The sequence below is a fragment of the Streptomyces sp. NPDC001135 genome (genome assembly GCF_053598395.1).
This window is the reverse complement of record NZ_JBSFKD010000034.1, coordinates 1-104,825: the sequence shown is the minus strand read 5'-3', so window position 1 is coordinate 104,825 and position 104,825 is coordinate 1. Positions and strand designations below refer to the sequence as shown.

Genomic DNA, 104,825 nt, shown 5'->3' with positions numbered 1-104,825 from the left:
GTCCGCTCGTGCACGACGGCCCGGACCGGCTGTTCGAGCTGCTGCGGTCGCGGTACCGCCTCTCGCAGGACCCGGCGACCGTCTACGGCATGGACCCGGCGCGGTGACACGGTGGACGCCGGCGGGACGACCGTCGACGTGCGCCTCTCCCGGTCGGGGCGCGGCTGGACGGTCGACGCCCTGCGTCCGGCGTATCCCGGACCGGCCGCACGCTCGCTCCCGCCGGACATGAGGGCCGTGCTGTCCGACGACCGGATCGTGCTGCCGCCCGCCGCCGCGGCGGACCTGCGCAGCGGCCGGGTGCACACCGGCGTGGCCGAGGCGATGCTCGCGCTGGCGCGGACGTACCGGCTGGAGGTGAGCGTCGTACGCTCCGGGCACCCACTGGACGTGTTCGGCACCAGCCGGCCCAGCGACCATCCGCGCGGCCGGGCCTTCGACGTGTGGCGGATCGACGGCCATGCGGTCGTGGACCCGATGACGCCGCGCGGTCTGATCGAGCGGTTCATGCGGGACGCGGCGGCCGCGGGGTCGTACAACGTGGGCGGTCCCGTGCGGCTGTCGGGCGGCGCCGCCGGTCAGTTCTTCAGCGACGCGACGCACCACGACCATGTGCACACCGGCTTCCGCACCTGACACCGTCACCCGGATGGCCGCCGCCCCGGTGCCCTCGCCGCCCGGGGACAGCCCCGCCACCGCCGGCCTTCCGGCCCGTTGCGGGGTTGCGGCGTGCGGGCAGGCGCCGGAACGCTGGAGCGCAGATGCCATGCGGGAGGTCATGTGGCTCCGGGACACGAAACGGCCCTGTCCGACGGCCCCGGCCGCCGGCGTTTCCTCACCCTGTGCGCCGGTCTGGGCCTCGGCACGGCCGCCGCGTGCACGGCTGCGCCGCCGCATCCGCACGACACGGCCGGCCTGGCCGGGAGGCGGCTGCGGCCCGAGGCGGAGCAGGACGCGCCGGGCACCGCCGGCTGGCGTCTGGGGCCGACCGGGCCGCCGGACGCCGTGACCGGCTACCCGGACCGGGTGAGCGTGCCCCCGGGCGAGGCGTTCGGGCTGCATGTGTCGACGACCGCCGCGTCCTTCCGTGTCTCCGCGTTCCGGGTCGGCTGGTACGGCGGCCGGCGGGCCCGCCGGGTCTGGGCGTCGGAGCGCATACCCGGCCGCGCCCGGCCGGCCCCGCGTGTGCTGCCCGCGACCCGTACCGTGCGCGCCGACTGGCCGCGGACGCTGTCCGTGGACACCTCCGGCTGGCCGGAGGGCGCCTATCTGCTGCGGCTGGAGGCGGACACCGGCCACCAGCGGTACGTACCGCTGATCGTCCGCTCGGCCGAGGGCGCGGGCCGCACGGTCCTGGTGCACGCTCCGGCGACCTGGCAGGCGTACAACCGCTGGGGCGGCAGCAGCCTCTACTCCGGTCCCTCCGGGGCGTACGCCACCCGCTCCCTCGCGGTGAGCTTCGACCGCCCCTACGACGGCGTGGGCGCCGAGAAGTTCCTGGTGTACGAGTGGGCGCTGGTGGTGCTGGCCGAGCGGCTGGGTATTCCGCTCGCCTACAGCACGGGCGTCGACGTCCACCGGGATCCGGGAGTGCTGCGGGGCGCGCACGCCGTGGTCTGCCTGGGGCACGACGAGTACTGGACGCCGCGGCAGCGGGCCCATGTGGCCGCTGCCCGCGACGCCGGGACGAACCTCGCCTTCCTCGGCGCGAACACCTGCTTCCGCCGGGTCCGGCTGGAGGCCGGGGAGGCCGCGGACGACCGTACGGTGGTCTGCTACAAGACCGCCTACCGGGACGACCCGTGCTACGGCTCGGATCCGGCCCTGGTCACCACCGACTACCGGCTCCCGCCCGCCGCGGATCCCGAGTCCTCCCTGACCGGCGTGCTCTACGAGGGCTATCCGGTCGACGCCCCCTATGTCGTCCGGGCCGCCGACCACTGGCTGTACGAGGGCACCGGCGCACGCTCCGGCGACCGCTTCGCCCATCTCGTCGGCGTGGAGTACGACCGGATCACTCCCGGCGCCCCCACTCCCGGCCCGCTGGAGATCATCGCGCACTCCCCGCTGGTCTGCGGCGGGCGGGCCGGCCACAGCGACTCGGCGTACTACACGGCCACCAGCGGCGCCGGCGTGTTCGCGACCGGCACCATGCGCTGGGTGGAGGGCCTGGTGGCCGGGACCGGCATGTTCGGCCGCGACCACGGCATGGACGCCCGCACTCGGGCCTTCGTCACCCGCGCCACGCAGAACCTCCTGCGCACCTTCGCGAAGGGTCCCGCGGCCCGGCACGCGCCGCTGCCGCGCGCCAACATCCGTGCGGTGTACGGGGCCTGACGTCAGGGCAGCGGTGTGCCGCCGGTCGCGTTGAGGATCTCGGCGGTGATGTAGCTCGCCTGGGGCGAGGCCAAGTAGACGTAGGCAGGGGCCAGTTCGGCGGGCTGGGCCGGGCGGCCGAGCGGGGCCTGCCTGCCGAACCGAGCCGTGTCCGGCATGGTCGACGGGATCAAGGGCGTCCACACCGGCCCCGGCGCGACCGCGTTGACCCGGATGCCGCGCTCGGCGACCATCTGCGCGAGCCCCTGTGTGAAGGTGACGATCGCGCCCTTGGTCATCGCGTAGTCCAGCAGGTGCGGGCTGGGTTTGTACGCCTGGACGGACGTCGAGTTGATGACGCAGCCGCCGGCCGGGATGTGCGGCAGGGCGAACTTGGTGAGCCAGAACATGCCGTACAGGTTCGTCCGCACGACCCGGTCGAACTGCTCGGTGGTGATCGCCTCGATGCCGTCCGGCTGGGACATCTGGTAGGCGGCGTTGTTCACCAGCACGTCGATGCGCCCGAACTCGTCGACCGCCCGGGCGATCAGGGCCCGGCAGTTGGCCTCCTCACGGATGTCGCAGGAGACGGCGACCGCCTTGCGTCCGGCCTCCTCCACCAGCCGGGACGTCTCGCGGGCCTCGTCCTCCTCCTCGGCGAGGTGGGTGAACAGCACGTCGGCGCCCTCCCGGGCGAACGCGAGGGCCACCGCCCGGCCGATCCCGGAGTCCCCGCCGGTGATCACGGTCTTACGGCCGTCCAGCCGTCCGGCGCCACGGTAGGACTCCTCGCCGTGGTCGGGCGGCGGATCCATCGGGCCGGTCCAGCCCGGATGCGGCTGGTCCTGGGAGGGGAAGTCCGGGCGGGCGTGCTGGGTGACCGGGTTCGGCCGGTCCCCGTGCTGCTCCGTCACGGTGGCCTCCTGCGTCTGGGTCGGACAGGACAGGCGACCGGGTTCCCGGATCACCCGGGCCGAAAAGCCCGGCCAGTCGGCGACGGCCGCCGCCGTCGATCCGCCGCGGCCCGCTGCCGTCAGCCCGTCGCCCCGGGCTGCCCTCCCGCGCGCATGTGGTCCCTGCGGGCGAGGTTGTAGATCCGCAGGAGATGCTTGGCCACGGCGCAGGCCGCGCGGTCGGCGTGGCACTGACGGCACGTGCGCATGTGCTGCTCGTAGGTGAGGCGCGCGTTCTCCAACGCGTCGTTGACAGTAGACATGGACATCTCCGGGCAGGGCGCCGTCCGGGGACGACGCCAAAGTTGACTGACTGGTACACCTGGAGACAAGGTGATCATGTTACTGGCGGTACTGGGAAACCGTGCGGTCGGTCACCGCTGTGCCGTGATGTGCCGGGCGGACCGGTACACGGTCCCGGGCGGGGACCAGGGGGTCCTGGACAGCGGCACGGTCCGGTCGAAGCGACCGGTCACGACGAAGATGCCGTGCGGGTGTGCTGCCGCGCCGGCTCGGCCGGATCCACCCGCGTCACCGTTCCCCGTGCCGCCGGCACCGCGCAGACCGTCCTCGGCGCCGCGGTGGTCCTGGCGTTCCGGGCCGCGCACGCCGACCCGAACCAGCGGCTGCTGCCCGCAGCCGCCGCACACCGGGTACACGCGTGACAACGGCTCCGACGAGTGGTCCCGCCGGCTGGGCGGCGAACGCGCCGCCGGCCGCGCCTGGCACCGCTGCAGGCGCTGGAGGGCTGCACGAGCCACGCGGCGGCCACGGCGGACGCGCTCGCCTGAGCTGCGGGAATCGGCATCGACGGGCCGTCACCCGCGTGGTTACGCTCGGAGGTGGCATCGCGTGCCGGTCACCGGCCGGGTGAGGCATGGAGGTGCCAGGACATGCCCTGGAGGCATTCCTTGCCGGTCGAGTTGAACCACACCATCGTCCACGCCCGGGACAACCGGGAGTCCGCCCGGTTCTTCACCGAGCTGCTCGGTCTTGAGATCACCGGGGAATGGGGCCCCTTCGTCGCGGTGGCTCTGAGCAACGGCGTCACCCTGGACTTCGCCACCGTTCCGGCGGACCGGATCACGCCACAGCACTACGCGTTCCTGGTCTCCGAGGAGGAGTTCGACGCGGCGTACGCGCGCATCGTCGAGCGCGGCATCGAGCACTACGCCGACCCGCACCAGCGGCGGCCCGGCACGATCAACCACAACGACGGCGGTCGCGGTGTGTACTTCATGGACCCCGCGGGCCACCCGATGGAGCTGATCACCGTCCCCTACGGCGGCTGGCCGGCGTAACCCGCGGACGCGCCAGGGGCGGGACGTCGTGCGGCGGCCACGGCGTCACGACCTTGTCCCCGAAGGTCACCACGAAGGTCACCACGAAGTGCCTGTCCGAGGCGAAGGACCAGCCGAGGGCCCCCGTGTCGGTCTTGGTGTACAAGTCCCAGTCGTCGTCGATGTTGTGGTAGGAGACGTCGTCGCGGAAGACGTTCCCGGTGCCGGTGGTGAGTTTGGACGCGAAACCGTCGGCGTTCTCGCCGCCCGGGGCGAGCCTGGACGGCTACTCGCCCGGAGCCAGGACACCTGCGACGATCCGCGCCGCCTCCGCGACGAGCGCGTCGTCGGCCGGTGCGTCCTGGGCACTCTTGGTCGACAGCACCGTCAGCAGGAGCGGTGTCCTCCGGGTCGTCCAGGCCACGCCGATGTCGTTGGCGCTCCCGTAGTCGCCGGTACCGGTCTTGTCCGCCAGGACCCAGTCGCGCGGCAGTCCGGTCCGGAACCGCGCGGCACTGGTGGTGTTGCCCTTCAGCCAGCCGACGAGCCGCTCCCGGTCGGCGCGGGCGAGTGCCCGGCCCAGGGTGAGCCGCTCGAAGCTGCGGCCGAGGGCGCGCGGGGTCGTGGTGTCGCGCAAGTCCCCGGGAATCGCGCTGCCCAGGTCCGTCTCCCACCGGTCGAGCCGGCTCACCCCGTCGTCGAGCGAGCGGAAGAAGCGGGTGAGTCCGGCGGGGCCGCCGATCTCGCGCAGCAGCAGGTTGCCGGCCGCGTTGTCGCTGTACTGGATGGCCGCCGCGCACAGCTCGGCCACCGTCATGCCGGTGTCCACGTGCTCCCCGGTGCGCTCCGAGTGGGAGATGATGTCGTGCGGCGGATAGTGGATCACCTTGTCCAGCGGCGCGCAGCCGCCGTGGTCGCGCAGCACGGCCGCCGCGGCGAACGCCTTGAACGTCGAACACATCGCGAACCGCTCCCCCGCCCGGTGCGCCACGGTCCGGCCGGTGCGGATGTTGCGTGCGTACACACCGAGCCGGGCGCCGTGCCGCTGCTCCAGCTCGGCCAACGCGGCGCCGCCGCCGTGCTGTTCACTGTCGGCGGTCGCCGAGGCGGCGGGCGCGGAGACCGCGCCGGCCGCGACGGCCGCTGCGGTCACCGCGAGGCCCGCCCTGAACAGCCCGCGGCGGGCCATGGGGTGGGGGCCGGGGCCCTGGGAGCTGGGGCGGTGGGAGCTGGTCATGGGCACAGTCCTCCTGGTCGTCCGTGATCGGAGTCGTGGATCTTCGACGGGACCAGCGAAACATTCGGACTCCACTCATGTCCAAGAGGGAACTTTGAACCCTCCATGCCTTATTGATATAGGAAGTCGCCCCTCCGACCTGCGGAGACACCGGATCACGCTGCCTGAGCCAGCACCAAACCAGCACGGAGTCCGGAGCAAGGTGTCCGTAGGTGTCCGCCGTCTCCTTGATGCTCTTGTGTCCGAGCCACCCGGACACGTCCAAAAGTGGCAGACCGTTACTGAGCGCGGTCGTCGCGAACCAGTGGCGAAGGTCGTGAGGTGACCAGTCGCAGCCCAGGACCTTTCTGGCCTTACGGAAGGCGGACCCATAGTGGATGTCCCGCCAATCCCCCTTCCCGCGGTGCTTCAGGAGGCCCAGGACGGCCCCCTTGACGCCCTTGACGCGGGTTACCTGGCGGCGGAGTCGTACGCGGTCGTCAAGGAAGTCTCCGACCTGCAGGCCGAGCATCTCGCCCATCCGGACCCCACCACCGCGCCGGTGGAGCCGGAGCCCCGATGGCCCGGCAGCGCGCCGAACGCGTGGGCAGGAAGGGCGCCGCAATGGCGGCCACCGCCGGAACCGGCGGCAGCCGGAGCGGGCGTGGCAGCCGGAGTGGGCGCAGCCCCGCAACGGACGGCGCTTGTCCGTTCCTTCTCCGCAAGAGTCTTGCCATGCCCATGCAGTGTGCGCCGCAGTGCCTTGACGATGTCGGGTGCGGGCCGAACGGCGCAGCCGGCGCAGCCTCCGCGTCCTTTCACAGCCACCGCGATCTACCGTCCGGCCACAGCACCCGCGCACCTGGGCGGAGACTGGTACGACGCTGTCCTTCTCCCCGACAGCGCCTGGGCCGCCGTCATCGGCGATGTCGTCGGTCCGAAAACAAGCAGTCGCCCGCCACCCCTTAGATCGTTGAAGCCTTCATGCAGGAGACCAGCAGCGCCGTGGACCGGCAGCCATGGCCAAGATTCGCCCGTCTATCGGATGCCTACTGGATGTCGCCCGACCCTCCCCTGTACGACGGCATCCGAGAAAGCCCGAAAACATGACTCTCATCCAGGTAACACCTGATGTCACCGGGCCGTGCCGCGCGACACCCCAGCAGCGACCAACCGTTAGTGAGGCACGCCCATGCACACCGCCGGGTGCCGTCCAACGGATTCGGCTCGTCGGGCATCCTTGGGGAGTGTGCCGCGAGACGGTGAGGAGAGCTGTGGTGGACGAACGCGTGCAGGGTTCGCGTGAGGTGGAGACGTCGGGGATGTCTCCGCAACTGCGGCTGGACGTACTGCTGGACGACCTGCAGCAGCAGGTCGCGCAGGTCCGGGCGGCCCGGGACCGGGTCCACACGCTGCTCGACGCGGTGCTGGCGGTCGGCTCCGACCTCGACCTGGCGGTGGTGCTGCACCGCATCGTGGAGTCGGCGGTCACCCTGGTCGACGCCCAGTACGGGGCGCTCGGCGTTCTCGGCGAGGAAGGCACGATCAAGCAGTTCGTCACGGTCGGCATGGATGAGGAGGCCATCGCGCGCATCGGGCCCTACCCGCGTGGCGAGGGCATCCTCGGTCTGCTCATCCGGCACCCGGAGCCGCTGCGCCTGGCGGACCTGGCGGAGCATCCGGCATCCGTCGGCTTCCCGGACGGGCACCCACCGATGACCAGCTTCCTCGGCGCCCCCGTCCGCGTGCGCGACCAGGTCTTCGGCAACCTCTATCTGACGAACAAGAAGAGCGGCGCGGAGTTCGACAGCGACGACGAGGCGGTGCTGCGCACGCTGGCCGCTGCGGCCGGTGTGGCGATCGACAACGCCCGACTGTACGAGGACGCCCACCGCCGACAGCGATGGCTGGCGGCCAGCAACGAACTGACCCGCAGTCTCCTGTCCGGCGCGGAGCCCGCCGCCGTGCTGGACTCCTTCACCGCCACCGTGCGCGAGATCGCCGACGCGGACCTTGTCACCCTGGCCGTGCCGGTCGGCGACAAGGGCGAGCTCGTCATCGAGGCCGCCTCGGGCGCGCCGGCCGAAGAGGTCCGCGGGCTGCTGCTGCCCGCCACGGCGCTGGCCGCCAAGGTCTACTCGTCCGGGGAGACGATCACCAGCGAGGCCCTGAGCGCCGACCCGCGCTCCGAGGGCGGCAGCGCCTCGGTGGTGGAACTGGGCCCAGCGTTCTTCGTCCCCCTCGGCACCCGGGAGCACGTCCGAGGAGTCCTGCAGGTCGCGAACCCACCCGGTGGCACCCTCTTCACCGATGCCGTGATCGACATGGTCACCGGGTTCGGCAACCAAGCCGCCCTGGCACTCGACGTGGCTGAGCACCGGCGGGACACCGAGCGCATGGTCGTCCTCAACGACCGTGACCGCATTGCCCGGGACCTGCACGACCTGGTCATCCAGCGCCTGTTCGCCGGCGCACTGTCCCTGCAGTCCACGCTGGGCCGGGTCTCCGACCGTCCGCAGGTCAGCGAACGGATCCAGCGTGTCGTGAACGACCTGGACGACACCATCAAGATCATCCGCTCCACCATCTACGGCCTGCGCGAACACGATCAGTCCCGTGTCGGCAGCGGACTGCGCGCCCAGCTGGTGACGGCCACCGAACGCGCCACCGAATCGCTCGGCTTCACCCCCGCGCTGCGCATGACCGGTCTGCTGGACACGTCCGTGTCCGCCGACCATGCCGAGCAACTGCTGGCCGTGCTGGGCGAGACCCTGTCCAACACCGCCCGACACGCGCACGCAACCACCGTCGACGTCGGTGTCGAGGTCACCGACAGCGAGCTGACGCTGCGAGTGGCGGACAACGGCCGCGGCATCGGCCCTGCGGTCACCCGACGCAGCGGCTTGGCCAACCTGAGCAAGCGCGCGGAGGAGTTGGGCGGCAGCTTCAGCGTCTCCGCGAACCAGCCGAGCGGCACCGTCGTCGAGTGGGTCGTCCCGCTCTCCTCAAGAGGCTGATGCTGACGGTATGCCCTCGGGCGCGGTAGGTGCGGATGTGGCTGCGGGCTGACTGAGGACTCAGGCGCATGATCGATTCAACTGAGAATAGGCAGCGGCTTCGACGCGAGGGAACTGGGAGAACGGCTTCCCAGAGTCAGCTTCCCCTCAATCTGCTGGCCTTCAACACCCCTTGTCGACAACGGACAACCTGCATTCCGCGAGCCGACAGGCCATGACGCGAACGGCATCGGGGCCGCAGGGCTGCTACGGCTCGACGCCGTCGTCGATCAGTCGCCTGTGGAGTTCCATGGTCATCATGTGGATGGCCCGAGTCAGCTCGGTATTGGTCTTGAGTTCCAGCTCCTGCTCGACGAAGTCGTGGTCCGCCTTCATCTGCTGGAAGGCCGCCTGCCGGTTCTGACCGATCATGACGAACGTCGACAGGAAGATCGCTTCCAGTGACACCACCAGGGTCAACGTAGGCCACGGACTGGACTCGCAGAACAGCATCCAGACCGCAAAGACGACGGCGTGGATGTAGACGAACGTCATCGAGCCGGCAAACCTGGTGATGGCGTCTGCGACACGTAGCTGAACGTCCTCGGCGCGCCCGCTGTGATGTGCGATCACCGCGGGGTGGTGTCGAACCCCTGCCACGGACTGACTCATCTCGGCGTACCTCTCACGTAGGGATCGTGCGCACCGCACGCCCCGGCTGCCCTGTCGGGCGGCCGGGGCGTCTGAGACGGACGACGGCTCGTCAGCCATCCCACGTCCAGTCGGCGACCTCGGGCAGGTCCATGCCGTGCTCGCGGATCCAGGCGTGGTGGCGCTGCCGGGCGTCCTCCATGCGCTGACGTACGGCCGCCGCGCGGACCGCCAGGCCGGGGACGCGGTCGATGACGTCCATGACCAGGCGGTAGCGGTCGAGGTCGTTGCGGACCACCATGTCGAACGGCGTGGTCGTGGTGCCGATCTCCTTGTAGCCGCGTACGTGCAGGTTCTTGTGGCCGGTGCGGCGGTAGGCCAAGCGGTGGATCAGCCACGGGTAGCCGTGGTACGCGAAGATCACGGGCTTGCCGGCGGTGAACAGGCCGTCGTACTCGAAGTCGGTCATCCCATGAGGGTGTTCCTCGCTCGGCAGCAGCCGGGCGATGTCGACCACGTTCACCACCCGCACGGCCAGATGGGGCAGGTGCCGGCGCAGCAACTGCGCGGCGGCCAGCACCTCCTGGGTCGGCACGTCGCCGGCACAGGCCAGCACCACATCCGGTTCACGCGAGCCGTCCTCCGTGCCCGCCCACTCCCAGATACCGGCGCCGCGGGCGCAGTGGACCTTCGCCTCCTCCATGGAGAGCCAGTCGAAGCAGGGCTGCTTGCCGGCCACGATCACGTTGACGTAGTCCTTGCTGCGCAGGGCGTGGTCGGCCACGGACAGCAGAGTGTTGGCGTCCGGCGGGAAGTAGACCCGTACGGCCTCGGGGCTCTTGTTGAGGATGTGGTCGACGAAGCCGGGGTCCTGGTGGGAGAAGCCGTTGTGGTCCTGGCGCCACACGTGTGAGGTGAGCAGGTAGTTGAGGGAGGCGATGGGGGCGCGCCAGGGCAGGCGTCGGGTGGTGCGGAGCCATTTGATGTGCTGGTTGACCATCGAGTCGACGATGTGGACGAACGCCTCGTAGCAGGAGAACAGTCCGTGCCGGCCGGTGAGGAGATATCCCTCCAGCCAGCCCTGGCAGGTGTGTTCGGACAGGATCTCCATCACCCGGCCGTGACGCTCGAGGTGCTCGTCCACTTGGAGCATCTGGGCTTGCCAGGCCTTGCCGCTGGCCGCGTAGACCGCCTGGAGGCGGTTGGAGGCGGTCTCGTCGGGGCCGACGAGGCGGAAGTCGCGCCGCCCGCTCGTGGCGTGCATGACGTCCTGGAGCAGGTCGCCGAGAACACGGGTGGGTTCGTGCAGGGTGGCGCCGGGCTTGTCGACCTCGACGGCGTACTTCTCCAGGGGCGGCAGGGGCAGCTCGCGCAGCAGCAGGCCGCCGTTGGCGTGGGGGTTGGCGCCCAGTCGCCGCTTGCCCTCGGGGATGCAGGCGAGCGCCTCGGGGCGCGGGGCGCCGTGCTCGTCGAAGAGTTCCTCGGGCCGGTAGGAGCGCAGCCATTGCTCCAGTTGCCGCAGGTGCTCGGGGTTGTCCCGTACTGCGGCCAGCGGGACCTGGTGGGCTCGCCAGGTGCCCTCCACGGGCAGGCCGTCGACCTCGGCCGGGCCGGTCCAGCCTTTGGGGGTGCGCAGTACGATCACCGGCCAGTGCGGCCGCCCTGCTACGCCGTCCTCGCGGGCGCTGCTCTGAATGGCGACGATGCGCTCCAGCGCGTCGTCCATCGCGGCGGCCATCGCCCGGTGGACGGCCATCGGGTCGTCGCCGGTGACGTGGATGGGGGCGTGTCCGTAGCCGCGCAGTAGTTCGTCGAGTTCGTGCTCGGGCAGGCGGGACAGCACGGTCGGGTTGGCGATCTTGTAGCCGTTGAGGTGCAGGATCGGCAGGACCGCGCCGTCGTGTACGGGGTCGAGGAACTTGTTGGAGTGCCAGGAGGCGGCCAACGGTCCGGTCTCCGCCTCGCCGTCGCCGATGACGCAGGCGACCAGCAGGTTCGGGTTGTCGAGAGCGGCGCCGTAGGCGTGGGAGAGCGAGTAGCCGAGTTCGCCGCCCTCGTGGATCGAGCCCGGCGTCTCCGGCGCGACGTGGCTGGGCACCCCGCCCGGGAAGGAGAACTGCCGGAACAGCCGCTCCATGCCGGCCGCGTCCCGCGTGATGTCCGGATACGTCTCGGTGTACGAGCCCTCCAGCCAGGAGTTGGCCAGCACGGCCGGACCACCGTGACCCGGCCCCCAGATGCACAGGGCGTCCAGCTCGCGGGCCTTGATGACGCGGTTGAGGTGGGTGTGCACCAGGTTCAGGCCGGGCGACGTACCCCAGTGACCCAGCAGCCGCGGTTTGACGTGCTCGGGGCGCAGAGGCTCGGTGAGCAGTGGGTTTGCCATCAGGTAGATCTGGCCGACGGACAGATAGTTCGCGGCGCGCCAGTGGGCGTCCAGCGACCTCAGCTCATCCTCCTCCAGCCGGGCGGGTGCCTGCTGCGTGTCGACGGACATCGGGGATCCTTTCCGAGTCGGGGCAGGGCTCCGGGTGCCGTACATGCCGGCTTGTACGCCCCACCCTCTGCGCCGCGCCCGGTACCCGACAGGGCCGTTCGGGCCACACCTGCCGCGCAGTGGGCCAATCGGAGCATCCGTCGAAAGGAGTCCGGAGCTTTCGCCACGCACACGCCTCGCTGAGCGAGAAGGCCAGGACTCACCCCGTTTACCCCACTGGAGGCCGGAAAGGCGTCCGCGCACACGACCCGAAGGAGACGCGCCCGTGGGAGCACTGGTCTGGCTGTTGATACCGGTCGTCGTCGGAGTGGGGGCCGGTATCTGGTCCATCCTCGTGCAACGCGTCCACAGGCCGCCGCTGGGGCGTGACTTCGCCCGCCACCAGCGGATGAGGGAAGTGTTGGAGCGGAACTCGGTCCCTGACCGGCGCTGAGGTCACAAGCCTTCGGGGGAATGCCTGCACGGCGTTGGTCAGCCCACGCGCTCCCAGCCGCGGCGGGGAGGGCGAGCACCGAGCTGGGTGTCGCGGCTCCGATAGACGATGTGGGGGCGGGTGAGGTAGCCGATTCGGCGCGGGGATCATGTGCACCGCGGCAGGTAGAACATGAAGGTCTGCTCGAACTCGGGCTTGATCTTGTCCGAGACCTCGCGCAGAAGTACGTCCTTCTCGCCTGTCGCAGCGGAGTTGCCGAGGTCGTCGTCCCAGTTCGCCGACCAGGAGATCTTCATGTCCTTGCCCGTGATCAGGGAGGTGGGACGGGCGACGGGGGTGTGTTCCCGCTTGTTCAGTTCCCAGCCGCCCAGCCAGGGGTCCTGGTCTTCGTAGCGGCGTGGGTAGCCGCCCCGTCGTCTCGGTGCGGGGCACGTCGATGAGGCGGTCCTGGGCGTGGTGCATGTAGACGGTGCCCTCGGGCATGCGGTGCGAGACGATCGCACGGGCAGCGACTACGCCTTTGCGGTTGACCGTCTCGATCCAGTCGTTGTCCGTCACGCCGATCTTCTCCGCGTCCTTGGTACTCATCCAGATGGTCGGCCCGCCCCTGGAGAGGGAGAGCATGAACAGGTTGTCCTGGTACGCGGAGTGAATGGACCACCTGTTGTGCGGGGTAAGGTAACGGACCGTCACGCCCAGCTCCCCCACATCCGAGCCACGGCTCGCCGAAGAGCGCGTCCAAGTTCAGCGGCGGCCAGTAGACCGGGAGTTGTTCGCCAAGCGCGGTCATCCAGTCCTGGTCGAGGTAGAAGTGCTGGCGTCCGGTGAGGGTGTGCCAGGGCTTGAGGCGTTCGACGTTGACGGTGAAGGGCGAGTAGCGGCGTCCGCCAGTCTCCGAGCCGGACCACTCCGGGGAGGTGATGACCGGCACGGGGGCGGCCTGGGTGACCGGCGAAGGTGATCCGCTTGCCCTCGTGCTCGGCCGCCAGGTCCGCCAGGTCCGCCAGCTGCGTGCGGGTTGCGTTCCTCCAGTCCGTGGAAACCCTGGGTGGCCAGGTGGCCGTTGGTCGTGCCGGACAGGGCGAGGAGCGCCTCGCACGCCTGTGCGTCCCGGGCGATCGACGGCCGGCCGTCGGCCGCCCCGCCGCGCACCACGCCGTTCTTGTGCCGCAGGTAGTCCAGTTCCCTGGCCACGTGGAACGTGACGCCCTTGGTCGTCGCGCCCAGTGTGTCCAGCAGCGGGCCGAGGACACCCGTCTTGTCGGCGACAGCGCCGTAGTCGCGCTCGACAGTGACGCGTTTCGGCATGGTGCGTCCGGGTACGGTTCGCACTCCCCCGCCTTCCAGTCGCGGACCCGGCCGCGCGGGTTGGCCAGTTCGTCGGGTGTGTCGTGCAGCAGCGGCGCGGCCACGTGGCGCAGGTCCCGCAGGGTGATGGGCGGCAGGGATCGGCTCGACCCGGGAGTTTGCCGTGCTGGGTGCCCGTTTCCGCGAGACGGTTCTGTTTTTGCGAGGCCCCGACACAGTGGGTGTACCGAGGCGACGTGGCCGATGCTCGGCTCTTCCGTGCCTTGGTCGAGATGTGGTCGCTGAAGGACTCCGGGGATCGGACCACGGTGCGGTGGACGCTGGCCGCGGATCCGAACGGCCTCGTCCGTGCCCTCACAACACCGGCACGGCCGTTGCTTCGGTGGCTGTTCCGGCAGGCGATGCGCCGCTTGGGCACCGGACTCGCCCAGGAGCAGGGCACGCATCAGGAGGGAAGACGATGACCAGTCCCTTCCGCATCCCGTCAACCAACTCGGCTGCGTGGTGCGTGACCTGGATGCGGCCATCCAGGGCTGGGCCGAACTCGGCGTGGGGCCAAGGCTGACGATGCGCCACGTCGAGGTCGGAGACCTCGCCTATGAGGGAGTGCCCTCGCACCCGAGGATCGATCTCGCTCTCGGGCAGAATCACGACCTTCACATGGAGCTGATCCAGCAGACCGACGACTCCCCTTCGATCTACCGGGACTTCATCCGGCCGGGCCGGGAAGGCATGCACCATCTCCGCTGGTTCTGCGAGGACTACCCGGCCGCCCTCGCCTCGGCACTCGCCGAGGGGCGCGCCGAACTGCAGCGCGACAGCTGGTCGGGGGCGCATTTCAGGTATCACCGGCCCGCGAGTGGGAACGGGATCACCACCGAGCTGATCGAGCTCACCAGTGTCCTTGTCCAGGCTTCGTGATTCGGGGCGCGTACGCACGGGGCCGTCGGTGCCACCTGCCGGTCCGAACAGTCCTCGCGCGGGGACGATATGAGCCACTCAAAGAGGCAAGCAGTCAGGGCCGATGGTCCCCGCCCGTGCGCCGCCGTCCTGGGCAGCACAGGAGCGATCCGCGGCATCGGAGCCGGAGAGACAGGCTTGCGAACCTGTGTCACGTCCTCTTCTCAGAGGTCATAGCTGTGCGAGGTGCGTTGGTGGTCTTGGTTGCTGTCCTGGTCGGCGACGGGAGGGCGACTGAACGGCAACGGAGAGCTGTTCAGGCGGTCACCGGGAGGGGCGCGCCCGGCGGACGGGACGGCCGAGGCGAACCGGGACACCCGGTGAGTACAGGACACTGACCGGGGCGGTGCTCGGCGCGGGCAGGCCGGCCGCGGTGAGCAGGTTCTCCTCGCAGGTGATCAGCTCGGCGCGGTGCAGGGGCCAGCGCGGGTGGTGGTTGGGCAGGTACGCCGCACCACCAGCGAAGGGGTTGTGCATGCCCCAACGGGCCGTGAGAAAGAGCTCCAACTCGCTTGGTTCCTGGATGCGTTCGCCTGGGCGTACGGTGACGCGGCTGTACGCGCCGCGCACACCCGGCCAGCGTCGCGAGCTGGTGTAGGTGACGGTGTCACCGGTGGTACGCAAGGACATACGGGACCACAGGTAGGGAAGGCGGAAGCCGATGCGTCCCATCACCACGGGGATCAGACGCGAGGCGTCCATCGAGCGGAAGACGACACCGCGGCGGCCGTGCGCGTCAACCGAGTACAGGCGCACATTGGTCTCCGGGAACGAGCCGAGATAGGGCACACCGGGCAACCGGAACCAGCCGACCTTGTGCATGCGGAAAGCGACGAGCCCGATGTAGGTGACCCCACCGTGGATGTCGGGGACGGTCCCGGCCGGCATCAGCTCTGCCACTACGGCCGGATCGACGGCCCAGTGGATGAACGTCAGATCCAGCCACTGCTGGGTGAGCAGCGGGAAACGTATGTCGACAGGAGCGTCCGGGGAGCCCGGAGCGTCGGGGACAGGCTTCTGCATGACTCGAGGATGACAGGCGACTGTCCCCGACGAGTAGGCCCAGCTGAACGGAACCCAACCACCGCCGGACCCGACAACCCCGATGACCTGCGAAAACCGGGTGACAATGTGTCCGGCAGCCGAGAGCAGCGAGAGAGGCCGGCCTTGCCGCTCCCGGTCGTCCAGGCCCTCTCGCCGGTCGTGGGCCGTCCACAGCGAGGCCACCTGGACGTGGCGCTCGAAGTGCTGGTCCGGCAGGCGCGGTAGGAGCACTGGCCCGGTGAAGTCACGTCAGCTGCCGAGAGCCACCTCAGCGTCGGTGACAGTGTCGAAGACCCGCAGAACCTGATCGGCCCCGGTCATCTCCAAGATCCGGCGTAGCGGTGCAGCGACACACGCCAGCACCAGGACCGCTCCGCGCTCCTCGGCCACGCGCCGAACGCCCAGAAGCACGTTCAGTCCTGCCGAGTCACAGAAGGAAACGCCAGAGAGGTCCACGACGAGCCGGCCGCCTTCGGCGATCAACAGGTCGAGACGCCCACGAAGAGACGCGCCAGCCATATAGTCCATCTCGCCGCTGACTCTCGCCACCACGCAACGGCCCGATGCGGCCAACTCGACCAAGGCGACCTCGTCCACAGTGCTCACCCAACCGTCTCGCCACGAGACCTCGGAGGCGGATAGCTGCCATGACCCTATCCCCGACTGCGGGCCGCAACCGTCGCTTACCCCCGGCCCGGCTCGCACACCGCTCTCTATGCGTCAGCCGCGCGGCCTGGCAGGCGATCGTGTCGGACCTCGAACACGCCGGCTACCTCTCCGGGAACGCATTGGGCGCCGCACCCGCTCCACCATCAGCCCGGACAGGACCCTCGGCTCCCCAGACCCGACGCTCCCCGTCCGCACGCCGCTGGCCCTCTTTCACCAACCGCTGAGCGCGAGACCCCGCCTTGAGTGCACCCTGCCGGTAAGGCGATCACGCATTGGCGCAAGCCCACATCCGACTGGCACGAAGGCAGGCCGCACACCGACAAGCATCCCTAGCCGCCGGAGGGCCGGGGCCCCGCGGCGCGGCGGAGCCGGTTGGCGATCGCCAATCCCAGACCCTCCTCCAAAGGCAACGAGGCGAGGATGAGGTCGCACCCCTGCTGGTCGAGCTCGCGCAAGAACCCGTACAGCCCGCGCGCGTAGGCGGCCATCGAACCGGGGACCTCCACCACGGCGTGCGCCTTCACCGCAGCGTCGGCGAAGCCAGTAGGAAGAAAGACGCCCACCTGATGCCCCAGCTCCTGCGCGCGCTCCGCCTCGGCGACGACCTCCTCGGGCTCGACGAGGACCACCCGCGCCCGAGGCGCGTAGTGCGACGGGTGCTGGCCCGGCACCCGGACACGGCTCGTCGAGGGGACATCGATCGGGCAACCCAGCACCGCTTCGAGGTCCTCGCGAGTCACCCCGCCCGGCCGCAGGACGCTCGGGATCTCGCCCGTGACGTCGACGATGGTCGACTCGACACCGACCTCGCAGGGGCCACCGTCCAGCACGAAGTCGACACCATCACCCAACTCGGCACGGACATGGTCCGCCGTCGTGGGGCTGACCGAACCGAAGCGGTTGGCGGACGGGGCCGTGACACCCCCGCCGAAAGCCGCCAGCAGCGCGAGTGCGACGGGGTGGTCGGGCACGCGCACGGCCACCGTCTCCAGACCACCGGTCGCCTCCAGGGGCACCCGGCGGCCGCGCCGCAGAACGAGCGTGAGCGGCCCCGGCCAGAAGTGTTCGGCAAGCAGGCGCGCCGCCGCGGGCACGTCCTCGACCCAGTCGTCCAAATGCTCCGCGCCGCCAAGGTGCACGATCAGCGGATGGGAGGCCGGACGCCCCTTGACCCGGAAGATCCGCGCAACGGCAACAGGGTCCTCGGCGTTGGCGCCCAGTCCGTAGACGGTTTCGGTCGGGAGGGTCACGAGCCCGCCGGCGCGCAGAACAGCGGCAGCCTTCTCGATGTCACTGCTTCTTGCCTTCACCCTCGCCATCCTGCCATGGCGCCGCTCCCCACATTCCGTGGTCTCGTCGGCGCATAACGACCAGCCAGCAGTGCTCGGGCCTGCACGTACGACAGGCGGGCGGCCGGCAGCGGGCCTTACCGTGCGGAGGCAGCGGCCCTGCTCAAGCCCTGGGAAGCGACCAGTTGCGCACTGCCGTCGGCCAGCCGGTAGGACAGACCCACCACGGCGAGGCGCCCGGCGGCCACCCGCTCGGCCAGCACGCGGGAGCGGTCCAGCAGCAGGTCGACGGTGTGCCGGATGTGCTCATGGAGGATCTCCTCGCCGCTGTCGCGTCCCGCGGCGCGGGCAGCCAGCACACTCGGGGTCACCCGCTCGACGACGTCACGCACGAAACCGGCGGGCACCCTGCCCCCATCGCTGGCGGCGCGGGCAGCTGCGACGGCCCCGCACGAGTCATGGCCCAGAACCACGACCAGCGGGCAGTCCAGCACGCTCACCCCATACTCGATGCTGCCCAGCACCTCCGACCCGACCACATGCCCGGCCGTGCGGACCACGAACAGATCACCCAGGCCCCGGTCGAAGATGATCTCGGCGGCCAGCCGGGAATCCGAGCAACCGAACAGCGCAGCGAAGGGACTCTGAGCCGGTGCGGTCTCGGTGCGGCGAGCAGCGTCCTGGTTGGGATGCTCCGGCAAGCCGGTGACGAACCGCTGGTTGCCGGCCAGCAGCATCTCGAAGGCATCATCGGGAGTCGGCGTCAGCATCTCGGTCATGGCCGCAGGCTACGGCCGGTCCAGCGGAAACGCGCGGCCAGGTCCGCGGACGGCGGCGTCCGCACCTCCGCCGGCGGCGCACCCGGACGCCGGGCGACGTCGCCCCCGACCCGCCTCATCAGCGCGCTGCGGAGCTGCTCTCGACGACGGCCGAACCCTGCCCCCCCGACAGTGCGCGCCCGTGCCGTCAGCGCAGCGCGATCAGGACCAGACTCATTACACGATCACGGGAGGGACTGCTCCACCCAGATGGTTTTGCCGGTGGCCGTGTAGCGGGTGCCCCACTGCTGAGCCATCTGGGCGATGATGAACAGGCCGCGACCGCCCTCGTCGTCGGTCTCGGCGTGCCGCAGATGGGGTGAGGTGTGCCCGGTGTCGGACACCTCGCAGATGAGGGTCTGATCGCGGATGAGCCGGACGTGGATCGGCCCGGTGGCGTAGCGGATGGCGTTGGTGACCAGCTCGCTGACGATGAGTTCGGTCGTGAACGCCAGATCGCCCAGGCCCCATGCGCCGAGCTGCTCCGCGGACGCGTTGCGTGCATCGGCGACCATCGCGGGATCGGGCGGCAGCTCCCACTCGGTCACCTGGTCCTCGGTGAGCATCCGGGTGCGGACGAGCAGCAGAGTCGCGTCGTCGTTCGTCGGACCCGGCAGGAGTGCCGCGACTGCGCGGTCACAGAGCTTTTCCAGCGCATGGCGGTGCTTGGCGAGGGCTTCGGCGAGCAGGCCGAGTCCGTTGTCGGGGCCGTCGGCGGTCCGGGCGAGGCCGTCGGTGAAGAGGGCGACGAGGCTGCCTGGGGGAAGCTGGAGTTCCGTGCTCTCGTACGGCAGACCGCCCACTCCCAGCGGTGGGCCCGCGGGCAGTTCCGGATAGGTGGCGATGTCGCTGTCCGGCCGGAGGACCGCTGCCATCGGGTGTCCGGCGCGCGCCATGGTGCACCTTCCGGACACAGGGTCGTACACCGCGAACAGGCACGAGACACCGAGGACGGCTTCATCCGCGGGCTTCCTTCCGGCCGCGCCATCAGCGCCGTGTTTCGGTGCCTCCTCCCGGGCGGCTTGTCGGACCATGTCGTCCAGGCGGAAGAGGAGTTCGTCCGGGGCGAGATCGAGGCGGGCGAGGACGCGTACAGCCATGCGCAGGCGTCCCATGGCGGCGGCGGCGCGCAGGCCGTGGCCGATCGCCTCGCCGACGACCAGACCGACGCGCGTGCCCGAAAGCGGGATCGCGTCGAACCAGTCGCCGCCCACCCCGGTCCGGCTGTCGGCCGGAACATATCGGCTCGCCAGCTCTACGGCGTTCTGCGGCGGCAGTCTGTCAGGCAGCAGGCTCCGCTGAAGCTTGAGGGCCGTGGTGTGCTCATGGGTGACGACCAGCATCAGCACGACGCCGATGAGCAGGGCGCCGATGCCCACGACGGTCACTCCGCCTGTCCGCCCGATGATCGGAAGGTCGATGGCCGTCTTGCCGTAGCCGGGGTCGGCGTAGACATCGAAGGCGGCGTAGCAGAAGAGGCAGAGCATCATCAGCCCGCCCAGACCCGGCAGCAGGCCCTTGAACAGGAGATCTCTGCCGCTGCGGGTGAGCGCGCGCCGGTGGTACCAGACGCAGGCGAAGCCGGTCAGCCCGTAGTAGAACGCGATCGCGAGGCCGATCGACCCGATGGAGTCGGCCAGGAAGTCGTGGCTGATCAACGTGAGCAGGACCAGGAAGGCGATCGAGGCCAGGCCCATGCCGATGGTCGACCAGGTGGGGGTGAGGAATCTGCGGTGAACGCGGGCGAAGCGGGAGGGAAGGGCCTTGTGCGCGGCCATGGAGAAGACCGTCCGGGCCAGGGGCAGGATGGTGGTCTGGGTGGAGGCCGCCGAGGATGTCAGCACCATGAGGGTCAGCAGCTTGGCGAGGAAGAGCCCCAGGTCGTGGCTGCCGAAGACGGCAGAGCCGAGCCCTGAGAGCACGTCGTCCGCGTTGTTCCTGTTGCCGAGCCCGATCCCGGAGGTGCCGACTCCGGCGAATGCCTGCACCGAGGTCGCCACCAGAGCGTAGGTGATCAGTAGCAGCACGGTGGAGATGACTGCGGCGCGCCCGGGGATGCGCGTGCTCTCGGCCGTCTCCTCGTTGACCGTGACGGCGGTGTCCCAGCCCCAGTAGATGAAGACGGCGGCGAGGATGCCCGCGGTCAGCGCCTTGGTCGAGGGCACGTCGAACGGATTGAACCAGGAGGCGGAGACGTGTATCGCTGTCTCCGGACCGCTGGTGTAAGCCCTGACCAGGGCGGTGATGGCGAACAGCAGCAGGACGGCCACCTCGATGAGCAGGAGCCCGCACTGGACGGCGGCGGAGATCTCGATGCCGACGTAGCAGATCGCGGTCATTACCCCGATCCAGACGACCCCCACGAGGGTGATCCATACCCGGTGCTGTGCGAGTGCGTCGTAGCCGAGGAGCCTGAAGGTGTAGATCCCGGCGATCTCGGCGAGGTTCGCCATGACGATGATGTCGGCGACGATGATTCCCCAACCACCCATCCAGCCGGCGCGCGGGCCGAAGGCACGCGTCGCCCAGGCGAACGTGGTCCCGCAGTCGGCGTAGCTCGCGTTGAGCTCCCGGTAGGCATATGCGATCAACAGTATCGGGATGAAGGCGAGCATCGTGATGATCGGCGCCTGACGGCCGACGGCCGCCACGATGAGGCCGAGCGTGGCCGCCAGACTGTAGGCCGGGGCGGTGGAGGCCATACCGATGACCACGGAGGAGAACAGCCCCAGAGCGCCGGACCTGAGGCCTTTCCTTCCCGCACCGGCGTCCGGCGCGTCCGGCGTCTCGGACAACTGGGGACGACCGGGGAACGGCTTCACACCGGATGCCGACTCCTCATCCCGCTCGGGCAATCCCATGACTCGATCTTGCAATCACCTTCCGATCTGAGTCGGAAAGCCGCGCCGTAAGCGGGGCAACCTACCCGTTCAACGGGTCCGGCTGCCGTGGTCCTGCGATCTCTCGGGTTGGTGTCGGTGGTAGTGAGAGTCGGTGGTGGCGTTCGGGACCCGGTCACAGCTTCGGTCCGAGACTCCGGGGTGGGGGTCAGCCAACCAGCACAGGCTCGGCGGCCGGGGTGAACGGACGGCCGTCCAGGGTCCAGTGCGAGTCCGGGACGATCTCCAGGGCGGCGAACACCGAGGACCCTCGCGGGGGGACCGCAGCGGCGCAATGACAGCACTGCGCGCACCCAGTTGCTGATCGTCCCGCGCGCAGGGAGCCAGTTCCCAGTATCCGGCGGACTCGTACCGGATGGTCTACCGTGGCGGAGGCTGCGATGTCACATTCGTCCGAGGAGCGACGCGATCCCCTGAACGGAGACAGTCCTCTAGACCGCGGATCGGGCGAGGGATGTGGCACGCGGCTTTCTTTCCGTTCTTGCGCCCTGTGGTGGGGATGAGGCGGACGCGGTGCTGCTTGTCGTGACCGAGCTGATCAGCAACGCGGTCCGCCACGCCGGCGGCGTGACCGGTTTCGGGCTCAGGGCCAGCCCCGGGACGGTGACGGTCACAGTGCACGACGCCAGCCGCCAGCCCCCGCGGCCACAGCTCACAGATACGAGAGAGCCCGGCGGGTTCGCATGGCTTCTGGTGCAGGAGCTCGCGATGACGTCCAGGTCAGCGTCGGTCCCACCGGCAAGGCGGTTTCGGCGGTCTTGCCGTTGTCCTACTGAGCCTGATCACCAGCTCGGTGCCCAGGATGGGCGCTCTCCACCGGCTTGCCGACACGATGGTGACACGGCACTACTGCGCTTCGTCACGGACGGCGACCGGTTGGGTCAAGCGGTGGCGTCTGAGCACCCGTCCATAGAGGACCGCGAAGGTGAGGAACAGCGCGACCACCGCGCAGGGCACGGCGGCAACCGTCCACCAGCCCACGCCGTACTCGCGCTCTGCGACAGCCCCCAGGGCCGCTCCGACCACGGCGGCAGCCAGCCCGATACCGATAAGCACAGCGACGATGTACCGGGCGCCTCCGGTGTCCGGTGGTTGCCGAACGTGGCCGAGCACCGCCCAGTCGCGTGCCGCCTCCCCCCTCTCGCGGCGATGCTGCACTGCCGCGTGGCCCCGGAGGCCCACCGTGACGGCGGCGCCGGCCACCGCCGCGCCGGAAGGTGTCCACCACTCTTCGCAGACGAACAGCAGTACCGCGACGATCCCGCTCGTGGCCCAGCCGCTGAGGCAGGCCGCCGCGGCTCTGCGCCGGGCAAGCGGCCGGTCGGCTCCCGCGCGCAGGTCGGCGAGGGCCGGCAGGTACCAGACGCAGCCCGCCGCGGTCACCGTGGCGGCTCCCAGGGCGAGGACGGCTTGGGGCATGGCCTACCTCGCCGCCTCTTCGAGTCCGGTGATCTCCGGGTGGTGCAGGTCGAACGCCGGGGACTCACTGCGGATACGAGGCAGGGTGACGAAGTTGTGGCGCGGCGGCGGGCAGGAGGTCGCCCACTCCAGTGAACGGCCGTAGCCCCACGGGTCGTCGACCTCGACCGGCTTGCCGTACGTGGCCGTCTTCCAGACGTTGTAGAAGAACGGGAGGATCGACAGGCCGAGCAGGAACGACCCGATCGTGGAGACGGTGTTGAGAGCGGTGAAGCCGTCGGCGGCCAGGTAGTCCGCGTAGCGGCGGGGCATGCCTTCAGCGCCCAGCCAGTGCTGGACCAGGAACGTGGTGTGGAAGCCCACCGTGAGCGTCCAGAACGTGATCTTGCCGAGGCGTTCGTCGAGCATCTTGCCGGTGAACTTGGGCCACCAGAAGTGGAATCCGGCGAACATGGCGTACACGACCGTACCGAAGACCGTGTAGTGGAAGTGGGCGACGACGAAGTACGAGTCGGAGAGGTGGAAGTCCATCGGCGGGGAGGCGAGGATCACGCCGGTCAGTCCGCCGAAGAGGAAGGTGATGAGGAAGCCGGTCGTCCACAGCATCGGCGTCTCGAAGGAGATGCGGGTATGGACCTGGCCCCTTCCCGGCCGCCGCCCCATGATCGTCGGAGGGGCACCCGGGCCGGATAGGGCCGAACAGCCCCGGGCCGGCCCACGGATGGGGTCCAACGGCCCCTCTTCCGCCGCGCGGCGGAATCAGACGTGGATCAGGATGTCTCGGGGCGGACGAGCACGTTGTCGCCGGAGCGGCCGGCGAAGTAGTCCTCGATGTTGGCCACGGTGGTCTGGGCGATCCACCCAACGGCGTCCCGGGTGAAATAGGTCTGATGGGAAGTGACCAGGACGTTGCTGAAGGTCATCAGCCGTGCGAGACGTTCGTCAGTCATCACCTCCAGCGACTTGTCCAGGAAGAACACGCCGGCCTCCTCCTCGTACACGTCGAGGCCGACACCGCTCAGCCGTCCGGCGCGCAGCGTCTCCAGCAGGGCGTCGGTGTCCACCAGGCCGCCGCGGCTCGAGTTGACCAGGATCGTGTCGTCCTTCATCAGGCCCAGGACCTTGGCCTCGACGAGGTGATGGGTCTCCGGCAGCAGCGGCACGTGCAGGCTGACCAGGTCCGCCTCGGCGAATAGCTGCTCGCACGGAACGTACTCCATCCCGAGGGCGAGGCAGTCGGGATTCTCGACGACGTCCCAGCCCGGCAGCCGCATCCCGAACCCGTGGGCGATCCGGGCGAACGCCGAGTACGGCGAGTAGTACGAGACCCGGGCAAGCATCCGTGAGCCCCAGTTCCTTGGCGGCGGTCAGGTCGACGTTGTTGTAGCCGGTGGACCGCTGGGCGATCAGTCGGGTGCCGCCCTTGGCCAGCGAGCGCAGAACGCCGGCGTCCAGGGTGTCGTTGACGCTGCTGAGCACGAACGCCCGTCCTCACCGGCGGCGCGAGCGTGCCCCCGTTTGGGCGGCGGGAACGAAGGGGCGGAGCCTGCAGATCCACGCCCCCGGTGGATGCGGTTCCGGTCACACGCCCTGGCCTCCCCCCACAGGGGAGGGGATGCCAGGGCGAGCCCAGCACGCGCCACACCCGGGCTGCGCCGGTGCCTGGGACCCCGATCGCCAAGCCGGACGTGACCGTCACCGGCTGTCGCTGGTTTCGGTTTCCGTGAGGGCTGCTCGTCCCGCCTCCAGTCGAGCGGCCGGGATGCGGAAGGGAGAGCAGGAGAGGTAGTCGAGGCCCGCCCGGTGGAAGAAGTGGATGGACTCCGGGTCGCCGCCGTGTTCGCCGCACACCCCGGTCTCCAGCCCGGGGTTGACGGCGCGGCCCGCCTCCACGGCCAGCTCCACGAGCTTGCCTACGCCCTCCTGGTCGATCGTCTCGAAGGGGGACATGCTGAGGATGCCCTTCTCCAGGTACAGCGGGAAGAAGGACGCTTCGGCGTCGTCGCGGGACAGGCCCCAGGTGGTCTGGGTGAGGTCGTTGGTGCCGAAGGAGAAGAAGTCGGCGGCGTCGGCGATGCGTCCGGCGGTGAGGGCCGCGCGGGGCAGTTCGATCATTGTGCCGATCGGGAGGTGCAGGGACCTCCCTGTCTCCGCCGTGACTTCGGCGAGCACGCGCTCTGCTTCCGTCCGGGCCAGGCGCAGTTCCTCGACCGTTCCGACGAGCGGGATCATGATCTCGGCGTGCGGTCGGCCGCCCTCGCGCTGCCGGTGGACGACGGCCTCGGCGATGGCGCGGACCTGCATGGCCATGAGGCCGGGAACGGCCAGTCCGAGCCGTACGCCGCGCAATCCCAGCATCGGGTTCTGCTCATGCAGGCGCTCGACGGCATCGAGCAGTTCGCGGTCGTGGACGTCCGGATGGGTGGCGCTCGCCAGGCGGACGGCCAGCGCGGTGCGGTCGGGCAGGAACTCGTGCAGCGGCGGGTCGATGAGGCGAATGGTCACCGGCAGCCCGTCCATGGCTTTGAGGATGCCGACGAAGTCCTCGCGCTGCAGCGGCAGCAGCGTCGCGAGAGCCTCATCGCGGGCCGTGTCGTCGCGGGCCAGGATCATCGCCTCGACCAGCGTCCTGCGGTCGCCGAGGAACATGTGCTCGGTGCGGCACAGGCCGATGCCCTGGGCGCCGAGCCGGCGGGCGCGTGCGGCGTCCTCGGGCGTGTCGGCGTTCGCCCGTACCTGAAGGCGGCGAACGCAGTCCGCGTGTGCGAGTGCCGCCAGGACCGCCTCGGTCAGCGAGCCCGTGCTCTCACCGGTCTCCAGCGCGCGCCCGACGTCAGAGGCGGTGAGGGGAAGGGCGCCGAGGTGCACGGTGCCGGCGGTTCCGTCGACGGAGAGGATGTCGCCCTCGCGTACGACGACTCCTGAGCCCGTGGTGAGTCGGCGGGCGATCGGGTCGACGGTCAGCGACTCGGCCCCGCACACGCACACCTTGCCCATGCCGCGCGCGACGACGGCGGCGTGGCTGGTCTTGCCGCCCCGGCTGGTGAGGACGGCCTGAGCGGCGATCATTCCGGGCAGGTCGTCGGGGGTCGTCTCACGTCGCACGAGAATCGTCTTCTCTCCGGCAGCGGCTCGGCGCTGGGCCTCGGCGGAGTCGAAGACGACGACCCCGACTGCTGCGCCCGGTGAGGCCGGTACGCCGTGCGCGAGAGGCACGTCGGCGGGCGTGGTGTCGAAGCGGGGGAACATCAGCCGGGTCAGCTCGGCTCCGTCCACGCGGGCCAGCGCCTCGTCGGCCGTGATCGTCTTCTCCTCGCACAGGTCGTGGGCGATGCGGAAGGCGGCCTCGGCGGTGCGCTTGCCGACCCGCGTCTGGAGGATCCACAGCCGGCCGCGCTCGACGGTGAACTCGACGTCGCACAGGTCGTGGTAGTGGTTCTCCAGCGTGCGAAGGTGGTCGCCGAGTTCGACGTAGGAGCGGGGATCGAGGGTCTTCAGCTCGCTCAGGGGTACGGCGTCGCGGACTCCGGAGACGACGTCCTCACCCTGGGCGTCGGGCAGGTAGTCCCCGTACATGCCGCGGGCGCCGGTGGCGGGGTCGCGGGTGAAGGCGACGCCGGTACCGGAGTCGGGGCCGAGGTTGCCGAACACCATCGCTTGGACGTTGACGGCGGTGCCCAGATCGTCGGGGATGTGCTCACGGCGGCGGTAGACACAGGCGCGTTCGCCGTTCCAGGAGTCGAAGACCGCACGGATGGCACGCTGCAGCTGCTCGACAGGATCCTGAGGGAAGTCCTCACCCGTCTCCCGGCGGATGATCGCCTTGAACTCCTCGGTGAGGACCGCGAGTTCCGCAGCGTCGAGGTCGTGGTCGTCGCGCGTCCCGCGCTGCGCCTTGTGCGCGGCGATGGCCTGCTCGAACACACCGCCGTCGACGCCCATCACCGTGCGGCCGAACATCTGCACGAGCCGCCGGTAGGAGTCCCAGGCGAACCGCTCCTGTCCGGCCGCCTTGGCGAGGCCGGCGACGGACTCGTCGTTCAGGCCGATGTCGAGGATGGTCTCCATCATGCCGGGCATCGAGAAGCGGGCGCCGGAGCGTACGGACACCAGGAGCGGATCGTCGGGCGCGCCGAGCGTGCGTCCCATGGTCCGTTCCAAACCGGCCAGGGCGCGGGCCTCCTCGATGCACAGTTCGAGCGGCTCCTCGCCCGTGGCGAGGTAGACCTTGCAGGCTTCGGTGGTGACGGTGAAGCCAGGCGGCACGGGCAGTCCGAGCCGGGTCATCTCGGCCAGGCCGGCGCCCTTGCCGCCGAGCAGGTCGGCCATCTCCCGGCTGCCTTCGGCGAATGCGTACACGTAGGTTGTCGGTGTGCTCATCGCGCTCTCCGGTCTCTCACTCGTGGGGCACGACGGCCAGCGGGCAGCCGACGTGGTGGACGGCGGCGTGGGTGACGGGGCCGATGCGCGGAACTGTCGGCTGCTCGGACAGGCGGCGGCCGACGACGAGGAGGCTCGCCGCGGAGGCGGCCCGGACCAGCGCGGTGGAGGCCTTGCCCTCCACAACGGTCTCCAGGACCTCGGTCTCGGGGTACTTGTCACGCCACACCTTCAGGACAGCGGACAGGAATCCCTGCCACTCCTCGGCCCGCTCGGGATCGTTGACCAGAGCAATGTCTCCGGGGCCGAGGCTGAGGGCAGAAGGCGGCTGCCAGGCGTACACGACACGCAGGCGGGCCTGCCGCAACTGGGCTTCCTCGAACGCGAACTCGATCAGCTCGTCGCAGGCATCAGCGAGGTCGATGCCGAGCACTACGTCGAGGTAGCCGGTCCGGGTGGACGGGCTGCCGTCGTCCGCCGGGAGGTGCTCGTCCTCGGCCTCCTCCCCTGCCCGTACGAGGACCACGGGACGGATGGCCTTCGCGACAACCCCTTGGGCGACGGAGCCGACGAGAAGTCCGGTGAAGCCGCTCAGGCCGCGCGAGCCCAGGACCAGCAGCTCGGCCTGTTCGGCGGCCTTCAGCAAGGCCGCGGTCGCCGGGCCCTCGACCTGCTCGTCGGTGAGGCGCACGCTGGGCACGGCGCTGCGGATGCGCTCCTCCGCGTGCCGCAGGACGCGGCGCGCCAGATGCCGCTGCGCGGCGTTCGCCGGCTCCCCTTCCGTCTGGCGGGGATGCCACTTCCAGGCGTGCACCAGTCGCAGCGGTCGGTCACGACGCACGGCCTCGCGGGCGGCCCACTCTGCGGCGGCGAGGCTCTCGGTCGATCCGTCCACTCCGGCGATGACGGGCGACAGCATGGTGCGCACCTCCTGCGCTTGTTCTGCTTGGTACTGCCAGCGTCTTGCTGAGGGGACCCGGTCGGATATGGGCCGCAAGGGCTCTCGCAGGTCCATTCGGCCCCTGCGCCGGTCCTGGGGCCGTCGGCACGGTAGGAGGAGTGAGAGCGGGTCACCTGTGTGCCAGGAAGGCGATCGTCGTGAGCCGAGTCATCATTGCCTGCGCCAACGGGACAGGCCGTAGTCCGGCCTGGCAACGAGCACGGCCACTCGCCCTCATGGCCGTCTCCGCGTGCCCCGTGGTCCTCATACCGGACGCCATCGCCCCCGTCACAGCTCCGGCACGCCCGGCCACACAGGTCACCCTCGGGATGGACGCCCGTCACCCGGCGGAGCGGGCCATCGACTTCGCCTTCGACGCCGCCCAGGCCCGGGGTGTACGGCTGCACGCCGTACACGCCTGGGAACTTCCCTCCTGGGCCGCCGGGTTGCCCTTCGGTGTTCCCGAGGAGGACCGTGCCACCCGGACTTCCTGCAAGCCTTGTTGCGCGAAGCCCGATGTCCGATCGCCATCGTGCCGTGAACCTGGGCAGGCCAAGGCGAGGAAATGACGGCCTAAGCAGCCGTCAGTTCCTCTGCGACCCGCTCCGCCCAGGCCTCGATGGCGGGAAAGTCGCGGAAGTCACCGCCCTTGCCGTTGCGAAGGATCGTCCGTGCGACTCTTCCGCTCGCACCCTCCTCCAGGCAGCCGCCGAAGGTGACGTGCTCCCTGACGCCGAGCCGGTCCATGACGCGCCGCACGCCGGACACGGGCGGGATGTTCCGCTCCGAGGCTGGAACGTCCAGCGGCCCGCTGCTGAAGAACCACAGCGGACGGTCGCCCAGGGCCCGGCGGTGGCGGCGGACGAAGCGGCGCGCGTCTTTGTGCCAGCGGCCGGCGTACAGTGCGCCCCGACCACCACAGCGTCGTACATCTCGATGCTCGCCACCGATGGTGCAGGCCGTGCCTCTGCCGTCAGCCCCTCCTCGCCCAGCACCTGGGCGACCGCCTCGGCGATCTGCGCGGTCGATCCGTTCGTCGTCCCGTACGCGACCAGGACCTTGCCGGTCATGGCGGTCCGCCTCCCCTCACAGTTTGCGCAGCCAGTCATCGGCAACGCCGTGCGGGGCCTGTTCGGCAGGCTGCACGTGGCTGTCGTCCAGGCGGTAGGTGAGGTTGTCGACCACCGCGACCACGCCGTCGATCTGCTTGGTCATGCAGACGGCGATCTCCGTCTCACTCTTGCGCTCCATGCGGCCGGCGAGCGTGACCACACCCTCCACCACGGAGACGTCGACGCTCTGCGGCGGCAGCCACAGCGCGCGGACAAGGACGTCCTCGACCACCTCGTCGCGGATCTCCGTGTCCGGCCGGAGGAAGACCTGGAGCAGGTCCCGGCGGGTGACGATGCCGACGAGCCGGTCCTCCTCGTCCACGACCGGCAGCCGCTCCACGCGCCGCTGGGCCATGATCCGCGCGGCCTCGACGATGGTGTCCTCGGCGCGCACGGTGACGGGCGGTTCGGTCATCAGCTGGCCGGCGGTGCGGGCCGCCGCCTTCGCGGCCCTTCGCCTTCCGTCACGTGTCAACGCCATCGCCCGGAAGCGGCGCTTCGGCTCGTACGGGTCGGGTATTTCGGCCTGGCGGGCCATCAAGTCGGTCTCGGAGATGACGCCGATGACGTTCTCGTCCTCGTCCACGACCGGCAGTCCGCTGATCCTGTGGTGGGCGAGCAGCCGCGCCACTTCCTTGAAGGGGGTGCCGTACGAGGCGCGGACGACGTCCGTGGCCATCACAGAGCCGACCTTGTTGTGCTTCATCACTGGTTCCTCCTCGGTGGAGACTCAACGGAGTCGGCGCAGATAGGAGTCCTGCGGCCTGCGTGGCACCAGCCGCACCCGCGCGTCGAGCACGGAGACATCGGCCGTGGTCGCGAGCACGGGGTTGAAGTCGACCTCGGCGAGCTGCGGCAGGTCGGCCGCCATCCGGGACAGGCGCAGGAGCAGCTGCTCCAGCCCTTCGAGGTCGGCCGGCCCGCTGCCGGGCGCTCCGCACAGCAGCGGCGCGCAACGCGGCGCGGTGATCAGGTCGTGCACGTCGTGGTCGGTGAGCGGGGCGAGTCGGGCGGTGTGGTCGCCGAGGACCTCGGTCGCGGTGCCGCCGAGCCCGAACAGTACGAGCGGGCCGAAGACCTCGTCCTGGACGACGCCCGCGAACAGTTCGGTGCCGCGCGCGGCGAGCGGCTGTACGACCACACCGGTGAGCAGCCCCGCGAACCGGGTCCCGAAGTCCCGGAAGGCGGCCCGGACTTGGGCATCGCCCTGGAGGTCGAGGTGCACGGCCCGCTGCTCGCTCTTGTGGACCAGTCCCGGCCAGTGGGCCTTCATCACCAGCCGGCCGTCCGGACCGCGCAGCCGCTGGGCCGCGAGGACGGCATCGTCCTCGGTCTCCGCCCACGCCCACGGGATCTGCGGGATGCCATAGCAGGCCAGCAGGTCGGCACAGGTGCGCGGGTCGAGCCAGCCGCCGTCCGGATGCGCGGCCAGGAAGGTGTCAGTGATCTCCTGGGCACGGGTGGTGTCGATGCCGTCGAGTTCCGGGACCGTGCCCACGGGCCGGGCGAGCCAGGCCGCGCGGCGTGCGGCGTGAGCCAGCGCACGTGCCGCCGCCTGAGGTTCGGCGTATGAGGGGATGGTGCCCGCGTCGGCGGGCAGCAGCTTGACCGGCAGGCCCTGTTCGAGGCGTATGGCGGCAACCGGCTTGGCCCGGTGCGCGGAGGCGTCGGTGAGTGCCCGGACGAGGTCGTCACCGGTCGCGGCGGCGACCGCCGTGGGTACGAGAGCCACCAGTACGGCGTCGATGCCCGGGTGGTGCGTCAGCCGGTCCAGGCAGTCCGCGAGCTGTTCCTCCGTGACGATTGCGCTGGCGTCTACGGGGTTGCCGACCGCCGCACCCTGCGGGAGCACGGCGAGCAGGTCGTCGACGACTTCAGCGGGCAGCGGCGGCAGGGCCAGTCCCGCCTCTGTGCAGGCGTCGGCGGCGAGGACGCCCGCGCCGCCCGCGTTGGTGACGATCGCGACGCGGGTTCCCGCGGGGAGCGGCTGGGAGTGCATCAGGGCGGCGGTTTCGAGGAGTTCGCCGACGGAGCGGGTGGCGGTGATGCCGGCCTGGGTGAACAGTGCCTGCCGGGTCACGGTGCGGGTGGCGGCGGCCGCGGTGTGGGAGGCGGCGGCCCGGCGGCCCGCCTCGGTACGGCCCGCGTCGACGGTCAGCACCGGCATGCGGCGGGTGACGCGGCGGGCCGTGCGGGAGAACGCGCGGGGGCTGCCGAAGGACTCCAGGTGCAGCAGGGCGAGTTCGGTGCGGCCGTCGCTCTCCCACCACTGGAGCATGTCGTTGCCGCTGACGTCGTACTTGTCGCCGAGGGAGGCGAAGGACGAGACGCCGATGCCGAGCCGGGACAGCCCGTCGAGCAGGGCGATGCCGACCCCGCCGGACTGCACGGCGACGCCAGCGGTACCGGGGCGGGGGTGGTCGGCGGCGAAGGTGGCGTCCAGGCGCAGGTCGGGGTCGGTGTTGGAGATGCCGAGGCAGTTGGGTCCCACCAGGCGCATGCCGTGGGTGCGGCAGGTGGTCAGCAGCGCCTGCGCCTGGCCGGCGTCGAGGCCGGCGGTGACGACGAGCAGCGCCCGGACGCCGGCCCTGCCGCACTCCTCGGCCGCGACCGGGACCACTGTGGCCGGGACAGCCACGACCACCAGGTCGGGGGGCTTCGGCAGCGCGCTCACGGACGGGTACGACGGCACGCCGAGGATGTGGTTGACACTCGGGTTCACGGCGAACAGGCGGCGGGTGTAACCGCCCTCCTTCAGGTGGTGCAGGATCACCCGGCCGACCGAGCCGGGTTTGCGTCCGGCGCCGACAACAGCGACCACGTTCGGGCACAGCAGCGGCTCGAGGCTGGCCACGTCGGCGGCCCGCCCCCGGGCCTCCACAGCCGACAGATAGGCGTCGTCCGCGTCGAGCCGGATGGTGCAGCGCACCTCGGGCCCCTCGAAGTGGCGGGCGGTGCGCAGGCCGAGGTCGGCGAAGAGCCGGAGTATCTCGCGGTTCTCGCTGAGCGCGTCGGCGGTGAAGGTGGTGATGCCGTCGGCCCGGGCGGCGGAGACCAGGTGCTCGACGAGCAGGGTGCCCACTCCACGGTGGTGCAGACCGTCGCAGACGGCGATGGAGATCTCGGCCTCGTCCTGCCCACCCGCCGTGTCGTACTCGGCGAGTCCGATCACCTGACCGTGCGTCTCGGCCAGCAGGGCCCGGTAGCCGGGGTGCGCCGGGGCGCAGGCCCGGTCGGCGGCCAGAGCGGCGGACCGGGGGCTCATCGAGAAGAACCGGAGACGGAGGTTCTCCGGGGACATCTCCTCGTAGAGCCCCTGCACCTGGTCGTGGTCGGCCGGGGTCACAGGCCGGATGCACACGGTGGTGCCATCCGCGAGCAGGGCGTGAACCGGGGGGCGGTTGAGCACGGCGTCCGACATCAGGGATCTCCTCCAAGCCTCTCGACGGTTCGAGCATCAGACGGATCACGACGGGATCCCATGGGCTGTGTGGAGGTCCTCCGAGGGCCGGTCGGCCCTTCTTCCCCGGGGTGCGTGTCCGTGGATCGCCGGTTTGGCAGGGATGTGACCGGACGGACGCCGCCAAGGAACGGTCACCGCGGTCGTCGTGTGCGCACAAGTTCGGGCACTGGGGGCCACTACACGACTTGTCATGGCAGAACTGTGTGGTTTGCGTTGGGATGACCTGTCTCAACGTGAGCCTGGGGGGCGAGGACGAGAATGAACGACTTGATCGAAACAGCACCATCTGATCCCGCCTGCACGGTGGAACCTGGCACGTGCCGGTGCGGCGCCCGGGCCCCCGGTGGCGTTCCGGGCGCCGCCGAGGAGAGGTTCAGGGGGCTGCTGGAAGCGGCGCCGGACGCCATGGTCATCGTCGACGACACCGGCACCATCCGCCTCGTCAACGCCCAGACCGAAGCCCTCTTCGGCTACCAGCGCGAAGAACTCCTCGGCCACCCCGTCGAGCTCCTCGTCCCCCACCGCTTCCGCACCCACCACACCGCCCACCGCAACGGCTACGCACACAACCAGCAGGTCCGCCCCATGGGCGCCGGACTCGACCTCTACGGACTACGCAAAGACGGCACCGAGTTCCCCGTCGAAATCAGCCTCAGCCCCCTGGAAACCACCGACGGCCTCCTCGTCTCCGCCGCCGTACGCGACGTCAGCGAACGCAAAGCCGCCGAGGAGAGGTTCAGGGGGCTGCTGGAAGCGGCGCCGGACGCCATGGTCATCGTCGACGACACCGGCACCATCCGCCTCGTCAACGCCCAGACCGAAGCCCTCTTCGGCTACCAGCGCGAAGAACTCCTCGGCCACCCCGTCGAGCTCCTCGTCCCCCACCGCTTCCGCACCCACCACACCGCCCACCGCAACGGCTACGCACACAACCAGCAGGTCCGCCCCATGGGCGCCGGACTCGACCTCTACGGACTACGCAAAGACGGCACCGAGTTCCCCGTCGAAATCAGCCTCAGCCCCCTGGAAACCACCGACGGCCTCCTCGTCTCCGCCGCCGTACGCGACGTCAGCGAACGCAAAGCCGCCGAGGAGCGCATCAACGAGCTCGCCGGGCTGGTCGAGTCATCGCAGGACGCCATCCTCGCGAAGACCCTGGACGGCCACATCACCTACTGGAACGCCGCCGCGCAGCGGCTGTACGGGTTCACTGCGGACGAGGTCCTGGGCCGGCACGTGTCCATGCTGGCACCCTCCGCGAGGAACCACGAGATCACCGCGCTCCTGGAGCGGCTGCGCCAGGGCGAGAAGGTCGAACACTTCGAGACGTTGCGGCTCACCCGCTCCGGGAAGCTGCTGGACGTCGACGTCACCCTGTGGCCGACCCGGGCGGCGGACGGCGCGGTCGTCGGGGCGTGCGCGATCGTGCGGGACATCAGCGACCGCAAGCGCGCCGAGGCCGAGTTGACGGAACTGTACGAGCAGCAGCGGCACATCGCCCTGACCCTGCAGCGCAGCCTGATGGGCACGCCGCCCGCCATCCCCGGCCTCGCCACCGCCAGCCGCTACCAGCCCGCGACCCAGGGAGCCGGTGTCGGCGGTGACTGGTTCGACCTGATCCCACTGGGCGCCGGCCGAGTGGGCGTGCTGATCGGCGATGTGATGGGCCGCGGTCTCGAGGCCGCGGCCGTCATGGGACAACTTCGTTCTGCGGCACACGCGTTGGCCAAGACCGGGCTCCAGCCACGGCAACTGATGCAGGCGATGGACACCGTCGTCGCCGATCTCGATGTCCCCGACCAGCTGGTCACCTGCTGTTATCTGGTCATCGCCGCCGACGCCGGAGAGGTGACCGTGTGTTCCGCGGGCCACTTGCCGGTTCTCGTCGCCGTCCCCGGTGCACGCACCCGGCCGCTCCCGGCACCCGTGAACGCCCCCCTCGGCGTCGGTGGCGTGATCTACGAACAGTGCTGCGACACCATCGAGCCCGGCGCCACCCTCGTGCTCTACACCGACGGCCTGATAGAGACCCCCGGCACCGACATCGAGGACAAGCTCACCCAGCTCGTCGCCACCCTGGACGAGCTGCCGACCACGGTGCCCGACCTGGAGACCGCCGCCGACCACGTCCTGTCGACGCTGCTGCCCGACGCGGACGGCCACGACGACGTCACGCTGCTGCTGACCCAGCTGCCCGCGGCTCCACTGGCCACGGCCACCACCGACCTGCTCGCCACGCCCGAATCCGTGCCGGCGGGCCGCGAGTTCCTCGGCAAGGCACTGAGCACATGGGACTGCGCGGACACGACGGATGACGCCCTGCTGCTGCTTTCCGAGGTCCTCACCAACGCCGTGCAGCACGCCCAGGGCCCCATCGGGGTGCACGTGTGCCGCACCGACACCGATCTCACCGTGGAGATCAGCGACCGCAGCCCCCACCTGCCGCAACCGCGCCTCGCGGCGGAGGACGAGGAGTCCGGGCGCGGCCTGCTGCTCGTTCGTGCCCTCGCCGACGACTGGGGCGTACGGCCAATGGACCACGGGAAGACGACCTGGTTCAGCCTCAAGCTGTAGGAGCCGCCGTCGGCGTCTGCGGGCTTCCCCTGCCGTCAGTCGGCGACCAGCTCCGTCAGGTCCAGCAGCCGGTTGGTGTAGCCCCATTCGTTGTCGTACCAGCCGAAGACCTTGGCGAGGGTGCCGCCCGCCTGGGTGAGCGCGGCATCGAAGATGCACGAGGCCGGGTCTCCGATGACGTCTCGGGAGACGATGGGTGCCGTCGAGACGCGCAGGATGCCGTTCAGCGGGCCCTCGGCCGCCGCGGCGAAGGCGGCGTTGATCTCGTCCGCCGTGGCCTCGCGGTTCAGTACCACCGTGAGGTCGGTGAGGGAACCGTCCTCCACGGGCACCCGGACGGCGATCCCGTCCAGCGCACCGGCCAGCTCCGGCAGTACGAGGCCGACGGCGCGGGCGGCACCCGTGCTGGTCGGGATGATGCTCAGTGCCGCCGAGCGGGCGCGGCGCAGATCCTTGTGCGGGCCGTCGAGCAGCGACTGGTCGTTGGTGTAGCCGTGGACGGTGGTCAGCAGGCCGCAGTCGATGCCGAAGTTCTCGTCGAGCACCTTGGCCATCGGCGCGAGGCAGTTGGTGGTGCAGGAGGCAGCCGAGATGATCCGGTCACGGTGCCGGTCGTAGGTGTCGTCGTTGACACCCATGACGAGGGTGGCGTCCACGCCCTTGCCTGGCGCCGAGAGCAGGACGGTGTGGGCGCCTGCCTTCAGGTGCAGGGCCGCGGCGTCGCGGTCGCGGAAGCATCCGGTGGACTCGATGACGATGTCGGCTCCGTAGTCGGACCAGTGCAGGGCGGCCGGGTCGCGCTCGGCGGTGACGGCGATACGCCGACCGTCGACGGTGATCGAGCTGTCGTCGTAGATGACATCGCGTCCGATGTGCCCGAACGTCGAGTCGTACTCCAGGAGGTGGGCGAGGGTGGCGGGCGGGGCGATGTCGTTGATCGCGACGACGTGGACGTCCTGGGTGCCCGCCTCCGCGCGGTCGAGTGCCGCGCGGAGATAGGTGCGGCCGATGCGGCCGAAGCCGTTGATGCCGACACGTACGGTCATGGTGAGGAGCTCCTTTACAGTCGGGGACGTGCCGTGGGTCGTGAGTGCCCCAGTGAGTCGTCGGTGGTGGAGGCGGCATGGCCGGTAAGAAGGCGGCGAAGCTGCCGCGCCAGGTGTATGAGAAGGAACTACTGCGTCCGCAGACCGAGGTGGTCAAGTTGCCGGAGTGGGTGCGGGCGGAGGGGCGGCTCTTCCTGCGGCGGTGCCCGATCTTCGAGCGGATGCTGGTGGAGGTCGGGATCCTGCTACACCGAGCAGCAGGAGCGGTTCCGGCGCCGCCTGGAGGATCCGCTGCGCCGTTGGAAGCTGTCGCCGATGGACCTGCAGTCGATCACCCGTTGGGAGGCCTACTCGCGGGCCAAGGACGAGGTGATGGCCCACCTGCTGAACTCGGTCCCGTATCACGAGGTGTCGCCGCCGGTGCTGGAGCTTCCGCATCGGCCGCCGTCGACCGGCTACGAGCGCCCGCCGCGTGATCTGCAGACCTACGTGCCCGATCACGCGGCGCGCCTCTGAACAGCCGGTCACCTCGTTCACGCCCGCTGGGGGACGACGGCGACGGGGCAGACGGCGTGGTGCAGCACCGCGTGGGCGACACGGCCGAGTTGGAGGCCATGAGGGCCCTCGCGGCGCCGGGCCCCGACCACGAGCAGGTCGGCGTCGGCCGAGGCGTCGAGCAGCACCTGACGGGCGTGTCCCTCGACGGCGTGCGGATGCACCTCCACATCAGCCGGGACGTCCCGCAGTGCCACGTCCAGCATCTCCGCGGCCCGCTCCTCGTGCAGTCGGGCCGGTTCACCGGCCAGCAGGGGGTGGTCGGTCGTCTCGTGCGCGGGGCAGCGCCAGGCCCGCACGGCTTCCAGCGGCAGACCTCGGCGCCGTGCCTCCTCGGCTGCGAAGCGCATCGCAGCCGCGTCCCCCGGTTTCTCGCCCACGCCCACGACGATGCGGCCGTGCCTGCCGGGTACGGCCCGGTTGTCGTGGCTGCCGCGCAGCACGATGACGGGGCAGTGCGCGTGGCCGGCCACCGTGACGCTGACGGAGCCGAGGAGCGCCTCGGCCAGGCTGCTGCGGCCCCGAGAGCCCAGGACCATGGCAGCGGCGGTGCGGCTTTCCCGTACCAGCGCGTACTCGGGTTCCTCGGGCAGCACGTCGATGGTGACCTTCACGCCGGGTCGGCGGGTGCGGACCCGGCGTGCGGCGGTCTCGACGATGTCCTCGGCCATCACCTGTTCGGAGGGCTTGCCGAGACCGTCGGCGAGTGAGGTGCCTTCGTACCGTTCCCAGAGCGAGGCGTACACCAGCCGCAGCGGCAGATCGCGCAGGGCGGCTTCGTCGGCCGCCCAGTCGACGGCGCGCAGGCTCGGCTCGGAGCCGTCGACGCCGACGACCAGGGGCAGTTCCATCGTGCTCACCTTCCAGCGTCCAGGTCGAAGACGATCCGAGCCTTGATGTCACCGCGCAGCACGGCATCAATGGACTCGTTCACGGAGGCCAGCGGGCGCGTCTCGTAGATGACCTCGGTCCGGTCGGCGGCGTGGAGCTGGAAGACCTCGGCGAGGTCCTGCCGCGTGCCCACGATCGAGCCGATCACCGAGGTGCCGTTGAGGACGGTGTCGAAGATCGGGACTTGAATCGTGCCGTGAGCGGGCAGGGCCACCATGACGAGCTTTCCGCCTCGCCGCAGACCGGAGTTGACCGCCTCGAACGCGGCCGGGTCTACCGCAAGGGCGATCGCGGCGTGGGCGCCGCCGTGCTTCTTCAGCTCCTTGCCGACGTCCTGCTTGCGGGCGTCGATGACGAGGTCGGCGCCGAGTTGCGCGGCCAGTTCGAGCTTGTCGTCGGTGACGTCGATGGCCGCGACGGTGGCTCCGGCGATCTTGGCGTACTGCAGGGCGAGGTGGCCGAGGCCGCCGACGCCGGAGATCGCGACGAGTTGGGTGGGGCGGACGTCGGCGACCTTGAGGGCCTTGTACGTGGTGACGCCGGCGCAGGTCAGTGGGGCGGCGTCGAACGGGGTGACGCCGTCGGGCACGGGCTGGGCGAAGTCGGCCCGGGCCAGCATCTTCTCGGCGTAGCCGCCGTCGCAGCCGTACCCGGTGTTGATCTGCTGCTCGCACAACGTCTCCCAGCCGGACAGGCAGTGCTCGCACCGCCCGCACGCCCTGCCGAGCCACGGCACCGCGACGCGCTGCCCGATGGACAGGTGGGTGACACCCTCGCCGAGCTTCTCGACGAGGCCGACGCCTTCGTGGCCGGGGACGAAGGGTGGGGTGGGCTTGACGGGCCAGTCGCCGTGGGCTGCGTGGATGTCGGTGTGGCACAGCCCGGAGGCCTCGACGCGGATGCGGACCTGACCGGGGCCGGGTTCGGGGTCGGGTCGCTCCTCGATGACCAGGGGCTCGCCGAAGGCTCGTACGACCGCTGCCTTCATGATCTGTTCTCTCCTCTGGAGGGGTGCGTCGGTGGTCTCTCACTCGTGGGCGACGACGGCGACGGGGGCGGTGGAGTGGTGCAGGACGGCGTGGGTGACGGTGCCGATGTGGGCGCCGGCGGAGGAGCGGCGGATGCGGCGGCCGACGACGACCAGGGAGGCCTCGTGGGAGGCCTCGATCAGGAGGAGCGAGGGGCTGCCGTACTGCGACTGCTCGACGACCTCGACGTCGGGGTACTTCTGCCGCCAGGGGCGCAGCACCTCGCTCAGGATGGTGGCGTCGCCCTTCGCCATCTCCCGCTCGACCGCGGGCTCCAGGGCCATGCCGTAGGCGTAGTAGGGCGGCGGGTTCCAGACGTGCACGACCCGCAGCGGCACCGAGCGGCGCGCCGCGGCCTCGAAGGCGAACCCGATCAGCGCCTCGTCGGGGCGGGCGACGTCGAGCCCGAGGACGACGGGGCGGAACCCTGTGGCCGCGGACGGGATGCCCGCGGGGTCCCTCTCGTGCTCGTCCGCGGCCTGCTCGCCGGCGTGGACCAGGACGACGGGCCGCTCGGTGTGCGCCACGACCGCGAGACCGACCGAGCCGACCAGGAAGCCGCCGACGCCGCCCAGGCGGCGTGAGCCGAGGACGAGCATGTCGGCGTCCTTCGCCGCGTCGACCAGGGCTTCGGCGGGGCGTCCGGTGAGATGCTCGGTACTCACCTCGACTCCGGGGTGGCGCAGTCGCAGACCCTCGGCGGACTCGCGGGGGATTCTCTCGGTCCAGTGCTGGTGCGTCTCGGCACCGAGGAGCGGGGCCTGGACCATGGGCTCCGGGACGGGCTCCCATACCTGGACGAGCTTCACCGGCAGTCCGCGCAGTTTCGCCTCGCGGGCCGCCCATTCCGCGGCGGCGCGGCTCTCGGGCGAGCCGTCGAGACCCACCATGATGGTGCGGGGCATGTTCTCCACCTCCTGAACCGGGACCCGAGGGGCCCGATTCCAGCGTCGTGTTCGGGGGATGGGCGGGGCAGGGGCCGCTGGTCCTTCAGCGGGGACCATGGGCCCCGCACACGGGCCGGCGGGACGGGCCAGGGGCGAGGTCCGTCCCGCCGCGTGCGGGTCGGCGCAGCCAGGTGTGGTCGCGGACGATCGGCAGCCGCGCCCACAGCGGGCCCAGGCCCCAGGTGGCGCCCGCGCCCGCTGCCGCCACGGCGATGAGCGCGACAGCGTAGATCACGTGGTAGTCGGTGAACGGATGCGTCGACATGCTCGGCGAGCCGTTCGCCAGGTGCCTGGCCGGCGGCCACTCGGCCATCCACATCAGCGCCATCATCGCTGTGCCCGCCACCGCGGCCGGCCACAGCGCCACACCGGCCATCACAGCCAGGCCGATGCCGAGCAGACCCAGCATGAACAGCCAGTCCGCCCATGTGTCGACGGTCCAGGAGTGGAACGTCGGCTTCATCGGCCCGGCGACGGAGTTGAGGAAGCCCTTCGTCGGCGATCCGCCGTCGATCCAGCCCTTGCCGGAGGCGGTCGCGTATCCCAGGCCGAACGTCTTGTCCAGGAACGCCCAGAGGAAGACCCGGTCAGGGTGCGCAGGGACGCGAGTGCGTGGGCCTGCGCGGTGTGCGTACCGAGACGTGCCGACACAGCGGACTTGGAGCCGGTCCGGTGCCAGTGGAAGGCGGCCGGCAGGTGGAAGCCCGGGCTCCGGTGAGGGTGCTCGTGCACGGCCATGATGGTGATCCCTTCGGGGATGTATGAATCGTCTTCTCCTTGACGTGTCTCACTCTCGTCCGATGCCTGACGTCACGCCGGATGCCGAAGGTCTCCATCCGTTGGGCTGAACGTCCCTGCATGCGAGGCCCGTTGGCTGGAGGTGGCGGACCGGGCAGGTTGAACACCGGGCGAGTGTCGCGGTTGATCGCGGGGCCATGGATGCTGGGCCCAGGCAGGGAGGGGCGGCATATGGCTGAGGACGCGGGCAGACGGTCCTCGTGGTGGCGTCGGCTGGTACCCGGCCTCGACGCCCTGCTCGGTTACCGGCGCTCGTGGCTGAGAGGCGACCTGCTGGCCGGCGTGACGGCGTACGCGGGCGTGGCCGGGTTGTGGGCGATCCTGCCCGCACTGGGCGTCCTGATCGTCTCCTACACCGACTTCATCCTCACCGCGCGCGCCTTCACCGGGCGCACCGACGACGAACCCGGCCTGGACGCCAACCAGGAGTTCCTGGCCCTGAGCGCGGCCAACCTCGGTGCGGGCGCCCTGCACGGATTTCCGGTCAGCAGCAGCGCCAGCCGTACCGCGCTCGCCGCCTCGATCGGCCTGACCGGATTCCGCCGACCGGCCTCCTTCCGCCGCCGCGAACTCCTGCTCGCCCTCGGCTGCATGGCCGGCGTACTCGCTCTGGACATCCTGTACGGGGTGATCGTGGCGGTCGGCCTGTCGGTGGCCGAACTGCTGACGCGGGTGGCGCGACCGCACGACGCGGTCCAAGGGCTGGTGCCCGGGTTGGCGGGCATGCACGACATCGATGACTGTCCGCAAGCCCGCACGATCCCGGGCCTGCTGGTCTACCGCTACGACTCCCCGCTGTTCTTCGCCCATGCGGAGGACTTCCGGCACCGGGCCCTGGCCGCCGTCGACCAACAGATCGTGCCAGTCCGCTGGTTCGTGCTGAACGCCGAGGCGAACGTCGAGGTCGACATCACGGCGCTCGACGCGCTCGACGAGCTGCGCCGCGAACTCGGCCACCGCGGCACTGTGTTCGCCCTGGCCCGGGTCAAGCAGGACCTGCTGGACGACTTGAAGGCGTACGGCCTGGCGGACTCCGTGGGCACGGATCTCGTCTTCCCCACGCTGCCCACCGCGGTGGCCGCCTACCGCGAGTGGAATGGCGAGCGATAGGAACCGGTCCTGGACACGCGGCACGGAGCGGGACCGGCCACACCCCTCTGTCACCCGACCGTGAGGTCCGGCCGGATCAGTGTGCCCGACCTGCCGTGGACGATCTCGTAGGCCGCGTCCAGGGCACCGATCGCGGCCAGACCGCCGGTGTGCTCGACGAACCGGGCAGCAGCCTCGGTCTTGGGGCCCATCGAGCCGGCCGGGAAGCCACCGCGCCGCAGGTCCCGGGGGGTGGCGTCGAGCAGCGGATGCTGGTCGCCGGTGCCGTAGCCGTCGTAGACGTAGGGGACGTCGGTGAGGATGAGCAGGAAGTCGGCCTTGAGGTCCTCGGCGAGCAGGGCTGCGGTGAGGTCCTTGTCGATGACGGCCTCCACCCCGGACAGTGCGCCGGTGTCGCGGTCGGCGGTGACGGGGACCCCGCCTCCGCCGGCACAGATCACCAGGGTCCCGCTGTTCAGGAGTTCGTGGATGGTGTCGGTCTCCAGGATGCGTTCGGGTGCGGGTGAGGCGACGACGCGCCGCCAGCCGGTGGTGTCCCGGGCGATGTGCCAGCCCCGCTTGCGGGCGAGTGCCTTGGCCACCGGCGCGGAGTACACCTGGCCGACGAACTTCGTGGGCCGTTCGAAGGCGGGATCGTCGGTCCGCACGAGGGTGTGGGTGACGAGGGCGGCGATCCGGTGCCCGGGCAGGGCGTCGTGCAGGGCACGGGTGAGCAGGGAACCGATCATGCCCTCCGTCTGGGCGCCGAGCAGGTCCAACGGGTAGGGGGCGCTGAGCGCGGGGTCGGCCTCGCTCTCCATGGCGAGCAGCCCGATCTGCGGGCCGTTGCCGTGGGTGATGACCAGTTCGTGCTCGTGGGCGAGTTGGGCCAAGGCGGTGGCGACGCGGTCGACGTTGGCCTGCTGGACGGCGGCGTCGGGGCGTTCCCCGCGGTGCAGCAGGGCGTTGCCGCCGAGGGCGACGACGATACGCATGGTTCAGTCCTCCAGGGTGGCGACGAGTACGGCCTTGATGGTGTGCAGGCGGTTCTCCGCCTGGTCGAAGACGATCGAGGCGGGCGAGGAGAAGACCTCGTCGGTGGCCTCGAGCCCGTCCAGGCCGTAGGCCTCGAACAGTTCCTGGCCGAGCCGGGTCCGGTGGTCGTGCAGGGAGGGGAGGCAGTGCATGAACTTCACGTCCGGGTTGCCGGTGAGGGCGAGCGTCTTGTCGTTGACCTGGTACGGGAGCAGCAGCTCGATCCGTTCTCGCCACGTGTCGGCCGGTTCGCCCATGGAGACCCAGACGTCGGTGTGCAGGAAGTCGGCGCCGTGTACGGCGGTCTCGACGTCCTCGGTCAGGGTGATGCGCGCCCCGCTTCGGCCGGCCACTTCACGGCATGTGGCGACCAGCGCGGTTTCCGGCCACAGCGCCTGGGGCGCGGCAATGCGCACGTCCATGCCGAGCAGCGCGCCCATGGACAGCAGGGAGTTGCCCATGTTGTTGCGGGCGTCGCCCAGGTAGCAGTAGCTGACGTCCGTGAGCGGCTTGGTGCTGTGCTCCCGCATCGTGAGCATGTCGCACAGGCTCTGGGTGGGGTGGGCGGTGTCGGTCAGCCCGTTGTAGACGGGGACGCCGGCGTGGGCGGCGAGTTCGGTGACGATCGACTGGGCGGAGCCCCGGTACTCGATGCCGTCGAACATGCGGCCGAGGACGCGTGCGGTGTCGGCGATCGACTCCTTGTGGCCGACGTGGGTGTCGCCGGGGCCGAGGTAGGTGGTGCGGGCGCCCTGGTCGGCAGCGGCGACCTCGAAGGCGCAGCGGGTGCGGGTCGAGGTCTTCTCGAAGATCAGGGCGATGTGCTTGCCGGTCAGCCGTGGCTGTTCGGTGCCGGCGCGCTTGGCCGCCTTGAGGTCGTGGGCGAGATCGAGGAGGTGGTGGATCTCGGGGGCGGTGAAGTCGAGTTCGCTCAGGTAGGAGCGGCCACGCAGGTCGAGGGTCATGGTGGGTGTCCTTATGGCGTCAGGCGATCGGGGCGCGTTCGACGGGGCAGCTCATGCAGCGGGGGCCGCCCCGGCCGCGGCCGAGTTCGGCGCCTGCGATCGTGACGATCTCGATGCCCTGCTTGCGCAGGTAGGTGTTGGTGGTGACGTTGCGCTCGTAGCCGACGACCACGCCGGGTGCGAGGGCGAGGAAGTTGCTGCCGTCGTCCCACTGCTCACGCTCGGCGTTGCGGATGTCCTGGGGAGCCGAGAGCATCCGGACCTTGTCCAGGTCGAGGCCCTCGGCGAGCGCGGTCGCGAGATCGGAGTTCGCGGTGACGTCGAAACCGGTCTCGCGCTCGGAGCTGGGCCGCAGTGTCCAGGAGCGCAGGGAGTCGGCGAGGCCGGGGTAGATGACGAAGGCGTCGCGGTCGACCATGGTCAGCACGGTGTCCAGGTGCATGTACGCGCGGGCTGCGGGCAGTTGGACGGCGATCAGCCTGCTCGCCGTGCCGGTCGCGAAGAGCCGGGCGGCCAGGTTCTCCACGGCCTGGGCCGTGGTGCGCTCCCCCATCCCGACCATGACGGCGCCGTTGCCGAGGACGTGCACGTCCCCGCCTTCGAGGGTGCCGACAGGTCCGTCGAGGAGAGGGGCGGGCGCGACGCCGGCGAACATCGGGTGGAACCGGTAGATGGCCTCGGCGTGCAGGCTCTCGCGTCGCCGGGCGGGCTTGGCCATCGGGTTGACCGACACCTGGTCGTACACCCAGCAGGAGTTGTCCCGCGGGAAGAGGTGGTTGGGCAGTGGGGTGAGGGCGAAGTCGTCGGGGCCGAGCGTGTTCCACACCAGGCTGTGCGGGGTGGCGAGCGGCAGATCGCTCTTGAGGAGTCCGCCGGTCAGATAGCCGGCGAGCGTCTCCCCGTCGAGTTCGGCACACAGTTCGCGCACCGGGTCGATGAGGGCCGTGCCCACGGTGCCGGGAGTGACGACCCGGTCCAGGAGCCAGTCGCGGGCCTCTGCGACGTCCAGGGTCTGCGCCAGCAGGTCGGCCAAGTAGTGGACGCGGGCGCCGTGGTCGCGCAGGACCTGGGCGAAGGCGTCGTGCTCCTCGCGGGCGCGCTTGGCCCACAGGATGTCGTCGAAGAGGAGGGCGTCGACGTTGCGCGGGGTGAGCCGGGAGAGTTCGAGGCCGGGGCGGTGCAGGATGACCTGGCGCAGTGGGCCGACCTCGGAGTCGACGTGGAAGGTGTTCATCGCGGAGGTTCCTCTGTGTTGGGGGCGGTCAGTCGTGGTGGCGGAAGTCGTTGCGCTTCCGGGCTCCGCTGATGCGGCTGGCACGGAGCCCTCGGGAGAGCCGCTGGGCCGGCGGGGGCGTCTCGGGTGCGCGTTCCGACCGGTCCACGGTCGCCGCGGTCCTCGGCGCCGTGGCCTCGCCGAAGGTCTCCTGGCCCCGCTTCAGCCAGACGTAGACGGGGACGCCGAGCAGCAGCACGAACAGGCCGTAGTAGACGGTCTGGTAGCCGCTTCCCTGGATCGACCAGTACGAGAAGACGAGGGCGAGCGCGGCCACGGTGATGTCACGGGCGAGCCTGCGGGGGCTGAGACTGTCCCGGCCGCGGACCAGGAGCCAGTACAGCTGGGCGGCGGCGGAGAAGAGATACGGGATCACGGCGGTCAGCACGCTGAGCAGCACGATCTTGGTGAAGACGTCGTCGAAGCGGGTGTAGCTGAACACGGTGATCAGCGAGGCCAGCACGGTCGAGGCGACGATGCCGAAGGCGGGGACGCCGCTCTCGCCGCGCAGCCGGGCGAAGGCCTGCGGGAAGAGGCCGTCGCGGGCGGCCGCGTACGGCATCTCCGCGCACAGCATGGTCCAGCCGTTCAGGGCGCCGATGCCGGAGATGATCGCGGCGACGGCGACGATGTCTCCGGCCCAGCTGCCGCCGAAGATGTTGTTCGCGGCGTCGGTGAACGGCGCGGTCGAGCCGCTCAGCTTGCCGTGTTCGACGGTACCGAGGACGGCGAGGGTGCCCAGGATGTAGATGACGGCGCAGACGAGAGTCCCGTAGACGGTGGCGCGGGGAACGTTGCGCTCCGGCTCACGGACCCGGCCGGCGACGACAGAGGCCGCTTCCAGACCCAGGTAGCTGAACAGGGCGATGGCACCGGCGGCCGAGATCGCGCCCAGTGCCGACTGGCCACTGGCGTTGAACGGCCCGAAGTTGCGCGAGTCGATGAACAACAGCCCGACGGTGGCCATGAAGATCAGCGGGACGAACTTCAGCACGGTCGTGATCACCTGGAACGCGCCCATGTTCCGGATGCCGGTGAGGTTGACCGCGGCGGGAATCCACAGCCCGACCAGCGCGAGCAGCACCGAAATCCACTTGTCGTGCCCGGTGTTCACGAACACCTCGACGTAGCCGACCCAGGCCACGACGATGGCCGCGTTGCCGGCCCAGGCCGTGATCCAGTACGACCACGCGTTGAGGAACCCGGCGAACTCCCCGAAGGCCTCGCGAGCGTAGACGTACGGACCACCGCTCGCCCGAACGCGCTTGGACAGCGCCCCGAAGGTCAAAGCCAGCGCGAGCGCGCCGAGGGTGACGGCGATGAACGCGACGAGGGAGATGGGCCCGTACGGGGCAAGGGCGGAGGGCAGCGCGAAGACTCCGGTACCGATGATGCTGCCGATGACGAGAGCGGATGCGGCGGGAAGGCCGAGCGCCGCTGTGGGCGCCGTCCCCTCTCCGTCTCCTGTGGTTCTGGGCATGGCTCAGGCTCCTTACGGACCGGTGTGGGTGAGTCGATCCGCGACTGATCCTTCTGCCCCTCAGCCGCGCACGGTCAGCGGCCACACGGCCCACGCGCGACCCCGATGGTCCCGCTGCCGTGGGCCTGGACAGCCCAACTCGTCCGCTCCCCGGTGCTCCTGGTCACAGGACAGGGGCCGTTCGGTCCACAGCATGGCCCGCCCAGCCCCATCACCGGCTCCGTGCCGGGCTCCACAATCGAACGCAGGAGATGCGGCCGGTTGCAGCAGACACGCTGCCGACCGGCCGGACGTGCCATGTCCTTACGGCTCGTTCGAGATGGGGTTGGTTCTCCCGCACGCCCCAGGAGCCGCGAGGGCTTCCGCGCGAGTCTCGTGCAGGGGAGGCACGACCCTCGCGCCACGGCCGCCGCCCCACCGACACGGGGGCGGCGGCCGTTTTCGCTGCCCTCTGTCTCGGGGCCGGACGGCCCCGCTCCGGACCCAATGGCCCCTCGCCCGGCCCGAGTCGGCGCCACACGCTGGAAGTACCAGCTTCGTACACCCCTGACCGGGAGGCCGGCCATGAACACTCCGAGCATGCTGCGCGCACTGCCCACTCAGCACCGGCAACGGCTCGTGCGTCTCGCCCGGGAAGTGACCTTCCCTCAGGGCACGCGCATCTTCAACGAAGGTGCGCGCGCGGACCGGTTCTGGATCATCCGCACCGGCTCCGTCGATCTCGACACACACGTACCCGGCCGACGCCACGCGATCATCGAGACTCTCGGCCACCACGAACTCGTCGGCGTGTCCTGGCTGTTCGCACCGTACGTGTGGCATCTGGGCGCCACAGCGGCGACCCCGGTACGAGCCTACGAGTTCGACGCCACGGCCGTGCGCTCCCTCTGCCAGGACGACCCGGCACTCGGCCAGGCCGTCACCCGGTGGGCCGGCGAGGTACTGGCCCACCGCCTGCGCACCACCAGGACCCGGCTGCTGGACCTCTACGCCCCCTACGGCGCCGCAAGCGCCGTGTGAGCGGGCCGACCCGATGAAGGAGTCCCTGTGTACAGCACCCCGCACATCGTCAGTGACGTCATGTCCCACACGGTCGCCGCCGTCGGCCGACGGGCCGCCTTCAAGGAGATCGTGCAGCTCATGCAGGACTGGAAGGTCAGCGCCCTGCCCGTCCTGGAGGGCGAGGGCCGCGTGGTCGGCGTCGTCTCCGAGGCCGACCTGCTGCCCAAGGAGGAGTTCCGCGACAGCGACCCCGACCGGGCGACCCAGCTGCGCCGTCTCGACGATCTGGCCAAGGCCGGAGGCCTCACCGCCGAGGACCTCATGACCTCCCCCGCCCTCACCGTCCACGCGGACGCGACACTCGCCCAGGCCGCACGGACCATGGCGCACGCCAAGGTCAAGCGCCTGCCCGTCGTCGACCACGTGGGCATGCTGCAGGGCATCGTCAGCCGCGCCGACCTGCTGAAGGTGTTCCTGCGGGACGACGATGAGATCGCCGAGGAGGTGCGGCGGGAGGTCGTGGCGTATCTCTTCCCTGCGCCGGTGTCAGCTGTGCGGGTGGAGGTACGGAACGGTGTCGTGAAGCTCACCGGCCATGCCCGGGACACATCCCTGGTCCCGGTGGCCGCGCACCTGGTCCGGGCCGTCGAGGGCGTGGTCGACGTCGAGTTCGAGCTGACGCGCTCCGAGGGCCCTGCGGAGCCGACGGCCGCCCCCGCGAACGGCGGCGAGAACCTGTCTCCGGCCTGACCGGCAAGACGGAGTGGTCCCTGGTGGTGGAGGAGGCGACAAGCCGGGCGCTCAGCACGTTGCCCGGCGATTCGTTCTCATCCGCGCCGGTTCCGGGATTTCAGTGCCCTTCCTGCCGCTGACGGTCCTGGACCTGGGTGGCGATGACGGCAGCCTGGATACGGCGCTCGACGCCGAGCTTGGCCAGCAGGCGGGAAATGTGGTTCTTCACCGTCTTCTCGGCCAGGTACAACCGCTGGCCGATCTGGCGGTTGGTCAGTCCCTCACCGATCAGGGCCAGGATCTCCCGCTCCCGCTCGGTCAGGCCTTGCAGTCCGTCGGGCTGCTGCTCCTCCTGCTGGCCGCCACGCAGCCGGGCCATCAGCTTGGCGGTGGCACTGGCGTCCAGCAGGGACTGGCCGGCGGCCACGGTGCGTACGGCGGACACCAGGTCCGAGCCCTGGATCTGCTTCAGGACGTAACCGGACGCGCCCGCCATGATCGAGTCGAGCAGTGCCTCCTCGTCGTCGAACGAGGTCAGCATGAGGCAGGCGAGCTCGGGCATGCGTGAGCGCAGTTCCCGGCACACGGTCACGCCGTCGCCGTCGGGAAGACGGACGTCCAGCACTGCCACCTGCGGGCGCAACGCGGGTACCCGCACCAGTGCCTGCTCCGCCGTGCCGGCCTCGCCGATCACCTCGATGTCCGGCTCGTCGTCCAGCAGGTCGCGCACTCCGCGCCGTACCACCTCGTGGTCGTCCATCAGGAAGACCCGGATCGGGTCGCCGGCGCCGGGCTGCTCGCTGTCCGCCATCAAACTGCTCCCTGGTTCCGCGTTGCGTACCGATGTCCGCTCGTGGACGGAATCGGCCCTCAGTGTCGAGATCTTTTCCCGCACGGGGCCGAAGGGCCAGGGCCGGTCGGCCCTGTTCTTCGCACCTAGTGTCCGTCGGCCTTGAGACATCGCTGCCACCACTGTGCGAAACGGCTAACTGCAATGAACCCGACATTTGCACGGCGAACTCGCCACCCCTCAGAGTGAAGGTCCAATGGCCCCACTACCGGGGCCCGACAGCCCTGGGCCAGGACCGGTGCCCGCAGAAGTCTGGAGCCGCTGCGAAACGATCAGAAGGAGCGGAGCACATGACTGCCAAGGACACCAGCACCCAGGTCACCAGCACCGCCGCCGTGGAGGTGCGCGTGGAAGGAGAGGTGGACGAGGAAGCCGTCGCATACCTCCGGGAGAAGGTCGACGCGGTCCTCGGCCGGCCCGGCATTCCAGCCGTGAGCGGTGCGGTGAGGGTCACCAGGGCGGTGGCACATCACGCCGAGCGGCCCTGGTCCGCCGGGGCCGAGCTCGTCGTGGGGAACGCCCTCGTGGTCGTGCATGCTCAGGAGGCCACGGGACACGAACTGGCGGACCGGCTGCAGGACCGGCTGCGCAGCCGGATGAACCGGGTCCTGCACCGCAAGGAGGAGGCCCGCAGGTCGGCCACTCCGCCCCCGTGGCGCGGCGGCCGTGCCGGCAGCGGCCGGGAGTAGTGCCTTCACGATCCTCCACTACGGGGCAGTCGCCCTCCTTCGCGTAGGGCCGGACCAGTGCCGGTCAGCCTTCGGAAGGGACCATCGGCACCTGGGAGTCGGGAACAGGCGGGACGAGAGTGGAGGCGTGAGCGGCACCGAATCCCCCGCGGTGCCGCTCCCGTCCGCACACCGTCGGCCACCGCCGACGGCTCTCGTCAACGGAGGCGCTCCCCCAATGACCCGTCATCAGGCCGGAATCCAGGCAACAGCAGCTGCCGACGCGCCGTCCGACATCACCATCGCCGTGGACCAGCTGGTCACGAACGGACTCAAGGCGCTCGCCGACTACGACGCCCTCACCCAGGAGCAGGTCGACCACATCGTCAAGAAGGCCTCGGTCGCCGCCCTGGACCAGCACACCGCGCTGGCCCGCCTCGCCGTGGAGGAGACAGGGCGCGGGGTCTTCGAGGACAAGGCGGCCAAGAACATGTTCGCGTGCGAGCACGTCACGCACAGCATGGGCCCGATGAAGACCGTCGGCGTCATCGCCCGCGACGACATCGAGGACATGATCGAGGTGGCCGAGCCGGTCGGCGTGGTCTGCGCGGTCACGCCGGTCACCAACCCGACGTCCACCACCGTCTTCAAGGCCCTGATGGCGCTGAAGACGCGCAACCCGATCGTGTTCGCCTTCCACCCCTCGGCCCAGCGGTGCAGTACGGCGGCGGCCCGGATCGTACGGGACGTGGCAGTCGCCGCCGGCGCGCCGGAGCACTGCGTGCAGTGGATCGAGACGCCATCGGTGGAGGCGACCGGCATCCTGATGCGCCACCCCGGCGTCTCGCTGATCCTCGCCACCGGCGGCAACGCGATGGTCAGGGCCGCCTACTCGGCGGGCAAGCCCGCGCTGGGCGTCGGTGCGGGCAACGTGCCGGCTTACGTGCACAAGAGCGCGAAGCTACGCCGGGCCGTCAACGACCTGGTGCTGTCCAAGTCGTTCGACAACGGCATGATCTGCGCCTCCGAGCAGGCCGTCATCCTGGACGACGGGATATACGACGCGGCCCTTGCCGAGTTCCGCACTCTGCACGCCCACCTGGCGACCGCCGAGGAGAAGGCGAGGCTGGAAGCCTTCCTGTTCCCAGCCGGCCGCACCAGCGCGGGCTGTGAGTCCAAGGTCAACGCTGGAGCCGTCGGTCGGAGTCCGGCATGGATCGCCGAGCAGGCAGGCTTCACCGTCCCGGGCGACACCTCACTGATCCTGGTCGAGGCCGAACGGGTGGGCCCGGACGAGCCGCTGACCCGCGAGAAGCTCTGCCCGGTGCTCGCCGTGCTGCGCGCCGACTCCGAGCAGCAGGGCTTCGACCTCGCCGCCGACATGGTCGCCTTCCACGGCCAGGGCCACACCGCGGTCATCCACACCGAGGACCAGGCGCTGGCGGAGGCGTACGGCCGGCGCATGAAGACCGTACGGATCATCGTCAACGCCCCGTCGTCGCAGGGTGCCATCGGCGGCATCTACAACAGCCTGCTGCCGTCGCTCACCCTGGGCTGCGGCTCGTGGGGGCACACCTCGGTGTCCAACAACGTCTCCGCCGTCCAGCTGCTGAACATCAAGCGGGTCAGCGCGCGCCGCAACAACCCGCAGTGGTTCAAGGTGCCGCCGAAGATCTACTTCGAGCCGCAGTCCCTGCGTTACCTGTCCTCCATGCCGGACGTCCATCGCGTCACGGTCGTCACCGACGCCACCATGACCCGCCTCGGCTTCGTCGACCGCGTCAGCCGCGTCCTGCAACGCCGTCACGAGCCGGTCACCCTCCAGATCATCGACAACGTCGAACCCGAGCCGAGCATCGACTCAGTCCAGCGCGGCGCCCAGCTCATGCGGGACTTCCGCCCGGACACGATCATCGCGCTCGGTGGCGGCTCGCCTATGGACGCCGCCAAGGTGATGTGGCTGCTGTACGAGCACCCGGACATCGACTTCACCGACATGCGGCAGAAGTTCTCCGACATCCGCAAGCGCGCCTTCCGCTTCCCGATCCTCGGTGCCCGCGCGCGCCTGGTGTGCGTGCCCACCACGTCCGGCACCGGCGCGGAGGTCACCCCCTTCGCGGTGATCTCCGATCCCGCGAGCGGCAAGAAGTACCCGCTCGCCGACTACGCGCTCACCCCGAGCGTGGCCATCGTCGACCCGCTGCTCACCGCGGACCTTCCTCCGGCGCTGGCGGCCGACAGCGGCTTCGACGCCCTCACCCACGCCATAGAGGCGTACGTGTCCGTCTACGCCAACGACTTCACCGACGGCCTGGCCCTGCACGCGATCCGGCTGGTCTTCGACAACATCGAGGCGGCGGTGAACGACCGCGGTGGCCGACCCGACGCGCGGGAGAGGATGCACAACGCGGGCACCATCGCGGGCATGGCCTTCGGCAACGCCTTCCTCGGCATCGTCCACGCCATGTCCCACACCCTCGGCGCCACCTTCCACATCGCCCACGGCCGCACCAACGCGGTCCTGCTGCCGCACGTGATTCGTTACAACGGCACCGTGCCGACCAAGCTGACCGGGTGGCCCAAGTACGAGCACTACCGCGCCCCCGAACGCTTCCAGGACATCGCCCGCGCCCTCGGCCTGCCCGCCGCCACCGCGCAGGAGGGCGTGGAGGCACTGGCCCGCGCGGTGGAGCGACTACGCGACGCCGTGGACATCGAACCGTCCTTCCAGGCCCTCGGCGTCGACGAGCGCGCCTTCCTCGACGCCCTGCCCCGACAGGCATTGAACGCGTACGAGGACCAGTGCGCGCCGGCGAACCCCCGCATGCCGATGCTCGACGACATGCAGGAGATCATGCGCATGGCCTACTACGGCGACGAACCGGGGCGGCCGGACACGGACAAGGGCCGAACGGCCCTGGCGTGAGGAGCCCCGAGGCCGTTCCAATGACCTGATCGAGCCTGCCCGCGGCCGCCCGACCGGCTACGCCGCGGACAGGCAGCCGCGCAGGCCTCGAAGGGACGTCGCACATGCCCTACCGGCGCACCGCCCGTCGCCACGGTGGCAGACCACGCATCCGCCTGGCCGCGCCGACCGAAGACACACCGCAGTGAGCAACGAAACCGCACGGAAGCCACCCCATGACCACTGACACCACGCAGACTGTCCCGACCGGGCCGCGCCGGAGCAGAGAGCTGGACAGCGACGAAGCCCTGCGGCTGCTGGGCAGCGTCTCCTTCGGCAGGATCGTCTTCACCCGCCAGGCACTGCCCACCGTCCGCCCGGTCAACCACGTCCTGGACAATGGCGACATCGTCATCCGCACCCACGAGGGCGCGGCACTGACCGCACGCGCCGGGCAGGCCGACGGCCAAGGCGTCGTGGTGGCATATGAGGCCGACTCCATAGACCCCGACACCCACCTCGGCTGGAGCGTCGTGGTCACCGGCTACGCCCACCTGGTGACCGACTCGCATGAGCTGGCCCGCTACGAGGAACTGCTCAGCCCCTGGGTGAACCAGGCCATGGACTATGCCGTACGCATCCGTCCCGACCTGATCACCGGGGTCCGGCTCACTGCGGACGAGGAGCGCGATCCGGCCTGATCGCGGTGTCGATTCCGACCGAGGGCGGCGTGAGAACGGGAGGGTTCTCACGCCGCCTTCAGTGGGATACGGGCTCGGGCTCGCCCGGCAACCTGTCAATCGTGGGGGACCACCGCGACCGGTGCGGTGGCGTGGTGCAGCACCGCATGGGCGACCGGGCCGATCACCGTGCCGATCGGCGTCCGGCGCCGGCGGCGGCCGATCACGACGAGGGACGCGTCGCGCGATGCCTCCACGAGGTGGGAGCCGGCCTTGCCGATCACGGCCTGCTCTGTCACCTCGACGCCGGGGAACTTGTCCCGCCAGGGCTCCAGCGCCTCGGACAGGGCACGGTGCATCTCGCTGGTGAGTTCGTCGTGCAGTTCGGCGTGGAGGTCGCCGCCGTTGTCGTAGTAGGGCAGTTCCGGGCTCCGACCGTGGACGACACGCAACCTCGTGGCACGCTGCGAGGCTGCTTCGAAGGCGAATCCGATCACGGTGTCGTTCGGAGCCGCAGAGTTGAGGCCCAGGACGACGTCCCGGAACGCCATGTCCCCGGACCCAACGGCACCAGGCTGGTGTTCGTCCTCGGAACGCAGGCCACCCCGCACGAGGACGACAGGCCACCGGCTGCCCGCCACGACCGCCTGGGCGACGGAATCGACCAGGAATCCGGCTATACCGCCCAGGCCTCGAGAGCCCAGCACCAATAGGTCGGCTTTCCGAGCCGCGCCGAGCAAGGCGGTGACGGGTTCTTCGGTAAGACGGTCGGTGGTGATCCGCAGGCCCGGGTGGCGCCGCGCGATCGTCGCTTCGGCCTGGCGAAGCATGCGGTCCGCCCAGCGAAACTGCTCGTCCGGGCTCAGGGTCGGCTGGGATGTCCCGCCCGGGGGCGCGTAGGGCTGCCGCCCAAGGGCGTGGACCAAGTGCAGCGGGAGGTCCCGGAGCAGGGCTTCCCTGGCTGCCCAGTCGGCGGCGGTCAGGCTCTCCGGGGATCCGTCCAGGCCTGCGGTGATGGTGCGGGGCATCTCGGCCTCCTTCAAAGTCACGAACTCAGTGTCGAGGCCGTGTACTTGGGACAGGAGAGGCCTCAGGTCCCTGTGCGGAGGCCGAGTGGCCCACACGTGGGTGAACCCGCGACGGAGACCGGCGCCATTCACAACGCCCGCAGCCCGTGCTCCCGGAACTGCTCGCGCACGCGTTCCGTCAGCTCCGGATCGGGAACGGGCGTGTCGCGTAGCGGGAAGTCGATACCCAGGGCGTCGTACTTGTGGGCGCCGAGTTTGTGGAAGGGCAGGACATCCACCCGGTCGACGTTGCTCAGCCCGGACAGGAAGGCGCCGAGCCCGTCCACTGTGGACGGGTCGTCCGTCCAGCCCGGGACGAGGACGTAACGGATGTACACAGGGACGCCCAGCCTGTTCAGGCGGGTAGCGAAGTTGAGCGTGGGGGCCAGCGGACCGCCGGTGAGCTTGCGGTAGGTTGCGGCGTCGAACGACTTGATGTCCAGCAGTACGAGGTCGGTGTCGGCGAGGAGTTCGTCTGAGACACGCGCGCCCAGGAAGCCGGAGGTGTCCAGGGCCGTGTGAAGTCCGGCCTCCTTGCAGCGGTGTAGGAGGGGGCCGGTGAATGCCGGCTGGAGCAGCGGCTCCCCGCCGGTGATGGTCACCCCTCCCCCGGCCGTTGTCAGGAAACCCCGGTACTTCTCGATCTCCCCCATGACCTCGTCCACCGAGGTCTCCCGCCCGTCGCGCATGTGCCAGGTGTCCGGATTGGCGCAGTACAGGCAACGGAGCGGGCAGCCGCTGACGAACAGGACGAACCGGGTCCCGGGACCGTCCACGCCGGTGGACAGGTCCCACGAGTGCACCCGGCCCCTGAGCGGTCCCGTCGCCGGGACCGCCTGCCGTGACGCGGAGGTCGCCGCGGTGTTCACAGCGACCCGTGGAAGGTGCGGCTGATCACGTCGAGCTGCTGCTCACGCGTGAGCCGGACGAAGTTGACCGCGTATCCGGAGACCCGGATCGTCAACTCGGGGTACTTCTCCGGGTGTTCCATGGCGTCCTCGAGCGTCGCCCGGTTCAGCACGTTGACGTTCATGTGGAAGCCGCCGGAGGTCATGTACCCGTCGAGGATGCCGACCAAGTTGCCGGCCCGCTCCGTCGGATTGTGGCCCAGTCCCTCGGGCGTGATGGTCGTGGTCAGCGAGATGCCGTCCCGGGCCTCCTCGTACGGCAGCTTCGCCACTGACAGGGCCGATGCCACGACACCGTGCCGGTCCCGGCCGTTCATCGGGTTGGCGCCGGGGGCGAAGGGCTGCCCGGCGCGACGGCCGTCGGGGGTGTTGCCGGTGTGCTTGCCGTAGACCACGTTGGAGGTGATCGTCAGGACCGACTGGGTGTGCTCGGCGTCCCGGTAGGTGGGGTGCTCGCGCACCTTCGCCATGAAGGATTCCACCAGGTCGACGGCGAGGCCGTCGGCGCGGTCGTCGTTGTTGCCGTACGCCGGGTACTCGCCTTCGACCTGGTAGTCCACGGCCAGCCCGGTGTCGTCCCGGATCACCTTCACCCGGGCGTACTTGACAGCGGACAGGCTGTCGGCGGCCACGGAGAGCCCGGCGATGCCGCATGCCATGTAGCGGTGGACGGGGTGGTTGTGGAGGGCCATCTCGATGCGCTCGTAGGCGTACTTGTCGTGCATGTAGTGGATGACGTTGAGCGCGTCGACGTACGTCTTCGCCAGCCAGTCCCGCATCCGGTCGTACGCCGCCGACAGCTCCTCGTAGTCCAGGTACTCCCCTGTCAGGGCGGGCATTTCGGGTGCGACCTGCTCTCCGGTCATCTCGTCCCGGCCGCCGTTGATCGCGTACAGCAGCGCCTTGGCGAGGTTGACCCGGGCACCGAAGAACTGCATCTGCCTGCCCACCGCCATCGCGGAGACGCAGCAGGCGATGGCCGTGTCGTCGCCGGTGCGCGGGCGCATCAGGTCGTCGGACTCGTACTGGATGGAGCTGGTGTCGATCGAGACCTGGGCGCAGAACCGCTTGAAACCCTCGGGCAACTGCGGCGACCACAGCACGGTCAGGTTCGGCTCCGGCGCGGGCCCGAGGTTGTAGAGCGTCTGCAGGAAGCGGAAGGAGCTGCGGGTGACCAGGGTGCGGCCGTCGGTGCCGATGCCCCCGATGGACTCCGTCACCCAGGTCGGATCACCGGAGAACAGTTGGTCGTACTCGGGTGTGCGCAGGAAGCGTACGATCCGCAGCTTGATGACGAAGTCGTCGATCAGCTCCTGGGCCCGAGTCTCGTCGATGCGGCCCTCGTCCAGGTCGCGCTGGAGGTAGATGTCCAGGAAGGTCGAGGTGCGGCCCAGCGACATCGCGGCGCCGTTCTGCTCCTTCACCGCGGCCAGGAAGCCGAGGTAGAGCCACTGCACCGCCTCCTGTGCGGTGGACGCGGGGCGGGTGACATCACAGCCGTAGGAGGCTGCCATCCGCGCCAGCTCACCCAACGCCCGCATCTGCTCCGCGAGTTCCTCGCGATCACGGATGACGTGCGGGGCGGAGGGCCTGCTGTCCAGCAGGGCCCGCTCGACGCGCTTGGCCTCGATCAGCCGGTCGGTGCCGTACAGGGCGACGCGCCGGTAGTCGCCGATGATCCGGCCGCGGCCGTAGGCGTCCGGGAGCCCGGTGATGATGCCGGCCTTGCGTGCGGCGCGCATCTCGGGGGTGTAGGCGTCGAAGACGCCGTCGTTGTGGGTCTTGCGGTAGGTGCCGAAGACCTTGGTGACCAACGGGTCGGGCGCGTATCCGTACGCCTTCAGGCCGTTCTCGACCATCCGGAGCCCGCCGTTCGGCATGATGGCGCGCTTCAGCGGCGCGTCGGTCTGGAGTCCGACGATCAGCTCGCGCTCCCGGTCGATGTAGCCGGGGGCGTGCGAGGTGATCGTGGAAGGGGTGGCGGTGTCCACGTCGAGGATGCCCTTGCGGCGCTCCTCGGGGAGAAGGGCGCTGACCTTGTGCCAGACGGCGAGCGTGCGCTCGGTCGGACCGGTCAGGAACTCCGGACCGCCGTCGTAGGGCGTGTAGTTGGCCTGGATGAAGTCGCGTACGTCGATCCTCCCCCAGCCTTCGGCCGGGGGTACCCCCACGCGCCAGCGCCGGCCGGCGAATCCACGCCAGGCCTCGGCGGGTGCGTCCAGGTCCGGACGGGTTGCCACGGTCATCACTGCCTCCGCATCGTTCGCGACACCGCACACGGACGGTTCCGTGAGCGGCTCCGCTGACGATGCTCCTCGCGTGCCCCCGCACCGGGCAGGGCCGGCGGGAACCCGTCGCCGCGCCGTCCGGCCCCGCACCGTTGGGCCCTTCGGGCCCGGTCACGGCGCAGATCCCCGTGGTCAGGCGGAGAGGTGCAGGCCGTACATCGTGCGGCCCCCGACGAGTTCGCGCCCGGTGACCAGTTCAGGCTCGATGCGCACGAAGACCTCCTCGGGCGAGGGAGCCCAGGAGCGCGGGCCGATCCGCTCCAGGCGTGCCGTCTCGGACGGTTCCGTCACGGTCCTGGCCCGGCCGGTGACGACGACGCTCCAGCCGGACTGCGTGTTCACGTCGACCGCGTCCGCCTCGAACGCGACGACCGCGCCGTCGACCGCGCGGGCCAGCTCGGAGGCCGCCGAGGTGCGCAGCAGTACCGCTCCGTCGGCGTCCAGGCCGAAATTGACCGGCACGACCGCGGGCAGCGCCTGGCGGGTGTAGACGATGCGGCCGATGGAAGCCGTCGCCAGGAGGCGCAGGCACTCGTAACGACCGAGTTCGCGGAAACCATCGTTCGGGTACATGAGTCAGCCCGTCCTTCGCCCGGTGGGGGATCGCACTCCATGCTGAGCCCGCCGGCAGCCGCGGGTGAGGGCCACGGGTCCCGCCTTGGCCGGAGAGCGGCCCGAGGAAACGCGGCGGCGCAGGGGGGCCGGACGGCCCTTCCGGCACGCCCATCGGCCCGGATTTCCTCTGACCATGGCCGAAACCCTCATCACGTTCGCACCCCGCCACACCGAGCGTGCCGCCGGCGGGACGACCGTCCTGGAGCTGCGCGGTGAGATCGACATCCTCACGGCAGCGCCCCTTGGAGCACGCCTGGACGATCTGACAGCCGCCGTTCTCCCCGACCTCGTGGTGGACCTCCGCGCCGTGTCCTTCATCGACTGTGCCGGACTCGGGATGCTGTGCCGGGCGCGGAACAGGGTCATGGAACGGCACGGTCGGCTGCGTCTTGTCACTGACAGCAACCAGTTCCTTCGAATTCTTCGTGCTGCGGGGCTGGATGGCGTGTTCGAGATCTACGACCACCTGCCCGAAGCCTTGGCTGCTGTGCCCGGCGGGGTCCTCACCGCCACAGTGGGCTGACAAGTCTGAGGGCAACCCGCAACCACACGGGACCTTCGGAATGGCCGCGGCTCCAGGATCACGGCTACTCAAGCTGCCCGGTCGTCGAGCGTCACCACACCTGATCCGGTACACGCCGCGAAGTGGCCGGGCCCTCCGGGCCGTACCCGAGGCGGATCAGCATCTGCGCATTGCCGGTGAGGCCCGGTACGGGGCTCAGGTCGCGGCGCAGGTCGGGCCACTCCATCGGCTGGTGCAGCAGGGAGGCACGCACATCCTGCGCCGTGGCCACCAAGAGGACGTGCTCCAGGGCCTGCCCGGCGCGCAGCCAGTCACTGCGCCGGTCGTGCCCGGGGGTCAGCAGAGCTGCCACAGGATGGGACTCGAAGGACTGGGCGGGGAGCCGCTCAGGGTGCCGTTGTGCGGTGAAGTCGCGCACGGGCAGTTGCTCGTGTGCGTCCTGCGGCCCCAGCGCCGTCTGCGGTACGCCGACTTCGCTGGAGTGCTCCGGGTCTCGGTGCACCCGTCGGCGGCTCTCGACGGCCCGGTCCGGGTCGGCGCGGTTGCGGTGTTCGGACCCCGTGGCCACGCGCAGCAGCCGTGCCGTCTCGGGGGCATCGAGGAAGGTCAGTGAGGCGCCTTCCGTTTGAGCGGCTTCGGCGAGTTCGGCTCGAACGCGGTGTGCCGCTGGCCCGTCCCGGACAGTCGAAGGGTGGCCAGCACGCTCGGGTCTTCAGGATCCGGCAGCAGGCGTACGACGGCTCCCCAGCGGAAGTGGGCCATGGCGACCCGGAGGTTGAAGACGGCCGCACCCACCGACAGATGCAGAGCCCGGCCGACAGGATCGGCGTGGCGCAAGCCGCGCTCTGGTAGGGCGCGTACCTCCAGCGCGACGTTGTCCGGGTCGAGCCGGAAGCGCCACGGCTGGGTGTTGTAGATCGAGGGCGCGGCCCCGGCGGCCGAGACGCGGGCTTCCAGGGACGCGGCGTCGACGGGCGCAGTTCGCATGAGGGCCTCCTCCCGTACGAAGTCGGACAGGTGCGGATGTCCTACGAGCGTGAGAGCACCGCGGCAGAACGGTGAGGGGCCGATGGTCCCCCTGCCGGGCCCGTTCAGGGCACACCGACCACTGCTCACGGGCACAGGACCACGGCGGGTCAACGAGCCGTACGGGTGCTGGGCCCAAGGGCCCACCGCCGGCCTGGGCTTGGCCCGACCGGCCCTCCGCTTCCACCTGACCGGCCCATGTCACCGCAAGGCCGCCGCTGTCACCTTCGTGTGTGTGACGACGAGGAGGTGCGGAGAGATGCGCGAGGACAGACCCGCGAACAGGAAGCGCAAGCGAACGAGGGTACCGCTGTGGCGATGGCGGAGTAACCCGATCCGGCGTCGCGACGACGTCCTCGAGGCATGGCTCATGCTGGCCGTATGGGTGCTCGTCGCGGTGGGTGGCACGGCGGTCGGTGTGGTGACGGCCCATGCAGCCGACCAGGTCTTCGCCCAGCAACGGGCCGAACGGACCCCCGTCCGCGCCCTTCTCCTCGATGACGTCCCGCGCACCGCGACCTCGGGAACGGGCAGAGACCTGGCATCGGCAAGGGTCCGCTGGGCGAACTCCCACGGCTCCACGCGCAGTGGCATGACGCTGGTGACCACCGGGAAGAAGGCCGGCTCCACGGTCAGGATCTGGATCGACACCCAAGGGAAGCTGAGTACACAGCCGCCCACGCCCGGCAAGGCGGCCGTCGAAGCGGGACTCTTCGGAGCCTCCGCCGCCCTCGCCCTGAGCGGCGCAGTATTCGGGACCGGGAGCGTCGGCCGAATGCACCTCGACCGTCGCCGCATCAAGGAGTGGGACAGGGAGTGGACCCTGGTCGGGCCGCAGTGGGGCCACAGGACCAGTTGACCGTCGGACCTCATGCACGAGCGACCTCGGTCATGCCGTGGGAGCGGGGCACCACCGCCGAGGTGGCGTCCTCCGGGCGTTCATCACCTGCAGGCTGTTGACGGTCCGCGACATCATGCTCGTGCCGAGCGGCCTCCGTGGGTAGCCGGCTTGATCCCGCCGGACAGCGACTCCTCCGGAACCGCGGACATCCTTGCCCCCGGAATGTCGTGGACCGAGCGGACGTCGGGCAGCCCGACATCTGCGACCGGTGTTACCGCGGGGCACTCGGAAAGTCTGGGGCCAGCGCCGGCACGGTCGCCACGTCGAGGCCCGGGGAGGCGCCTCGGCCCCTCGGCACCCTCTGCCGCACCTGCTACCAGCGCCGCCACCGCAACTCGACCATGTCGGCGCCGCGGCGCCGACCGGGTCCGGTCGGTCGCACCGGGGACACGCCTCCCCTGGCCGCCAGCAGGCCGACGCGGAAGCACGCTTCCTCCTGCCAGGGACAGCCGCCGAGCCGGCCCAGAAGCGCCGCAAGTGGCGGGAAGGACTCGTTGGGATGCGGCGAAGCGGCCGGCAGCCGTGCACCGCGCGATCCGGACCCGCGAGAAGCGGGTGACCCTCCCCGTCCAGTCTTTCCCTGACCAGCGTGCGGGAGCAGCTGGTCCAGCGTATGGGCCGAAGAACCCGAGCCGGGTCCGGGCGGCCCGTGGCGCGCGTAGGCAAGGGCGCGCACGCTGGGATCAGCAGCCCATGAAGGGAGCCGGTGCGATGACCCCCGCGACCACCATGACCACGGCTCTGGAGCCTGTGCACCGCGAACGGCTGATGGGCCTCGCCCATGAGGTCTCCTTCCCGGCCGGGACCCGCCTGTTCGAGGAGGGCCACCGGGCCGACCGCTTCTGGATCGTGCGCACCGGCACCGTCGCCCTCGACCTGCACGTGCCCGGTCGGCGCCCCGCCGTCATCGAGACGCTCGGACACGAGGAGCTGGTGGGCTGGTCCTGGCACTTCCCGCCGCACATCTGGCACCTCGGGGCCGAGGCGATGAGCCCGGTACGGGCCTGGGAGTTCGATGCCGAGGCGGTGCGCGCGATGTGCGCCGCCGACGCCGAGTTCGGGCGGGCCGTAGCGGTGTGGGTGGGACGCGTGGTCGCTCAGCGGCTGCACGCCTCGCGTGTCCGACTGCTCGACCTCTACGCCCCGTACGGCAGCGGAGGCCTGACGTGACCGCCCGGGCGCCCGGCCCTGCCAGGGGATTCGAGGAGGAGAGCATGGACAGCAGCCCGCACCGCGTGGGCGACGTGATGACGCACGCCGCCGTCGCGGTGGGCCGCAAGGCTCTGTTCAAGGACATCGTCGAGCGCATGGACCAGTGGCAGGTCAGCGCCCTGCCGGTGCTGGAGGGCGACGGCCGGGTGATCGGGGTGGTCTCCGAGGCCGATCTGCTGCCCAAGGAGGAGTTCCGGGACAGCGATCCGGACCGGGTCACCCAGCTGCGCCGGCTGCCCGACCTCGCCAAGGCCGGGGCGGTCTGCGCCGAGGAACTGATGAGCACGCCGGCCGTCACCGTCCACGCGGACGCGACGCTCGCCGAGGCGGCCCGCATCATGGCGCTGCGGCACGTCAAACGGCTGCCGGTGGTGAACTCCGAGGGGATCCTCGAAGGCGTGGTCAGCCGCGGCGACCTGCTGAAGGTCTTTCTTCGCCCGGACAACGAACTCGCCGACGAGATCCGCCGTGACATCGTCGACGTCCTCTTCCCGGCGCCGATCGAGCCCATACACGTGCTGGTCACCGACGGCGTCGCGACCCTGACCGGGCGCGTCGGGGAATCCGCTCGGGCCGACCTGGCCACGCGCCTGGTCCGGGGCGTGGAAGGCGTCGTGGGGGTGGACTGCCGTCTCACCGCCGCCGACGCCGACGCGGTATGACTCCTCCCTCAGTGGCATTGGGAGTCAGCGACAGCCGTCAACGTCACCCCTTGTCCCCCGCTCCGGTTCCGCCACTCGGGGCCGATGCGCTTCCATTCCACGGCAGCCCAGTCCACGGCCCGCAGGCTCGGCTCGGAGCCGTCGACGCCGACGACCACGGGCAGCTCCAGAGGCGCCCCGTAGGCATGTGCGGCTGATGCACTCGTTGTTTCTCTTCTCCGGACGGCTTCTCTTCTCCGGAGCGGGGGTCAGCTGTGTGCGACGACCGCGACGGGAGCGGCGATATGGTGCAGGGCGGAGTGGACGACATGGCCGATGCGGGCACCGAACGAATGGGTGCGGATGCGTCGGCCGACGACCACCAGGGAGGCGTCACGGGAGTCGTTGACGAGAACCTGCGCGGCGCTTCCGCACCGGCTCGCCTCGATCACCTCGACGTCAGGGAACCTCTGGCGCCAGGGATGCAGCACCTTGCTCAGGAGAGTGGCCTGTCCGCGTTCGAGGGTGTCGTAGAGTTCGGCGTCGCCGGCGAAGCGGTAGAAGGAGGTCGGCGGCTCGGGCCAGGCGTGGACGACCCGAAGGGTGGCCTTCCGCCGCGCGGCGGCGTCGAAGGCGAACTCCAGCAAGGTGTCGTCCGCTTGGTCGGTGTCGAGCCCCAGCACGACGGGCCGGAAGGGCGCCGCAGCGGACGGCACGCCCGCCGGATCCATCTCGTGCTCGTCGGCGGCCTGCTCTCCCGCCCGCACCAGCACCACCGGCCGCTCGGCGCGGGCGACCACGCCCAGGCTCACCGAGCCCACCATGAACCCCTCCAGCCCACCCAGGGCCCGCGAGCCCAGGACCAGCAACTCGGCAAAGCCCGCCGCCTCGCACAGGACGTCGGCCGGAGTCCCGGTCAGCTGCTCGGTGATCACCTCGATGCCCGGGTGGCGAAGCCGGATGCCGTCCGCGGACTGGCTTGTCACCTGCTCTGCCCAGTGCCGGTAAGTGTCCGGATCCAGCAGTGGAGTCCGGGCCACGAACCTGGGAGTCGGCTCGGAGACGTACATGATCTTGAGGGGCAGGCCGCGCAGCAGCGCTTCTCGCGCCGCCCACTCGGCCGCGGCCCGGCTCTCGGGCGAGTCGTCGACACCTACGGTGACGGTGCGGGACATGGTCTCCACCTCCCGGGACGAGGGTTCCGACACCAGCGTGGCGTCGTGGTGCCGAGGCAATCAGGGGCCACATGGCCCCATCATGGCCCGACCGACCCTCTGCGGCCCGGAACGCCCCTCTTGCGGCCCGGAAGCCGCACGGGCCCGTCCGAGGGCCGGGCGGCCCCTGGCGCTGCCGCTGTCCCCAGCACATCTCGGTCCGCCGCGAGTTGCGCGACCGGATGCCCGAGCGTGTGTCCGATGCTGACCTCGTTCGACGACGAGGACGCCCTGCTGGATGCCAGCATGGCCGGCGCGTCCGGGTACGTCCTGAAGCAGATCACGGGCTCGGACCTGGTGTCAGCGGTCCGCACCGTGGCCTCGGGGCAGTCGATGCCGGACCCGGCGACAACCACCCGGCTCATGCGTTCCCTGCGCGCGGACGCGGCCGAGGTCCCCTCCCTGCCGGCAGAACCGGCCGGCCCGTCTCCCCGGGAAAGGGACATCCTCGCGCTGATCGGTGACGGCCTGACCAACCGCGAGATCGGCAAGCGGCGGTACCTGTCGGAGAAGGCCGTCAAGAACCACATCTCACGGCTGCTCGCGAAGCTCGGGGTGCAGCGCCGGGTCCAGGCGGCCGTCCTCGCCTCCCACCTCGACCAGCAAGACCCCAACCTGCACGATTCCCACCGTGCCGGGAGCCCACATCCCCCGGTGATCGGATGAGAGCGGCCGAACTCAGTCGGCGCTGAGCAGGTTCTTCACCTCGACGACGTCGGCGATCCCCTCGACCTCCGCCACCAGCCGGGCCATCGTCGCCGACGGCAGCCTCCCGGTCAGCTCCACGATCCCGTCGTGCACGGTGACGGCCACACTCTCCCGGTCAGCCGGTGGGCAGCAGGCTTCGAGCGTGGCCTGAACTTCCGCCCGGATACCGGAATCATCCCTGATCAGCGCCTGCAACAACGCGTCACGACGCACGACGCCCACGAGTCGGCCGTTGCGATCGGTGACGGGCATGCGCTTCACCCGGGACAACGCGGCGAGCCAGGCGGCCTCGGCCACCGTCGTGCCCGGCAGTACCGTGATCGCGGGACTCGTCATCAGATCGGCGGCCGTCTCGCCCCGGGCCTTGTCGTGCATCCGGCGTTCGCGCAGTCTGCCGATGCGTCCGGGCCGGTGGCCGGAGGCCTCGAAAGCGACCTTGGCCAGCAGATCGGACTCCGAGACGACCCCGACGACATGGTCCTCGGTGTCCACGACCGGGAGCGCGCCCACCTGCTCGCGGGCCAGTAGCCGGGCGATGTCGCGATACGTCTGGTCCTCGCAGAGAGAAGCGGCAGGCACGTCCATCACGTCCCGCACCAGGGGCGTACCGGGTTCCTGCGGGAGGTCTGGCCGGTGCGTGGGCGTCACGGCCGACGGTGCCCGCTCCTCGGTGTCCGCGTGCTCGGCCGCACTGCCGGAGTGCTTGGCCGCGGCCGAGGCGACCGCGCCCAGGTAGCGGAGCAGCGTGTCCTGTCGAGCCGTTTCTCCCGGGCTCCAGGCACGCGCGGGCGCACCCTGCCGGGCGTCGGCCCCCGCGCGGAGGTTCTCGTGCGCGTTCACAGCGGCCTCCTGACTCCGTCGAGTCGCCTACCGTCCCAGTTTCCCGTTCTCGCCGCCCGTGCCAAGAGCCGAACGGCCCTGGGAGAACGACGTCAGGGCCCTATCCGGTGCGGGGTGGGCCGGGAACGGTGGAACTGGAGGAGCACCGACCGGCAGGAGGCTGCCGATGAGCCTGCGGGACTTCCTGGAGGGGTTCCGTCCGGCGGGGACGCCGGGGGCGCCCGCGACCGGCGTGCCTGCCGACCGCATGGCGGAGCGCGCGGCGGAACTGGAGCATGCTCTTGCCCGGCTGACGGACGTTCAGCAGCAGGCGGCACGGATCCGGGCCGCCGCGGAGGAGACGGCAGAGACCCACTCCGACCAGGACACAGCCGGCCTCGGCGCGACGGATCGATGATCCCGAGCCGGTCCGGCCGGTCCGGTCCGAGGCGCTCGACCGTCTGACGGTCTCGGTACGAGCCGGCATCGAAGGCCGGCGGTGCCCGGAGCACCGCACCGCGCCGTCGGCCATGGCCGGCCCGCGCTCCGCCGCGCTCTCGGTCTCCGGACACTGACCCGCCGCGTGACGGCGGAGGGTCGGCAGGCCTCCGGTGGGGACCATCGGCCCCTGGCAGGCAGGCGCCGCAGCCGCTTTCCATGGAAGTGGCGGCGGCATCCCTCCGCGCCACACAGGGAGGAGGCGAGGGCCATGTCCGCTCCCGCACCAGCGAAGACCGTGCAGGCCGTCGCGCGGGCCGGTCCAGAGGCGACCGGCACCCCCATGCGCGCCCGCGTGGGCGATGGGATCGTCATACGGGGGACCACGGCCGGGGCCGTCGCGCGAGACGGCGAGATCGTCGGCCTCCACCATCAGGACGGCAGCCCACCCTACGACGCGCGGTGGGCCGAGGACGGACGAGTGACCCTGTACTTCCCGGGTCCTGATGCGTACGTCCGGCACTTGGTGAGCGGAGGCGGGCATGTCCGGGCCCGGTGACGGCCGACCGATCGTGGTGGGTGTCGATCCCGATCCCGTCCACCGGATGGCACTGGCCTGGGCGGCCGACGAGGCCGCCCGCCGTCGGCTGCCGTTGCGCGCCGTCCACGTCGAGGGCGTGCCCACCAGGGGCTACCGGAGGCGGGAAGTCCCGCCGTCCTGGGAGGAATGGAACGAGGCTCTGCACAAGGCCGGCCAGCAGGTGCTGGGGCAGGCCGTGGACTTCGTCTCGGCCCGGCACCCGCAGCTCCAGGTCGACGCACTGCTCGCGGAGGGCGACCCGGTGTGGGTACTGGGCGAGCAGAGCCGCGACGCCACCGCCGTCGTCCTGGGATCGCGCCACCTGGGCCGAAGGCAGGAGGTGTTCGGCTCCGCGTCGGTCGCCCTGCCGGTCATGGCCCGTACGCGCTGTCCCCTGGTGGTCGTCCCCGAGCCGGAACACGTCACCGAGGAGCCGGCGTACTTCGTCGTCGGTGTGGACGGCAGCGAGCACTCCGCCGCCGCGGTCGACGTGGCGTTCGAGGAGGCGGCCCTGCGCGGCGCCCGGCTGCGGGCCCTGCTCGTCTGGGAGCCCGGACCGCTGAGGGTCTTCGACGAGCACCAGCCGCAGCAGGAGTGCCGACGGCTCCTCTCCGAGATCGTGGCGGGACGCCAGGCCCGCTGTCCCGAGGTGGACCTGCACCACGAAGTACTCGTCGGGCACCCCGTCCAGGTGCTCACCGACGCCTCGGCGCACGCGTTGGGCCTGGTGGTGGGGACCCGGGGCCGCGGAGGCTTCGCCGGCATGCTGCTGGGCTCGGTCAGCCAAGGCGTGCTGCACCACGCCCGCTGCCCTGTCATCGCCGTACCGACCCGCGAGTGAACCGGCAGACCGGCACGAAGGGAAGCCGCCGTGACTGCACAACCTCTCAACGTGGACACCGTCGCCGGTCTCGTGGCGGACGCCGCGGCGGCGCCCTCGCTGCACAACGCCCAGCCCTGGACCTTCCGCTACCTGCGGGACCTCGGTGTCCTGCGGCTGTACGCGGACCTGGAGCGGGCACTCCCGCGAACCGACCCCGACAACCGCGGCCTGCACGTGGGGTGCGGCGCCGCCCTGCTCAACCTGCGCGTGGCCGCCGCGGCAGCCGGGCTCGCGCCGGTCGTCCGGTTGCTACCGGACCCGGCCTGCCCGGAGTTCCTCGCCGAGGCGCATCTGTCCGGCACGGGAATCCCCGACGGGGCGCTCGCCCAGCTGAGCCCTGCGATCCATCGCCGTCACTCCAGCCGCTTCCCCTTCCGCGAGGAGACACTCCCCATCGCCGTGCAGGAGACGTTGCGGCAAGCTGCGCTCGCCGAGGGCGCACAGCTGCTGTTCCCCGGCGCATGGCACGTGCAGTCGATCCTGGAGCTGGTGCGGGATGCCGAGGACAGGGAGGCGCTCGCGCCGGACGTGCGTGAGGAGACGGCGCGCTGGGCCCACACCGGTTCTTCCGGCAATGCCGGGGCCGCTGACGGCATCGCCGCTGAGGCTTTCGGTCCTCGGCAGCGCCACACCACGGTCCCCGTGCGTGACTTCGCCGCCGGTCGTCCGCTGCCCGACCGCGGCTGGGCGCCCTTCGAGAGGGAACCGAACATCGCCCTGCTGGGCACGGCCCACGACGGGCCCGCGGACTGGTTGTCGGCCGGTCAGGCACTGGAACGGGTCCTGCTCCAGGCCACGACGGACGGGCTCGTCGCCTCGGTCACGTCCCAGCCCCTGGAGTGGCCCGAGATCCGGTGGGCCGTCCGCGACCCCGTCTCCGCGATGGCTCATGTCCACATGGTCATCCGGCTCGGTCACGGCCCCGAAGGCCCCGCGAGCCCACGGCGGGCGGTGGCCGAAGTGCTCGACGTTCTCTGAATCGGATCTTGCGAACCGTGGGACAGCGAGGAGGAGCGCATGAAGGTCTCCGAGGTGATGACGGCTCCACCGGTGTGCGTGGCGCCGAACGCCACCCTGGTCGAGGTGGCCCGCCAGATGGCCGAGAGCGCCGTCGGGTCCGTGCTGGTGGTCGAGGGCGGAGCACTGCACGGCATCGTCACCGACCGCGACCTCGCCGTGCGTGGCGTGGGTGGCGGCCTGGACGCGAGGGCCCGGGTGGACGCGGTGATGTCGGCCCGCGTCGTCACGGTCGAGGCCGTCGAGGATCTAGGGGCTGCCTATCGCTCGTTCCGTCGCACGGGGGTCCGACGGCTTCCGGTCCTGGACGCGGGCCGGGTGGTGGGGGTGCTGACGATCGACGACCTGTTCCTCGACCTGTTCCGGCGGTTCGCCGACCTGCTGGGGCCAGTGGCCTGGAGCGTCCTGCAGGAGCCTCCGGGACCGCCCCAGGAGGCCGGAGCCCCGGATGAACCCTGAGCTTGAACAGGCCCGGCAGGGCACGACCGCGCTCCACGAGGACGGTCCGGCGGCGGGCGGTGAGGCCGCGGCACAGGCGCCACGCCCGGACCTGCGGAGCACCCCTGTGCCGTCGATCCCCTCCCTGCCGGTTCCCGCGGTCTTCGCCGCCCTGGGAAGCTCCCCGCGCGGTCTGACGCCGGCCGAGACCGCCGCGCGGCGGAACCGCTACGGCCCCAACGAGCTGCCCGGAGCGAGCCATGGCCAGGTATGGCGTCGGCTGCTCGCCCAGTTCACCGACCTTTTCGCGGTCGTCCTGCTCGTCTCCTCGGCGATCACGTTCCTCGCCTACTGGCTGGGACAGCCCCGGGACCCGGCCACCCTGCAACTGGCCCTGGCGATCCTCGGTGTGGTGCTGCTGAACGCCGGCATCGGTTTCGCACAGGAGTACTCCGCCGAGCGCACCGCGGAGTCCTTGCAGGCGATGGTGCCGCACACCTGCCGGGTACTGCGGGACCGGGAGCGGCGGGAGTTGTCCGCGCGGGATCTGGTGCCGGGCGACGTCGTGGTCCTGGAGGCCGGGGACGCGGTGCCGGCCGACTGCCGGCTGGTCGAGGCTCAGGAAGCGGCCGTCAACAACGCCGCGCTCACCGGTGAGAGCGATCCCGTCACGCGCATCGCAGAACCCGTGCCGCCGGGGCCGCCGCTGGAGGCACGCAACTGCGTCTTCATGGGCACCGACCTGGTCGCCGGCACCGGCAAGGCCGTCGTGTTCGCCACCGGTACGGCCACCGAGTTCGGGAGGATCTTCCGGCTCACCGCCGCCGCCCCCCGGCAACAGACCCCACTGCAGCGGCAGGTCGCCGTCATGGCCCGCCGGGTCGCGGGCCTGGCACTCGCCACCGGCGCCGCCCTGTTCGCGGTGCGCGTGCCCAGCGGGCAGCCGTTCGTCGACACGTTCGTCTTCTCGCTGGGAGTGATGGTCGCTCTCGTGCCCGAGGGGCTGCCGGCCACGCTCTCCGTGTCGCTGGCGATCGGTGTGCGTCGCATGGCCCGTCGGCACGCACTGGTCAAGCAGTTGCTCGCCGTGGAGGCGCTGGGTTCGACCAGCGTGATCTGCACCGACAAGACGGGCACGCTCACGCAGGCCGAGATGACCGTCGTGCAGCTGTGGGCGGACGGGGTGTCGCACGCCGTGTCGGGGGTGGGGTACGCGCCGGTCGGTGAGATCACCGACGCCCCGCCCGTACGGGAGCTGCTGCGGGCGGCGGCTCTGTGCAGCAACGCCCGACTGGTGCGGCCCGCCGGGCGGGACGCGTGGCGGGTGCTCGGAGACACGACCGAGGGTGCGCTGCTGGTGGCGGCCATGAAGGCCGGTCTGGACCCCGCCAAGGAGGAGATGCGGGCACCCCGGGCGGCGGAGTATCCCTTCGACTCGGCGCGGAAACTGATGAGCACCGTCCATCGCGACAGCGACGGGACGTATTTCGCATGTACCAAAGGCGCCCCCCTCGAACTGCTCACCCGCTGCGACGCCCTCGACCACGGTGACGGGAAGACGCCGCTGACGGACGCCGTTCGCAGCCGTGTGGTCGCAGCGGCGGACGGCATGGCCGGGCAGGGCCTGCGCGTGCTGGCGGTCGCCCGACGGCAGGTCTCCGGGCCTCGGCCGCCGATCGCGGATGTCGAGTCGGAGCTGACCCTGTTGGGGCTCGCCGGGATGTACGACCCGCCCCGGCCGGAGGTACGGGACGCGGTGGACGCGTGCCGGCGGGCCGGGATCCGCATCGTCATGGTCACAGGGGACCATCCGCTGACCGCGGAGGCGGTCGCCCGTCGCGTCGGCATCGTGCGCGAGACGGCTCCGGCCGTGGCGACGGGCGCCCAGCTGGACACGCTGGACGACGACGGCCTGGACGCCCTGCTCGCAGGCTCCACCGAACTGCTGCTGTGCCGCGTCAGCCCCGAGCACAAGATGCGGGTGGTCACCGCGCTGGAGCGGCGCGGCGAGGTCGTGGCCGTCACCGGCGACGGAGCCAACGACGCCCCGGCCCTCAAGCACGCGGACATCGGCGTCGCCATGGGTGCCTCCGGCACCGACGTCGCCCGTGAGGCGGCGGTGATGGTGCTGCTCGACGACTCCTTCGCCTCCATCACCACCGCGGTGGGACTGGGCCGGTCGGTCTACCGCAACATCCGCAAGTTCCTGATCTACCTCTTCAGCCACAACATCGCCGAACTCGTGCCGATCCTCGTGGCGACCTTCGCCGGTTTCCCGCTGGTGCCGATCACGGCCGTGCAGATCCTCGCCATCGACCTGGGGTCCGACGTGCTGCCCGCCCTCGCGCTCGGCGCGGAACCGATGGAACCCGACGTCATGAACAGCCCGCCACGGCCTCGCCAGGAGCGGCTCTTCTCGGCGGCCGTCATGGGCCGCATCCTCTTCCTGGGCGGTATCCAGGCCCTCGGCGTGTGCGCCGTCTTCTTCTGGCACATCCACGCCTCCGGCATCCCCTACGCGGACTTCACCAAGGACAGCCCTGTCTACCGCCAGGCGATCACGATGGTCCAGGCCGGCATCGTCGTCAGCCAGTTCTTCAACGCGCTGGCCGTGCGCACCGACCGGCAGAGCGTCTTCCGAGCCGGTCTGCTGAGCAACCCGTGGCTGCTGGCCGCCGGTTGCTTCGGCATCGGGCTGATGGCCGCCATCAGCTACGCGCCACCGCTCCAGGCCGTCTTCAACACCGCGCCGCTGACCCCCGCCGACTGGGCGGTCCTGGCCGCGTTCGGGGCACTGCTGCTGGCGGCCGAGGAAGTCCGCAAGTGGACGCTGCGGCGCCGGAGAGCATCCCCGACAGGAGGAACGCCATGCGAGTGATCATCGCGGGCTGCGGTCGGCTCGGGGCCACCCTTGCCACGCAACTCGTCACCGAGGGCCACGACGTCCGCCTCATCGACCGCCAGCCCAAAGCGCGGCGGAGGTTGTCACCGGGCTTCCCCGGCGCCTTCCACGTCGGAAACGGCTTCAGCCGCTCCGCGCTGGAATCGGCCGGCATCGCCCATGCGGACGCCTTCGTCGCCGTCACCTCCGGGGACAACAGCAACATCGTCAGCGCGCGCACCGCCAAGGAGACGTACCGGGTCCCGATCGTCCTCGCCCGCATCCACGATCCACGCCGCGCCGACCTATACCGGGACCTGGGAATCCCGACCATCTCCAGCGTCCGCTGGGCCGTGGGCCGCATCCACCAGATGCTGCTGCACCGGCACCTCACGCCCGAAGTCTCCTTCGGCAACGGCGAGACGCTCCTCGTCCGCTCCCAACTGCCGTCCTATCTCACCGGACGGCAGGTCACGGAGTTCGACGTCGACGGCGAGATCCGGGTCGTGGAGATCACCCGTGGCGGCCGGTCGCTGCTCCCCGCACGCGGCGTCCTGGCCGAGCCCGGCGACCTCGTCACCTTCGGTGTCGCCGCAACGGCGCTGGGCCGGCTGAGCGGCTTTCTCGACAAGGAGCTGGGAACGTGAAGGTCCTGATCGCGGGCGCGGGCCGACTCGGCACCCAGATCGCCCAGGTGCTGTCCGCCGCCCGCAACGACGTCACCCTCGTCGAGTACGACGACGAGCGCGTGGCGGAACTCGGAGGCCTGCCGCACGTGCGCCTCGTGGCGGGGGACGCCTGCGAGCCGGGCCTGTTGGAGAGCGCGGACGCGCTGGCCTGCGACCTCGTCATCGCGGTCACCGGCCGCGACGAGGACAACCTGGTCATCAGCCTGCTGGCGAAGCGGCAGTTCGGGGTGGGGCGGGTGGCCGCGCGCGTCAACGAGGCGGAGAACGCCTGGCTCTTCGACCAGCGGTGGGGCGTGGACGCGGCCGTGCCCGCCGCCACCCCGCTGATCTCCCTCATCGAGGAAGCCACCGGAGCCACGGACACGGTGGCACTGCTGCGGCTGAGCAAGGCCGGTGTCGAGGTCATCGAGACCGCGATCACCGAACGGTCCCGGGCCGCCGGTCACACGCTGGGCGAGGTCACCCTGCCCGCCGGCACCGTGGTCGCCACCGTCGTACGCGGCGGGCAGCCCACTGTCCCGAGTCCCGAGGTGCGGCTGCTCCCCGGCGACGAGTTGCTGCTCGTGTCGCACGAGGCGACCGAACAGGAGATCCACGCGGCCTTCCAGTGAGCTGCCCCGGCACGGGACCGGCTTCCGGTCACTGCTTCCGGCAGCGCACGATCACGACCGGGCAGCTCGCGTGCTGCGACACGTGCTGGCTGACGGAGCCGAGCAGCGCGCGGGCGAACCCGCCCCTGCCCCGGCTGCCGACGACCAGGACCTCGGCTCCCTCAGCTGCTCTCAGCAGGACGTCGGCCGGGTTCCCGTGCACCACGTGGGTCCGGACCGAGTCGGCAGCTCCCGCGCCGAGCACATCGGTCAGTTCCTGGTTCATCTTCTGGCGCGTCTCGTCCTCGTCGACGTCCACGTCCACGGCGGGCGCCGACCAGCCGTACAGGCCCGGCAGCTCCCACACCGCGACCGCGTCCACGGTGCCGCCGACCAGACCGGCGTAGCGCACGGCCCAGCGCAGGGCCTCGTACGAGGACTGCGACCCGTCGACACCGACCACCACCCGGCGCTCGGAGGCATCCTTGTCCATGTGTCCCACCACTCCTTCGGTGTCTGTGCCCGCCGGGCCGGTGCACCTCTGTTCTCCACGCTGCGGGCCCCCTCGCCGCACCGCCAGAGATGAGCATCCGGCGGCATGACGGGCGACGGGAGCGACGGTGCCGTCAGCGCCCGTAGCGCGTCACCCACCCGGGCTCCACCCGCTCCCACTCACGGTTCCACTGTGCGAGGCGGCGGCGGTCGATGCTGCGGTCGACGGCCCGCCAGACGCCGTAGGCGGCGGCCACACCGCCGAAAGCCGTCGCGCAGCCCACCGCCACACCGGCGGTCACCGCGAAGTCCCGGTTCTCGGGCGGAACGGCGATGACCCCGCGGGCGTCGAGCCATACCGTCGCCGTGGCTCCCCGGTGAAGCCATGCCCTGACCGGCGCGATGCCCGTTCGGCTGCCGTTCCGGTCGCTCCAGCGCACCAGCGCGTGGAAACCCGGCTGCGCCCGGCGTCGGTCACCGGCCGACCTCGCGTCCGTCAGCAGCCGCGCCGCGACGGGATGCAGTTGGGCCAACTGAACCTGCCGTACCTGCGTGTAGTGGCCGTACACCGCCTGTCCGGCACCCCACGCCACCAACGGCGGCACCACGAGGGCGACGACCGTCAGGATGACACGCAGCCGACGCTCCCACCGGTCCACCGCCCGTTCCAAAGGGCCTCGAACCCCGGCCCCGCCCGAGGACTCACCGGGCGAGCCGGAGGCAGGCCCGTGACCGGGAGCCCGGGGTGTCCGCATGGCACGGCCTCCGCCCTGGAGTCGTCGGTTCTGTGTGCCCTTCGACCGTCCCGCGTCGCCAACCGGCCGGACATGGGCCTCACGGACCTTGTCAGTGCCGTTCGGCCCCGTCCGTCACGGTGCCCAGGGGACCGGTGCTGAGTGTCGACCGTCTCGGGAGGGCCGATGAGTCAGCGCACCCAAGCCATTCCGCAGGCCGAGCGCACCTCCTGCGGTGCTCCGGCGGGTGCTGCCAGGAGCGCTCGGCGGCGAGCCACTCGCCCGGCCATCGGCACCGTCCGCTCGGTTGCTCGCAACGCGGAAGGCGATCGGATGCTGCTGCCCGACGGCACCTGGAGGCGGGTCGAGACCATCAGGGTTCGGAGTCTCTTCGGCTGAGAGCACCGGGTCGTCCGTGCCTCGCTCTCCATCGTGTGCCGATGTCTCGACCCTTCACTGCCGTTCGGGCACGACCGCGACCGGGCACTGGGCATGGTGCAGGAGTGCATGGCTCACGCGGCCGAGCTGGAATCCGAAGGTGCTCGTTCGGCGCCGGGCCCCGACGATCACCAGGTCGGCAGCGGCCGACCGGTGCACGAGGATCTTGGCGGCCGGTCCCTCCGGCGTCGCCGGGCGCGTCCGGACATGCGGGTACGCGGCGATCGCGGCCTTGAGTCGAGCGTCGACGACAGCGGAGGCACGCTCCCCGTACGTGTCCGCCGGCCCTCCTGTACGTATCCGGTTGCCGTGCCTGTCGAAGGCGGGCCTGCGCCAGGTATGCACCACATCCAGGACACAGCCGCGCACTTCGGCCTCCCGGAAGGCGTACCGCACGGCCTCGGTGCTGGTGTCGTCGGCGTCACCGATGCCCAGCAGGATCCGCTTATGCGTGCCCGCGAGCCCCGCCGGATCGCCCCGGACGACGATCACCGGGCAGTGCGCCCGAGCCGACACGCCCAGACCGACCGACCCGAGAAGCAGTCCCCTGACCTCGCCCCGGCCACGCGAACCCGTCACCAGCGTGATGGCCTGGCCACTCTCGTGAACAAGAGCGGCCACCGGGTCCTCCGGGATGATGTCGGTGGTGACCTTGACATCCGGGTTGCGCCGTTCGGCACGATCGGCCGCCGAAGCCACGATGTGCTCGGCCAGCACCTGCTCGGAAGGGCGCCCCGGGCCCACCGAGGGGAGGCCGGCCTCATAGCGCTCCCACAGGGAGGCGTACACGAGCCTCATCGGAGCACCGTGGCGCACGGCCTCGTCCACGGCCCAGTCGACCGCCGTCAGACACGAGTCCGACCCGTCGACGCCCACCACCAGAGGGAGTGTCATCGTCCCCACCGCCTTTCCTGGGTGCCTGCGTCGGCACATGGGGGGTGACCTTCACCGTCGCATCCCCGTGGCACAGGTCGCGAGGGCGGTTCGACCCGTGGCGGGGGACCTTCGGCCCCCGCTACCGCTCGTGGTTTCGCTCGTACGCCTGCCGCACGGAGGCGGCGACCCGGTCGGCCAGTTCCGGGAGCGCCGACCGCACCGCTTCGCTCAGGCGCGCGCCGAGTTCTACGTCGGCCACCTCCATGGCGTGCACCACGAGACTCGGCGGCAGCTGGTCGAGGGCCTCCGCAAGGGCGAGGCACTCCCCGAGGCCGAGCGCATGCGTACTCGCCGTACCCGCTGTTCGGGTGGCCGCGTCCGCCGCCGTGAGGGTGTGCAGCTCCCCCGGCCGGCTCGGCCGTGCGCGGAGCGCTTCCACCACGACCACCGTGTCAGCGCCGCGCCACAGGTCGAGCATCCGGGCAGGTTCACCGTCGCTGACCGCCAGGACGGTTCCGTCGGGAACCCGGCCCCGCAAGGCCTCCACGGCCGCCGGGCCGACACCGTCGTCACCGCGCAGGGGATTGCCGACGCCGATCACCACGACCCGCCCGCTCACGCGCGTTCCACGGTCACGTCGAGGAAGTGGGCGGCACAGGAGATGCAGGGATCATGGTTGCGGATGGCCCGTTCGCACAGACGAGTCAGTTCCGCGTCGTCGGCGGCGGGCCCGGTCCCGTCGAGGCGAGCCTGGACAGCTCTGCGCACGTCCTCCTCGATGGCCGTCTGGTTCTGGGCCGTGGGCGGGACGATGCGGGCCTCGGTGAGCGTGCCGTCCTCCGTGAGCGCGTAGCGGTGGTACAGCAGGCCTCGGGGCGCCTCGGTGGCCCCGACGCCCATGCCCCGGCGGGGCGGGACCTCGACGGCCGGCCGGGGAGGTCGTTCGTATCCGTCGATGATCCGCAAAGCCTCCTCTACGGCCTGCACCACTTCGACGGCCCGTACGACGATGCTGCGAAAGGGGTTGTCGCAGATGGCGCCGGCCGCGGGATCACCGAGACCGGCTTCCCCCGCCGCCTCGGCGGCCACGGGATGCAGCCACTGACCGTTGATCGCGTAGCGGGCCAGCGGGCCGGTGAGGTAGCGGCGGCCGTCGAGCGTGGCCGTCAGGGCGGTGGAGTGGGGTACCTGCCCTTCCCGGACGTGCTGTTCGAAGTCGGACAGGGGGATCGGGCGCGGCGCCCGGCCGTCGCCGGCAGCGGCCATGACGGCCGGTGTTCCGGTGTCGACGGCGTACCGGCCAGGGTCACGCAGCGCGAACAGGTCGTGGTCGCACACCGCGTCGGGGAAGTCGAACGCCGCCACCCAGCGGACGGTCTCCAGCGCGTCGTCCCGGGCTCGCCGCAGCCGTTCCGCCAGAGGGCGTAGCTCATCCGGTGTCGGCGTCCGGTAGAAGCCGCCGATCCGGACGTTGACCGGGTGGATGGGGCGGCCGCCGAGTTGTTCGACGATCGCGTTGCCGGCCTGCTTGAGCCTCAGGCCGCGCTCGACGGCGGCTCGTTGGTCGCGGGCGAGTTCCACGACGTCGGCACGCCCCAGGAAGTCCGGGGCGTGCAACAGGTAGATGTGCAGGGTGTGGCTCTCGATCCACTCGCCGCAGTACAGCAGGCGGCGCAGTTCCGCGAGGGGGCCGTCGACCGTGACGCCGCTGGCGTTCTCGATCGCCTGGCAGGCGCTCATCTGGTAGGCGACCGGGCAGATGCCGCAGATGCGGGCGGTGATGTCAGGGGGTTCGGTGTGGCTCCGGCCGGTCAGGAAGGCCTCGAAGAAGCGTGGGGGTTCGTAGATGCGCAACCGCGTCTCGGCGACGGTGTCACCCTCGACGCGCAGGTGGAGGGCAGCCTCGCCTTCCACCCTGGCCAACGCGTCCAGCCGCAGGACGCGGGTTCCGCGATGGTTCATGCGAGCCTTTCCGGCCGGGGGTCCGTCAGGCCGGAGGGCCCTGTCGCTCCTCGGCCGCGAAGTCGGGTACGGGGGCATATTCCGGCGACGCGGCGTTGAAGGTGCGGAAGACACGCTGGACGTCCCGCTCGCTCATCCCGTCGTGGCGCAACTGGGCGATCATGGAGCGCAGGTTGGGTTTGCTCGACGGTCCGAAACAGCCGTAGCACCCGCGGCCGTAGGCGGGGCAGATGGCACCGCACCCCGCGTGCGTGACCGGGCCCAGACAGGGGGTGCCGTGGGCCACGGTGATGCAGGTGGTGCCGCGCCTCTTGCACTCGAAGCAGACGCTGTGGTTGGAGATCTGGGGCCTGCGGCCGGCCAGGTAGGCGGTGATGACCTCGAGGAGCTGGCGACGGTCGATGGGGCACCCGCGCAGCTCGAAGTCGACCGGCACATGGGCCGAGATCGGTGTCGAGGTTTCCAGTGTGGCGATGTACTCCGGCCGGGCGTAGACGGCGGCGAGGAAGTCGTCGACGTCGGCGAAGTTGCGCAGGGCCTGGATGCCGCCCGCGGTGGCGCAGGCCCCGATGGTCACCAGGTACCGGGAGATGCGGCGGACGTGCTGGATCCGCTCGGCGTCCTCGGCGGTGGTGATCGACCCTTCGACCAGGGAGAGGTCGTACGGCCCCCGGCCCTCCAGCCGCGCACGCTCCCGGTCGGCGCCCTCGGCCGGGGTCATCTCCAGGAAGTGGTCGATCCGTACGCGCTCGGTGAGGCCGAGGAGTTCGTCCTCGCAGTCCAGCAGGGTCAGCTGGCAACCGTCGCAGGAGGCGAACTTCCACACGGCGAGCGTCGGCCGTGGATCGCGGGCGCGCCCAGGTTCGGTGGCCATGTCACAACTCCCTCACAAGGAGCAGGGGCGCCACGCGGTCGTAGCCGACGACCGGCCCGTCGCGGCACAGCAGGAGCGGACCGAGTTGGCAGTGGCCGCAGTGGCCGGTGGCGCAGTGCATGGTGCGTTCCAGGGACACCTGAATGCGGTGCGGGGCCAGGCCCCGGGCCACGAGGTCGCGAGCGGTGTGACGCATCATCACCTCAGGCCCGCACACCAACGCGCAGGTCCGTTCCGGGCGCAGTTCGAGGCGGTCCAGGAGCGTGGTGACCACACCCACCGCGCCCTGCCAGCCCGGGTGGGGCCGGTCGACGGTCACCTCCACCCGGGCCCGACCGCGCCAGCTCTCCGCCTCTTCGCCGTAGATCAGGTCGGCAGGAGTGCGCGCGCCCAGCAGGACCGCGAGCGGGCCGTACGCCGCCTGCCGCTCCAGGACGGCGTGGACGACCGGCCGCAACGGTGCCAGACCGATGCCTCCGGCGACGATCAGAACATCGTGGCCGACCGCCGCTTCGAGGTCCCAGCCGGTGCCGTACGGCCCGCTGAGCCCGACGCTGTCACCCGGACGCAGTCGGCAGAGGGCGGCGGAGACCGCGCCCACCGCACGCACGGTGTGTACGAGCCCTCCGTGGCGGCCCTGCAGGGCGCTGGCAGAGACGGGCACCTCGCCGACCCCGAACGCGTAGATCATCGCGAACTGCCCCGGTGCGAAGGGAGGGAGTTTCTGTCCGGCCGGCACCAGCTCGATCGACCGGGTGTCGCCGGTCTCGTCCCAGGTGCCGACGACCCGGTACGGCAGCGGGGGCCTCACGGTGCTCATGGTGGCTCCGGCGCCGATGCCGGCTCCCCGGACTGTGTCCAGTCGTGGAGTGCGGCCGCTTCCTCGGTGATGTCGATGCCGACGGGGCACCACACGATGCAACGCCCGCAGCCCACACAGCCGGACGAGCCGAACTGGTCGTACCAGGTGCCGAGCTTGTGGGTCATCCACTGCCGGTAGCGGCTGCGCGAGGAGGCGCGGACCGGACCGCCGTGCAGCTGGGAGAAGTCCAGGTCGAAGCAGGAGTCCCACAGCCGCCACCGCTCCGCGTGGTCGCCGGTGAGGTCGGTGACGTCCTCGGTGGTGGTGCAGAAGCAGGTGGGGCACACCATGGTGCAGTTACCGCACGTCAGGCACCGCCCTGCGACGTCGTCCCAGCGGGGGGCGTCGAGGGTTCCGGCCATCAGCTCCCGCAGGTCTGCCTCGGGCATGGTCCGGCCCATGCGGTCCGCGGCGGCCGTGACGCCCGCGCGAGCCGTCTCTTGTGTTTCGGGGTCGGCGGGACGAGCGGGCAGTTCGGCCAGGATCTCCGCGCCTTCCTCGCTGCCGCTGCGCATCCAGAAGCGGTGCCCGTCCTCGTCGACCACTTCGGTCATCACCAGGTCGTACCCGGGACCGGCAGCGGGTCCGGTGCCCATCGAGACGCAGAAGCACGTGGCGCCGGGCTCCGTGCACTCGACCACGATCAGCAGTGCCCCGGAACGCCGCCCCTCGTAGCCGGAGTCCCGATACGCCCCACCGGTCAGTACCCGGTCCTGGATGGCGATGGCCCTCAGATCGCAGGGGCGCACACCCAGGAAGGCGTACCGAGGCGGCGTGGCCTTGTCGGCCGTGATGACCAGATCACCATCCACCTGGTCGGCGCTCCATTCCCGCACCCGTGCCGGGTGCAGGAAGGACTTCCACGACTGGGGACCCGCCGCGTTCGCGAAGGCCGCGCCGTCCGGCCGCTCCCGCAGCCGGTACCGCCCGGCCTCCAGCTCCACTCCCCACCCGTACGGCAACTCGTCGGCCGACCGCAGCTCCGCCAGCACGAGGGCGCCGTCCCGGGCGGTGGGTCCGACCACGGTGTATCCGCGCCGGATCAGGACGTCCACGAGCGCGGCCATACCGTCCTTGCCCATGACGAGCCCGTCGGACGCGGGCGGCTGGGAGGCATGCACGTCGGCGTCGGTGCTCATGACCGGCCTCCTTCGGCGAAGCGGACGGCACGTGGAGCCCCGCCGCCCCCTCACACCTACGATCGCAGCATTTCCGTTGTGGCGCCGCGCCGACAGAGCCACATGGACACGTACGCGGGGTCCATTGGTCCCGTTGACCGGGGCCGACAGGTGTGGTGGCCGAGAGCAACTACCGGCAGGCGATCCGGAGCTGCGACGATCTCTCGCGGCGATGAACGGGCTCAGGCTCTACGAATGCGGTTGGCGGTCGGCCCTGGAACAGGGACGAACGTCCCCTGGCGTGCACTCGTAGTGCGGCGATGTCATGAAGAAGGACTCGACCCGAGAGTCATCGCACCCGGCACTCAGGTATGCCATGAATGACCGACCCTCCCTCACGGCACGACTGCGTCACTCGATCGCGGCGGGTGTGCCGCCGCGGCTCGAACCCGTCCTGCTGGCCGTGACCGCAGCGGCCCTGATCGCTGGTGGCATCGCCTGGCTCATGGACGCCGGTGACTTGGCCGGCCTCTGCTGGGAACTGGGCACACTCTTTGCCCTCGTTCCCGCGGTGGGATGGGTGCTGGCCGCGCTGCGGCAGGGCCGCACAGGTGTGGACCTCATCGCCGTCCTCGCGCTCGGCGGCACTCTGGCCGTGCACGAGTACCTGGCCGGTGCCCTGATCGCACTGATGCTGGCCACTGGCCGCACACTGGAGGCCGCAGCCCAGCGACGCGCCTCGCACGACCTGCGTTCCTTGCTGGAGCACGCACCACGCTCCGCACGCCGCCGCACCCGCGGCGGGGTGACCACGGTGCCGCTGGCGGAGGTCGCCGCCGGTGACCTGCTCGTCGTCGGCCCGGGTGAGGTGGTTCCCGTCGACGGCCGCCTGGAGAGCGCCGCCGCGGTCCTCGACGAGTCGGTGCTCACCGGTGAGCCCCTGCAGGTCGAGCGGGCAGGCGGGGAAACCGTGCGCAGCGGCGTGGTCAACGGCGGGGGCGCCTTCGAGATGCGGGCCACGGCCACCGAGCAGGGCAGCACGTACGCCGGGATCGTGCGACTGGCCCAGCAGGCCGGCGCCGGGTCCGCGCCGGTCGTGCGGCTGGCGGACCGGTACGCGGCCTGGTTCCTGCCGCTGTCCCTGGCGGTGGCGGGACTGGCGTGGCTGATCAGTGGTTCGGCCGTACGAGGGGTCGCTGTACTGGTGGTCGCCACCCCGTGCCCGCTGCTGCTGGCGGCACCGGTCGCCATCGTCTCCGGTCTCTCCCGCGCTTCCCGCCTCGGTGTCGTCATCCGCGACGGCGGCGCCTTGGAGAACCTGGGCCGCGCCCGCACCCTCCTGCTCGACAAGACCGGCACTGTCACCCGGGGCCGGCCGCGCGTTGTCGAGGTCACCGCCGCCCCCGGCGGCAAACCCACGGAAGTCCTGCGCCTGGCGGCCTCCCTCGACCAGTACTCGCCCCACGTACTGGCCCAGGCCATCGTCGACGCCGCCAGGGATCGCAAGCTGGAGCTGTCGATCCCCGCCGACGTCACCGAGGAACCGGGCCGGGGCGCCACCGGCACCGCCGATGCGCACCGGCTTGCCATCGGCCGTGTCGCCGCCGGCGAGGACCAGCCGACCTGGGCCCGGGCGGTCGACAAGCGCGCCCTCCTCGACGGCGCGGCCGTCGCCTGGCTGACCCTCGACGGACACCTGGCCGGCGCCATCCTGCTACGCGACCCGCTGCGCCCCGACGCACCGCGCACCCTGCGCCAACTGCGTGCGGCGGGCTTCGCGCGGCTGCTGATGCTCACCGGGGACCGAGCCGCACCCGCCCGCGAAGTCGCCACCGTCCTCGGTCTGGACGACGTACGTGCCGAACTCTCCCCCGCCGACAAGGTCGCCGCCGTACGGGCCGAAGGCGAGCACGCGGTCACGGTGATGGTGGGCGACGGCGTCAACGACGCGCCCGCCCTGGCCGCCGCCGACATCGGCGTCGCCATGGGCGCACGCGGCTCCACCGCCTCCTCCGAAGCGGCCGACATCATCCTGACCACCGATCGCGTCGACCGCCTCGCCGACGCCGTCGCCATCGCCCAACGCGCGCGGCGCATCGCCGTCCAGAGCGCCCTCGGCGGCATGCTGATGTCCCTGGCGGCGATGGCCGCGGCCGCGGCCGGCCTGCTCCCGCCCGCCGCCGGCGCGCTGCTCCAGGAGGGCATCGATGTGGCCGTCATCCTCAACGCCCTGCGCGCCCTGCGAGTCGGCCAGGCCGCACGGCCGCCCCTCGCCCCCGCCGCCGAGGCCCTCATCCACCGTTTCGCCGCCGAACACGAAGGGCTCCAGGACGTCCTCGAATCCGTCCGCGACACCGCCGACCGACTCTCCGACTCCCCTGGCCCCCAGGCCCTGGAAGCCGTCGAGGAGACCCACCGGCTGCTCATCGAACGGCTCCTCCCGCACGAGTACGCCGAGGAGCACGAGCTGTACCCGGCCCTCGCGCCGACGCTCGGCGGGCCCGAGGCAACCGCCACCATGAGCCGTGCCCACACCGAAATAGAGCGTCTCTCCCGCCGCATCGCCACCCACCTGCAACTTGCCCGTGCAAGCGGGGGCCTCTCCCCCGAGCAAGTCGATGACCTGCGCTCCTGTCTCTACGGCCTGAACACGGTCCTGCGCCTGCACTTCACCCAGGAGGAGGAGAACTACTTCTCCCTCGCTCCCTGAACGACGGCATCATCAGCCTCCTCGTTCCGCGCGCGAGAGCGGCGTCGAGGCGGCGAGTGGCCTTCTGAACCACCGGGTGGACAGCGTCGAGAAGGACGACGCGGATCTGAGCCGTCCGGCCGCGAACGGGGCCCTTCGACCCAGTGCGGACGGGGCGAGCCGGGTGGATGGTCGAAAGGGGCCCGGTGGAAGGAGGGCCGTCATGCCATGGGAGACCATCCGGAAGGACACTCCGCTGCGCACCGCCCCCAATCTGCGCGACTACGACAAGGAGTGCGCGAGCTTTTCGTGGCAGGCGGCACGCGGCACGCTTCAGGGACTGCCCGGTGGGCGGGGACTGAACATCGCGCACGAGGCCGTGGACCGGCACGCGGCATCGGACCGTGCCACAGCGACCGCACTGCGCTGTGTCGGACGGGACGACTCCGTCACCTCGGTGACCTATGCGGATCTGGCCCGCTCGACGGCACGGTTCGCCAACGTGCTCCGCGGCCTCGGGATCGGGCACGGCGACCGGGTGGTGACACTGCTGGGGCGCTGCCCGGAGCTGTACACCGTGGTCCTCGGCACGTTGAAGAACACCAGTGTCCTGTGCCCGCTGTTCTCCGCCTTCGGACCCGATCCGGTGTTCCAGCGGATGACGCTGGGTGACGCGCAGGTGCTGGTCACCACGGCGGACCTGTACCGGAAGAAGGTCGCCGGGAGACGCGACGCACTCGCCGCCCTGCGCCACGTACTGATCGTCGGCGACGGGGCGGACGACCTGCCCGGCACCCTGTCCCTCACCGCGCTGATGGCCGACGCGGCCGACACCTTCACGATCCCGCCGACCTCCCCCCACGACATGGCCCTGCTGCACTTCACGAGCGGCACGACCGGCATCCCCAAGGGCGCGGTGCACGTGCACGAGGCGGCCGTCGCCCACTACATGACCGCGTTGTACGCCCTCGACCTCCACGAGGACGACGTCTTCTGGTGCACCGCCGACCCGGGCTGGGCGACCGGGACGTCCTACGGGATCGTCGCACCGCTCATGCACGGAGTGACCGTCGTGGTGGACGAGGGCGACTACGACGCCCGCCGCTGGTACCGGATCCTCGCCGAGCAGCGCGTGAGCGTCTGGTACACGGCACCGACGGCTCTGCGCATGCTGATGCGCACGACGCCGAGGACGGGCCCTTACGACCTGCCCCGCTCCTTCGACCTGAGCGCGCTGCGGTTCATCGCCTCGGTCGGCGAGCCGCTCAACCCGGAGGCGGTCGTGTGGGGTCGGGACGTGCTCGGCCTGCCGGTGCACGACAACTGGTGGCAGACGGAGACCGGCGCGATCATGATCGCCAACTTCGCCGCCTGCGACATCCGCCCCGGCTCGATGGGGCGCCCACTGCCCGGTGTGAAGGCGGCGGTACTGCGGCGCGGTGAGGACGGCCGGGCCCAGGTCGCCGGCGGGCACGTCACTGTCCTGGAAGAGCCGGGCGTGGAGGGCGAGTTGGCGCTCCGGCCCGGCTGGCCGTCCATGTTCCGCGGCTATCTGCACGACGAGCCACGCAGTGCGGCGGCCTTCGCGGACGGCTGGTACCTCACCGGCGACCTGGTGCGGCGCGACGCCGCCGGATGGTACTGGTTCGTCGGGCGCGCCGACGACGTCATCAAGTCGGCCGGACACCTCATCGGGCCGTTCGAGGTCGAGAGCGCTCTGATGGAGCACCCGGCGGTCGCCGAGTCCGGGGTCATCGGCCGCCCGGATCCCGTGGCCGGGAACATCGTCAAGGCGTTCGTCACGCTGCGGCCGGGCTTCGACGCGAGTGACGACACCCGGCGGGATCTGCTGGCCTTCGCCAGGCGCCGGCTGGGGCCTGCCGTGGCGCCCCGCGAGATCGCCTTCGACCAGCACCTGCCGCACACCCGCAGCGGCAAGGTCATGCGCCGCCTGCTGCGGGCCCGTGAACTCGGCCTGCCCGAGGGCGACATCTCCACCCTGGAGGACTCCACCTCGGAGGCGTCCTCCACGGCGAGGACGGAGCAGCCGCCGCCGACGACCTCGCGAGCGGCGGCATCAGCGCCGAGGTCATCGATCTGCGCACGCTGCGCCCCTTGGACGACGCCACCGTCGGCGACTCGGTCGCTCGCACCCACCGTGCCGTCGTCGTCGACGAGGGCTGGCGCACCGGCAGCCTCGCCGCGGAGATCTCGGCACGCCTCACGGAAGAGCACTTCTACGGCTTCGACGCCCCCGTCGAGCGGGTGTGCAGCGGGCTCGGGGTGATCCACCCACCTCAGGTCGCCCTGGTGGGCTTCGGCGCGGTCGTCGAGCGGCCCTGGGCCACGGGCGGCATGCGCGGAGTGCGTGCGGTGGTGACCGCGACGCTGGCCGCCGACCACCGGGCCACGGACGGCGCCGTGGGGGCGCGCTATCTCACGGCGGTCGACCGACTTCTGCAGAGACCGGAGGAGCTGTGAGCCAGATGAAGCCACTGAACAGCGCGGAGGCCCTGTCGCTGATCAAGGAGTCGATCACGCAGATCATCCCCGACGCCGACTTCACTCTCGTCGAACCGGACGACAAGTTCCGCGATGTGCTCGAACTGGATCCGCTCGACTTCCTCAGCCTGGTCGAGCTGCTGTCCGAGCGTGCGGGCGTCCGTATCGACGAAGAGGACTACCCGGACCAGTCCCGGTGCAGCACGACTTTCAGGGCGCCGGTGCTGGTGCCACGGGCGAACTCCTCATAGGCGTCTTCCATCCGGTCGAGACCCAAGGTGTGGGTGACCAAGGGGGAGACGGGCAGATGGCCGAACCTCAGCAGCTCCAGCAGCCACGGTGTGGAGGATGTGTCGACCTGGCCCGTGCTGATCGTCACGTTCTTGCGCCAGAGGGACTCCAGATGCAGTGACACCGGTTTGCCGTGCGTGCCGATGTTGGCGATGTGCCCTCCCGTGCGGACGGCGCGCGTGCAGAGCACGAAACCGTCCGGGTCGCCGGACGCCTCGATGACCACGTCGGCCCCCGGCCCCTCGGACAGATCGGCGATCATGGTCCCTGGCGATTCGGCGGCATCCGCCCCCACACGCTTGGCGTTCTCCAGCCGAGCACTGGCCAGGTCGACGACGATGATCCTGCGGGGCGAGTAGAGCCGCGCAAGGACCACCGTGGCGAGACCGACGGGGCCGGCGCCCACCACGACGACGGTGTCTCCGGGACCGACGTGTCCGTTGCGGACCCCGACCTCGTAGGCGGTGGGAAGGAGTTCGGCGAGCAGGACCGCGTCAGCGAGCGGGAGGTCGGGGGGCCGTCGGGTGGTGGAGTGATCGGCGAACGGCACACGCACCAGTTCGGCCTGAGTGCCGTTGATCAGACTCCCCAGGACCCATCCGCCACCCCCACGGCACTGTCCGTACCTGCCGTCGCGGCACTCCGCGCAATCACCGCAGGCCGAGACGGACGACACGATCACCTGATCGCCGGGGCGCAGGTGGTGGACCTGCTCACCGACGTAGACGACTTCGCCGACGGCCTCGTGGCCGAGGACCGTCCCCGGCTTCACCTCGGGGAAGTCACCTCGCCGGATGTGCAGATCGGTGCCGCAGACGGTCGTTGCGTCGACCTGGACGATCGCGTCGGTCGCCTCCTCGATCACCGGATCGGGGACGGTGTCCCAGGAGGTGTGTGCCGGGCCGTGGTAGACGAGCGCTCGCACCGCTTTCACTCCCTCGCTCCCCCACCTCCACGGTCGCCCCCGCACCGCGCCCGGGCAACACGGCCACCCGCAACACCTCAGTCCGGCTCCATGTACGGGCGGCGGAAGACTGGTGCCTGACCGCTGCCCCACGGGCGTACGGCCGCCAGCGCCTGGGTGACCGCGGACTCCAGCGCGCCACTGGTGTCGACCGGGACGGCCTCGGGCCACGGAGGCTCACTGGCAGCCATGGCGGTGGCGATGTCGAGACCGGCGTCGGAGATGCCCGGGGCGCGCGTGCTCAGGCGGGCCGCCGACAGTTCGCCCGGCACCTGGCAGTGGAGGGCCACCAGTTCGGCGCTGGTCCGGTCGGCCAGGCGCAGGGCGGCATCGCGCTGTGCGGCGTCGGACCAGGTGGCGTCGAGGACCACCGATTCACCGGAGGACAGCAGTACGGCTGCGCGCTCGAGCAGGGCGGCGTAGGTCCTGGCCGTCCACTCGGGCGTGTACAGCCCTTCGCCGTAGCCCGCCGCGGCGGACTGCTCCGCCGGGATGCCCGCCAGCTCCTTGCGCATGCGGTCACTGCTGAGCAGGGTGACCCCCAGCCGGTCGGCCAGGGCTCCGGAGAGGGTGGACTTCCCGCTGCCCGGCAGTCCGCCGACGAGGGTGAGGCCGACGGCGGAGGTGCGCAGGTGGCGCAGTGCCATGGACGCGAGCCGCCGTGCCGCGGCTTCGGCACCCGGCGCGCCCTGCCGGGCCTGGATCACCGAGACCTTGGCGCGGACGAAGGCGCGGTAGGCGACGTAGTGGTGCCACAGGGACGGGGGCGCGGGGTCCCCGGAGTATTCGCCGTACCGGGCGAGGAAGTACGCCGCGGCCTCCGGGGCGCCGAGCTGTTCCAGGTCCATGGCGAGGAAGGCGGCGTCGTCCAGGCCGTCGACATAGCGGAGGCGGTCGTCGAACTCCAGGCAGTCCAGGACCCGTGGACCGTCGTCGAGGCAGAAGACGTCCTCGGCGAGCAGGTCGCCGTGGCCGTCGACCACCCGCCGCTGCTCGATGCGGGTGTCGAACAGCCGCTTGCGACCGGCGAGATAGCGGCGCACCAGCCCCTCGGTCTCCGTCACACAGTCGGGTACGGCGCCGTCCGCGGCCAGTGCCTGGACCTGCGTGAAGCTCGTCTCCCATCGTGCCGACAGCGCGTCCCGCGTGCCCTGCTCGTCCACGTCGCGGCCACGGGGCGCGTGCGCGTGCCATGCGGCCAGTTGCCGGGCGACGGTGCGAAGGACGTCGTCCACGACAGCCCCCGCCCGTACGAGGTGGGAGAGGCGGCGCTCCTCCGGCATGCGACGCATCACCACGAGTGGTTCCGGTGACTCCCCCTCGGGACCGCGGAACTCACCGAGTCCCACGTAGACGTCGGGGGCGAACCGGCGGTTGAGGGCTATTTCACGCTCGCAAGCGGCTCGGCGGGCCGCGACCGTGGTGTAGTCCAGGAACCCCAGATCGACCGGCTTCTTGAGCTTGTAGGCTCGGTCGCCGACGAAGAACAGCGTCGCGGTGTGGGTCTCGCACACCGCAGCGCGCGACAGCGGCTCCCCGGCGTGCGGAGCACTCGACCCCAGAGCGGACACGTCGGCACGCGGCTCGCGGACACCGGGCTCAGTCATGAGGAACCACGGCGACCGGGCAGCGTCCATGATGGACGGTGGCCTGCGCCACCGGACCGAGGTGGGGCGCCAGACCGGTACGGTGCCGGCGTCGGCCGACGACCAGCTGTGAGGCGCCCTCCGCGGCTCGTACGACGGCCTTGGCGGGGCTTTCGAGACGGATGCTGCCGGCCACGTCCACCCCCGGGTACTTCTCCCGCCACGGCTGCAGCGCTTGGCTCACCTGCTCGTGCGCGTCCCTGGCCGCAGCGGTATGAAAGGCGAAATCGAGTAGGCCGTCCGGCGATCCGCGCAGTTTGAGGGCCACAACGACGGGGCTCGCGACCGTGGCTGGTCCCCTCTCGTGCCGGGGCTCGGCGCGCACCAGCACCACGGGCCGCTCGTCGGCGACCAGACTCTTGTCGGTGGCCAGGCCCGGGTGGCGGGCCCGGAGTTCCGCCTGCGCCGTGTCGACGAGACGCTTCGCCCAGTAGTTCTGATCGACTTCCGCGGGGAGACGAGCCGGTTCCGGCGCGAGCATCGGCCACGCGTGCAACAGCCGGAGAGTGAGCTTTCGCCTCCCGGCCTCTTCGGCGGCCCAGCGGGCGGCGGCCAGACGCTCGGGCGAGCCGTCGAGGCCCACGGTGACGACTGGTTGCATGGCGGCGGTCTCCGTCTCGTAAGAAGCTGGAGGGGACGGGCGAACGAGTCCGATCGCGTGGACGGTCCGGACATCGCCTGCATACGGGGAGCGACGAGTTTCTCCCCTTCGAGGATCTCCCGGTCCTCGCCACGGCGCATGTGGACCCCGGGGGCGGGCGTGAAAGCGGGGCGTGTGGCAGGAGAGGAGACAGGCGCGGTGACGATTCCCCTGGTGGTGGGCGTCGACGGATCCGAGACGAGCCTTGAGGCCGTCGACTGGGCCGCCGACGAGGCGGCCCGGCACGGGATCCCGCTCCACCTGCTGCACGCGGCGGCCGGTGAACAGGAGGCGTCCGCCGTGATCAGCGCTGCCTCGGCGCGCGCCAGGGAGGGCGCTCCGGCGGTGCGGTTGTCCAGCGAGGTGTCGCACGAGGACGCGGCTTCCGCCCTGGTCGACAAGGGGCGTAATGCGTTCGCGCTGGTACTGGGGGACAGGGGACTCGGAGATCTTTCCGGCATGCTCCTCGGCTCGGTCAGCCTCGCCGTGGCCGCACGCGCCGACTGCCCGGTGGTCGTGGTCCGCGGCGGTTCGGAGCACCGCGCTGCCCGGTTCGGAAGCGTCGTCGTGGGTGTCGAGGACGGGGAGGGCAGCGGCACAGCCGTGGACTTCGCGGTGCGCGAAGCTCAGGTGCGGCGCTGCCGACTCGAGGCCGTGCACGCCTGGAGTGCACCGTCCGGTGCGTGTACGACACCACACGCACCCTCATGGCAGTTGGAGGCCCACCGGCGTCCCCCGGCGCAGGTGCTCGACGACGCTCTGCGCCGGCCTGTGGAAAGGTACGGCGACGCCGCGGTGAGTCGGCGCTTGATCGAGAAACCGGCGCGCCAGGCGCTGTTGGAGGCCTCGTCGACCGCAGATCTGCTGATCGTGGGTGCTCGGCGACGACTTGGGCATCCGGGGCTGCAACTCGGCCTGGTCAACCACGCACTGCTGCATCACGCGCCGTGCCCCGTGGCCGTCGTACCCCAGATGTGACCGCCGCAGGACCGGGCCGCACGACCGGCTTCCAGGGCCGGTCGCCGGTAGCCCAGGCCCTTCGGCCTCGTGACCCAGAACGGCTGTCGTCGGATCGTGGAGACGCGGAGGCAAGGAGAGCACGATGTCGCACACAGGACAGTGGAAGGTACGTCTCGACCTCTTCGAGGACGACGACGGTACGACGAAGGCCCACCTGGTGCTGGACACCGGCACCACGGCGCTCACCGGCCACGGAACGGCGCACTGCCATCCGGCGGACACGAACGTGCCGGAGATCGGCGACGAGCTGGCGGCAGGCAGGGCGCTGGTCGATCTGGCTCATCAGCTGCTGGAGACCGCCGAACGCGACGTCCGGGCCAACACCCCACAACCCAGCACCCGTCAGACAGCCGGACAACCCCTCTGAAGCCCAGCTGCCTCACAGGGTCCCGGTAGGTGTGTCCCGGGCGTCGTCCGTCCGGAAAGAGATCTGCGCGGTGACCGAGACCACGCCGTCGACGCCCCGGCACAACTGCTCGATGACGGGGATCAGACTCCTGTGCTCCACGGTGCCTGCAAGGGCGACCCGCCCCTCGCGGACCTCCGCGGTCACGTCCCTCGGATCGAGCCCCAAGGTGCGCCGCAGGACGTCTCCGGTGATCTCCTCGCGGATGGCGTCGTCGCGACGCAGGAAGACCCGCAGCAGATCACCACGACTGACGATGCCCAGCAGCCGATCGGCTTCGTCCACCACGGGCAGGCGTTTGACGTTCTGGGTTTCCATGAGGCGGGCGGCCTCGACCACGGTCCATTCGGGCCGTGCGCACACGACGGGAGCGGACATCAGTTCAATGGCCCGGGATCCCTCGGCCTTGGCACGTTCCCAGGCCTCCAGATGCGGAATGGGGGTCCTGCCGGTCGGGTCGGCCTGGTCGGCGCTCTTGCGCAGCAGGTCGGCCTCGGACACCACGCCCATCGGACGGTCGAGCTCGTCCACCACGGGTACGGCGGTGACGTCGTTCTCCTCCAGCAGCCTGACGAGCTCCTTGAACGGCGTGTCGGGCCGTGCCCGGACGACGTCCCGGGACATGAGCTCCTCGACTGTTCGGTGATGCATGGTGCCTCCCGGGTGCGGGACACCCACCTCGCGGATACGAGGCCGGCGCCCCGTGCGGCGGTGCGGCCCGCGTGGCAGGTTGGATACAGCACCATTCTGAGGAGAGGGCGACGATCATGCGAGCTCACCTCGGCGACCAACTCGTCATCGAGAGTCCGGCGACCGGCGCCGCCCGGCGCGACGGCGAGATCGTCGGACTCCACCACGAGGACGGAACACCCCCCTACGACGTGCGCTGGTCCGACACGGACGACGTGACGCTCGTGTTTCCCGGGCCGGACGCCCACATACGCCATCTCGAGCACGAGCAGCCCCCGGGGGTGGGCGAGACGCCGCCGACAACCGGCGAGGCGGCGGCCGCGTCCACGGTGACCAGGCCGGCCGGGACGGGCAATCCCGGTGACATCGGCCGGCGGGTGGCCGTCGAACGCCGAAGGCGTGGGCTCAGCCGAGAGGAGACAGCCGGCCGCGCGCGCATGTCGCCCTACTATCTGGCCTATCTGGAGGAACAGCCCGCCGATCCGACCTTGGCGACGCTCATCAGGCTGGCCGACGCGCTGGGCACCTCGGTCGCCGCACTGCGTGGCGGAGGTAGCGATCTCCCACCCGGTCAGGGCCAGGCACTGCTGCACCCCCAGCTGCGCGATCTCGGCCCGGAGGAGTGCCGCACCCTGCTCTCCACGCACGGGGTGGGGCGGGTCGCGGTGTCGACGGCCGACGGCCGCCCGGCAGTCGTCCCGGTCAACTACGAATTCGTCGATGACGCCATCGTCTTCCGGACCGCGCCCGACTCCGTGACGGCGGCGGCAGCGGAGACGGAGGTCGCCTTCGAGGTCGACCACGTGGACGACGCCCTGAGCCAAGGCTGGAGCGTGCTCGCCGTCGGACCGGCACGTGTGGTGACGGACCCCGAGGCAGTACGCGAGCTCGCCCAACGCGCGCACACCACGCCGTGGGCGGGCGGCGCACGCGAGATGTGGGTGTCGATCGAGCCCACCAACCTCACGGGCCGCCGGATCACGCCTGCCGGTCGGTAGACGGTCATGGCCCGGACGCAGGGTCGTGCGGTCCGGAACCCTCGCCGCTCAGTCGGGATTCGACGCCCACCACGCCCTCCACCCCGTTCACGAGACGCTCGGCGACCCAGATGAGCGAGGTGTCGTGGACGGGCCCGCGGAGCCTGACGACGCCATCCCGCACGGACACGTGAATGGCGTGGGCGTGCATGGGGAACAGATAGGACACCACCGTACGGCGCACCTCCTCCTCGATCTCCTCGTCCGGCCGCAGGAAGACCCGCAACAGGTCGCCACGGCTGACGATGCCGCGCAATCCGTCCTCGGCATCGACGACGGGGAGCCGTTTGACGTGGTGCACGGCCATGAGGCGCGCTGCCCGGGCCAGGGTGTCGTCGGGGCGGACCGTGACAGCGGGCGCGCTCATCACCTCCTCAGCGGTCGCACCTGCCGCCTTGGCCAGGTCGGACCGCAGTCGCGTCCGCTCGGAGCGGGTGGGCCGGCGATCCCGGAACTCCTCCTTGGGCAGCAGGTCGGCCTCGGACACCACGCCGACGACCCGCCCTGTGCCGCTCACGACCGGCAGGGCACTCACGTGCCGCTCGTCCATGACCCGCACGATCTCCTTGAACGGCGCGTCGCGCCCGACGGCGACCGCGGGCGTGGTCATCACATCGCTCACGATGTGCGCAACAGTGACGGGCATGTCTCCGTCCTCAAGGGGCGGCCGGGGAACCCGGCCCGGCCGATGCCTCAAGCATCACCATGCCCTGACAGGTCGCAACCGGCCGGAGAGCCACCCTGGCCCCGGACCCGGCGGCGTGTCGCGGCGCCGGGCAGGCAGTGCGACGGTATTCACACGAGGACCTGGGCAGCCGGGCGAGAAGGCGGTGACGGCTATGGAACTCCCACTGGTCGTGGGCGTCGACGGATCGGACTCCAGTCTGGCCGCGGTCGACTGGGCCGTGGACGAGGCGGCACGGCACGGTCTGCCCCTCCATCTCGTCCATGCCTCCCTCTGGGAGCTGTACGAGGGAGCCCAACCGTCCTTCAGCACCGAGCGTCCGGCCGAGGAGGTCATGGCCGAGCACATCGTCGCGTCGTGCGTGGAACGGGCCCGGCGACGCAATCCCGAGGTCAAGGTGTCCGGCAAGGCACTGCCGGAGGACGCCGTGTCCGCGCTGCTACGGACGGCGCCCGATGCGTTCGCCCTGGTCACGGGGTCGCGTGGGCGCGGCGAGATCGCCGGGATGCTGCTGGGGTCCGTCAGCCTCGCGGTCGCGGCCCGCGCCGTCTGCCCGGTCGTCGTCATCCGGGGCGCGGAAGCCAACCGCCGGGGGACCTACGGCCGCGTCGTGGTGGGGGTCGGTGACGCGCCCGGTGGCGCGGGTGCCGTACGGTTCGCCGTCCGGGAAGCCGAGCTGCGGGGCTGCGCCCTGACAGCCGTACGGGCCTGGCGCAATCCGTCGCAGGAACCCGTGGACCACATGCTGATCGCCGACGACGCCGCCCGGCTGCGCGAGGAGCGGGCGTCGACCAGCCTCGAAGATGCCCTGCGCGAGGCGGTACGAAAGCACCCTCAGGTCGATGTCCGTCGCAAGGCGGTCGAGGGCACCGCCCACCGGGTCCTCCTGCGGGAATCGGCCGACGCGGACCTGATCGTCGTCGGTGCCCAGCGCCGGCACGGCCACTTCGGTCTGCAGCTCGGCCGGGTCGGCCACACCCTGCTGCACCACTCGGACTGCCCGGTCGCCGTCGTCCCCCAGCCGGTCTGAGGCCCGCCGCAGGCACCTGGGCCCGCACAGCCTGCAAGGAGAGGGAAAGGTGGCGGATGTCGGAGTGGACATGGGAGTGGACGGGCTACGACCCCGCCGCCGAGCAACTGCGTGAGTCCCTCTGCACACTGGGCAACGGCTACTTCGCCACACGCGGCGCCGTGCCGGAACACCGGGCCGGCCTGGTGCACTATCCAGCCACCTATGCAGCGGGGTGCTACAACCGCCTGGAGTCGACCGTGGCGGGGCGGCAGGTCGTGAACGAAGACGTGGTCAACCTCCCCAACTGGCTCTTTCTCCGGTTCCGGGCGCGCCGCACCGACGGGACGTGGAGCCCGTGGTTCTCCCCCGGCACGCACACCCTCCTGGACCACCGGCACACCCTGGATCTGCGCCGGGGCACACTCGCACGGTCCTCCCGCCACCGGAACGACGAACTGGGTGTGCTCAGCGTCGAGCAGACCCGCCTGGTGCACATGGAGGACCCGCACCTGGCCGCACTGCGGACGGTCCTCACGGCCGAGGACTGGTCCGGGCAGATCGAGATCGAAAGCTCTCTGGACGGCGATGTCATCAACGGGAACGTGCACCGCTACCGCGCACTCGACCGCCACCACCTGAACCACGTCCGAACCGGTACGCACGAGCCCGACACCATCTGGCTGAGCTGCCGGACCAGCGCATCGGACATCACCGTCGCCCTGGCCGCCCGGACGACGGTCCGCGCGGACGAGGCTCCGGTCTCCTCAGTGCTCCGGCCCGCCCGCCACCGCGCCGTCCACCGTCTGGTCGTCCCGATCACCCGGGGCAGGCCCGTCACCGTGGACAAGACGGTGGCTCTGCACACCTCGCGGGACACAGCGATCAGCGATGCCCTAGGCGAGGCCGTCGAGCGGGTGTCCGTGGCGGCGGACTTCCCGGCCCTGCTCGACTCCCATGTCGCGGCCTGGGAGCGGCTGTGGCGACGCACGGACGTACAGGTGCCCGGAGAGGCCGGCCGCATCGTGCGCTTCCATCTCTTCCACGTCCTGCAGACGCTGTCACCGCACACGGCGGAGCTGGATGTGGGCGTCCCGGCTCGGGGTCTGCACGGCGAGGCGTACCGGGGTCATGTGTTCTGGGACGAGCTCTTCGTCCTCCCCTATCTGAACCTGCACCTTCCGGAGGTGTCCCGGGCACTGCTGAACTACCGTCACCGACGCCTCCCCCGGGCCTGCGCGGCGGCGAGCGCGGCCGGCAGGGCCGGGGCGATGTATCCGTGGCAGAGCGGCAGCAACGGGCGCGAGGAATCCCAGGAATGGCATCTCAACCCCGCCTCGGGCCGCTGGCTGCCCGACCACTCGCGCCTCCAGCACCACGTGGGTTCGGCGATCGCCTACAACGTCTGGCAGTACTGCGAGGCCACCGGTGACACGGAGTACCTGCACACCAAAGGCGCGGAAATGCTGCTGCAGATCGCCCGCTTCTGGGCCGACCTGGCAGTCTTCGACCCTGACACGCGCCGCTACCGGATCCGCGGCGTCGTCGGCCCCGACGAGTACCACGACGGCTATCCCGGTGCCGCGAAGCCCGGGCTGGACGACAACGCGTACACCAACGTCACCGCCGCCTGGGTCCTCACCCGCACTCTGGAGCTCGTGCGGCGCCTTCCCGCATGGCGGCGCGAGGAACTGTTCCAGCGGGTCCGGCTGAGCGCCGACGCGCTGCCGGAGTGGGAGGAGGTCTCCCGGCGCCTGCGGGTGCCCTTCCACCAAGGCGTCATCAGCCAGTTCGAGGGCTACGACGACCTCGCCGAACTCGACTGGGACGCCTACCGCGCCCGCTACGGCACCATCCGGCGGCTGGACCGTGTACTCGAGGCCGAGGGTGACACGGTCAACCGCTACAAGGCGTCCAAACAGGCCGACGTCCTCATGCTCGGCTACCTGTTCTCGCCCACGGAACTGCGTGCTCTGTTCAGGCGTCTCGGTTACCACCTGGACGACGAGATCTGGCGCAGCACCGTCGACTACTACCTCCAGCGCACCAGCCACGGCTCGACCCTCAGCGAACTCGTCCACGGCCTGGTCCTCGCCAGGGCCAGACGGGCCGACGCATGGCAGTACGTCCACGAAGCCCTGGAGGCGGACATCGCCGACATCCAGGGCGGCACCACGGGCGAAGGCATCCACCTCGGCGCCATGGCCGGAACCCTCGACATGATCCAGCGCGGCCTGACGGGACTGGAGACACGCGAGGACGCCCTCTGGCTGGACCCGGTCCCACTTCCGGCACTCTCCGAGTACGGCTTCACACTGCACTATCGCGGTCACTGGGGCATCGGCATGCGGCGCCGGAGCGGGCAGCTGGAGATCGCCGTACCCGACTCGGAGGAATCGCCGATCCGCGTAGTGCTGGCCGACCGCGCGGTGACCATCGCCCCAGGGGAGACGTGCACGCTCCTTCTGCCGACGGACTGACGCTGCGGCGGTCGCCGGCTCGGCCACCCTCCACTCACAGGTCGCTCTCCGATGGCTACGGTCTGGGGCTGCCGCGTCGTGCCGAGTGTCGTGGCGGGGAGCCCGGCGCGCCGGTCTGGAGGATGATGGCGAGCCAGCACGCCCAACCGATGAGTTGCAGGTCCCCGGAGCTGACCACGCGGTGCACGAGCGTCGCTGCGATCGCCGGGCCGGGCCGGAGACCGTACAGCACGAGCAGCGCGGACAGGCTCGTCTCCATGAACGCCTCCGCACGCATCCACAGAGTGGCGGCCCCAGCTGTCGATTGCGTGGCAGGTGGGACCGCACTCTGTCGGTGACGTCCAGTCGGCCTGCCGGTGTGGCGAGGTCCGACATTCCGATCTCCCAGGTAATCGCCTGGCCCGGGATCTTGACATCATGGCTGCACGCGTGAGCCTGGTCACGCCGCTCTCGGCATCTACTAGGCACGGTCGTGGAGCACAACCGCACATCTGCGCCCGGGAAACCGGCTTCGTCGCCCCGCTCGCTACGGTCATGGGCCGTAACAGCGCGGTTGGCACCCAGCTGGGGTCCGAGCTAACGATGTGGTCTGCCTGCAGTGCCGCCGGTGCCACACCCCCGGTGGTGCCCTCCCCGACGTGGGCATGCGAAAGCCCGATCCGGCCCTCCGCGGCCTGGCTGCGCGACCCGAGCGCAAGGAAGAAGGTGCCCCATGTCCAGCGTCGCCCTGCTCGCCCAACCCGGGCACGGCGCCGTGTCGGCCGCAGCAGTCGGCCGGGTGATGGCCTTCCTGGACTATTTCGCCGGCGTCTTCACCCTGCTCTCGCTGACCGCCGTGGTGGCATGCGGGCTCGCGGCCACCGATCGGCTGGTGCTGACCCCCCGGCTGCGGGTGGCCGTGCAGTCCGTGCACCGGTCGAGCGCCGTCGCGGCGCTCGGTTTCCTGGGCACTCACATCGCGGTCAAGGTCGTCGAGCGGCACGCCGCTCCGCAGACCGCGGTGGTCCCCTTCACCGGCGGCACCGCCCTCGCGGTGAGTCTGGGCACCATCGCCTCCGACCTACTCGTTCTGATCACGGCCACCGGCGTGCTCCGCGGCCGGTTCGCCGGCTGCCGCCCCTGGCTGTGGCGGGTGCTGCACTCGACGGCGTACGTCTGCTGGCCGGTCTCCCTGGCGCACGGGCTGACGGCGGGGCGCAAGGCACACGCATGGGTGTGCTGGGGCTACGGCCTGTGCGCGGCCCTGGTGGCGCTCGCACTGCTGGTTCGCTCCCTTTCCTACCTGGGCCGCCGCCGGACCTTGCGCAGGCGTCAGCGCGGCGCCAAGGCGTATCGGCCCGCCGCCGTACGCCCGGCCGCGCTAGCCGCCCTGTCGACGCGGTCTCCCCGGCCCGCGACCGGCGTCCGCCCGATCGCCCGGCCCGCGGCACCGACGACGGCTCGCCGGTCCGCACCGATCGCCGGCGTGCCCAAACAACCCAAGCACGCCATGAGACCAGGGCCCCAGCCGCTCCGCCTCGCCCAGCCCGGGAGCAGCGAATGAAGGACGCCCCGCTGGAGCTGCCCGAGGTGGGTTGGCTGGAGGCCGCCCGGTTGACCGCCGGCCTGGACCGCCACCAGCGCCTGGACCTCGCCGCCCACACTCGTGTCCACCGGCCCCTGCGCCCATTGGGCCGGGACGGTCTGCTCGCCCTCGCCGAGGCCGTCGCCCTGTCCGGCCGTGGCGGTGCCGGCTTCCCGTTCGCCCGCAAGGCCCGGGCCGCGCTCGGCACCGCCGACCGCACGGGCGCGTCACCGGTCATCGTGGTGAACGGCGCCGAAGGCGAACCGGCCAGCGCCAAGGACAAGATGCTGCTGGCCCGCGTGCCCCATCTGGTGCTGGACGGCGCCTGCCTGGCCGCGGCCGCCTTCGGCGCCGAGGAGATCGTGATCGGTGTCGCCGCGGGCAGCCCCGGAGAGATATCGGTCCCGGCCGCCCTCGCCGAGCGCGAACTTCCCTGCCCGGCCCGGACCGTATCCCTGCCCGAGCGCTTCGTCTCCGGCGAATCCGGGGCCCTGATCCGTGGCGTCAACGGTCTGCCGGTGATACCGGCACCTCTGAAGGCCCGCGCGGCCGGCGGCGCAGCGGGCGGGGTGCGTCGTCGGCCGACGCTGCTCTCCAACGCCGAGACCTGGGCCCACCTCGCCGTCGCGGCCCGCCTCGGACCCGGCGCCTATGCCTCCGTCGGCACCCCAGAGGAACCCGGCACGGCCCTGCTCACCGTCAACCGGCCAGGCGCCGATCCACTGGTGGTCGAGGTTCCGACCGGCACCCGGCTGGGCCCGGTACTGGATGCCTGCGGACTCCGTCCGGGCGCGGGAGTGCTGGTGGGCGGATACCACGGCGCCTGGCTGCAGCCGTCGGACGCCATCGACGCGCCGCTCTCCCGCGCCGGGCTCGCCGCCCTCGGCGGGACCCTTGGTGCGGGCGCGATCGTCGCTCTCCCCGACGACACCTGCCCGCTCGGCGAGAGCGCCCAGGTCGCGGCCTGGCTGGCGGTCGAGTCCACCGGCCAGTGCGGACCGTGCAAACGTGGCCTGCCAGAGGCCGCCGAGGCCCTGGCCATGCTGGCCGCCGGTGCCGCCGAGCCCACGGTACTGGAGGACGCCCGGCGTGCCCTCGGTGCGGCCCAGGCCGGTGGCGTCTGCTCGCACCCGGACGGCACGGCCCGCTTCCTGCTCAGCGCGCTGGACGTCTTCGCCGAGGACGTCGACGCCCACCTGTCCGGCCCCGGCTGCGGCCGCCCTGTACGTGGAGTACTGCCCCTCCCGCCCGCCAAGGGCGCCCGGCTGGAGGTCGACTGGTCCCGCTGCACCGGCCACGGCCTGTGCGCCGTGCTGGCCCCCGACCTCATTCGCTTCGGCCCGCACGGCTACCCCACCTCCGCCACGATCCCGGTCGGCCCGTGGCAGGAGCACGGCGCCCGCCGCGCCGTCAACCAGTGCCCGGCCCTGGCCCTACGTCTCCAGCACCGCGTGTGACTCCTCCCGTGAAGGCAACCTACGCCTACCTGCCGCGCGGGGCAGGCGAGGCCGAACTCGCGCTGATGCTGTGCATGGTGAAAAAGCGCGGTTCTGCCAATCGCCAGCCTCTTGGTCAATGCGGTCGATATCGTCGACCGATACCGGCCTATACGTCACACTGAGCGGCAGAGGATGGAAGGGCGCGGCGGCGGTGCGGCGGCGTGCCGTCCCGAACGCCACTGGCTGTCGCCTCGACCTGGACGCGGTCCCGTTCCTGTCGCCCGCGGTGCGCGTCACCCTGGCCTGCGTCCGCGGCTCGAAGGCACCCCAGCTGTCCGCATGGCTCGAGTCGTCGGTGCCGGGCCTGTACTTCACCGGTTCGCTCGCCGCCCCGATGTTCGGCCCGGTGATGCGGTTCGTGGCAGGGACGGAGTTCGCCGCCAGGCGCATCACCCGGCACGTCTCCCGGCTCTCCGTACCCGGCTGATCGACGGCGCCGGGAGCGAGACACGCCGTACCGTCGGGTCAGCGAAGGGCGGACCCCTCGCACAACCCGCGTTCATGAGCCGGGCGTCACGACGCCTGTCCTGCGGTGAGGCGTCGGCGTACGCCGTAGACCGCCGTTCCGAGGGCGAGCACCGCCGCTCCCCACGCCACCGACGTCGCGGGCAGGGTGAAGGCCAGGACCAGGCAGCCGGCCAGCCCGACCGCGGGGATGGTGCGCGGCGGCCAGTTCTCCTCCTGAGTCAGGGTCCAGCGGGGGCGTTCGCCACGGCGTAGTAGGCAAGCACGCCGAAGGAGGAGAATCCGATGGCGCCGCGGACGTCCGTGGTGGCGGCCAGGATCACCACCACGGCGCCCACCAGCAACTCCGCTCGATAGGGCACCTTGAACCCGTGGATGCACGGCGGACAGAGCATGCGGCAGGTGACGGTCCCGGGACAGGGCCAGCGTGGTCCGCGAGACGCCCGGGATCAGCGCGAACAACGACCCAAGGGCCGCCACCGCCGCCCCGACCCGAACCACCGGGACCAGCCCCGGCACCCCGGCCTGCCGTACTGCCCCGGCCAGCGACGCGCTCTCCCGTGCCGACCCGTCCGGCCCGAGGACGGCCAGCACGGACACGGCGACCGCCGCGTACACGATCAGCCTGATCCCCAGGGCCAGTGGAATGGCCCGGGGGATCGTGCGGGCCGGGTGCTTCGCCTCTTCGCCCAGGGTCGCGGTCCGTGCGTACCCGGCGAAGGCGAAGAACAGAAGCCCGGCCGCCTGCAACACTCCGGTGACCGAGGCGTCCGACCCGATGTCCAGCCGCGCGACCTGAGCATCAGGGGAGGTCGGGCAGGCCACCACCACGGCTGCCAGCACGGCCAGGACCATGGCGACGATCGCACGTGTCAGCCACCCGGCCTTCTGCACCCACGTAGTCGACGGCGGTGAGCGCCACCACCGCGGCCACGGCGACGGCGTGCGCCTGGGCCGGCCACACGTACGACCCCACGGTGAGTGCCATCGCCGCGCCCGAGGAGGTCTTGCCGACCACGCAGCCCCATCCGGCGAGGTAGCCCCGGAACTCGCCCAGCCGCTCACGGCCGCACACGTACGTCCCACCGGATTGCGGATGGCGTGCCGCCAACCGGGCCGAGGAGGGGGCGTTGCAGTACGCCACCACGGTGGCGACGGCCAAGCCCACGAGCAGTCCCGAGCCCGCCGCCCGCGCGGCCGGCGCCAAGGCGGCGAAGACCCCCGCACCGATCATCGAGCCGAGCCCGATGACGACGGCATCGAAAACGCCCAGCCTCCGGTCCAGCGGCGGCGAGCATGCGCCTGCCGGCCTTCCGCTTCCAGTCCCCAGCCGGTGCTGCCGCGGCTGCGCGCGCCACCGCCGTGTGCGACCCGGGGCTGTGACCGCGATGCCTGAGTTGCGGCGTGGATCGGGGTCCGACACTCGTCATGCCGGCCAGAATCGCGCTGGCAGCGGAGTCACCAGCCTCCCCTTCGGGTCCGGCGCCGGTCACTCGCCGGCCCCGGCCACCGCGGCCACGGCATTCGCCCCGGCGACAAGGCCGGTGACCACCGGCTCACCCCTCCGGACTTCCCGGCCCCGGTGTTCACCGACTGGGGCTCCGTCAAGCCGTTCGTGCTGACGAGCGGGCGCCAGTTCCGCCCGGCACCGCCGCCGGCCGTGAGCAGCGCGGCATACGCCACCGCCCTGGACGAGGTCAACAGTCTGTGGAGCAAGACCAGTACCGCCCGCCCCCCGATCAGACGGCAGCCGCGAAGTTCTGGATCGACAACCGCGCGGGCCGACAACTCGGCTCCCAGGTAGCCGACTTCGCGGCAGGCCACCTCTGACCGTCCGCACCGAGCGACATTCATGCACAGCACGGCGGCGGCCAGAAGCCAGCGGCAGCGGGAGCATCGGCACGGCCACGCTGCGGAAGGGAACGCCTGCCCGGCCGCCGCTCCAGGCCCGCATCGCCCTGCTGCCCGCCGGACCGGGACAGCGGCTTCCCGCTGAACCCGCCGACGATCGGGAACCCTCTACGACAGACCCCTACCGCCGGTAAGGGCCACTCACCGAGTGACGTCCAGTTCGGTGTACATCCCGGCCGCGTAGTCACCCGGGACATTGCACAGCAGCTCATAGCGGCCCGGCCGCAGCGTGACCGTGGTCCAGGCAGCCGCACCGGAGGCGATGCCGTCTCCAGCGCCACTGCCGCAGGTGTGGGACGCCTCGCCGAGACTGCCTGCCTCCGACACCCGACCGTCGGAGCCGATGGCACGTCGTCCTGCGGCCTGCCCCGCCGGCAGCGGCAACAGGATCACCTCGTGTGTGAGGGTTCCCGCATTGATCACCCGCACTGTGACCCTTCCTGCCGGAACGGTCGTGGGGTGGGCTGCCAGGCGCATCATGCTCATGCCGTACCAACCTGGGTGGCCGTTGGGCGCAGGCCAGTTCGGGCCGCGCATCATACGTCCCGTGTCCCACACGGTCACGTCGACCGCACTGCCTGTCGCGGCCGGCGCGGCGCATCGGGCGCCCTGCGCTCGCCAGGACGCCGGTCCCGCCCTGTGAAAGGCGCCGGACGCAGCCATCAGACTTGTCGTGGCGACACCCAGCACCAGGGCCGCCGCAGCGATCGCGATCGCCGACCATACCCCTCGACGGCGATGCGGGTTCATCGGTGTTCCCGCAGCAGCGCGAGCCGACGTTTGTACTCGTCCTCGTCGATCTCCCCGCGTGCGAACCGCTCCGCGAGCAGGTTCTCGGCCCGCCGGTCCTGCCACCCGCCCTCGCCGGGCGGTGAAAACAAGCCCGGAGGCTGATGACGGGTGCCGGCGAGGTAGCGCACGAGCACGACGAAGCCAACGATCAGGACGGCCCAGAACAGCACCATGAACACCGTCATGACGAACCAGCCGCCCCAGCCCCATCCCCCGTGGTACCACATCATGCCGATCACTTCCCTCGGCTGACCGCTCCAGCGATACCAGGATGAGTCAGTGAGACCTCGGCCGCGCTGGGCCACAGTTCCCAGGTGTAGGGCCGGAGGACCCAACGCCCCATTCGGCTCCGCCGTTCACAGCCGTCGCCGGCGGCCGGCTCTCCTGACCGGTGCTGTCGCCGAGGCCCGACGAACGGGTGGCGGCGGTCACTCCTTGCCTCGGACCACCGCGACGGAGCAGTGCGCGTGATGCAGCAGGGCCTGGCTGACTGAACCGAGCAGCAGGCCGGTGAAGCCACCGCGTCCGCGCGCACCGGCCACGACCAGCTGCGCCTCGTGACTGGCTTCGATCAGGGCCGGGCGGATCCGGGAACGCACCAGGCGCCGCTCCACAGCGACCTGGGGGTAGCGCGTCTGCCACGGAGACAGGGTCTCGTCCAGCAGCCGCTGCTCCTCCTCGCGGAGCCGGTCGATGTCGACCACCATGTTCAGCGGGTCACCCGGCCCCTCGTAGGCCCGTTCGCTCCAGGTGTTCCACACGTGCAGGGCCAGCAGGTCCGCACCGCGCACCGACGCCTCGGCGAAGGCGAACTCGACGGCGCGTTCGCCCGCCGGGGAGCCGTCCACCGCCAGGAGTACGGGACCGGTCGGGTTCGGCCTGCCTCGTACCACCAGCACCGGGCAATGGCCATACGCGGCCAGATGCACGGCAGTGGAACCGAGGAGCAGGCTGCCGAACGCGCCCAACCCGCGGCTGCCCACCACGACGAGCGAGGCGGTTCGCGACTCGATCTCCAGCACCATCAGCGGCTCGCCGACGGTGACCTCGCGTGTGACGTCCACACGCGGCGCGACCTCGCATGCCCGTCGTCCGGCCTCGGCCAGAGTGCCGTCCACCAGCTCGCGCACCCCCGCCCTGGCGGGACTCCAAGGAGGCCCACCAGGGGGTGGATGGATCGACGGCCACCCGAAGGCGTGCACCAGCCGCAGGCCTACCCCGCTCAACGCCGCCTCGTGTGCCGCCGTCTCGACCGCGTCCAGGCTGGACGGTGAGCCGTCGACTCCCACTACGACCGGTTTCGCCATGCCGCGCCTCCTCGCCAGGCCGGCTTTGCGGCCGCCTGCCCGGCTTCGTCCATCCTCCGCCACTGTGCCGCGCAGCGCATCGGACCCGATGGCCTTCCCGGCACCTTCGAGACGGCGGTGCCTTACGCGTCCGTGAACGTGCTCACCGCCATGAAGGGCGAGGCGTTCGCCCACGCCTTTTCCAGCCTCTTCGGCACTCAAGCCGACAGCGCGGCCCACGCCGCCGTCGGACGGCTCATCGGGACCGCGGCGCAGACCGACTTGAGCGAGCATCTGCACGCGGCGGCCACGCTGGCCGGCGTGGTCGGTACGAACGCGGCCAACCTGCGCCAGGCCATCAACGGGGGGACGTACGAGGACCTGGTCATGTACCGCGGCTTCGCGGCCCAGGCCAGGCGGGACGGGGACACCAAGGCCGCCGACCTGTTCACGGAGATCGCCGCGGACGAGGGGCGGCTCACCTGCGGCAGCCCGGTGGGTACCGCGACGGTCTTGGCGGCGCTCGGCGGCGGTACGGTGCCGCGGCCGGAGGTCACGGCTGCGAGCGCCGTGCGGAAGGCGTCGCGGTGGCCCCTGCTAACTGGACGCTTCAGATAACTTATTGATATGAGTGCGGGATGGATCTCCTGGCGCACCTCGAGGCGTACGTGGCGACAGCCGACGAGGCGAGCTTCTCCCGGGCGGCCGACCGGCTCGGTATCGCACAGCCGCTGCTCAGCCGCCGCATCAAGACGCTGGAGGAGCACTTCGGCGGCCTGTTGTTCGACCGTGCGCGGCGGCAGATCGCGACCACGGAGCTGGGGGTGCTGCTGCTGCCGTACGCGCGCGACGTGCTGGACCGGGCCCAGCGGCTGCGGCAGGTCGCCGGTGCGGCGGAGCGGACGCGGATGCGGGCCGTCGGGGTGCCCGCGCACTGTGCCCCGGCGGCGCTGGCCCGCGCGATCCGCGCCGGCACCGAGCGCGGAATCACCCTCGGCATACGTGAACTGCCGCCGCGGGAAAGGGCTTCCGGGCTGGCCGACGGCTCGCTCGGCTACGCCCTCGTGCGGGTTCCCGCGGAGCGGGGCGCGTTCCGGGTGCCGCTGGGCCTGGCGTCGGCGCCCGAGGCACCGGACGGCGAGCGGCTCCCGGCGTACGACCACCCCCTGCGCGCGGTCCACCTGGACGACCTGCGGCCCCGCCGGCGCCGTACCGCCGAACACCCGGCGCCCCTACCGGTGCTGACGCTGCCGGAGGATCACGCCCGCAGCAGCCGCTTCTACGACGGCGTCC

91 protein-coding genes and 15 pseudogenes are annotated in these 104,825 nt (G+C 71.0%); 47 read left to right on the top strand and 59 right to left on the bottom strand.

The window, feature by feature from the left end:
* The first annotated feature begins 111 nt into the window (after positions 1-111).
* On the top strand, positions 112-636 hold the full coding sequence (locus ACWC94_RS33115; protein WP_450800993.1) for a hypothetical protein: 525 nt from the start codon (positions 112-114) through the stop codon (positions 634-636).
* 144 nt (positions 637-780) lie between these two features.
* A complete protein-coding gene (locus ACWC94_RS33110; RefSeq protein WP_450800992.1) occupies positions 781-2,337 on the top strand; it encodes a N,N-dimethylformamidase beta subunit family domain-containing protein in 1,557 nt (518 codons plus the stop codon).
* 2 nt (positions 2,338-2,339) lie between these two features.
* Here the strand turns inward: ACWC94_RS33110 and ACWC94_RS33105 are convergent, their stop codons facing one another.
* On the bottom strand, positions 2,340-3,230 hold the full coding sequence (locus tag ACWC94_RS33105) for an SDR family oxidoreductase (RefSeq protein WP_450800991.1): 891 nt from the start codon (positions 3,228-3,230) through the stop codon (positions 2,340-2,342).
* Between the two features lie 119 nt (positions 3,231-3,349).
* Entirely contained in the window at positions 3,350-3,532 is a 183-nt protein-coding gene (locus ACWC94_RS33100) for a hypothetical protein (protein WP_450800990.1), read from the bottom strand.
* Positions 3,533-3,757: 225 nt separating this feature from the next.
* Between ACWC94_RS33100 and ACWC94_RS33095 the strand changes: the two genes are divergently transcribed.
* Positions 3,758-3,934 (top strand): hypothetical protein, encoded by a 177-nt coding sequence (locus ACWC94_RS33095; protein ID WP_450800989.1) that lies wholly within the window; start codon positions 3,758-3,760, stop codon positions 3,932-3,934.
* A gap of 246 nt (positions 3,935-4,180) precedes the next feature.
* Positions 4,181-4,570, top strand: a complete 390-nt coding sequence (locus tag ACWC94_RS33090; protein ID WP_450800998.1) for a VOC family protein — start codon at positions 4,181-4,183, stop codon at positions 4,568-4,570.
* A gap of 112 nt (positions 4,571-4,682) precedes the next feature.
* On the opposite strand, the pseudogene ACWC94_RS33085 reads toward ACWC94_RS33090, so the two are convergent.
* The 3 genes and pseudogenes from ACWC94_RS33085 to ACWC94_RS33075 all read right to left on the bottom strand — a co-directional run.
* Positions 4,683-4,814 (bottom strand): annotated as a pseudogene (locus ACWC94_RS33085) (right-handed parallel beta-helix repeat-containing protein); the annotation flags it as partial.
* A 21-nt stretch (positions 4,815-4,835) separates the two neighbouring features.
* The gene (gene bla, locus ACWC94_RS33080; RefSeq protein WP_450800997.1) at positions 4,836-5,738 is read right to left on the bottom strand and encodes a class A beta-lactamase; all 903 of its coding nucleotides are present in this window, start codon (positions 5,736-5,738) and stop codon (positions 4,836-4,838) included.
* On the bottom strand, positions 5,635-6,297 hold the full coding sequence (locus ACWC94_RS33075; RefSeq protein ID WP_450800996.1) for a tyrosine-type recombinase/integrase: 663 nt from the start codon (positions 6,295-6,297) through the stop codon (positions 5,635-5,637). Before ACWC94_RS33075 ends, bla begins: the two co-directional genes overlap by 104 nt.
* A 790-nt stretch (positions 6,298-7,087) precedes the next feature.
* Between ACWC94_RS33075 and ACWC94_RS33070 the strand changes: the two genes are divergently transcribed.
* Positions 7,088-8,782 carry a sensor histidine kinase gene (locus tag ACWC94_RS33070; RefSeq protein WP_450800995.1) on the top strand — a complete coding sequence of 565 codons (1,695 nt, stop codon included), beginning with the start codon at positions 7,088-7,090 and terminating at the stop codon, positions 8,780-8,782.
* Between the two features lie 246 nt (positions 8,783-9,028).
* On the opposite strand, the gene ACWC94_RS33065 is transcribed toward ACWC94_RS33070, so the two are convergent.
* Entirely contained in the window at positions 9,029-9,433 is a 405-nt protein-coding gene (locus ACWC94_RS33065; RefSeq protein ID WP_450800987.1) for a DUF1003 domain-containing protein, read from the bottom strand.
* A gap of 91 nt (positions 9,434-9,524) precedes the next feature.
* Positions 9,525-11,909 carry a phosphoketolase family protein gene (locus ACWC94_RS33060; RefSeq protein ID WP_450800986.1) on the bottom strand — a complete coding sequence of 795 codons (2,385 nt, stop codon included), beginning with the start codon at positions 11,907-11,909 and terminating at the stop codon, positions 9,525-9,527.
* 265 nt (positions 11,910-12,174) lie between these two features.
* Here ACWC94_RS33060 and ACWC94_RS33055 point away from each other — a divergent pair, with 265 nt between their 5' ends.
* A complete protein-coding gene (locus ACWC94_RS33055) occupies positions 12,175-12,342 on the top strand; it encodes a hypothetical protein (RefSeq protein WP_450800985.1) in 168 nt (55 codons plus the stop codon).
* Between the two features lie 38 nt (positions 12,343-12,380).
* Here the strand turns inward: ACWC94_RS33055 and ACWC94_RS33050 are convergent.
* The 3 pseudogenes from ACWC94_RS33050 to ACWC94_RS33040 form a co-directional block, all read right to left on the bottom strand.
* Positions 12,381-12,498: pseudogene (locus ACWC94_RS33050) on the bottom strand (respiratory nitrate reductase subunit gamma); the annotation flags it as partial.
* A pseudogene (narY, locus tag ACWC94_RS33045) lies at positions 12,498-12,749 on the bottom strand (nitrate reductase subunit beta); the annotation flags it as partial. The pseudogenes ACWC94_RS33050 and narY, both read right to left, overlap by 1 nt.
* A pseudogene (locus ACWC94_RS33040) lies at positions 12,748-13,754 on the bottom strand (molybdopterin dinucleotide binding domain-containing protein); the annotation flags it as partial. The pseudogenes ACWC94_RS33040 and narY, both read right to left, overlap by 2 nt.
* On the opposite strand from ACWC94_RS33040, the gene ACWC94_RS33035 reads away from it, so the two are divergent.
* Both ACWC94_RS33035 and ACWC94_RS33030 read left to right on the top strand, forming a co-directional pair.
* The gene (locus tag ACWC94_RS33035) at positions 13,734-14,114 is read left to right on the top strand and encodes an SRPBCC family protein (protein ID WP_450800983.1); all 381 of its coding nucleotides are present in this window, start codon (positions 13,734-13,736) and stop codon (positions 14,112-14,114) included. The pseudogene ACWC94_RS33040 and the gene ACWC94_RS33035 sit on opposite strands and share 21 nt — an antisense overlap.
* Positions 13,999-14,571 (top strand): VOC family protein, encoded by a 573-nt coding sequence (locus ACWC94_RS33030; protein ID WP_450800981.1) that lies wholly within the window; start codon positions 13,999-14,001, stop codon positions 14,569-14,571. Before ACWC94_RS33035 ends, ACWC94_RS33030 begins: the two co-directional genes overlap by 116 nt.
* Positions 14,572-14,874: 303 nt before the next feature.
* Here the strand turns inward: ACWC94_RS33030 and ACWC94_RS33025 are convergent, their stop codons facing one another.
* The 5 genes from ACWC94_RS33025 to ACWC94_RS33005 all read right to left on the bottom strand — a co-directional run bounded on the left by ACWC94_RS33025 (position 14,875) and on the right by ACWC94_RS33005 (position 21,291).
* Positions 14,875-15,633, bottom strand: coding sequence for a YqjF family protein (locus tag ACWC94_RS33025; RefSeq protein WP_450800979.1), 759 nt, complete (start codon positions 15,631-15,633; stop codon positions 14,875-14,877).
* A gap of 270 nt (positions 15,634-15,903) precedes the next feature.
* Positions 15,904-16,251, bottom strand: coding sequence for an STAS domain-containing protein (locus ACWC94_RS33020; protein ID WP_450800978.1), 348 nt, complete (start codon positions 16,249-16,251; stop codon positions 15,904-15,906).
* A 401-nt stretch (positions 16,252-16,652) separates the two neighbouring features.
* Entirely contained in the window at positions 16,653-17,642 is a 990-nt protein-coding gene (locus ACWC94_RS33015; protein WP_450800976.1) for an L-threonylcarbamoyladenylate synthase, read from the bottom strand.
* A gap of 107 nt (positions 17,643-17,749) precedes the next feature.
* Complete coding sequence (locus tag ACWC94_RS33010) at positions 17,750-18,391, bottom strand: carbonic anhydrase (RefSeq protein ID WP_450800974.1); 642 nt, start codon at positions 18,389-18,391, stop codon at positions 17,750-17,752.
* Between the two features lie 224 nt (positions 18,392-18,615).
* On the bottom strand, positions 18,616-21,291 hold the full coding sequence (locus ACWC94_RS33005; RefSeq protein WP_450800972.1) for an amino acid permease: 2,676 nt from the start codon (positions 21,289-21,291) through the stop codon (positions 18,616-18,618).
* Positions 21,292-21,786: 495 nt separating this feature from the next.
* Here ACWC94_RS33005 and ACWC94_RS33000 point away from each other — a divergent pair.
* Positions 21,787-21,978, top strand: a pseudogene (locus ACWC94_RS33000) (ATP-binding protein); the annotation flags it as partial.
* Between the two features lie 198 nt (positions 21,979-22,176).
* On the opposite strand, the gene ACWC94_RS32995 reads toward ACWC94_RS33000, so the two are convergent.
* From ACWC94_RS32995 to ACWC94_RS32975, 5 genes and pseudogenes are all read right to left on the bottom strand, one after another.
* A complete protein-coding gene (locus ACWC94_RS32995) occupies positions 22,177-22,749 on the bottom strand; it encodes a hypothetical protein (protein ID WP_450800999.1) in 573 nt (190 codons plus the stop codon).
* A gap of 3 nt (positions 22,750-22,752) precedes the next feature.
* Positions 22,753-23,373: pseudogene (locus ACWC94_RS32990) on the bottom strand (cytochrome c oxidase subunit I); the annotation flags it as partial.
* A 146-nt stretch (positions 23,374-23,519) separates the two neighbouring features.
* Positions 23,520-24,240: pseudogene (locus tag ACWC94_RS32985) on the bottom strand (NAD(P)-dependent oxidoreductase); the annotation flags it as partial.
* A gap of 204 nt (positions 24,241-24,444) precedes the next feature.
* Complete coding sequence (gene ppdK / locus ACWC94_RS32980) at positions 24,445-27,129, bottom strand: pyruvate, phosphate dikinase (RefSeq protein WP_450800970.1); 2,685 nt, start codon at positions 27,127-27,129, stop codon at positions 24,445-24,447.
* A gap of 16 nt (positions 27,130-27,145) precedes the next feature.
* Complete coding sequence (locus ACWC94_RS32975) at positions 27,146-28,048, bottom strand: universal stress protein (RefSeq protein ID WP_450800969.1); 903 nt, start codon at positions 28,046-28,048, stop codon at positions 27,146-27,148.
* Between the two features lie 257 nt (positions 28,049-28,305).
* Between ACWC94_RS32975 and ACWC94_RS32970 the strand changes: the two genes are divergently transcribed.
* Positions 28,306-28,638 (top strand): universal stress protein, encoded by a 333-nt coding sequence (locus tag ACWC94_RS32970; RefSeq protein WP_450800968.1) that lies wholly within the window; start codon positions 28,306-28,308, stop codon positions 28,636-28,638.
* A gap of 4 nt (positions 28,639-28,642) precedes the next feature.
* Here the strand turns inward: ACWC94_RS32970 and ACWC94_RS32965 are convergent.
* The 3 genes and pseudogenes from ACWC94_RS32965 to ACWC94_RS32955 all read right to left on the bottom strand — a co-directional run bounded on the left by ACWC94_RS32965 (position 28,643) and on the right by ACWC94_RS32955 (position 32,602).
* Positions 28,643-29,139: pseudogene (locus ACWC94_RS32965) on the bottom strand (flavodoxin domain-containing protein).
* 16 nt (positions 29,140-29,155) lie between these two features.
* Positions 29,156-29,887 carry a CBS domain-containing protein gene (locus ACWC94_RS32960; protein WP_450800967.1) on the bottom strand — a complete coding sequence of 244 codons (732 nt, stop codon included), beginning with the start codon at positions 29,885-29,887 and terminating at the stop codon, positions 29,156-29,158.
* Between the two features lie 24 nt (positions 29,888-29,911).
* Positions 29,912-32,602, bottom strand: coding sequence for a bifunctional acetate--CoA ligase family protein/GNAT family N-acetyltransferase (locus ACWC94_RS32955; protein ID WP_450800966.1), 2,691 nt, complete (start codon positions 32,600-32,602; stop codon positions 29,912-29,914).
* 300 nt (positions 32,603-32,902) lie between these two features.
* On the opposite strand from ACWC94_RS32955, the gene ACWC94_RS32950 reads away from it, so the two are divergent.
* Entirely contained in the window at positions 32,903-35,218 is a 2,316-nt protein-coding gene (locus ACWC94_RS32950) for a SpoIIE family protein phosphatase (RefSeq protein ID WP_450800965.1), read from the top strand.
* Between the two features lie 35 nt (positions 35,219-35,253).
* Here the strand turns inward: ACWC94_RS32950 and gap are convergent, their stop codons facing one another.
* Positions 35,254-36,264: a type I glyceraldehyde-3-phosphate dehydrogenase gene (gap, locus tag ACWC94_RS32945; protein ID WP_450800964.1), complete on the bottom strand. Its 1,011-nt coding sequence runs from the start codon at positions 36,262-36,264 to the stop codon at positions 35,254-35,256.
* Positions 36,265-36,341: 77 nt separating this feature from the next.
* On the opposite strand from gap, the pseudogene ACWC94_RS32940 reads away from it, so the two are divergent.
* A pseudogene (locus ACWC94_RS32940) lies at positions 36,342-36,780 on the top strand (hypothetical protein).
* Between the two features lie 17 nt (positions 36,781-36,797).
* Here ACWC94_RS32940 and ACWC94_RS32935 read toward each other — a convergent pair.
* The 4 genes and pseudogenes from ACWC94_RS32935 to ACWC94_RS32920 all read right to left on the bottom strand — a co-directional run.
* A complete protein-coding gene (locus ACWC94_RS32935; protein ID WP_450800963.1) occupies positions 36,798-37,670 on the bottom strand; it encodes a universal stress protein in 873 nt (290 codons plus the stop codon).
* 5 nt (positions 37,671-37,675) lie between these two features.
* The gene (locus ACWC94_RS32930; RefSeq protein WP_450800961.1) at positions 37,676-38,698 is read right to left on the bottom strand and encodes a zinc-dependent alcohol dehydrogenase; all 1,023 of its coding nucleotides are present in this window, start codon (positions 38,696-38,698) and stop codon (positions 37,676-37,678) included.
* A gap of 39 nt (positions 38,699-38,737) precedes the next feature.
* Positions 38,738-39,643 (bottom strand): universal stress protein, encoded by a 906-nt coding sequence (locus tag ACWC94_RS32925; protein WP_450800960.1) that lies wholly within the window; start codon positions 39,641-39,643, stop codon positions 38,738-38,740.
* A gap of 163 nt (positions 39,644-39,806) precedes the next feature.
* A pseudogene (locus ACWC94_RS32920) lies at positions 39,807-40,423 on the bottom strand (hypothetical protein); the annotation flags it as partial.
* 378 nt (positions 40,424-40,801) lie between these two features.
* Here ACWC94_RS32920 and ACWC94_RS32915 point away from each other — a divergent pair.
* Positions 40,802-41,593, top strand: a pseudogene (locus tag ACWC94_RS32915) (STAS domain-containing protein); the annotation flags it as partial.
* Positions 41,594-41,643: 50 nt separating this feature from the next.
* Here the strand turns inward: ACWC94_RS32915 and ACWC94_RS32910 are convergent.
* From ACWC94_RS32910 to ACWC94_RS32895, 4 genes are read right to left on the bottom strand one after another with little or no spacing between them, the layout of a single operon-like run.
* Positions 41,644-42,567, bottom strand: a complete 924-nt coding sequence (locus ACWC94_RS32910) for a carbamate kinase (RefSeq protein WP_450800958.1) — start codon at positions 42,565-42,567, stop codon at positions 41,644-41,646.
* A gap of 3 nt (positions 42,568-42,570) precedes the next feature.
* Positions 42,571-43,572, bottom strand: a complete 1,002-nt coding sequence (gene argF, locus ACWC94_RS32905) for an ornithine carbamoyltransferase (RefSeq protein WP_450800957.1) — start codon at positions 43,570-43,572, stop codon at positions 42,571-42,573.
* A 19-nt stretch (positions 43,573-43,591) separates the two neighbouring features.
* Positions 43,592-44,806, bottom strand: a complete 1,215-nt coding sequence (locus ACWC94_RS32900) for an arginine deiminase (RefSeq protein WP_450800956.1) — start codon at positions 44,804-44,806, stop codon at positions 43,592-43,594.
* 28 nt (positions 44,807-44,834) lie between these two features.
* The gene (locus ACWC94_RS32895; RefSeq protein WP_450800955.1) at positions 44,835-46,325 is read right to left on the bottom strand and encodes an APC family permease; all 1,491 of its coding nucleotides are present in this window, start codon (positions 46,323-46,325) and stop codon (positions 44,835-44,837) included.
* 564 nt (positions 46,326-46,889) lie between these two features.
* Between ACWC94_RS32895 and ACWC94_RS32890 the strand changes: the two genes are divergently transcribed.
* Positions 46,890-47,345, top strand: a complete 456-nt coding sequence (locus ACWC94_RS32890; protein ID WP_450800953.1) for a cyclic nucleotide-binding domain-containing protein — start codon at positions 46,890-46,892, stop codon at positions 47,343-47,345.
* Between the two features lie 27 nt (positions 47,346-47,372).
* Positions 47,373-48,077, top strand: coding sequence for a CBS domain-containing protein (locus tag ACWC94_RS32885; protein WP_450800952.1), 705 nt, complete (start codon positions 47,373-47,375; stop codon positions 48,075-48,077).
* A 100-nt stretch (positions 48,078-48,177) separates the two neighbouring features.
* On the opposite strand, the gene ACWC94_RS32880 is transcribed toward ACWC94_RS32885, so the two are convergent.
* Positions 48,178-48,870 carry a response regulator gene (locus tag ACWC94_RS32880; RefSeq protein ID WP_450800951.1) on the bottom strand — a complete coding sequence of 231 codons (693 nt, stop codon included), beginning with the start codon at positions 48,868-48,870 and terminating at the stop codon, positions 48,178-48,180.
* Positions 48,871-49,199: 329 nt separating this feature from the next.
* On the opposite strand from ACWC94_RS32880, the gene ACWC94_RS32875 reads away from it, so the two are divergent.
* The 3 genes from ACWC94_RS32875 to ACWC94_RS32865 all read left to right on the top strand — a co-directional run bounded on the left by ACWC94_RS32875 (position 49,200) and on the right by ACWC94_RS32865 (position 53,183).
* Positions 49,200-49,598 carry a hypothetical protein gene (locus ACWC94_RS32875; RefSeq protein WP_450800950.1) on the top strand — a complete coding sequence of 133 codons (399 nt, stop codon included), beginning with the start codon at positions 49,200-49,202 and terminating at the stop codon, positions 49,596-49,598.
* Between the two features lie 217 nt (positions 49,599-49,815).
* Complete coding sequence (adhE, locus tag ACWC94_RS32870; protein ID WP_450800949.1) at positions 49,816-52,503, top strand: bifunctional acetaldehyde-CoA/alcohol dehydrogenase; 2,688 nt, start codon at positions 49,816-49,818, stop codon at positions 52,501-52,503.
* Between the two features lie 215 nt (positions 52,504-52,718).
* Positions 52,719-53,183 (top strand): pyridoxamine 5'-phosphate oxidase family protein, encoded by a 465-nt coding sequence (locus ACWC94_RS32865; RefSeq protein ID WP_450800948.1) that lies wholly within the window; start codon positions 52,719-52,721, stop codon positions 53,181-53,183.
* Positions 53,184-53,278: 95 nt separating this feature from the next.
* Here the strand turns inward: ACWC94_RS32865 and ACWC94_RS32860 are convergent, their stop codons facing one another.
* From ACWC94_RS32860 to ACWC94_RS32845, 4 genes are all read right to left on the bottom strand, one after another.
* Positions 53,279-54,190 (bottom strand): universal stress protein, encoded by a 912-nt coding sequence (locus ACWC94_RS32860; protein ID WP_450800947.1) that lies wholly within the window; start codon positions 54,188-54,190, stop codon positions 53,279-53,281.
* Positions 54,191-54,318: 128 nt separating this feature from the next.
* Complete coding sequence (gene pflA, locus ACWC94_RS32855) at positions 54,319-55,032, bottom strand: pyruvate formate-lyase-activating protein (RefSeq protein WP_450800946.1); 714 nt, start codon at positions 55,030-55,032, stop codon at positions 54,319-54,321.
* Between the two features lie 62 nt (positions 55,033-55,094).
* Positions 55,095-57,383 carry a formate C-acetyltransferase gene (gene pflB / locus ACWC94_RS32850; protein ID WP_450800944.1) on the bottom strand — a complete coding sequence of 763 codons (2,289 nt, stop codon included), beginning with the start codon at positions 57,381-57,383 and terminating at the stop codon, positions 55,095-55,097.
* A 174-nt stretch (positions 57,384-57,557) separates the two neighbouring features.
* Positions 57,558-57,998, bottom strand: coding sequence for a pyridoxamine 5'-phosphate oxidase family protein (locus ACWC94_RS32845; RefSeq protein ID WP_450800943.1), 441 nt, complete (start codon positions 57,996-57,998; stop codon positions 57,558-57,560).
* A 175-nt stretch (positions 57,999-58,173) separates the two neighbouring features.
* Between ACWC94_RS32845 and ACWC94_RS32840 the strand changes: the two genes are divergently transcribed.
* Positions 58,174-58,563, top strand: coding sequence for an STAS domain-containing protein (locus ACWC94_RS32840; RefSeq protein WP_450800942.1), 390 nt, complete (start codon positions 58,174-58,176; stop codon positions 58,561-58,563).
* A 91-nt stretch (positions 58,564-58,654) separates the two neighbouring features.
* On the opposite strand, the gene ACWC94_RS32835 is transcribed toward ACWC94_RS32840, so the two are convergent.
* Both ACWC94_RS32835 and ACWC94_RS32830 read right to left on the bottom strand, forming a co-directional pair.
* Positions 58,655-59,131 (bottom strand): hypothetical protein, encoded by a 477-nt coding sequence (locus tag ACWC94_RS32835; RefSeq protein WP_450800941.1) that lies wholly within the window; start codon positions 59,129-59,131, stop codon positions 58,655-58,657.
* A gap of 38 nt (positions 59,132-59,169) precedes the next feature.
* Positions 59,170-59,550, bottom strand: a complete 381-nt coding sequence (locus ACWC94_RS32830) for a hypothetical protein (protein ID WP_450800940.1) — start codon at positions 59,548-59,550, stop codon at positions 59,170-59,172.
* 298 nt (positions 59,551-59,848) lie between these two features.
* On the opposite strand from ACWC94_RS32830, the gene ACWC94_RS32825 reads away from it, so the two are divergent.
* The 3 genes from ACWC94_RS32825 to ACWC94_RS32815 all read left to right on the top strand — a co-directional run bounded on the left by ACWC94_RS32825 (position 59,849) and on the right by ACWC94_RS32815 (position 62,364).
* Positions 59,849-60,448 carry an Rv1733c family protein gene (locus tag ACWC94_RS32825; RefSeq protein ID WP_450800939.1) on the top strand — a complete coding sequence of 200 codons (600 nt, stop codon included), beginning with the start codon at positions 59,849-59,851 and terminating at the stop codon, positions 60,446-60,448.
* Positions 60,449-61,201: 753 nt separating this feature from the next.
* Positions 61,202-61,660, top strand: a complete 459-nt coding sequence (locus tag ACWC94_RS32820) for a cyclic nucleotide-binding domain-containing protein (RefSeq protein ID WP_450800938.1) — start codon at positions 61,202-61,204, stop codon at positions 61,658-61,660.
* Between the two features lie 44 nt (positions 61,661-61,704).
* Positions 61,705-62,364: a CBS domain-containing protein gene (locus ACWC94_RS32815; protein WP_450800937.1), complete on the top strand. Its 660-nt coding sequence runs from the start codon at positions 61,705-61,707 to the stop codon at positions 62,362-62,364.
* A 248-nt stretch (positions 62,365-62,612) separates the two neighbouring features.
* On the opposite strand, the gene ACWC94_RS32810 is transcribed toward ACWC94_RS32815, so the two are convergent.
* The gene (locus ACWC94_RS32810; RefSeq protein ID WP_450800935.1) at positions 62,613-63,518 is read right to left on the bottom strand and encodes a universal stress protein; all 906 of its coding nucleotides are present in this window, start codon (positions 63,516-63,518) and stop codon (positions 62,613-62,615) included.
* Positions 63,519-63,709: 191 nt separating this feature from the next.
* On the opposite strand from ACWC94_RS32810, the pseudogene ACWC94_RS32805 reads away from it, so the two are divergent.
* A pseudogene (locus ACWC94_RS32805) lies at positions 63,710-64,223 on the top strand (LuxR C-terminal-related transcriptional regulator); the annotation flags it as partial.
* A gap of 12 nt (positions 64,224-64,235) precedes the next feature.
* Here the strand turns inward: ACWC94_RS32805 and ACWC94_RS32800 are convergent.
* Positions 64,236-65,105 (bottom strand): CBS domain-containing protein, encoded by an 870-nt coding sequence (locus ACWC94_RS32800; protein ID WP_450800933.1) that lies wholly within the window; start codon positions 65,103-65,105, stop codon positions 64,236-64,238.
* A 166-nt stretch (positions 65,106-65,271) separates the two neighbouring features.
* On the opposite strand from ACWC94_RS32800, the gene ACWC94_RS32795 reads away from it, so the two are divergent.
* The 8 genes from ACWC94_RS32795 to ACWC94_RS32760 all read left to right on the top strand — a co-directional run bounded on the left by ACWC94_RS32795 (position 65,272) and on the right by ACWC94_RS32760 (position 72,621).
* Positions 65,272-65,502: a hypothetical protein gene (locus ACWC94_RS32795; protein WP_450800932.1), complete on the top strand. Its 231-nt coding sequence runs from the start codon at positions 65,272-65,274 to the stop codon at positions 65,500-65,502.
* A 291-nt stretch (positions 65,503-65,793) separates the two neighbouring features.
* Positions 65,794-66,081 (top strand): DUF1918 domain-containing protein, encoded by a 288-nt coding sequence (locus ACWC94_RS32790; RefSeq protein ID WP_450800931.1) that lies wholly within the window; start codon positions 65,794-65,796, stop codon positions 66,079-66,081.
* Positions 66,065-66,943 (top strand): universal stress protein, encoded by an 879-nt coding sequence (locus ACWC94_RS32785; RefSeq protein WP_450800930.1) that lies wholly within the window; start codon positions 66,065-66,067, stop codon positions 66,941-66,943. Before ACWC94_RS32790 ends, ACWC94_RS32785 begins: the two co-directional genes overlap by 17 nt.
* Positions 66,944-66,973: 30 nt before the next feature.
* Entirely contained in the window at positions 66,974-67,963 is a 990-nt protein-coding gene (locus ACWC94_RS32780; RefSeq protein ID WP_450800929.1) for an Acg family FMN-binding oxidoreductase, read from the top strand.
* 39 nt (positions 67,964-68,002) lie between these two features.
* Positions 68,003-68,461, top strand: coding sequence for a CBS domain-containing protein (locus ACWC94_RS32775; RefSeq protein WP_450800928.1), 459 nt, complete (start codon positions 68,003-68,005; stop codon positions 68,459-68,461).
* Entirely contained in the window at positions 68,451-71,318 is a 2,868-nt protein-coding gene (locus ACWC94_RS32770) for a cation-translocating P-type ATPase (RefSeq protein WP_450800926.1), read from the top strand. The genes ACWC94_RS32775 and ACWC94_RS32770 overlap by 11 nt, the downstream gene beginning before the upstream one ends.
* Complete coding sequence (locus ACWC94_RS32765) at positions 71,309-71,968, top strand: potassium channel family protein (RefSeq protein ID WP_450800925.1); 660 nt, start codon at positions 71,309-71,311, stop codon at positions 71,966-71,968. The genes ACWC94_RS32770 and ACWC94_RS32765 overlap by 10 nt, the downstream gene beginning before the upstream one ends.
* Positions 71,965-72,621, top strand: a complete 657-nt coding sequence (locus ACWC94_RS32760; RefSeq protein WP_450800923.1) for a potassium channel family protein — start codon at positions 71,965-71,967, stop codon at positions 72,619-72,621. Before ACWC94_RS32765 ends, ACWC94_RS32760 begins: the two co-directional genes overlap by 4 nt.
* A 28-nt stretch (positions 72,622-72,649) precedes the next feature.
* Here ACWC94_RS32760 and ACWC94_RS32755 read toward each other — a convergent pair whose 3' ends face one another.
* The 8 genes from ACWC94_RS32755 to ACWC94_RS32720 all read right to left on the bottom strand — a co-directional run bounded on the left by ACWC94_RS32755 (position 72,650) and on the right by ACWC94_RS32720 (position 79,977).
* Positions 72,650-73,093: a universal stress protein gene (locus tag ACWC94_RS32755; protein ID WP_450800922.1), complete on the bottom strand. Its 444-nt coding sequence runs from the start codon at positions 73,091-73,093 to the stop codon at positions 72,650-72,652.
* Between the two features lie 133 nt (positions 73,094-73,226).
* The gene (locus ACWC94_RS32750; RefSeq protein WP_450800920.1) at positions 73,227-73,847 is read right to left on the bottom strand and encodes an Rv1733c family protein; all 621 of its coding nucleotides are present in this window, start codon (positions 73,845-73,847) and stop codon (positions 73,227-73,229) included.
* 432 nt (positions 73,848-74,279) lie between these two features.
* Positions 74,280-75,158, bottom strand: a complete 879-nt coding sequence (locus ACWC94_RS32745; protein ID WP_450800919.1) for a universal stress protein — start codon at positions 75,156-75,158, stop codon at positions 74,280-74,282.
* 121 nt (positions 75,159-75,279) lie between these two features.
* Positions 75,280-75,759, bottom strand: a complete 480-nt coding sequence (locus tag ACWC94_RS32740; RefSeq protein ID WP_450800918.1) for a hydrogenase maturation protease — start codon at positions 75,757-75,759, stop codon at positions 75,280-75,282.
* Positions 75,756-77,102 carry a Ni/Fe hydrogenase subunit alpha gene (locus tag ACWC94_RS32735; protein ID WP_450800917.1) on the bottom strand — a complete coding sequence of 449 codons (1,347 nt, stop codon included), beginning with the start codon at positions 77,100-77,102 and terminating at the stop codon, positions 75,756-75,758. The genes ACWC94_RS32740 and ACWC94_RS32735 overlap by 4 nt, the downstream gene beginning before the upstream one ends.
* Positions 77,103-77,127: 25 nt before the next feature.
* Entirely contained in the window at positions 77,128-77,976 is an 849-nt protein-coding gene (locus ACWC94_RS32730) for an NADH-quinone oxidoreductase subunit B family protein (RefSeq protein ID WP_450800915.1), read from the bottom strand.
* Between the two features lies 1 nt (position 77,977).
* Positions 77,978-78,796 (bottom strand): FAD/NAD(P)-binding protein, encoded by an 819-nt coding sequence (locus ACWC94_RS32725; RefSeq protein WP_450800914.1) that lies wholly within the window; start codon positions 78,794-78,796, stop codon positions 77,978-77,980.
* On the bottom strand, positions 78,793-79,977 hold the full coding sequence (locus ACWC94_RS32720) for a 4Fe-4S dicluster domain-containing protein (RefSeq protein WP_450800913.1): 1,185 nt from the start codon (positions 79,975-79,977) through the stop codon (positions 78,793-78,795). Before ACWC94_RS32720 ends, ACWC94_RS32725 begins: the two co-directional genes overlap by 4 nt.
* Before the next feature lie 355 nt (positions 79,978-80,332).
* On the opposite strand from ACWC94_RS32720, the gene ACWC94_RS32715 reads away from it, so the two are divergent.
* From ACWC94_RS32715 to ACWC94_RS32695, 5 genes and pseudogenes are all read left to right on the top strand, one after another.
* The gene (locus ACWC94_RS32715; protein WP_450800912.1) at positions 80,333-82,666 is read left to right on the top strand and encodes a heavy metal translocating P-type ATPase; all 2,334 of its coding nucleotides are present in this window, start codon (positions 80,333-80,335) and stop codon (positions 82,664-82,666) included.
* Positions 82,667-82,868: 202 nt separating this feature from the next.
* Positions 82,869-84,656 (top strand): annotated as a pseudogene (acsA, locus tag ACWC94_RS32710) (acetate--CoA ligase); the annotation flags it as partial.
* A gap of 65 nt (positions 84,657-84,721) precedes the next feature.
* Positions 84,722-84,859: pseudogene (locus ACWC94_RS32705) on the top strand (transketolase C-terminal domain-containing protein); the annotation flags it as partial.
* Positions 84,860-84,928: 69 nt separating this feature from the next.
* Positions 84,929-85,126, top strand: a complete 198-nt coding sequence (locus ACWC94_RS32700) for a 2-oxo acid dehydrogenase subunit E2 (protein ID WP_450800911.1) — start codon at positions 84,929-84,931, stop codon at positions 85,124-85,126.
* A 5-nt stretch (positions 85,127-85,131) separates the two neighbouring features.
* The gene (locus ACWC94_RS32695) at positions 85,132-85,398 is read left to right on the top strand and encodes an acyl carrier protein (protein ID WP_450800910.1); all 267 of its coding nucleotides are present in this window, start codon (positions 85,132-85,134) and stop codon (positions 85,396-85,398) included.
* Here ACWC94_RS32695 and ACWC94_RS32690 read toward each other — a convergent pair.
* The 3 genes from ACWC94_RS32690 to ACWC94_RS32680 form a co-directional block, all read right to left on the bottom strand.
* Positions 85,326-86,363: an alcohol dehydrogenase catalytic domain-containing protein gene (locus ACWC94_RS32690; RefSeq protein ID WP_450800909.1), complete on the bottom strand. Its 1,038-nt coding sequence runs from the start codon at positions 86,361-86,363 to the stop codon at positions 85,326-85,328. The two genes, ACWC94_RS32695 and ACWC94_RS32690, sit on opposite strands and share 73 nt — an antisense overlap.
* A 77-nt stretch (positions 86,364-86,440) precedes the next feature.
* Positions 86,441-87,916 carry a bifunctional aminoglycoside phosphotransferase/ATP-binding protein gene (locus tag ACWC94_RS32685; protein WP_450800994.1) on the bottom strand — a complete coding sequence of 492 codons (1,476 nt, stop codon included), beginning with the start codon at positions 87,914-87,916 and terminating at the stop codon, positions 86,441-86,443.
* Positions 87,917-88,001: 85 nt separating this feature from the next.
* Positions 88,002-88,649 carry a universal stress protein gene (locus ACWC94_RS32680; protein ID WP_450800908.1) on the bottom strand — a complete coding sequence of 216 codons (648 nt, stop codon included), beginning with the start codon at positions 88,647-88,649 and terminating at the stop codon, positions 88,002-88,004.
* A gap of 198 nt (positions 88,650-88,847) precedes the next feature.
* Here ACWC94_RS32680 and ACWC94_RS32675 point away from each other — a divergent pair, with 198 nt between their 5' ends.
* Together ACWC94_RS32675 and ACWC94_RS32670 are read left to right on the top strand one after the other, a co-directional pair.
* Entirely contained in the window at positions 88,848-89,666 is an 819-nt protein-coding gene (locus ACWC94_RS32675) for a universal stress protein (protein ID WP_450800907.1), read from the top strand.
* Positions 89,667-89,790: 124 nt separating this feature from the next.
* Complete coding sequence (locus tag ACWC94_RS32670) at positions 89,791-90,075, top strand: DUF1876 domain-containing protein (protein ID WP_450800906.1); 285 nt, start codon at positions 89,791-89,793, stop codon at positions 90,073-90,075.
* Positions 90,076-90,087: 12 nt separating this feature from the next.
* Here ACWC94_RS32670 and ACWC94_RS32665 read toward each other — a convergent pair whose 3' ends face one another.
* The gene (locus ACWC94_RS32665; RefSeq protein ID WP_450800905.1) at positions 90,088-90,765 is read right to left on the bottom strand and encodes a CBS domain-containing protein; all 678 of its coding nucleotides are present in this window, start codon (positions 90,763-90,765) and stop codon (positions 90,088-90,090) included.
* A 116-nt stretch (positions 90,766-90,881) separates the two neighbouring features.
* On the opposite strand from ACWC94_RS32665, the gene ACWC94_RS32660 reads away from it, so the two are divergent.
* Complete coding sequence (locus tag ACWC94_RS32660; RefSeq protein ID WP_450800903.1) at positions 90,882-91,802, top strand: pyridoxamine 5'-phosphate oxidase family protein; 921 nt, start codon at positions 90,882-90,884, stop codon at positions 91,800-91,802.
* Positions 91,803-91,806: 4 nt separating this feature from the next.
* Here ACWC94_RS32660 and ACWC94_RS32655 read toward each other — a convergent pair whose 3' ends face one another.
* Entirely contained in the window at positions 91,807-92,487 is a 681-nt protein-coding gene (locus ACWC94_RS32655; RefSeq protein WP_450800902.1) for a CBS domain-containing protein, read from the bottom strand.
* A 193-nt stretch (positions 92,488-92,680) separates the two neighbouring features.
* On the opposite strand from ACWC94_RS32655, the gene ACWC94_RS32650 reads away from it, so the two are divergent.
* Positions 92,681-93,556: a universal stress protein gene (locus tag ACWC94_RS32650; protein WP_450800901.1), complete on the top strand. Its 876-nt coding sequence runs from the start codon at positions 92,681-92,683 to the stop codon at positions 93,554-93,556.
* A gap of 56 nt (positions 93,557-93,612) precedes the next feature.
* The gene (locus tag ACWC94_RS32645; protein WP_450800900.1) at positions 93,613-96,015 is read left to right on the top strand and encodes a glycoside hydrolase family 65 protein; all 2,403 of its coding nucleotides are present in this window, start codon (positions 93,613-93,615) and stop codon (positions 96,013-96,015) included.
* Positions 96,016-96,070: 55 nt separating this feature from the next.
* On the opposite strand, the gene ACWC94_RS32640 is transcribed toward ACWC94_RS32645, so the two are convergent.
* Entirely contained in the window at positions 96,071-96,274 is a 204-nt protein-coding gene (locus ACWC94_RS32640) for a hypothetical protein (RefSeq protein ID WP_450800899.1), read from the bottom strand.
* A gap of 453 nt (positions 96,275-96,727) precedes the next feature.
* On the opposite strand from ACWC94_RS32640, the gene ACWC94_RS32635 reads away from it, so the two are divergent.
* The 3 genes from ACWC94_RS32635 to ACWC94_RS32625 all read left to right on the top strand — a co-directional run bounded on the left by ACWC94_RS32635 (position 96,728) and on the right by ACWC94_RS32625 (position 99,505).
* A complete protein-coding gene (locus ACWC94_RS32635) occupies positions 96,728-97,558 on the top strand; it encodes a hypothetical protein (RefSeq protein ID WP_450800898.1) in 831 nt (276 codons plus the stop codon).
* A complete protein-coding gene (locus ACWC94_RS32630; RefSeq protein ID WP_450800897.1) occupies positions 97,555-99,036 on the top strand; it encodes an NADH-ubiquinone oxidoreductase-F iron-sulfur binding region domain-containing protein in 1,482 nt (493 codons plus the stop codon). Before ACWC94_RS32635 ends, ACWC94_RS32630 begins: the two co-directional genes overlap by 4 nt.
* Before the next feature lie 118 nt (positions 99,037-99,154).
* The gene (locus ACWC94_RS32625) at positions 99,155-99,505 is read left to right on the top strand and encodes a hypothetical protein (RefSeq protein ID WP_450800896.1); all 351 of its coding nucleotides are present in this window, start codon (positions 99,155-99,157) and stop codon (positions 99,503-99,505) included.
* An 86-nt stretch (positions 99,506-99,591) separates the two neighbouring features.
* Here the strand turns inward: ACWC94_RS32625 and ACWC94_RS32620 are convergent.
* Positions 99,592-100,777, bottom strand: a pseudogene (locus ACWC94_RS32620) (APC family permease).
* A 473-nt stretch (positions 100,778-101,250) separates the two neighbouring features.
* Between ACWC94_RS32620 and ACWC94_RS32615 the strand changes: the two are divergent.
* The gene (locus ACWC94_RS32615) at positions 101,251-101,373 is read left to right on the top strand and encodes a hypothetical protein (protein ID WP_450800895.1); all 123 of its coding nucleotides are present in this window, start codon (positions 101,251-101,253) and stop codon (positions 101,371-101,373) included.
* A 222-nt stretch (positions 101,374-101,595) separates the two neighbouring features.
* Here ACWC94_RS32615 and ACWC94_RS32610 read toward each other — a convergent pair whose 3' ends face one another.
* The 3 genes from ACWC94_RS32610 to ACWC94_RS32600 form a co-directional block, all read right to left on the bottom strand.
* Positions 101,596-102,204: a sulfocyanin-like copper-binding protein gene (locus ACWC94_RS32610; RefSeq protein WP_450800894.1), complete on the bottom strand. Its 609-nt coding sequence runs from the start codon at positions 102,202-102,204 to the stop codon at positions 101,596-101,598.
* Positions 102,201-102,476 (bottom strand): SHOCT domain-containing protein, encoded by a 276-nt coding sequence (locus ACWC94_RS32605; protein WP_450800893.1) that lies wholly within the window; start codon positions 102,474-102,476, stop codon positions 102,201-102,203. Before ACWC94_RS32605 ends, ACWC94_RS32610 begins: the two co-directional genes overlap by 4 nt.
* A 198-nt stretch (positions 102,477-102,674) precedes the next feature.
* Positions 102,675-103,553 carry a universal stress protein gene (locus ACWC94_RS32600; RefSeq protein ID WP_450800892.1) on the bottom strand — a complete coding sequence of 293 codons (879 nt, stop codon included), beginning with the start codon at positions 103,551-103,553 and terminating at the stop codon, positions 102,675-102,677.
* A 132-nt stretch (positions 103,554-103,685) separates the two neighbouring features.
* Between ACWC94_RS32600 and ACWC94_RS32595 the strand changes: the two genes are divergently transcribed.
* Together ACWC94_RS32595 and ACWC94_RS32590 are read left to right on the top strand one after the other, a co-directional pair.
* Positions 103,686-104,150: a ferritin family protein gene (locus tag ACWC94_RS32595; RefSeq protein WP_450800891.1), complete on the top strand. Its 465-nt coding sequence runs from the start codon at positions 103,686-103,688 to the stop codon at positions 104,148-104,150.
* A 20-nt stretch (positions 104,151-104,170) separates the two neighbouring features.
* Positions 104,171-104,825 (top strand): LysR family transcriptional regulator (locus ACWC94_RS32590; protein WP_450800890.1); only part of this gene is annotated, 655 nt, incomplete at its 3' end.

Excerpts from the sequence above, each read along its gene's own strand:
- ACWC94_RS32935 (WP_450800963.1), bottom strand. The coding sequence starts at position 37,670 with ATGGAACTGCCCCTGGTCGTCGGCGTCGACGGCTCCGAGCCGAGCCTG.
- ACWC94_RS32930 (WP_450800961.1), bottom strand. The coding sequence starts at position 38,698 with ATGAAGGCAGCGGTCGTACGAGCCTTCGGCGAGCCCCTGGTCATCGAG.
- ACWC94_RS32960 (WP_450800967.1), bottom strand. The coding sequence starts at position 29,887 with ATGAAGCACAACAAGGTCGGCTCTGTGATGGCCACGGACGTCGTCCGC.
- ppdK (WP_450800970.1), bottom strand. The coding sequence starts at position 27,129 with ATGAGCACACCGACAACCTACGTGTACGCATTCGCCGAAGGCAGCCGG.
- ACWC94_RS32795 (WP_450800932.1), top strand. The coding sequence starts at position 65,272 with ATGAGCCTGCGGGACTTCCTGGAGGGGTTCCGTCCGGCGGGGACGCCG.
- ACWC94_RS33005 (WP_450800972.1), bottom strand. The coding sequence starts at position 21,291 with ATGGGATTGCCCGAGCGGGATGAGGAGTCGGCATCCGGTGTGAAGCCG.
- ACWC94_RS32730 (WP_450800915.1), bottom strand. The coding sequence starts at position 77,976 with ATGGCCACCGAACCTGGGCGCGCCCGCGATCCACGGCCGACGCTCGCC.
- ACWC94_RS33070 (WP_450800995.1), top strand. The coding sequence starts at position 7,088 with ATGTCTCCGCAACTGCGGCTGGACGTACTGCTGGACGACCTGCAGCAG.
- ACWC94_RS32785 (WP_450800930.1), top strand. The coding sequence starts at position 66,065 with ATGTCCGGGCCCGGTGACGGCCGACCGATCGTGGTGGGTGTCGATCCC.
- ACWC94_RS32695 (WP_450800910.1), top strand. The coding sequence starts at position 85,132 with ATGAAGCCACTGAACAGCGCGGAGGCCCTGTCGCTGATCAAGGAGTCG.
- ACWC94_RS32680 (WP_450800908.1), bottom strand. The coding sequence starts at position 88,649 with ATGCAACCAGTCGTCACCGTGGGCCTCGACGGCTCGCCCGAGCGTCTG.
- ACWC94_RS32745 (WP_450800919.1), bottom strand. The coding sequence starts at position 75,158 with ATGACACTCCCTCTGGTGGTGGGCGTCGACGGGTCGGACTCGTGTCTG.
- bla (WP_450800997.1), bottom strand. The coding sequence starts at position 5,738 with ATGGCCCGCCGCGGGCTGTTCAGGGCGGGCCTCGCGGTGACCGCAGCG.
- ACWC94_RS32810 (WP_450800935.1), bottom strand. The coding sequence starts at position 63,518 with ATGTCCCGCACCGTCACCGTAGGTGTCGACGACTCGCCCGAGAGCCGG.
- ACWC94_RS32840 (WP_450800942.1), top strand. The coding sequence starts at position 58,174 with ATGGCCGAAACCCTCATCACGTTCGCACCCCGCCACACCGAGCGTGCC.
- ACWC94_RS32995 (WP_450800999.1), bottom strand. The coding sequence starts at position 22,749 with ATGCCCCAAGCCGTCCTCGCCCTGGGAGCCGCCACGGTGACCGCGGCG.
- ACWC94_RS32790 (WP_450800931.1), top strand. The coding sequence starts at position 65,794 with ATGTCCGCTCCCGCACCAGCGAAGACCGTGCAGGCCGTCGCGCGGGCC.
- ACWC94_RS32605 (WP_450800893.1), bottom strand. The coding sequence starts at position 102,476 with ATGATGTGGTACCACGGGGGATGGGGCTGGGGCGGCTGGTTCGTCATG.
- ACWC94_RS32670 (WP_450800906.1), top strand. The coding sequence starts at position 89,791 with ATGTCGCACACAGGACAGTGGAAGGTACGTCTCGACCTCTTCGAGGAC.
- ACWC94_RS33015 (WP_450800976.1), bottom strand. The coding sequence starts at position 17,642 with ATGGCGAGGGTGAAGGCAAGAAGCAGTGACATCGAGAAGGCTGCCGCT.
- ACWC94_RS32865 (WP_450800948.1), top strand. The coding sequence starts at position 52,719 with ATGACCACTGACACCACGCAGACTGTCCCGACCGGGCCGCGCCGGAGC.
- ACWC94_RS32910 (WP_450800958.1), bottom strand. The coding sequence starts at position 42,567 with ATGCGTATCGTCGTCGCCCTCGGCGGCAACGCCCTGCTGCACCGCGGG.
- ACWC94_RS32735 (WP_450800917.1), bottom strand. The coding sequence starts at position 77,102 with ATGAACCATCGCGGAACCCGCGTCCTGCGGCTGGACGCGTTGGCCAGG.
- ACWC94_RS32635 (WP_450800898.1), top strand. The coding sequence starts at position 96,728 with ATGTCCAGCGTCGCCCTGCTCGCCCAACCCGGGCACGGCGCCGTGTCG.
- ACWC94_RS32900 (WP_450800956.1), bottom strand. The coding sequence starts at position 44,806 with ATGAACACCTTCCACGTCGACTCCGAGGTCGGCCCACTGCGCCAGGTC.
- ACWC94_RS33075 (WP_450800996.1), bottom strand. The coding sequence starts at position 6,297 with ATGCTCGGCCTGCAGGTCGGAGACTTCCTTGACGACCGCGTACGACTC.
- ACWC94_RS32665 (WP_450800905.1), bottom strand. The coding sequence starts at position 90,765 with ATGCATCACCGAACAGTCGAGGAGCTCATGTCCCGGGACGTCGTCCGG.
- ACWC94_RS32950 (WP_450800965.1), top strand. The coding sequence starts at position 32,903 with ATGAACGACTTGATCGAAACAGCACCATCTGATCCCGCCTGCACGGTG.
- ACWC94_RS32830 (WP_450800940.1), bottom strand. The coding sequence starts at position 59,550 with ATGCGAACTGCGCCCGTCGACGCCGCGTCCCTGGAAGCCCGCGTCTCG.
- ACWC94_RS32875 (WP_450800950.1), top strand. The coding sequence starts at position 49,200 with ATGACTGCCAAGGACACCAGCACCCAGGTCACCAGCACCGCCGCCGTG.
- ACWC94_RS32715 (WP_450800912.1), top strand. The coding sequence starts at position 80,333 with ATGAATGACCGACCCTCCCTCACGGCACGACTGCGTCACTCGATCGCG.
- ACWC94_RS32845 (WP_450800943.1), bottom strand. The coding sequence starts at position 57,998 with ATGTACCCGAACGATGGTTTCCGCGAACTCGGTCGTTACGAGTGCCTG.
- ACWC94_RS32600 (WP_450800892.1), bottom strand. The coding sequence starts at position 103,553 with ATGGCGAAACCGGTCGTAGTGGGAGTCGACGGCTCACCGTCCAGCCTG.
- ACWC94_RS32880 (WP_450800951.1), bottom strand. The coding sequence starts at position 48,870 with ATGGCGGACAGCGAGCAGCCCGGCGCCGGCGACCCGATCCGGGTCTTC.
- pflB (WP_450800944.1), bottom strand. The coding sequence starts at position 57,383 with ATGACCGTGGCAACCCGTCCGGACCTGGACGCACCCGCCGAGGCCTGG.
- ACWC94_RS33065 (WP_450800987.1), bottom strand. The coding sequence starts at position 9,433 with ATGAGTCAGTCCGTGGCAGGGGTTCGACACCACCCCGCGGTGATCGCA.
- ACWC94_RS32630 (WP_450800897.1), top strand. The coding sequence starts at position 97,555 with ATGAAGGACGCCCCGCTGGAGCTGCCCGAGGTGGGTTGGCTGGAGGCC.
- ACWC94_RS32650 (WP_450800901.1), top strand. The coding sequence starts at position 92,681 with ATGGAACTCCCACTGGTCGTGGGCGTCGACGGATCGGACTCCAGTCTG.
- gap (WP_450800964.1), bottom strand. The coding sequence starts at position 36,264 with ATGACCGTACGTGTCGGCATCAACGGCTTCGGCCGCATCGGCCGCACC.
- ACWC94_RS33010 (WP_450800974.1), bottom strand. The coding sequence starts at position 18,391 with ATGACCGAGATGCTGACGCCGACTCCCGATGATGCCTTCGAGATGCTG.
- adhE (WP_450800949.1), top strand. The coding sequence starts at position 49,816 with ATGACCCGTCATCAGGCCGGAATCCAGGCAACAGCAGCTGCCGACGCG.
- ACWC94_RS32755 (WP_450800922.1), bottom strand. The coding sequence starts at position 73,093 with ATGGACAAGGATGCCTCCGAGCGCCGGGTGGTGGTCGGTGTCGACGGG.
- ACWC94_RS32765 (WP_450800925.1), top strand. The coding sequence starts at position 71,309 with ATGCGAGTGATCATCGCGGGCTGCGGTCGGCTCGGGGCCACCCTTGCC.
- ACWC94_RS32925 (WP_450800960.1), bottom strand. The coding sequence starts at position 39,643 with ATGCCCCGCACCATCATGGTGGGTCTCGACGGCTCGCCCGAGAGCCGC.
- ACWC94_RS32750 (WP_450800920.1), bottom strand. The coding sequence starts at position 73,847 with ATGCGGACACCCCGGGCTCCCGGTCACGGGCCTGCCTCCGGCTCGCCC.
- ACWC94_RS32955 (WP_450800966.1), bottom strand. The coding sequence starts at position 32,602 with ATGTCGGACGCCGTGCTCAACCGCCCCCCGGTTCACGCCCTGCTCGCG.
- ACWC94_RS32770 (WP_450800926.1), top strand. The coding sequence starts at position 68,451 with ATGAACCCTGAGCTTGAACAGGCCCGGCAGGGCACGACCGCGCTCCAC.
- ACWC94_RS32975 (WP_450800969.1), bottom strand. The coding sequence starts at position 28,048 with ATGCTGTCGCCCGTCATCGCCGGAGTGGACGGATCGACCGAGAGCCTC.
- ACWC94_RS33025 (WP_450800979.1), bottom strand. The coding sequence starts at position 15,633 with ATGCAGAAGCCTGTCCCCGACGCTCCGGGCTCCCCGGACGCTCCTGTC.
- ACWC94_RS32640 (WP_450800899.1), bottom strand. The coding sequence starts at position 96,274 with ATGGAGACGAGCCTGTCCGCGCTGCTCGTGCTGTACGGTCTCCGGCCC.
- ACWC94_RS32970 (WP_450800968.1), top strand. The coding sequence starts at position 28,306 with ATGGCCGTCTCCGCGTGCCCCGTGGTCCTCATACCGGACGCCATCGCC.
- ACWC94_RS33060 (WP_450800986.1), bottom strand. The coding sequence starts at position 11,909 with ATGTCCGTCGACACGCAGCAGGCACCCGCCCGGCTGGAGGAGGATGAG.
- ACWC94_RS32645 (WP_450800900.1), top strand. The coding sequence starts at position 93,613 with ATGTCGGAGTGGACATGGGAGTGGACGGGCTACGACCCCGCCGCCGAG.
- ACWC94_RS32720 (WP_450800913.1), bottom strand. The coding sequence starts at position 79,977 with ATGAGCACCGACGCCGACGTGCATGCCTCCCAGCCGCCCGCGTCCGAC.
- ACWC94_RS32815 (WP_450800937.1), top strand. The coding sequence starts at position 61,705 with ATGGACAGCAGCCCGCACCGCGTGGGCGACGTGATGACGCACGCCGCC.
- ACWC94_RS32825 (WP_450800939.1), top strand. The coding sequence starts at position 59,849 with ATGCGCGAGGACAGACCCGCGAACAGGAAGCGCAAGCGAACGAGGGTA.
- ACWC94_RS33100 (WP_450800990.1), bottom strand. The coding sequence starts at position 3,532 with ATGTCTACTGTCAACGACGCGTTGGAGAACGCGCGCCTCACCTACGAG.
- ACWC94_RS32655 (WP_450800902.1), bottom strand. The coding sequence starts at position 92,487 with ATGCCCGTCACTGTTGCGCACATCGTGAGCGATGTGATGACCACGCCC.
- ACWC94_RS32775 (WP_450800928.1), top strand. The coding sequence starts at position 68,003 with ATGAAGGTCTCCGAGGTGATGACGGCTCCACCGGTGTGCGTGGCGCCG.
- ACWC94_RS32890 (WP_450800953.1), top strand. The coding sequence starts at position 46,890 with ATGAACACTCCGAGCATGCTGCGCGCACTGCCCACTCAGCACCGGCAA.
- ACWC94_RS32860 (WP_450800947.1), bottom strand. The coding sequence starts at position 54,190 with ATGCCCCGCACCATCACCGCAGGCCTGGACGGATCCCCGGAGAGCCTG.
- ACWC94_RS32820 (WP_450800938.1), top strand. The coding sequence starts at position 61,202 with ATGACCCCCGCGACCACCATGACCACGGCTCTGGAGCCTGTGCACCGC.
- ACWC94_RS32725 (WP_450800914.1), bottom strand. The coding sequence starts at position 78,796 with ATGAGCACCGTGAGGCCCCCGCTGCCGTACCGGGTCGTCGGCACCTGG.
- argF (WP_450800957.1), bottom strand. The coding sequence starts at position 43,572 with ATGACCCTCGACCTGCGTGGCCGCTCCTACCTGAGCGAACTCGACTTC.
- ACWC94_RS32610 (WP_450800894.1), bottom strand. The coding sequence starts at position 102,204 with ATGAACCCGCATCGCCGTCGAGGGGTATGGTCGGCGATCGCGATCGCT.
- ACWC94_RS32895 (WP_450800955.1), bottom strand. The coding sequence starts at position 46,325 with ATGCCCAGAACCACAGGAGACGGAGAGGGGACGGCGCCCACAGCGGCG.
- ACWC94_RS32660 (WP_450800903.1), top strand. The coding sequence starts at position 90,882 with ATGCGAGCTCACCTCGGCGACCAACTCGTCATCGAGAGTCCGGCGACC.
- ACWC94_RS32625 (WP_450800896.1), top strand. The coding sequence starts at position 99,155 with ATGCGGTCGATATCGTCGACCGATACCGGCCTATACGTCACACTGAGC.